98 protein-coding genes and 3 tRNA genes (2 of these 101 cut by a window edge) are annotated in these 115,343 nt (G+C 34.7%); 37 read left to right on the top strand and 64 right to left on the bottom strand.

Translation table 11 applies throughout. The annotated features are described in order from the left end of the window. From AC0608_RS06410 to purT, 3 genes are all read left to right on the top strand, one after another. A protein-coding gene (locus tag AC0608_RS06410) for a hypothetical protein (RefSeq protein ID WP_417995999.1) crosses the window boundary here: on the top strand, positions 1-324 show its 3' portion. 648 nt of this gene lie to the left of the window's left edge; only the last 324 of its 972 coding nucleotides appear in the window; the start codon falls outside the window, past its left edge; its stop codon occupies positions 322-324. 171 nt (positions 325-495) lie between these two features. Further along, entirely contained in the window at positions 496-852 is a 357-nt protein-coding gene (locus AC0608_RS06405; RefSeq protein ID WP_478288484.1) for a bleomycin resistance protein, read from the top strand. 60 nt (positions 853-912) lie between these two features. Further along, the gene (gene purT, locus AC0608_RS06400; protein ID WP_478288483.1) at positions 913-2,073 is read left to right on the top strand and encodes a formate-dependent phosphoribosylglycinamide formyltransferase; all 1,161 of its coding nucleotides are present in this window, start codon (positions 913-915) and stop codon (positions 2,071-2,073) included. A gap of 126 nt (positions 2,074-2,199) precedes the next feature. On the opposite strand, the gene AC0608_RS06395 is transcribed toward purT, so the two are convergent. Further along, positions 2,200-3,063 carry an AraC family transcriptional regulator gene (locus AC0608_RS06395; RefSeq protein ID WP_478288482.1) on the bottom strand — a complete coding sequence of 288 codons (864 nt, stop codon included), beginning with the start codon at positions 3,061-3,063 and terminating at the stop codon, positions 2,200-2,202. Positions 3,064-3,258: 195 nt separating this feature from the next. On the opposite strand from AC0608_RS06395, the gene AC0608_RS06390 reads away from it, so the two are divergent. The 6 genes from AC0608_RS06390 (at position 3,259) to AC0608_RS06365 (ending at position 7,936) form a co-directional block, all read left to right on the top strand. Continuing rightward, on the top strand, positions 3,259-3,516 hold the full coding sequence (locus AC0608_RS06390) for a DUF983 domain-containing protein (RefSeq protein ID WP_417958591.1): 258 nt from the start codon (positions 3,259-3,261) through the stop codon (positions 3,514-3,516). Between the two features lie 39 nt (positions 3,517-3,555). Further along, positions 3,556-3,882 (top strand): DUF6370 family protein, encoded by a 327-nt coding sequence (locus AC0608_RS06385; protein ID WP_478288481.1) that lies wholly within the window; start codon positions 3,556-3,558, stop codon positions 3,880-3,882. Between the two features lie 189 nt (positions 3,883-4,071). Next, positions 4,072-4,746 carry a response regulator transcription factor gene (locus tag AC0608_RS06380; protein ID WP_417958593.1) on the top strand — a complete coding sequence of 225 codons (675 nt, stop codon included), beginning with the start codon at positions 4,072-4,074 and terminating at the stop codon, positions 4,744-4,746. Between the two features lie 2 nt (positions 4,747-4,748). Beyond that, positions 4,749-6,137 carry a HAMP domain-containing sensor histidine kinase gene (locus AC0608_RS06375; RefSeq protein WP_417958594.1) on the top strand — a complete coding sequence of 463 codons (1,389 nt, stop codon included), beginning with the start codon at positions 4,749-4,751 and terminating at the stop codon, positions 6,135-6,137. 77 nt (positions 6,138-6,214) lie between these two features. Continuing rightward, positions 6,215-6,943: a hypothetical protein gene (locus AC0608_RS06370; protein WP_417958595.1), complete on the top strand. Its 729-nt coding sequence runs from the start codon at positions 6,215-6,217 to the stop codon at positions 6,941-6,943. Between the two features lie 45 nt (positions 6,944-6,988). Continuing rightward, positions 6,989-7,936, top strand: coding sequence for a bestrophin family protein (locus AC0608_RS06365; protein ID WP_478288480.1), 948 nt, complete (start codon positions 6,989-6,991; stop codon positions 7,934-7,936). Between the two features lie 36 nt (positions 7,937-7,972). On the opposite strand, the gene AC0608_RS06360 is transcribed toward AC0608_RS06365, so the two are convergent. Beyond that, positions 7,973-9,604: a hypothetical protein gene (locus AC0608_RS06360; RefSeq protein WP_417958597.1), complete on the bottom strand. Its 1,632-nt coding sequence runs from the start codon at positions 9,602-9,604 to the stop codon at positions 7,973-7,975. 180 nt (positions 9,605-9,784) lie between these two features. On the opposite strand from AC0608_RS06360, the gene fabD reads away from it, so the two are divergent. After that, positions 9,785-10,660, top strand: coding sequence for an ACP S-malonyltransferase (gene fabD / locus AC0608_RS06355; RefSeq protein WP_478288479.1), 876 nt, complete (start codon positions 9,785-9,787; stop codon positions 10,658-10,660). 103 nt (positions 10,661-10,763) lie between these two features. Here fabD and galE read toward each other — a convergent pair whose 3' ends face one another. Then, on the bottom strand, positions 10,764-11,777 hold the full coding sequence (galE, locus tag AC0608_RS06350) for a UDP-glucose 4-epimerase GalE (protein WP_478288478.1): 1,014 nt from the start codon (positions 11,775-11,777) through the stop codon (positions 10,764-10,766). Positions 11,778-11,847: 70 nt separating this feature from the next. Beyond that, on the bottom strand, positions 11,848-12,981 hold the full coding sequence (locus tag AC0608_RS06345; protein ID WP_478288477.1) for a DegT/DnrJ/EryC1/StrS family aminotransferase: 1,134 nt from the start codon (positions 12,979-12,981) through the stop codon (positions 11,848-11,850). A 147-nt stretch (positions 12,982-13,128) separates the two neighbouring features. Here AC0608_RS06345 and AC0608_RS06340 point away from each other — a divergent pair, with 147 nt between their 5' ends. The 4 genes from AC0608_RS06340 to AC0608_RS06325 all read left to right on the top strand — a co-directional run bounded on the left by AC0608_RS06340 (position 13,129) and on the right by AC0608_RS06325 (position 17,428). Beyond that, positions 13,129-14,370: a 3-deoxy-D-manno-octulosonic acid transferase gene (locus tag AC0608_RS06340; RefSeq protein WP_478288476.1), complete on the top strand. Its 1,242-nt coding sequence runs from the start codon at positions 13,129-13,131 to the stop codon at positions 14,368-14,370. After that, entirely contained in the window at positions 14,357-14,803 is a 447-nt protein-coding gene (locus tag AC0608_RS06335) for a GNAT family N-acetyltransferase (protein ID WP_417958602.1), read from the top strand. The genes AC0608_RS06340 and AC0608_RS06335 overlap by 14 nt, the downstream gene beginning before the upstream one ends. 23 nt (positions 14,804-14,826) lie before the next feature. Then, a complete protein-coding gene (locus AC0608_RS06330; protein WP_478288475.1) occupies positions 14,827-17,001 on the top strand; it encodes a S46 family peptidase in 2,175 nt (724 codons plus the stop codon). Between the two features lie 193 nt (positions 17,002-17,194). Further along, positions 17,195-17,428 (top strand): PG1828 family lipoprotein, encoded by a 234-nt coding sequence (locus tag AC0608_RS06325; protein ID WP_417958604.1) that lies wholly within the window; start codon positions 17,195-17,197, stop codon positions 17,426-17,428. A 161-nt stretch (positions 17,429-17,589) separates the two neighbouring features. On the opposite strand, the gene AC0608_RS06320 is transcribed toward AC0608_RS06325, so the two are convergent. The 4 genes from AC0608_RS06320 to mutS form a co-directional block, all read right to left on the bottom strand. Continuing rightward, positions 17,590-17,937 carry a DUF1508 domain-containing protein gene (locus AC0608_RS06320; protein WP_478288474.1) on the bottom strand — a complete coding sequence of 116 codons (348 nt, stop codon included), beginning with the start codon at positions 17,935-17,937 and terminating at the stop codon, positions 17,590-17,592. Positions 17,938-18,106: 169 nt separating this feature from the next. After that, positions 18,107-18,192 (bottom strand) — tRNA-Leu (locus AC0608_RS06315). A gap of 14 nt (positions 18,193-18,206) precedes the next feature. Continuing rightward, positions 18,207-18,279 (bottom strand) — tRNA-Gly (locus AC0608_RS06310). A 148-nt stretch (positions 18,280-18,427) separates the two neighbouring features. Continuing rightward, a complete protein-coding gene (gene mutS, locus AC0608_RS06305; RefSeq protein ID WP_478288473.1) occupies positions 18,428-21,034 on the bottom strand; it encodes a DNA mismatch repair protein MutS in 2,607 nt (868 codons plus the stop codon). Positions 21,035-21,194: 160 nt separating this feature from the next. Here mutS and AC0608_RS06300 point away from each other — a divergent pair, with 160 nt between their 5' ends. From AC0608_RS06300 to AC0608_RS06290, 3 genes are all read left to right on the top strand, one after another. Beyond that, the gene (locus tag AC0608_RS06300; protein ID WP_417958607.1) at positions 21,195-21,644 is read left to right on the top strand and encodes a DUF1573 domain-containing protein; all 450 of its coding nucleotides are present in this window, start codon (positions 21,195-21,197) and stop codon (positions 21,642-21,644) included. Positions 21,645-21,713: 69 nt separating this feature from the next. Next, complete coding sequence (locus AC0608_RS06295; protein WP_478288472.1) at positions 21,714-22,250, top strand: RNA methyltransferase; 537 nt, start codon at positions 21,714-21,716, stop codon at positions 22,248-22,250. Positions 22,251-22,287: 37 nt separating this feature from the next. Next, on the top strand, positions 22,288-24,447 hold the full coding sequence (locus tag AC0608_RS06290; protein WP_417958609.1) for an Ig-like domain-containing protein: 2,160 nt from the start codon (positions 22,288-22,290) through the stop codon (positions 24,445-24,447). A gap of 34 nt (positions 24,448-24,481) precedes the next feature. Here AC0608_RS06290 and folK read toward each other — a convergent pair whose 3' ends face one another. Beyond that, a complete protein-coding gene (folK, locus tag AC0608_RS06285) occupies positions 24,482-25,618 on the bottom strand; it encodes a 2-amino-4-hydroxy-6-hydroxymethyldihydropteridine diphosphokinase (protein ID WP_417958610.1) in 1,137 nt (378 codons plus the stop codon). Between the two features lie 137 nt (positions 25,619-25,755). On the opposite strand from folK, the gene sppA reads away from it, so the two are divergent. Further along, entirely contained in the window at positions 25,756-27,516 is a 1,761-nt protein-coding gene (gene sppA / locus AC0608_RS06280; protein ID WP_478288471.1) for a signal peptide peptidase SppA, read from the top strand. A gap of 191 nt (positions 27,517-27,707) precedes the next feature. Continuing rightward, positions 27,708-30,326, top strand: a complete 2,619-nt coding sequence (locus AC0608_RS06275; RefSeq protein WP_478288470.1) for an AsmA family protein — start codon at positions 27,708-27,710, stop codon at positions 30,324-30,326. Between the two features lie 157 nt (positions 30,327-30,483). On the opposite strand, the gene AC0608_RS06270 is transcribed toward AC0608_RS06275, so the two are convergent. Continuing rightward, positions 30,484-31,278: a DUF2797 domain-containing protein gene (locus AC0608_RS06270; RefSeq protein WP_417989540.1), complete on the bottom strand. Its 795-nt coding sequence runs from the start codon at positions 31,276-31,278 to the stop codon at positions 30,484-30,486. Positions 31,279-31,373: 95 nt separating this feature from the next. Between AC0608_RS06270 and AC0608_RS06265 the strand changes: the two genes are divergently transcribed. Further along, positions 31,374-32,897, top strand: a complete 1,524-nt coding sequence (locus AC0608_RS06265; protein WP_417989541.1) for a GH3 auxin-responsive promoter family protein — start codon at positions 31,374-31,376, stop codon at positions 32,895-32,897. 11 nt (positions 32,898-32,908) lie between these two features. Continuing rightward, positions 32,909-33,058, top strand: a complete 150-nt coding sequence (locus tag AC0608_RS06260; RefSeq protein WP_478288469.1) for a hypothetical protein — start codon at positions 32,909-32,911, stop codon at positions 33,056-33,058. 60 nt (positions 33,059-33,118) lie between these two features. On the opposite strand, the gene serB is transcribed toward AC0608_RS06260, so the two are convergent. The 7 genes from serB to AC0608_RS06225 form a co-directional block, all read right to left on the bottom strand. Then, positions 33,119-34,357, bottom strand: coding sequence for a phosphoserine phosphatase SerB (gene serB / locus AC0608_RS06255; protein ID WP_478288468.1), 1,239 nt, complete (start codon positions 34,355-34,357; stop codon positions 33,119-33,121). Positions 34,358-34,550: 193 nt separating this feature from the next. Continuing rightward, a complete protein-coding gene (locus AC0608_RS06250; protein WP_478288467.1) occupies positions 34,551-34,985 on the bottom strand; it encodes a VOC family protein in 435 nt (144 codons plus the stop codon). A gap of 25 nt (positions 34,986-35,010) precedes the next feature. After that, entirely contained in the window at positions 35,011-35,451 is a 441-nt protein-coding gene (locus AC0608_RS06245) for an SRPBCC family protein (RefSeq protein ID WP_478288466.1), read from the bottom strand. A gap of 26 nt (positions 35,452-35,477) precedes the next feature. After that, positions 35,478-35,888: a VOC family protein gene (locus tag AC0608_RS06240; RefSeq protein ID WP_417958619.1), complete on the bottom strand. Its 411-nt coding sequence runs from the start codon at positions 35,886-35,888 to the stop codon at positions 35,478-35,480. Positions 35,889-36,162: 274 nt separating this feature from the next. Further along, positions 36,163-37,395, bottom strand: coding sequence for an ATP-dependent Clp protease ATP-binding subunit ClpX (gene clpX / locus AC0608_RS06235; RefSeq protein ID WP_131991663.1), 1,233 nt, complete (start codon positions 37,393-37,395; stop codon positions 36,163-36,165). Positions 37,396-37,481: 86 nt separating this feature from the next. After that, positions 37,482-38,156, bottom strand: a complete 675-nt coding sequence (gene clpP / locus AC0608_RS06230) for an ATP-dependent Clp endopeptidase proteolytic subunit ClpP (protein WP_073351820.1) — start codon at positions 38,154-38,156, stop codon at positions 37,482-37,484. Positions 38,157-38,552: 396 nt separating this feature from the next. Further along, entirely contained in the window at positions 38,553-39,878 is a 1,326-nt protein-coding gene (locus tag AC0608_RS06225; RefSeq protein ID WP_478288465.1) for a trigger factor, read from the bottom strand. Positions 39,879-40,273: 395 nt separating this feature from the next. Here AC0608_RS06225 and AC0608_RS06220 point away from each other — a divergent pair, with 395 nt between their 5' ends. Then, positions 40,274-41,353, top strand: coding sequence for a hypothetical protein (locus tag AC0608_RS06220; protein ID WP_478288464.1), 1,080 nt, complete (start codon positions 40,274-40,276; stop codon positions 41,351-41,353). Positions 41,354-41,681: 328 nt separating this feature from the next. After that, on the top strand, positions 41,682-42,230 hold the full coding sequence (locus tag AC0608_RS06215; RefSeq protein WP_478288463.1) for an REP-associated tyrosine transposase: 549 nt from the start codon (positions 41,682-41,684) through the stop codon (positions 42,228-42,230). A gap of 99 nt (positions 42,231-42,329) precedes the next feature. Here AC0608_RS06215 and AC0608_RS06210 read toward each other — a convergent pair whose 3' ends face one another. Then, the gene (locus AC0608_RS06210) at positions 42,330-42,671 is read right to left on the bottom strand and encodes a hypothetical protein (protein ID WP_478288462.1); all 342 of its coding nucleotides are present in this window, start codon (positions 42,669-42,671) and stop codon (positions 42,330-42,332) included. 609 nt (positions 42,672-43,280) lie between these two features. On the opposite strand from AC0608_RS06210, the gene AC0608_RS06205 reads away from it, so the two are divergent. Beyond that, complete coding sequence (locus AC0608_RS06205; protein WP_478288461.1) at positions 43,281-44,177, top strand: NmrA family NAD(P)-binding protein; 897 nt, start codon at positions 43,281-43,283, stop codon at positions 44,175-44,177. A 348-nt stretch (positions 44,178-44,525) separates the two neighbouring features. On the opposite strand, the gene AC0608_RS06200 is transcribed toward AC0608_RS06205, so the two are convergent. From AC0608_RS06200 to AC0608_RS06135, 14 genes are all read right to left on the bottom strand, one after another. Further along, a tRNA-Glu gene (locus tag AC0608_RS06200) sits at positions 44,526-44,597 on the bottom strand. Between the two features lie 176 nt (positions 44,598-44,773). Further along, complete coding sequence (locus AC0608_RS06195; RefSeq protein ID WP_478288460.1) at positions 44,774-47,419, bottom strand: multicopper oxidase domain-containing protein; 2,646 nt, start codon at positions 47,417-47,419, stop codon at positions 44,774-44,776. 39 nt (positions 47,420-47,458) lie between these two features. Continuing rightward, positions 47,459-49,993, bottom strand: a complete 2,535-nt coding sequence (locus tag AC0608_RS06190; protein WP_478288459.1) for a heavy metal translocating P-type ATPase — start codon at positions 49,991-49,993, stop codon at positions 47,459-47,461. A 71-nt stretch (positions 49,994-50,064) separates the two neighbouring features. Then, a complete protein-coding gene (locus AC0608_RS06185) occupies positions 50,065-50,352 on the bottom strand; it encodes a heavy metal-binding domain-containing protein (protein WP_478288458.1) in 288 nt (95 codons plus the stop codon). 260 nt (positions 50,353-50,612) lie between these two features. Beyond that, a complete protein-coding gene (locus AC0608_RS06180) occupies positions 50,613-51,080 on the bottom strand; it encodes a heme-binding domain-containing protein (RefSeq protein WP_478288457.1) in 468 nt (155 codons plus the stop codon). 1 nt (position 51,081) lies between these two features. Then, entirely contained in the window at positions 51,082-51,798 is a 717-nt protein-coding gene (locus tag AC0608_RS06175; RefSeq protein ID WP_417998042.1) for a DUF3347 domain-containing protein, read from the bottom strand. A 36-nt stretch (positions 51,799-51,834) separates the two neighbouring features. Beyond that, entirely contained in the window at positions 51,835-52,644 is an 810-nt protein-coding gene (locus AC0608_RS06170) for a hypothetical protein (protein WP_417989555.1), read from the bottom strand. A gap of 1 nt (position 52,645) precedes the next feature. Then, entirely contained in the window at positions 52,646-53,173 is a 528-nt protein-coding gene (locus tag AC0608_RS06165) for a heavy-metal-associated domain-containing protein (RefSeq protein ID WP_417958631.1), read from the bottom strand. A gap of 5 nt (positions 53,174-53,178) precedes the next feature. Then, positions 53,179-53,661: a TlpA family protein disulfide reductase gene (locus AC0608_RS06160; protein ID WP_417989557.1), complete on the bottom strand. Its 483-nt coding sequence runs from the start codon at positions 53,659-53,661 to the stop codon at positions 53,179-53,181. 20 nt (positions 53,662-53,681) lie between these two features. After that, positions 53,682-54,557, bottom strand: a complete 876-nt coding sequence (locus tag AC0608_RS06155) for a DUF3347 domain-containing protein (RefSeq protein WP_417958633.1) — start codon at positions 54,555-54,557, stop codon at positions 53,682-53,684. 151 nt (positions 54,558-54,708) lie between these two features. Further along, a complete protein-coding gene (locus tag AC0608_RS06150; RefSeq protein ID WP_478288456.1) occupies positions 54,709-55,077 on the bottom strand; it encodes a hypothetical protein in 369 nt (122 codons plus the stop codon). Between the two features lie 85 nt (positions 55,078-55,162). Beyond that, entirely contained in the window at positions 55,163-55,507 is a 345-nt protein-coding gene (locus AC0608_RS06145; protein WP_131990228.1) for a phage holin family protein, read from the bottom strand. A 54-nt stretch (positions 55,508-55,561) separates the two neighbouring features. Further along, positions 55,562-56,320 (bottom strand): alpha/beta fold hydrolase, encoded by a 759-nt coding sequence (locus tag AC0608_RS06140; protein WP_478288455.1) that lies wholly within the window; start codon positions 56,318-56,320, stop codon positions 55,562-55,564. A 106-nt stretch (positions 56,321-56,426) separates the two neighbouring features. Further along, positions 56,427-57,140 carry a pyridoxine 5'-phosphate synthase gene (locus AC0608_RS06135; RefSeq protein ID WP_417958636.1) on the bottom strand — a complete coding sequence of 238 codons (714 nt, stop codon included), beginning with the start codon at positions 57,138-57,140 and terminating at the stop codon, positions 56,427-56,429. A 114-nt stretch (positions 57,141-57,254) separates the two neighbouring features. Here AC0608_RS06135 and AC0608_RS06130 point away from each other — a divergent pair, with 114 nt between their 5' ends. From AC0608_RS06130 to murI, 8 genes are all read left to right on the top strand, one after another. Then, on the top strand, positions 57,255-57,914 hold the full coding sequence (locus tag AC0608_RS06130) for a CBS domain-containing protein (protein ID WP_417989561.1): 660 nt from the start codon (positions 57,255-57,257) through the stop codon (positions 57,912-57,914). An 86-nt stretch (positions 57,915-58,000) separates the two neighbouring features. Further along, positions 58,001-58,885, top strand: a complete 885-nt coding sequence (locus AC0608_RS06125; protein WP_417958638.1) for an NAD kinase — start codon at positions 58,001-58,003, stop codon at positions 58,883-58,885. Between the two features lie 168 nt (positions 58,886-59,053). Then, positions 59,054-59,728 carry a type IX secretion system protein PorG gene (gene porG, locus AC0608_RS06120; protein ID WP_478288454.1) on the top strand — a complete coding sequence of 225 codons (675 nt, stop codon included), beginning with the start codon at positions 59,054-59,056 and terminating at the stop codon, positions 59,726-59,728. A gap of 4 nt (positions 59,729-59,732) precedes the next feature. Further along, positions 59,733-60,473, top strand: coding sequence for an undecaprenyl pyrophosphate synthase (uppS, locus tag AC0608_RS06115; RefSeq protein WP_417958640.1), 741 nt, complete (start codon positions 59,733-59,735; stop codon positions 60,471-60,473). Continuing rightward, positions 60,406-63,138 (top strand): BamA/OMP85 family outer membrane protein, encoded by a 2,733-nt coding sequence (locus AC0608_RS06110; protein WP_478288453.1) that lies wholly within the window; start codon positions 60,406-60,408, stop codon positions 63,136-63,138. The genes uppS and AC0608_RS06110 overlap by 68 nt, the downstream gene beginning before the upstream one ends. Before the next feature lie 34 nt (positions 63,139-63,172). Further along, the gene (locus AC0608_RS06105; protein WP_478288452.1) at positions 63,173-64,198 is read left to right on the top strand and encodes an OmpH/Skp family outer membrane protein; all 1,026 of its coding nucleotides are present in this window, start codon (positions 63,173-63,175) and stop codon (positions 64,196-64,198) included. Between the two features lie 21 nt (positions 64,199-64,219). Next, entirely contained in the window at positions 64,220-64,720 is a 501-nt protein-coding gene (locus AC0608_RS06100) for an OmpH/Skp family outer membrane protein (RefSeq protein WP_417958643.1), read from the top strand. Between the two features lie 111 nt (positions 64,721-64,831). Beyond that, the gene (gene murI / locus AC0608_RS06095) at positions 64,832-65,611 is read left to right on the top strand and encodes a glutamate racemase (protein ID WP_417989564.1); all 780 of its coding nucleotides are present in this window, start codon (positions 64,832-64,834) and stop codon (positions 65,609-65,611) included. Positions 65,612-65,618: 7 nt separating this feature from the next. Here murI and AC0608_RS06090 read toward each other — a convergent pair whose 3' ends face one another. Together AC0608_RS06090 and AC0608_RS06085 are read right to left on the bottom strand one after the other, a co-directional pair. After that, a complete protein-coding gene (locus AC0608_RS06090) occupies positions 65,619-66,137 on the bottom strand; it encodes a gamma carbonic anhydrase family protein (protein ID WP_417989565.1) in 519 nt (172 codons plus the stop codon). A gap of 11 nt (positions 66,138-66,148) precedes the next feature. Next, on the bottom strand, positions 66,149-67,147 hold the full coding sequence (locus AC0608_RS06085; protein ID WP_417989566.1) for a PorP/SprF family type IX secretion system membrane protein: 999 nt from the start codon (positions 67,145-67,147) through the stop codon (positions 66,149-66,151). Between the two features lie 168 nt (positions 67,148-67,315). On the opposite strand from AC0608_RS06085, the gene AC0608_RS06080 reads away from it, so the two are divergent. From AC0608_RS06080 to AC0608_RS06065, 4 genes are all read left to right on the top strand, one after another. Further along, positions 67,316-68,215, top strand: coding sequence for a NifU family protein (locus AC0608_RS06080; protein ID WP_478288451.1), 900 nt, complete (start codon positions 67,316-67,318; stop codon positions 68,213-68,215). 114 nt (positions 68,216-68,329) lie between these two features. Beyond that, entirely contained in the window at positions 68,330-68,530 is a 201-nt protein-coding gene (locus tag AC0608_RS06075; RefSeq protein WP_417958648.1) for a dodecin family protein, read from the top strand. A gap of 496 nt (positions 68,531-69,026) precedes the next feature. Next, positions 69,027-69,812 (top strand): hypothetical protein, encoded by a 786-nt coding sequence (locus AC0608_RS06070; RefSeq protein WP_478288450.1) that lies wholly within the window; start codon positions 69,027-69,029, stop codon positions 69,810-69,812. Between the two features lie 81 nt (positions 69,813-69,893). Then, entirely contained in the window at positions 69,894-70,730 is an 837-nt protein-coding gene (locus tag AC0608_RS06065; RefSeq protein ID WP_478288449.1) for a mechanosensitive ion channel family protein, read from the top strand. A 25-nt stretch (positions 70,731-70,755) separates the two neighbouring features. Here AC0608_RS06065 and tsaB read toward each other — a convergent pair whose 3' ends face one another. The 3 genes from tsaB to AC0608_RS06050 form a co-directional block, all read right to left on the bottom strand. Beyond that, positions 70,756-71,424, bottom strand: coding sequence for a tRNA (adenosine(37)-N6)-threonylcarbamoyltransferase complex dimerization subunit type 1 TsaB (tsaB, locus tag AC0608_RS06060; protein ID WP_478288448.1), 669 nt, complete (start codon positions 71,422-71,424; stop codon positions 70,756-70,758). A gap of 83 nt (positions 71,425-71,507) precedes the next feature. Then, positions 71,508-72,812, bottom strand: coding sequence for an efflux RND transporter periplasmic adaptor subunit (locus AC0608_RS06055; RefSeq protein ID WP_478288447.1), 1,305 nt, complete (start codon positions 72,810-72,812; stop codon positions 71,508-71,510). Between the two features lie 6 nt (positions 72,813-72,818). Then, on the bottom strand, positions 72,819-74,189 hold the full coding sequence (locus tag AC0608_RS06050; protein ID WP_478288446.1) for a TolC family protein: 1,371 nt from the start codon (positions 74,187-74,189) through the stop codon (positions 72,819-72,821). A gap of 194 nt (positions 74,190-74,383) precedes the next feature. Here AC0608_RS06050 and AC0608_RS06045 point away from each other — a divergent pair, with 194 nt between their 5' ends. Then, positions 74,384-75,793: a DUF4403 family protein gene (locus AC0608_RS06045; RefSeq protein ID WP_478288445.1), complete on the top strand. Its 1,410-nt coding sequence runs from the start codon at positions 74,384-74,386 to the stop codon at positions 75,791-75,793. A gap of 22 nt (positions 75,794-75,815) precedes the next feature. Here the strand turns inward: AC0608_RS06045 and AC0608_RS06040 are convergent, their stop codons facing one another. From AC0608_RS06040 to AC0608_RS05910, 27 genes are all read right to left on the bottom strand, one after another. Then, positions 75,816-76,040, bottom strand: a complete 225-nt coding sequence (locus AC0608_RS06040) for a CAMCR motif-containing small membrane protein (protein ID WP_502306418.1) — start codon at positions 76,038-76,040, stop codon at positions 75,816-75,818. Positions 76,041-76,071: 31 nt separating this feature from the next. Next, positions 76,072-76,656, bottom strand: a complete 585-nt coding sequence (locus AC0608_RS06035; RefSeq protein ID WP_417958656.1) for a DUF420 domain-containing protein — start codon at positions 76,654-76,656, stop codon at positions 76,072-76,074. 1 nt (position 76,657) lies between these two features. Next, positions 76,658-77,344: an SCO family protein gene (locus AC0608_RS06030; protein WP_478288443.1), complete on the bottom strand. Its 687-nt coding sequence runs from the start codon at positions 77,342-77,344 to the stop codon at positions 76,658-76,660. Positions 77,345-77,356: 12 nt separating this feature from the next. Further along, the gene (locus AC0608_RS06025) at positions 77,357-77,998 is read right to left on the bottom strand and encodes a hypothetical protein (protein WP_478288442.1); all 642 of its coding nucleotides are present in this window, start codon (positions 77,996-77,998) and stop codon (positions 77,357-77,359) included. 75 nt (positions 77,999-78,073) lie between these two features. Beyond that, the gene (locus AC0608_RS06020) at positions 78,074-78,424 is read right to left on the bottom strand and encodes a cytochrome C oxidase subunit IV family protein (RefSeq protein ID WP_417958659.1); all 351 of its coding nucleotides are present in this window, start codon (positions 78,422-78,424) and stop codon (positions 78,074-78,076) included. Positions 78,425-78,442: 18 nt separating this feature from the next. Further along, entirely contained in the window at positions 78,443-79,420 is a 978-nt protein-coding gene (locus AC0608_RS06015) for a cytochrome c oxidase subunit 3 (protein ID WP_478288441.1), read from the bottom strand. A gap of 42 nt (positions 79,421-79,462) precedes the next feature. Continuing rightward, a complete protein-coding gene (locus AC0608_RS06010; protein ID WP_417958661.1) occupies positions 79,463-80,050 on the bottom strand; it encodes a cytochrome c oxidase subunit 3 in 588 nt (195 codons plus the stop codon). Positions 80,051-80,052: 2 nt separating this feature from the next. Beyond that, the gene (gene cyoE / locus AC0608_RS06005) at positions 80,053-80,955 is read right to left on the bottom strand and encodes a heme o synthase (RefSeq protein ID WP_417958662.1); all 903 of its coding nucleotides are present in this window, start codon (positions 80,953-80,955) and stop codon (positions 80,053-80,055) included. Positions 80,956-81,059: 104 nt separating this feature from the next. Further along, positions 81,060-83,213: a gliding motility outer membrane protein RemB gene (gene remB / locus AC0608_RS06000; RefSeq protein ID WP_478288440.1), complete on the bottom strand. Its 2,154-nt coding sequence runs from the start codon at positions 83,211-83,213 to the stop codon at positions 81,060-81,062. Continuing rightward, entirely contained in the window at positions 83,203-83,946 is a 744-nt protein-coding gene (gene deoC, locus AC0608_RS05995; protein ID WP_478288439.1) for a deoxyribose-phosphate aldolase, read from the bottom strand. The genes remB and deoC overlap by 11 nt, the downstream gene beginning before the upstream one ends. 235 nt (positions 83,947-84,181) lie before the next feature. Continuing rightward, positions 84,182-84,559 (bottom strand): VanZ family protein, encoded by a 378-nt coding sequence (locus tag AC0608_RS05990; RefSeq protein WP_478288438.1) that lies wholly within the window; start codon positions 84,557-84,559, stop codon positions 84,182-84,184. Then, complete coding sequence (gene gcvH, locus AC0608_RS05985; protein ID WP_417958666.1) at positions 84,552-84,932, bottom strand: glycine cleavage system protein GcvH; 381 nt, start codon at positions 84,930-84,932, stop codon at positions 84,552-84,554. Before gcvH ends, AC0608_RS05990 begins: the two co-directional genes overlap by 8 nt. Before the next feature lie 87 nt (positions 84,933-85,019). Then, positions 85,020-92,165, bottom strand: a complete 7,146-nt coding sequence (sov, locus tag AC0608_RS05980) for a T9SS outer membrane translocon Sov/SprA (RefSeq protein WP_478288437.1) — start codon at positions 92,163-92,165, stop codon at positions 85,020-85,022. A 24-nt stretch (positions 92,166-92,189) separates the two neighbouring features. Beyond that, positions 92,190-92,771, bottom strand: coding sequence for a Holliday junction branch migration protein RuvA (ruvA, locus tag AC0608_RS05975; protein WP_417958668.1), 582 nt, complete (start codon positions 92,769-92,771; stop codon positions 92,190-92,192). 94 nt (positions 92,772-92,865) lie between these two features. Then, positions 92,866-95,154, bottom strand: a complete 2,289-nt coding sequence (locus AC0608_RS05970) for an NADP-dependent malic enzyme (RefSeq protein WP_478288436.1) — start codon at positions 95,152-95,154, stop codon at positions 92,866-92,868. A gap of 153 nt (positions 95,155-95,307) precedes the next feature. After that, positions 95,308-95,733, bottom strand: a complete 426-nt coding sequence (locus AC0608_RS05965) for a CBS domain-containing protein (RefSeq protein WP_417958670.1) — start codon at positions 95,731-95,733, stop codon at positions 95,308-95,310. 73 nt (positions 95,734-95,806) lie between these two features. Then, positions 95,807-97,672 carry a trehalase family glycosidase gene (locus AC0608_RS05960; RefSeq protein ID WP_478288435.1) on the bottom strand — a complete coding sequence of 622 codons (1,866 nt, stop codon included), beginning with the start codon at positions 97,670-97,672 and terminating at the stop codon, positions 95,807-95,809. Beyond that, positions 97,669-98,883: an MFS transporter gene (locus tag AC0608_RS05955; protein ID WP_478288434.1), complete on the bottom strand. Its 1,215-nt coding sequence runs from the start codon at positions 98,881-98,883 to the stop codon at positions 97,669-97,671. Before AC0608_RS05955 ends, AC0608_RS05960 begins: the two co-directional genes overlap by 4 nt. Before the next feature lie 102 nt (positions 98,884-98,985). Next, entirely contained in the window at positions 98,986-100,722 is a 1,737-nt protein-coding gene (locus tag AC0608_RS05950) for an alpha-amylase family protein (protein ID WP_478288433.1), read from the bottom strand. 6 nt (positions 100,723-100,728) lie between these two features. Then, the gene (locus AC0608_RS05945) at positions 100,729-101,679 is read right to left on the bottom strand and encodes a carbohydrate kinase family protein (protein WP_478288432.1); all 951 of its coding nucleotides are present in this window, start codon (positions 101,677-101,679) and stop codon (positions 100,729-100,731) included. Position 101,680: 1 nt separating this feature from the next. Continuing rightward, positions 101,681-102,976: an MFS transporter gene (locus AC0608_RS05940; protein ID WP_478288431.1), complete on the bottom strand. Its 1,296-nt coding sequence runs from the start codon at positions 102,974-102,976 to the stop codon at positions 101,681-101,683. A 136-nt stretch (positions 102,977-103,112) separates the two neighbouring features. Further along, positions 103,113-104,030, bottom strand: coding sequence for a GyrI-like domain-containing protein (locus AC0608_RS05935; protein ID WP_478288430.1), 918 nt, complete (start codon positions 104,028-104,030; stop codon positions 103,113-103,115). 2 nt (positions 104,031-104,032) lie between these two features. Then, on the bottom strand, positions 104,033-105,358 hold the full coding sequence (locus tag AC0608_RS05930) for a vanadium-dependent haloperoxidase (RefSeq protein WP_478288429.1): 1,326 nt from the start codon (positions 105,356-105,358) through the stop codon (positions 104,033-104,035). 33 nt (positions 105,359-105,391) lie between these two features. Further along, complete coding sequence (locus AC0608_RS05925; RefSeq protein WP_478288428.1) at positions 105,392-108,652, bottom strand: VCBS repeat-containing protein; 3,261 nt, start codon at positions 108,650-108,652, stop codon at positions 105,392-105,394. Continuing rightward, entirely contained in the window at positions 108,645-111,977 is a 3,333-nt protein-coding gene (locus tag AC0608_RS05920) for a VCBS repeat-containing protein (RefSeq protein WP_478288427.1), read from the bottom strand. Before AC0608_RS05920 ends, AC0608_RS05925 begins: the two co-directional genes overlap by 8 nt. Positions 111,978-112,119: 142 nt before the next feature. Next, positions 112,120-113,640 carry a RagB/SusD family nutrient uptake outer membrane protein gene (locus AC0608_RS05915; RefSeq protein ID WP_478288426.1) on the bottom strand — a complete coding sequence of 507 codons (1,521 nt, stop codon included), beginning with the start codon at positions 113,638-113,640 and terminating at the stop codon, positions 112,120-112,122. Between the two features lie 10 nt (positions 113,641-113,650). Continuing rightward, positions 113,651-115,343, bottom strand: partial view of a SusC/RagA family TonB-linked outer membrane protein gene (locus AC0608_RS05910; protein ID WP_478288425.1) — the 3' portion only. Its footprint extends 1,280 nt past the window's final position; the window shows 1,693 of its 2,973 coding nt (coding positions 1,281-2,973); the start codon falls outside the window, past its right edge; the stop codon is at positions 113,651-113,653.

Raw genomic sequence — 115,343 nt, 5'->3', positions numbered from 1 at the left:
GACAGTCTAAACGAAGAAATGGCAAGATTAAATCAATCATTTGGAATTGGAATAATTCAGCTGAATGCAAATCCATATCAAAGTAAAGTTCTTTACCCTTCAATTTTTCGGGACTTAGACTTTAAGACTATTGACAAACTTTGCAAAATGAATAAAGAGTTTGAAAAATTCATTGAACAAACAGAAAAATTAATGACAGCAAACGAAAAATACATGACTGGCGTTGAAAAAGAGCTTGACGAATTTTGTGATCATTATTTTGCTAACGACACAGAAGTAGAAAAATATTGCATAGAAAAATACATACCAATAAACGAAGTATAAAACAAATGGCTTCAACAGTATTCTGGCTTACTTAATTATATTCAAAACAATATTAACAAGCATGATTTACTCAAACTTTCTCGTATAAGATGGGTAGCAACTCTTTCCGCGCCAATAAACAACAACAATATTTTCAAAAACAATTCCTTATTCACATTAAACCCAAAAATAATGCTCACCGCCATCAACCCAAAATTACCCATGCGCAACAAAGCAATTACACGGGATTTCTATATCAACCAATTAGGTTTTCAGGAATGGGGTAATGCCGACTTTGACGGGTATTTGATGGTGCAAAAAGACACGATTGAAATTCATTTTTTTGAATTTGCTACCCTTGATTCTGTTGAAAATTACTCAGGAGTTTACATTCGGGTTCAGGATATCGAAACCGTTTATAAAAATTTCCTAGATAACGGCGTTGCCATTCATCCCAATGGTCCTTTGGAAAGCAAACCTTGGGGACAAAAAGAATTTTCGATATTGGATCCGGATCATAATCTGCTGACTTTTGGACAAAGTTTGTAGCGAATTTGCAGTCATAAAAAAGCAATTTAGTATTTTTACATTCTAATTAAGACTTCAAAAATGAAAATACTATTGCTAGGCTCAGGCGAATTAGGAAAGGAATTTACAATCGCTGCACAACGCATCGGGCAAATTGTAATTGCTGTTGACAGTTACGAAAATGCTCCAGCAATGCAAGTTGCCCATGATTTTGAAGTCATCAATATGCTTGACGGTGACGCCTTAGACAAAATCGTTGCCAAACACAAACCAGACTTCATCGTTCCTGAAATAGAAGCCATTAGAACGGAGCGTTTTTATGATTACGAGAAACAAGGAATCACCGTAGTTCCTTCTGCGAAAGCGGCAAACTTCACCATGAACAGGAAAGCAATTCGGGATTTAGCATCCAAAGAATTAGGTTTAAAAACGGCTAATTACCGCTACGCAACCACTGCCGAGGAATTGCAAAAAGGTGTTGAAGCAGTTGGAATACCTTGCGTAGTAAAACCCTTAATGTCTTCGTCAGGAAAAGGACAATCCACCATAAAAACCGAAGCTGACATCGAAAAAGCATGGAAGTATGCCGTGGAAGGTTCCCGTGGCGATGTGGTAGAAGTGATTGTAGAAGCCTTTGTCAAATTCAATTCGGAAATCACGTTATTAACGGTGGCACAAAACAACAATCCAACTTTATTTTGCGCACCAATAGGCCATAGACAAGAACGTGGCGATTATCAGGAAAGTTGGCAACCCGCCAGAATTTCCGACAAGGATTTGTACGAAGCGCAAGATATGGCCGAAAAAGTAACCGAAGCTTTGGGTGGTGCTGGACTTTTTGGAGTAGAATTTTTCTTGACTGATGATGGTGTTTATTTCTCAGAACTTTCCCCAAGACCACATGATACGGGAATGGTAACTTTGGCCGGAACACAAAATTTTAATGAATTTGAATTGCATTTACGAGCGATTTTGAGTTTGCCTATTTCCGAAATCACATTAGAAAAAGCGGGAGCGAGTGCTGTAATTTTAGCTACGGGCAACTCCACAAACCCAACGTATTCAGGCATCGAGAAAATTGCTGCTTTGCCTAAAACTGATTTCAGGATCTTTGGCAAACCAACTTCAAGACCGTATAGACGAATGGGAGTCGCTTTAGTCAATGACAGTTTAGAAACTCCAATTGAAGAAGCGGTAGAAAAAGCGAAGAAAGCAGCAACTTTAGTAAAAGTTCACCTTTAATTTGACCTACCTTCATTGACATATAAATTGAAACAACTAGTGCTGCCAGGTCTTGAGCGGTAGATGCTCAACGGTTCGTCTCGACTGCGCTCGACTTGACAAACCATAGTAACATTGACTCCTACATTACTTTTTTAAAACACGAAAAGCTGACGGAGTCATTCCAGTATGTTTTTTGAAAAGTCTTGTAAAATACGAATAATCATCATAGCCTAATGCGGTTGCAATTTCATTAACAGAAAACTTTCTATCCATCAACATGCGTTTTGCCTCGAGAATGATTCTCTCAGTAATTACTTCCGTTGACGTTTTTTGCAGGATTTCATTGCATATCCGGTTCAAGTGCTTCAAAGTAATAGCCAGTGCTGAAGCATAGAAAGAAGCTCGTTTTTCTGTTTTAAAATTTTGTTCTAAAAGCGCTTCAAATGTTTTAATTTTCACATTATACGAATGCGCTTTGTGAAGGTATCTAGCACTGTATTTTCGGGCAATTTCAATGTGAATACTGTCTAGCATATTCATTATTTTATCACTCTTCAACATTTTGTTTGTCAAAGTTTCCGAAATTAGACTCTTAAAATAGGGGAGAATAGCTTCCGATTCAGATGCATCAAAAACCATTTCCGGCTTATTATCCACCGAAGAATAAAATGGATAATCGCTGATTGTTTTTTGTCCAAAATAAAGATTATACATTTCCCCCGAATATAAAATCACAAAACCTTCCACATCGTCGGATAAATCCCAATGGTGCATTTGTCCCGGCTGCAAGAAAAACATACTTCCCGGCTTAATACTAAACACATCAAAATCGATTTCATGTATCCCGGAGCCTTTCGTAAAAAAAACCAAAACATAGGAATTGTGCCGATGCGGTTCCTCAACAAAACTATGGTTGATTAAATGGTTTTCAAATGTATTAATGTACAAATCACTATTGACTGCACTGCAGTTAAACCGCTGAATGTCATAAATAGGATATTTTATCATATCGCTAGATGTCTTTATTGTGCTATAATACGCGAATATAGAAAACATCTATGACATGGATAATAAATACCTTTGATAAAAATAATTATGATGTCAAATTCTATTATACATATCCTCAATAATGATTGCCCGCATTGTCTTAAAGGCAAAGTCTTCAATGAAAAAAGTATATTTCTCAATTTTGGATTTCCCAAAATGAACGAATATTGTGCTCATTGTAATTATAAATTTGAGAAAGAACCTGGTTACTTTTTTGGGGCGATGTATGTAAATTATGGTTTAACAGTAGCCCAGGGAATTGCTACCTATGTTATTGCCCAATTCTTCTTTGAAGAGAATTTTGATTTAAGAATCATTCCAATTATTGCGGTGGTCATTATTGCCATGGCCTCTATTAATATTCGCCTTTCCAGATTATTGTGGATTTACATGTTTAAAAATTATTCGATGTAAAAAACCAGTATCTTAGCTGAAGTAAAAAATTGATCCTTTATGAAAAAGATATTATACTTAGCTATTTTGTTCTCGGCAACACTTGCAAGTGCTCAGGATAAAAAAGAAGAACCAAAATCTCAAATCCTTGAAGCTTCATGTGGACAATGCCAGTTTAAAATGGAAGGACACGGTTGTGAATTGGCCGTTCGCATTGACGGAAAATCTTACTTTGTTGATGGTAGCGCTATCGATTCACACGGAGATGCACACGCCAATGACGGTTTTTGTACTACAATACGAAAAGCCGAAGTGGTTGGTAAAGTTGTAGACCAGCGATTCAAAGTAACTTCCTTTAAACTACTCCCAGAAAAGAAAGAAAAATAATCCAAAAAAGCTCAATTTTAATCAAGACTGCGCTTTTACTGCTCTTTCAAATTTTATGGTACTTATCTCAAATACATTTTAAATTTATTCTTTAAGAAATTTAAAATGTGAGTCAACTTTTTATAATACCATTTTAAAACAATTTTAAGATTTCAATCCTTATTTTTGTCATCAATTCAACTTTTAAATATGAAATTACTCATAGTAGAGGACGAACCCAGTCTCTTATCCATTTTACGAAAAGGTTTTGTCGAAAAGAACAATGAGGTAAGTGTAGCTCTTGACGGGAAAACGGCTTTAGAGATGATTCATAATTATACGTTTGATGTGGTCATTTTAGATATTATGCTACCTGAAATAAATGGCATTGAAATATGCAGAAGATTGCGCGCCAGTAAAAATTTTGTTCCAATACTGTTATTAACGGCTCTAGGCACCTCTGAAAATATTGTGACGGGTCTAAATGCAGGAGCAGATGACTATCTAGTGAAACCTTTTAAATTTGGAGAATTAGACGCTAGAGTACATGCCTTGGCACGAAGAGCGAATCAGGATCTGGAAAAAATAGACACGATACTAATAGCCGATTTAGAGATCAACGGCAGGACAAAAATCGTAAAAAGAGGTGGAAAAACGATTGTCTTGACAGCCAAAGAATTTAAATTATTGTATTATCTCGCTAAGAATAAAGACAAAATTGTTTCTCGCAGCCAAATTCTGGATAACGTTTGGGATATTAATTTTGACATGAATACGAATGTAGTAGATGTCTATATTACTTATTTACGAAAAAAAATAGACAAACCATTTAATAGTAAACTCATTCAAACCATGAAAGGTTTGGGTTATGTCATTAAATCCTAAAAATGAATATTAGAAAAAAAATTACTTTCACATATGTTGCGCTTTCTACCTTTAGCACTTTGCTTTTATGTGTGGTAGTTTTTTTCTTATTTAGAAGTAACAATAAATATTATTTTTTAAAAAGATTAGAAGACAGAGCAAAAATTATTGCTTCAATTAATTTTCAAAATGATCCTGAAAAAACCAAATACTATAAGGAACTCAAGAAAAACGGACTTGAGGAACTTATTGACGAAGAAGACTTTGTGCTTAAAGTAAATAGTAAGAACTCTTTTGAATACAATACTAATATTGATCTCCCGAACCAATTTTACACAAATGTTTTAAATAAAGGCAAAGACTGGTATGAAATTGACGACAAATATTATCTAGGACAATTATTTAAAGCGAACAATCAAAAATACATTGTAATAATTTCTGCAGTTGATCGCAAAGGAAAGACGACTACCATTTATATTGTCAAAATAATGCTCTTTGGGAGCATTGGATTTCTACTTTTAGCATATTTTTTAGGGCGTTTTCTAGCTAAAAGGGTTATTAACCCAGTTGCGCGAATTACTAAAGAAGTAAACCGAATTAGTGCGTCAAACCTACACAACCGACTCCCAAAAAACAATAGTTCGGATGAAATTTCAGATCTTTCAGAAACATTCAACAATATGTTAGACAGACTTGAAACTTCGTTCGAAATACAAACTAATTTCATCAATAATGCCTCACATGAGCTAAAAACTCCAATTACAGCAATCATGGCAGAATCAGAAATTATGCTTTTTAAAGAAAGAGAAGTACCAGAATACATCAAGTCTTTAGAAAACATTTTTAATCAGGCTTCAAAGCTGGGCAACTTAACCGAGAGTTTATTAAAGCTTACTCAAACGGGCTATGATGGCAAAAAGCAAGTACTCGAGATTATCCGCATTGATGAGTTGGTCATGGATGTAAAATCAGACATTGATACCATTTATCCTGAAAACAGAGTGACCATCAGACTTGATGTAGCCCCTAAAAATTCAGAGCTGTTTTTGATTCCATGCAACCGCTCCTTACTTGAATTAGCAATCAATAACATCATTACAAATGGTGTGAAATATTCTAATAATGATGAAGTCTTTGTTACAGTAACAGCTACTGAAAATTCTATAAAAATCACAATAAACGATATTGGTATTGGTATTCCTGCTGAGGACATACCGCATTTATACGAACCTTTCTTTAGAGGAAAAAAAGCGGCCCAATACACCGGTTATGGATTAGGCTTGCCACTGGCAATGAAAATTATAAGGATGCATGATGGAGATTTACAGGTTCAGTCTGAGCAAAACAAGGGAACTATTGTCACCATTATTTTAAACAAACTCAACATTAAAAATTCTAATCTCGTTTCTTAGAAAATTCTAATGTTACTTTAATACCGCTTTAATTTTGGTACAGTTACTTTGTATGTATAAAAGAAACATTTATACAGATGAAAAATTTCCTGATACCAACCACGTTAAAACAAGATACTCTACTTGCTGTGAAAACAGCTATTAATCAAGCAAATGAAAGTGAATGTGAAATAATTTTAATGATTGTTTCTGAAATTCCAGATGCTTATTCTTCTCCGTCTTATTTTTTAAGAGAAATGAAAACAGGCATCACTACACAACAGGAAACTATTCTGGATGTTTGCAGGCAGATTGTTGATAAATCTAAAAATTGCACCCTTAAAATTCACAACCAATACGGGATTTCTTCTCCAATATTCAAACGAATTATAGATCATTTCTCCTTAAAACTGATTATTATAACGCATTCTTATAAACAAGAACAAAAAAGAATAAATCAGCATTTGGTTCAATTATTAGACAATCAAAGATGCCCTATTTTACATCTTTCGGCTACAGAACATCCGAACGACTTTAATAAAGCCCTCTATATTGAAAACACAAGCTCCAGTATTCACATGGAGGACATCCAACTGTTTATAAACGAAAATTTTTCATTTCAAATAGTGACTCAGACACCTAATCTAGAAGATAAAAATTTCGAAGAATTTGCTCCATATTTAACTGATATCATTCACAAAAATGGGATCAATTTATTGGTAAAAACACGTAAACCCCAAAAATTAAAATTTAGAAGGAGTAAGAAAGAAGATATTAATGACTTGTTGGGTCTTCCTATTTTATCGCTCTGCGAAGAGATGGTGTAAGAATATTATTCCTAAGAATTAAATTTATCATAAAACTACAAAAAAATGCTTTTAAAAAAGAAAATTCCAATGAAGTATGTTCTTGGAAAAATTAAAGTCGAACTTGCCCTCGTAATTTCTTATTCGGTATTATTCGAGGTTTTCCATCACTACTACATCAATATCTCTATTGATATTCCTTTTGCAGTACCTACTATCATAGGTACTATCATTTCGTTGTTGTTGGCCTTTAAATCGAACCAAGCGTATGATCGATGGTGGGAAGCTAGAATTATTTGGGGATCAATAGTAAACGAATCCAGAACATTAGTCCGACAAATAATAACTTTCTATAAAGATCCTGATTTTTCTGTTGAAGCCAATAATTTTAAAGAAAAATTTGCAAAAAGACAGATTGCCTGGTGTTACAGCTTAGGACAGCTTTTACGAAATAAAGATTCGCTAAAGCCTATCAAATCTTTTTTATCAGAAGATGAATTACTTTTTATAAAAAACCACCATCACATCCCTAATGCGTTATTAATTCTTCATGCCAAAGATCTTAGAGATGCTCGAAATGCAGGAAAACTAAAGACTTATCAACAAGTAGAAATTGACAATACATTAACTCGTTTATGCGATGCCATGGGTAAATGTGAGCGAATAAAAAATACAATTTTCCCAACTACATATAGTATGTACATTCGGTTTACATTGTGTTTGTTCATTTTTCTACTTCCATTTGGCTTAACAAGTTTGCTTGGCTGGTTTGCAATTCCCTTAGTAACTACAATAGGTACCGCATTTTTTCTTATAGAGAAAATGGCTATTCATTTACAAGATCCATTTGAAAATAGACCCACAGATACGCCTGTGACAACAATTTCAAATTCAATTGAAAAGAACCTAATGCAGATGATCAATGAATATCGAAATGAATTTATAAATACAGACCAACAAATTAAAGCCCCTGAAGTTGTAAAAACAGAAGAAGATGCTTACTATATATTATAACACAAACCCTCCAGAAAAACTGGAGGGTTTTTAATATTAGAGCTTTTTTAAGCTTATATTTTCAAAAGTGGACACATCAATTATCTCTTCCAGATCAATATCAAAAGAAATCTGTACACTATCCCCTACCATGGATATAGGAAGTTGGCTGGATATTTGCGAGGAACCTACAAATAGATTGGGATACTCTTTTACTTTAAAATAATAAAAACTATTTCCATTTTTCACATCATTCTGAATTCGGATTATTACAGCGTTTAGTACTTTTTTATTGGAAACACTATTTGGGTTTATTTTATTCCCCGCCATGTTATAGACACTTTTAAAAGAGGTCAGTGTTTCTCGCATCGTATTACCTACTCCTACTATAGTATAATCTGAAATGGCTACCATTGCGAACATTTTAACCAATCCGCCGTCATCTTTAAGTGTCATCACATACGTAGGAATGTTATTAATATTATAAGGTATAGGCATTGACGCTTTATATCCTTTCTCCTGTACTTTTCCTTCTGCCGAACTTTGGGCAGCAAATTCCGTTGCTCCACCTTGTTTATAAAAGGTGGTTTCTTTAGTTCTGGTATCCACTAATACAAAACCTACCGCAGATTCTTCTTTTCCCACAGAGGTCAATCCGGTATACCAGTACGATTTGTTATCTTTTCCATACACCAATGTCAAACCTTCTGTAATTTTAAGTTTATCGGCATTGGAAAAATTCCAATAGCCATGAACATATTCGCCCCAATCATTCAATTGATTTTCGATGAAATCTATAGGCTGGATTCGATCAACCCATTTAGGGGTCGCAGCAATTGAATATTCTTTTATAGATCCAGACTGAGCATCTACTATTAGAACTCCCGTAGCCTCTTTACCGGAAAATCCAATTTTTTTTGAATATTGTGTAATGATCCAAAAAGGACGCCCAACATCATCAATTTCAAAACTAAAATCAGCTAAACCCACAGTAGCATTTCCGTTTAAATAAGCATGTCTGTGAATATCGCTTTGAAAATAAGCGCCTTGTTGGTATTTAATTTTAACCGCCTTTCCTTCCACTTGCTGAACTAGTTTCACATCGCGCTCATTCGTGGCAGAAACCATAACATAACCCGCAGTTCCTTCCTGGTTATTAAACCATTTTAAAAAACCAGAATGCAACAACGGTGCTACCCAGTACAAGTCGTCATTTACCTTTTGGATACAAAAATCCCCTAATTCTACTTGACTGCCCAATGCCGGTTGAGAGCCTAATATTTTTTCGCCTAGCAAATGCGCTAAAGCCTCATCAACCACACGGATTTTATCAATAGAGATTGGAGCAATGTGATTCGTTATTTTTTTTCCATTCTTAACCTCACCTATTAGTTTTTGATACGACTCACTTCTAAACATTTTTAAGCTGGTTACAAAAGGTAGCGCAATACAATATAGTAAAAGTATTGCTGCCACTACATACACTATTTTAGGAGGTCTGGAAATAAATTTGACTTGCTTAGTTTGCTGAGAAATGGTCAAACCAACAGAAAATAATATCCCTATTACTAATAACAGTAGCAAAATAAAAGCAAAACCAGTAAATCCATAATTAATTACCGGTAAATTGATGTAAAAAAGTAAAAAACCAAAAAGAAGTAAAAAAATAATTGATATGATTTTTTTCATGATGTTTTGTCATTGTATATTTCTATGTTAGTCTTTACTATTGCTAAATGTTACAGTAAATAAGATCTGAATTTTAAAGAAAACAGGAACCTTAATTACAATACAGCAAAAAATAGTATTTTTGCCAATCGGTTGAAACTAATTTTTCAATCTTTAATCTTCAATCTTTAAATTACACACATGAAAGCATACGTATTTCCAGGTCAGGGTGCACAATTTACCGGAATGGGCAAAGACTTATATGAAAACTCCCCTCTTGCAAAAGAATTATTTGAAAAAGCCAATATAATTTTAGGTTTCCGCATCACAGACATCATGTTTGAAGGAACAGCTGAAGAACTGAAGGAAACTAAAGTAACCCAACCCGCAGTATTTTTACATTCGGTAATTCTGGCAAAAACCTTGGGTGTAGATTTCAAGCCAGAAATGGTGGCGGGACATTCATTAGGTGAATTTTCAGCCTTAGTTGCAAATGGTGCTTTGTCTTTTGAAGACGGACTCAGATTGGTTTCTCAAAGAGCTTTGGCAATGCAAAAAGCCTGTGAAATTAAACCATCCACTATGGCTGCTGTTTTAGGATTAGCTGACAATATCGTTGAAGAAGTTTGCGCTTCGATTGACGGAATCGTAGTGGCTGCTAATTATAACTGTCCAGGACAATTAGTAATTTCGGGTGAAACATCTGCTGTGGAAAAAGCCTGTGAAGCGATGAAAACGGCAGGAGCAAAACGTGCATTATTGTTGCCTGTTGGTGGTGCTTTTCACTCACCTATGATGGAACCCGCAAGAGAAGAACTGGCTGCAGCAATTGAGGCAACGACTTTCTCAACTCCTATTTGTCCGGTGTATCAGAACGTAACGGCAAATGCGGTTTCAGATCCTAATGAAATTAAAAAAAACTTAATCATCCAATTGACGGCTCCTGTAAAATGGACACAATCCGTACAACAAATGATACTAGACGGAGCAACTTTATTTACCGAAGTAGGTCCTGGAAAAGTATTAGCAGGATTGATTGGCAAAATTGATAAAGAAGCATTAACCGCAAACGCGTAATTAAGAGTCCCTAAGTATTTAGAAAATAAAAATCCCAAATTATCATCACGATAATTTGGGATTCCTATTTATATTGAATACTAAAAACGGAACACGTATTATTCTATGAACGAATCTTCTGTTCCCATTTCCAGGCACTTGCCATCGCTTCTTCAAGCGTAGATTGTGCTTTCCATCCCAAAATAGTATTCGCTTTATCCGTATTGGCGTATGCCGAAGTAATATCGCCTTCTCTACGTCCTACAATTTTGTAAGGTAATTTTTTACCGCTTACTTTTTCGAAAGTATGGATGACTTCCAAAACAGAAGTTCCGGTTCCAGTTCCCAAATTGAAGGTTTCTACTTTAGCTGTATTTTTTTTATTTAACAATCGTTGTAAAGCAATCACATGGGCTTTCGCCAAATCAACTACATGAATATAATCCCGCACTGCTGTTCCGTCAGGAGTTGGGTAGTCATCGCCGTATACTGACAATTCTTTTCGCAATCCAAAACCAGTTTGAGTAATAAATGGCACTAAATTCTGTGGAACTCCAATGGGCAATTCTCCTATTTCAGTAGAAGGATGTGCACCAATTGGATTAAAATAGCGCAATAAAATTGCATTGATATTGGTTACTTTAGTAGTATCAGTGATGATTTCCTCTCCAATTTGCTTTGTGTTTCCATAAGGGGACACAGCAGCTTGGATAGAAGCATTTTCGGTAATCGGCATGGTTTCGGCTTGACCATAAACAGTGCAAGACGAACTAAAAATAAAATTCGCTTCCGGTTTTTGCTGTAATTCCTGCAACACATACACTAATGCATTAATATTATTTTCATAATACAACAATGGATTTTCTACACTTTCCCCTACCGCTTTTGAAGCTGCAAAATGAATCACACCTGAAATATCTTGGTGTCTTTTGAAAAAATCCTGTACTTTTTCTTTTTCACGCAAGTCTAGTTTCTCGAAAGTAGGAACTTTACCCGTTATATTCTGGATTCCGTCTAAGACACTCAAAGAAGTATTTGATAAATTATCTACAACAATAACTTCAAACCCTTCGTTTTGCAATTCTACTACGGTATGAGATCCTATGAAGCCCAAACCTCCTGTTACTAGTATTTTCATATAATGTTGATTTATTAATTGGTTACACCGTAAATCGGAAAGCAATTACCCCGACAGCTATCAAAAGTGGTTATTTATTTAAAAACTCTAAAACACTATCCGTGATGAATTGAATTTGATCGTCCTCTAGTTCCGTGTGCATTGGTAACGAAAGCACTTCTTTTACCAATTGATTCGTTACCGGAAAATCTTCTTCTTTGTAACGAGAATGCGCATAAGCCTTTTGCGAATGCAACGGAATAGGATAATAAATAGCACATGGAATTCCTTTGTCCAGCAAATGTTGCATTAACCCATTACGGTCAGCATCAAGGATTCGTAACGTGTATTGATGAAAAACGTGACAATCACAAATACCACAAATACTGGGTGCAATTATATTGGCATGTCCTTCAAAAGCCGCCGTGTATTTTCTTGCTGCATCTTGTCTGGCTTTGCTGTATTCATCCAATAAAGGTAATTTAACATTCAAAACAGCTGCTTGAATACTGTCTAAACGAGAATTGACACCTACTACATCATGATGGTATCGTTCGTACATTCCATGATTTACAATACCACGAAGTGTGTGTGCCAGAGCATCATCATTAGTAAAAATAGCCCCACCATCTCCGTAACATCCCAGATTTTTTGAAGGAAAAAATGACGTCGCTCCTACATGGCCTATAGTTCCTGCTTTCTTTTTAGTCCCGTCCGAAAACTTGCAATTGGCTCCTATAGCTTGAGCATTATCTTCAATCACATATAGATTGTATTCCGCAGCAATAGCCATAATCGCTTCCATATTAGCGGCACGGCCAAACAAATGTACCGGTACAATCGCTTTTGTTTTTGAAGTAATTGCTTTTTTAATTCCTTCAATAGAAATATTCATATTATAGAGATCCACATCAACTAAGACCGGTGTCAATTGCAGTAATGCAATCACTTCAACTGTCGCTGCAAAAGTAAAATCAGCAGTGATTACTTCATCTCCAGGCTTTAAACCCAATCCCATCATCGCAATTTGTAACGCATCGGTTCCATTAGCACATGGAATTACGTGTTTTACATCTAAATACGCTTCTAATGATTTTTGAAATTGATGAACTTGAGGTCCATTAATGTAAGTATTCGTATCTAGAACTTCCTGAATAGCTATATTAACCGTATCTTTTATTGTATCATATTGACTTTTTAAGTCAACCATTTGAATTTTTTTCATCGAAATTTTTGTTTAACGTCCGAAAAGTCAGAGCTTCTAAAAACAGCAAATACTTTCTTGAAACGAAGAACAAAAATAGTTATTTAATGAGTTTAAACCAATCAAATTAATATAAAGAAACCGTATTTTAGCCACAAAATTTTAAGGATGCTTTTTCTATATACTCTAATGGTTCAAATCGCCGGTTTTCTATTAAAAATCATTGCGCTTTTCAGCCCAAAAATGAAACTTTTTGTACAGGGCCGAAAATTGGTTTTTTATCTTTTACAACAAAAAATAAAGTCTACTGACAAAACAATTTGGTTTCACGCAGCTTCCTTAGGCGAATACGAACAAGGCCTGCCGGTAATTGAAAAGATAAAAGAGCAATTTCCTTCTCACAAAATAGTAGTTACTTTTTTCTCCCCGTCCGGTTATGAAGTGCGTAAAAACAACACTGTTGCTGATGTCACTGTTTATTTGCCTTTGGACACCCATAAAAATGCAAAAACGTTTTTAAAACTCGTTCATCCCGATTTAGTATTTTTTATTAAATATGAATATTGGCCAAATTATCTAACTGAACTCAAAAAATTAAATATTAAAACCTATTTGATTTCCGGCATACTTAGAAAGAACCAATTGTTTTTCAAATGGTATGGCGGTTTTTATAGAGACGCATTAAATACTTTCACATTCTTTTTTGTACAAAATGAAACTTCAAAAAAACTACTATACCAGTTGGGCAAAACCAATGTAATTGTTTCTGGAGACACCCGTTTTGATCGAGTTGCTGCAATTTTAGAGAAGGACAATTCACTCGATTTTATGTCTCAGTTTAAAAACAACACACCCACCATTGTCGTGGGAAGTTCTTGGCCAAAAGACGAAAATCTAATAGTACCTTTTATCAATTCGAACTCATACAAAATCAAATTTATAATTGCCCCACACAATATTAAAGACGAACAAATTCAGCAGTTAAAAAACAGCATCACTAAAAAAGTCGTTTTATTCTCTGAAAAAGACGGAAAGAACCTGGCTGATTATGACGTTTTTATCATTGACACAATTGGTATTTTGACAAAAATCTACAGTTATGCCGATATTGCCTATGTGGGTGGCGGTTTTGGAAATCCCGGAGTTCATAATTTATTGGAACCGGCAACTTTTGGCGTTCCAATACTTATCGGACCTAACTATTCGCATTTTGCAGAAGCAACAGCATTAGTGAATATGGAGGGATGTATGGCTATAAATACCCAAAAAGAATTAAAGGAAGCTATTACGAACCTAATCATGAATGATGATATCCGACATGAAAAAGGACACATCTGCAGTACTTTTGTACAAATGAATAAAGGAGCTACAACTATTATTTTAAAAACTATTTTGAATGATTCAATTTAAACCTTTAGCCCTTGCTGATATTGAAATTATTGTGCAATTAATGGAGGAATTTTATGCTATTGACAACTATCCCATTGCTGTTGAAGTTTCCAAAGCTTTATTTAAGGAATTTATTTCTAATGAAGACCTAGGTAGAGCCTGGCTCATTTTAGAGGACAAGGTGGTTGTAGGATACCTCATTTTGACTTATATCTTTAGTTTTGAATACCAAGGGAAAATAGCTTTCCTAGACGAATTATACTTAACCGAAAAAGCAAGAGGCAAAGGAATTGGTAATAAAGCCATTGCATTCATCAAAATTGAAAGCCACAACGCATCCTTAAAGTTGATTTACTTAGAATTGGAACAGCATAATGAAAAAGGACGAAAATTGTATCTTGCGAATGGGTTTGAATGCCACCACAGACAATTAATGAAATACAAAATCAAATAAAATTACACTCAAAATTTAATACCATGAAAATTTTAAAATTATTCCTACTCTTATTTATCATTCAGACGCACGCGCAGCAAGGCGGTATGTGGATTCCTTCGTTATTGAAAGGGATGAATGAAACCGAAATGAAAAATCTTGGCATGAAGATGTCAGTTAAAGACATCTATGATGTGAATCAATCAAGCCTGAAAGATGCCGTTCCGCATTTTAACGGCGGCTGTACTTCTGAGGTAATTTCTCCAAAAGGATTAATCTTAACCAATCATCATTGTGGCTTTTCACAAATTCAATCCCATTCCACAGTAGATCACGATTACCTTACTGATGGATTTTGGGCATACAAAATGGAAGAAGAATTACCAAACGAAGGCTTGACCGTAACTTTCATTGTGAAAATTGAGGATGTTACCGCATCTGTTTTAGCAGGAACTATGACGCTTGCAACTGAAACCGAAAAACAAAAGAAAATCCAAGAGAACATTACTACATTAAGCAATACTTTACCTAAGGAAAACTGGCAAGAAAACAAGATCCGTACCTTCTACGAAGGCAATCAATACATGCTTTTTGTTACCGAAACCTTTAGTGATGTCCGTTTAGTCGGTGCGCCACCATCGGCTATTGGAAAATTTGGTTCGGATACTGACAATTGGGTTTGGCCTCGTCATACCGGCGATTTTTCTTTGTTTAGAATCTATGCTGACAAAAACAATCGTCCTGCTGCCTACTCGAAAGACAATGTACCGTATACTCCAAAACATTTCTTACCGATTTCACTCGATGGCGTAGCCGAAGATGATTTTACATTGGTATTTGGATATCCTGGAAAAACAAATGAGTATTTACCCGCTGTTGCTATTGAACAAATTATTAACGAACTCAATCCTGCAAAAATTGAAATCAGAGACAAAGCCTTGAAAGTCGCAGATGGTTTTATGCGAAAAGACAAAGCCGTTAAAATCCAATATGCCTCAAAGTATGCCAGTATTGCCAATTATTGGAAAAAATGGATTGGTGAAACCCAAGGATTAAAAAAATCAAATGCCGTTGCTGTAAAGAGAGAATCTGAAAAAGCGTTTCAGCTGAAAGTAACAAAAGCCGGTAAAGAAAAAGAATATGGGACACTCTTAACTGATTTTGAAAAAAACTACGCAGAAATTGCTCCTTATGCACTAGCAAAAGACTATTTTACTGAAACAGTATTACGAAACACGGAATTACTGAGTACAGGTTATAAATTGTATCAATTAGAGCAAGTGTATAAAACCAAAGGAGAACAAGCATTTACAGACCGAAAGAAGAATGTAATCACTGGACTTGCTGATTTTTATAAAAATTTCAATGCCACTGTAGATCGAAATGTTTTTGAACAACTCATTGAACTTTATGTTGCGAAATCTCCAAAGCAATTTTTACCCCAACATTTGATAAAAGTAAATGCTATAAATTTAGCTTCGGAAATATATACCCAATCCAAACTTCAAAATTACGCTAGCCTAAAAGAATTACTGTCCGGTGATGCTCAAACCGTTTTAACAAAATTAAATAATGACGCTGGTTATAAACTTGTAAAAGAATTAGCAGACAAATACACCAAAGAAGTTGCCCCAAAATATGACGAAATCAATTTAAAGATTACAGCGTTGCAAACAACGTACATGAAAGCACAATTAGAATTGAATACTGAAAGATCCCTTTTTCCAGATGCTAACAGCACCTTAAGAATCACTTACGGAAAAGTTAAAGGGTACGAACCTAAAGATGCTACTGTCTACACTCCAATAACGTATTTAGACGGGGTAATGGAAAAATACATTCCTGGCGATTACGAATTTGATGTTCCTAAAAAGTTAGTAGACTTATACAACACCAAAGATTATGGACACTATGGTGAAAATGGTAAAATGCCCGTTTGTTTTATTGGGACAAATCATACCACTGGTGGCAATTCAGGAAGCCCTGCAATTGATTCAAAAGGAAACTTAGTAGGACTCAATTTTGACAGAGCTTGGGAAGGAACGATGAGCGATATTTATTACGACGCTAGTATTTGTAGAAACATAATGGTTGATGTGCGGTATATCTTGTTTATTATAGATAAGTATGCCGGCGCTACTAACTTGATAAACGAGTTAAAACTAGTTCACCCAAAGAAAAGTAAATTGCTGAAAAAGAAAAACTTACATCGTAATTAGTCGAAAAACAGAACCGTGATGATGATATTAAACATTTATTAATTATTTACTTTAACTGGCACAATAATTGTAAATTGTTTCGACGTTGTCAAAAAATAATATTTTTTAAAAAAAAAATAAAAAAATATTTTACATATTAAAAAATTTATATCTTTGCCACGAATTAATAATTAACCTTTTATATTAAATTAAGATGAAAAAAGTATTTTTAAGTTTAGCTGCTGTTGCTGTATTAACTGTTGTATCATGTAAAAAAGCTGATGCTCCTGCTGAAGATTCTGCAACTGCTGTTGATTCTGCTGCTATGGTAGTTGATTCTGCTGCTATGGTAGTTGATTCTGCTGCTCAAGTTGTTGATTCTGCTGCTGCTGCTGCTACTGACGCTGCTGCTGTTGCAACTGAAGCTGCTACAGAAGTAAAAAAATAATTAGAACTCAAATTCTAAAAATTTTAAAGCCATCCGCTATGCGAGATGGCTTTTTTAATTTGTAGTACTTGCTCTTTCAAGAATCAAAGCTACAAAAATAAAAAAGAGAGTCGAGGCAATAGCCCAGACTCTCTTTTTTTATTTAAACTCATTGATAAATTTTAGTCACTAAATACAAAATCATTCGCTGAAAAATCCAATGTTTCCGACATTGATCCATAGCGTACAATTTCATCGATCCCTTTTTGCAAACGCAACGAAGTGGTGTATTTTCTACTTGTTGCAAAATGATTGCCTCCTGTCATTAATTTGAAATAGAATTTGCCACTGGAAGACTTAAACTTTAAAAAATCCGCGGTTTCAATTGACGCTTTAAACTTATCAATATCTTCTTCACACTCAAACTTTAGTTCATAACTCAAACTTGTAAAAACTATTTTCCCTTTTCTGGAAGTGAAAACAAATTTATACTCGTCGTTATATCTTTTACTAATTACAAAAGCCCCCATAACTTATCTTGAAATAAATTGTGTCATTAAAACCAATCACACAATGACGTTTTTAACCCCGCATCAAAAAACAACACAACTTTAAGTGATTTTAATAAGTGTCGTAAAATTTTAAATGGATTTATTATAAAATAAAAAAAGCTTCAAACATAGTTTGAAGCTTTTTTAGTACTCAGAGCGGGACTTGAACCCGCACGAACATTGCTGTTCACTGGATTTTAAGTCCAGCGTGTCTACCAATTTCACCATCCGAGCATTATGTGGTGTCGAGCGAAAAACGGGGCTCGAACCCGCGACCTCGACCTTGGCAAGGTCGCGCTCTACCAACTGAGCTATTTTCGCATTTTCAATTCTTAGAAAGAACCGCGATACTTGTTCTGTATTGCGGATGCAAATTTAAGACATTTATTGAATTACACAAGCCTTTTTTATAAAAAATTCACAGATAAAAGTTAACGTTCTGATAGCGTAAACTTTAAAATAAATAAAATCACCTTCTGGTCAACATTCTTTTAATTTCATTGAGTTTCATCAGCGCTTCCATAGGCGTAATGGTATTTATATCCAGATTTAAGATCTCTTCTTTAATTTCCTCTAGTAAAGGATCGTCTAGATTAAAGAAACTCATTTGCATTTCGTCCTTTGCAGCTTTAATTCCGTTCAGCGCATCGCTGGAATGATTCTTTTCTAATTTTTTCAAAAGCTTTTGTGCTTTCAAAATCACGATTTGAGGCATTCCGGCCATTTTTGCCACATGTATTCCAAAACTATGGGCACTGCCACCTTTTATTAATTTTCGAATAAAAAGCACGGTGTCTTTCAATTCTTTGACTGCTACATTAAAATTTTGAATTCTTGGCAAGGATTCACTCATTTCATTCAACTCATGATAATGCGTAGCGAACAAGGTTTTAGGTTGCGAGGGATGTTCGTGTAAGAACTCCGCAATAGCCCAAGCGATTGAAATCCCGTCATACGTACTTGTTCCTCTACCTATTTCGTCCAACAACACCAAACTCCTGTCCGAAATATTATTCAAGATGGAAGCCGTTTCATTCATTTCGACCATAAAGGTAGATTCCCCCATCGAAATATTATCACTGGCTCCTACTCTGGTGAATATTTTGTCCACAATTCCCATTCTCACGCTGTCTGCGGGAACAAAACTCCCCATTTGACACAAGAGCACGATTAATGCGGTTTGACGTAAAATAGCTGACTTTCCGGACATGTTGGGTCCTGTAATCATTATCAACTGCTGTGTTTCTCTATCCAAGAAAACATCATTGGCAATATAAGGCATGCCAACTGGCAATTGCTTCTCGATAACAGGATGTCTTCCGTTCTTGATTTCCAGTTCGAATGTTTCATCTAGCTCTGGACAAACGTATTTATTTTCGATAGCTAATTGCGTGAAAGAACACAAACAATCGAGTTGCGCTACTAAATTAGCATTCATTTGAACCGGCTTGATATACGTAGCAATCCAGCTCACCAATTGTTCGAATAACTCTACTTCTATTTTATGAATTTTCTCTTCGGCACCCAGGATTTTAGTTTCGTATTCTTTTAATTCCTCAGTAATGTAACGTTCTGCATTGACTAAAGTTTGCTTTCTAATCCATTCTGTAGGAACTTTGTCTTTGTGCAGGTTTCTAACTTCGATGTAATATCCAAAAACGTTATTAAAGGAAATTTTCAAAGAAGAGATTCCTGTCAACTGTGATTCTCGTTTTTCAATTCCTTCCAAAAACGCCTTTCCTGAAGTTGATATTGCCCGCAAATCATCTAACTCTGCACTGATTCCTTTAGCAATCGCATTCCCTTTGGCAATAGCCACAGGCGCATCTTGATTGAGAACCGTTTTTATTTTTTCACGCAACAATTCACAACTGTGCAAACTGTCACCGATTACTTTTACTGCTTCCTGCGGACTATCTAAAGCCAAAGTTTTTATTGGAATAATTGCATCTAAAGATTCTTTTAGATATACAACCTCCCGTGGCGATACTTTTCCGGCAGCAATTTTAGAAATTAAGCGCTCTAAATCTGATATTTGCTTGATTTGATTCTGAATATTTTTTAAAACGACTTGGTTGTCTTTTAAATACGAAACGACTTGATGACGGCTTTGTATTTTATGGCTGTCCTTCAAGGGTAATGCCAACCAGCGTTTTAATAAACGACCACCCATCGGCGAAAGCGTTTTATCAATAACCTCTAGCAGCGTCACCGCGTTAGGATTGTAACTGTGATACAACTCCAGATTTCGAATGGTAAAACGATCCATCCAAACATAAGCATCCTCGGCAATACGTTGAATAGCCGTTATATGTTGGACCCTGTTGTGCTGGGTTTCGGATAAATAATATAAAATGGCTCCCGAAGCGATAATTCCTTCTTTCAATTCCTCGATACCAAATCCTTTCAAAGAAACGGTTTGAAAATGCTTGGTTAAGGTTTCAAATGCATAGTCCTCTTTGTAAATCCAATCCTCTAAATAAAAACAATGATAGTCGTCTCCAAAAATTTCCCGGAAATCATTTTTATTATTTTTTGGAATTAAAACTTCGCTTGGATTAAAATTCTGCAACAATTTATCAATATATTCTGCATTGCCTTGTGCAGTCAAAAATTCGCCGGTAGAAACATCCAGAAAGGAAATTCCTATACCTTTATTAGTAAAATAAACGGAGGCTAGAAAATTATTAGTTTTAGACTGCAAAACCTCATCATTCATTGAAACTCCTGGAGTTACTAGTTCCGTAACACCACGTTTCACAATGGTTTTAGTCATTTTTGGATCTTCAAGCTGGTCACAAATAGCTACTCGAAGACCTGCTTTGACCAGTTTAGGCAAATACGTGTTGAGGGAGTGATGCGGAAAACCTGCCAATGCCGTTTCAGTCTCAGAACCCGCTCCACGCTTGGTTAATACAATTCCTAAAATTTTAGAAGCACGAACAGCATCTTCACCAAATGTCTCATAAAAATCACCCACCCGAAATAACAAACACGCATCAGGATACTTCCTTTTGATCTCGTTGTATTGTTTCATTAACGGTGTTTCCTTAACTACTTTATCTTTAGATACCACTTGTTCTGTGTTTGAAAAAATTAAAAATATTGGGCGAATTTATAGATTTTTAAATAAACATGGAACCACTTCAAAAAATTAAACTATTTTTTTAAGAAAAAATTAAGGTGTAAATTCTAATTTTTATATAGATTTGTGTATATTTAAAAATTAAACACACATGAAAAAAATAATTGCGCTAGCTATGCTAGTTGTTTTAGGCGTTACGACTTCTAATGCACAAGAAACATCAAAAAAATTAAAAGCAACCAATACCAGAGTCGCTGCTGCAAAAGTAAATGGCGCAGGAATGGTTTTTGTAAGTGAAACTATTGACTACGGTACCGTTGCTTATAACTCTGACGGTCGTAGAGAATTTGTATTTACTAATAATGGTAACAAGCCATTAATCATAACTAATGCTCAAGGTTCATGTGGTTGTACTGTTCCAACGTATCCAAAAGAGCCTATCGCTCCAGGAGCAAGAGGAGTAATTGGAGTAAAATACGACACTTCAAGAGCAGGTCAAGCATTTACAAAAACAGTAACTTTGACAACTAATGCTGTTGTTCCAAACAAAACACTTACGATAAAAGGAAATGTTTTAGCTGCTGATTCTTCAAAAAGCTAAATTTTAACTAAATTGACAAAAAAGCTTCCATTAATTTAGGAAGCTTTTTTTTTGAATATTTTACAACCTATGAGAAAGCTTGAAAACAGCGAATTGGAACGAAAATCCATTGAAGCTTTTAAAAAATCAGAAAAAACCCCCCTAATTTTAGTATTGGATGATATCCGAAGCTTACATAATATTGGCTCTGTTTTTAGAACTGCCGATGCCTTTTTGATTGAAAAAATATATTTATGTGGCATCACTGCAACCCCTCCTAATAAAGAAATTCACAAAACAGCATTAGGAGCTACCGAAACGGTTACATGGGAACATCATGAAAACGTACTTGCTGTCATTGAAAAATTAAAAACAGAAAATGTAATGACTCTTGCTATAGAACAAGTAGAAAGTGCCGTTTTTCTTCAAAATTTTGAAGTTGTTGAAGAAAAAAAATACGCTTTAGTTTTTGGAAACGAAGTCTATGGTGTTTCTCAGGAAGCGGTTGCACTGTGTGATGGCTGTATCGAAATTCCACAATTAGGGACCAAACATTCTTTAAATATCTCAGTGAGTGCCGGCATTGTGGTTTGGGATTTATTTCAAAAGATGAATTGGCCAAAATAGAAATTTAAAAAAAGTAGACACCGCAATACCGTAACGTATGAGAATTAGTACTTTCTTGAAAATAACAATCGTTTTTTTATCATTTATACCAAGGGCTACGCATTCCGCTATTCCTTTTTTTAACGTTAATAAAAGCAGCTTTGTCACTCCACAAGAAACATTAAAATCGTCTGTTAGAGCAATTGCTCCCAGAATTACAGCGACAGGCAATCAAATTTACTGTCCGGGAACTTCTTTAAACATAGTAACCGATGTAACCATAACTGGCTCTGATGCATCTGACATCGGTACTGAAGCTATCTACGTTCAAATTTCTTCCGGTTATGTAAATGGACAGGATATAATTCAATTAGCCAATCCAACATTCCACCCTACTATTAATTCACAATGGGATTCACTTGAAGGTAAACTTAAATTATTCAGTGTAATTCCGGGAACAAAAGTACGGTACACTGACTTTGTAAATGCTATACAAGATGTTGTTTATAGAAATTCCTCGGCAACTCCATCTGGCACCAGAAACTTTTCAATCACTCTTGGACAAGCTAATTACTTACCTAGAAACGGTCACTACTATCAGTACATTTCAAACCTTGGCATTAGCTGGAATGCGGCAAAAGTAGCAGCTGAAACGAGCACGTATTTTGGACTTCAAGGATATTTAGCAACAATCACCGCCGCTGATGAAGCGCAATTAGCAGGAGAACAAGCTGCGGGAGCGGGCTGGATTGGGGGCAGCGATGCTGAAACAGAAGGGCTATGGAAATGGGTAACGGGACCAGTTGCTGATAGAGTAACTTTTTGGAGCGGAGGCGTAAATGGCTCAAGTACTAATTTTTCCTTTTGGAATACTAACGAACCGAACAACAGTAATGGTATAGAACATTATGCACACATAACTGCACCAGGCATTGGTAGACCTGGCTCTTGGAATGATTTACAATTAAACGGCGATGCAAGCGGAAATTATCAACCCAAAGGGTATATTGTAGAATACGGTGGAATGGCTGGAGATCCAGTTCTTGAAATTTCGACCAGTACCACAATAACAATTCCTCAAATAATAGCAACAAGACCTGCATCAAGATGCGATTCAGGCACTATTACACTTCAAGCAACCGCTACTGGCGGAACCGTAAATTGGTATGATGCGGCAAGCTTTGGGAATTTATTACACACCGGCACTACGTACACAACCCCATTTTTAAACACAACAACAACCTATTATGTGGATGCAGGATGTACTTTAAACAGAACTGCAATTATAGCCACTATAGAAACAATCCCTAACATAACATCAACTAATACGCCAGTTTCAAGATGTGGAGCAGGAGACGTAACACTTCAGGCAACCACTAATATTGGAAATATAAACTGGTATTCGAGTCTAACCAGCAGCGCAATCATAGGAACCGGAACAAGTCTAAATGTCCCAAATATCACTCAAAATACAACGTATTACGCCGAAGCCTTAAATAACGGGTGTACTAATAGGAATCGAATGGCTGTTGACATTATAATTTACAACCCTCCGGTAGTTACTGATCAGGAATTAATACTTTGTAAGTCCGTCAGCTTAACTCTTGATGCAGAAATCTCAAATATGAATTATACCTGGTCGACGGGTGAAACTACGAAGACAATTGAGGTAATTACTCCTGGTATTTATAGCGTAAGCATAACAAATAATGCCAACTGCAGCAGTACCAAAAAAATCGCTGTACTAGAACATGATACTCCAGAAATCGACAGAATTGACGTCAATGAAACTACTGTTGTAATTTATTTAAAAAACACAAAAGACTATTTTGAATATTCTGTTGACGGGAATTCTTATCAAAGTTCAAATGTGTTTTTCAATGTATCGAGTGGTTTGCAAACCGCGTACGCAAGAGAACTAAATTCATGCGGTAGCGATAGCGAGGCATTTATAGTATTGATCGCTCCGAAGTTTTTTACACCAAACAACGACTCCTATAACGACGTCTGGGAAGTAAGAGGATTGATCAATTATCCTGAGGCAGAAGTAACCATCTTTGATCGCTACGGAAAATTAATCACAAAATTAAACGCAGCGAAGCCCTCTTGGAACGGTACCTTTAATAAGAACCTACTACCCGCTTCGGATTATTGGTATGTTTTAAAAATTGATGCTGACAGTCCTGAAAAAAGAGGACACTTTTCATTAAAAAGATAATTTGAACGACTTATAACACCAGAATTGTTGCATCCTATAACTTGATCTTCTTTTGAATTTCATCTAAAACAAAAAGATAATCTTCTTGATTTTTTACAAAATCCCTATTCGAAACATCAATGATCAAAACATTCAAATCAGTTTGTGATTTAATATAATCCAAATAACCACTGTTGATTTTATCTAAGTATTCGGCCGGAATTTTTTGCTCATAGCTTCTGCCGCGTTTCTTAATATTTTGTAGCAATCGCTCTGAATTTTGATACAAATAAATGTACAAATCCGGTTTTGGCATTTCTCTGTAAATGATATCAAAAAGATTACGGTACAATCGATACTCATCTTCGGCTAAGGTTATTTTAGCAAAAATTAAAGACTTAAAAATATGATAATCAGCTACCAAAAAATCTTTAAATAAATCAAATTGCGCCAAATCATCTGATAATTGTTGGTATCTATCTGCCAGAAATGACATCTCAAGCGGGAAAGCATAACGGTTTTGATCTTTATAAAATTTGGGCAAGAAGGGATTATCAGCAAAACGTTCCAATACCGTTTTCGCATTAAAATCTTCTGCAATTTTTGTGGCTAAAGTTGTTTTTCCTGCTCCAATATTTCCTTCAAAAGCAACATAATTGAATTGCTCCAATGGAATGTTTTGTAATGGATTGACTAAATCTTGAACTACATGACACACACTTTCATCTGGAGACAGGGCTAATAATTCAGTAATGTTTTTTTGAAAAATGGGATGCTGCCAATCTAAATTCAAATCCTGAATAGGCAACAAAACAAAATTCCTGTTCTGCATTAACGGATGTGGAATTTGGAGTTTTTCGGTAGTAATAGTTTCGGAGTCAAATGCTATTAAATCAATATCAATAGTACGTGATTGATATTCTTTTGTTTTACTGCGCAAACGACCCAAACGCTTTTCGATTTTTAAGACCTGAGCCAGAATCTTGTGAGGTGAGCTAAAAGTATGCAAAACCAAAGCACAATTATAAAATGAATCACTTTCAAAACCCCAAGCTGGCGTTTCATATAATCTGGAAACTTTGATGACCGTCCCTACTTCCTGATGTATCAATTGTAAGCAACGCTCCACATTTTCTAAACGATTTCCTTGATTGCTCCCTACCGATAAAATAACCTGATGTTGTGATTTCATAATTAGATGCAAATTAACTAAAAGAATTTTAGAATTAGCAATATATTTGTACCCTGTGTTGCTAATTAACTTGAGAATTCAAAACATTTGTTTGTAACATTTCACTGTTTTTTACGACATATTAAAAAAATATAACTATGAAATTTTTAGGGAATGTATTAGCTACCATAATAGGTATTTTTGTTTTTTTCATGTTGTCCTTTTTTGGAATTATTATTATCGGAGCCCTTTTTGGTGGCGAATCGGAGGGTGTTACGGTAAAAAACAATTCTGTAATAGAACTTGATTTAGAAGACATCCGAAATGATTACGCTGGAAAATATAAAGACCCATGGATGACTATCTTTTCAGAAAACAAAAAAATAGGGCTCTCAGATATTATCAATGCTATTGAAGAAGCAAAAACTGACAATGACATTAAAGGAATTTCGATTCTAAATACTGTTTCGTCATTAGGAATGGCACAAAGTAAAGCCTTGAGAGATGCGCTTGAAAGCTTTAAAAAATCAGGTAAATTCGTCATGGCGTATTCCAATTCGTATTCACAAAAAGAATATTATTTAAATTCTGTTGCCAGCCCAATTTACATAAATCCGGTTGGAGAAATGGATTTCAAGGGATTGTCTGCTGAAATCATGTTCTTTAAAGATTTTCAAGAAAAATCAGGATTAAAAATGGAAGTGATCCGTCATGGAAAATACAAAAGTGCTGTAGAACCTTTTCTTGAAAATAAAATGAGTGATGCCAACAGGGAACAAACCTCAGCTTTACTGAATTCTGTTTGGAACTCAATTACGGCTGACATCTCTAAAAGCAGAAACATACCTGTGGTTCACTTAAATGAAATTGCTAACGGTTTACTGGCTCGAACTCCAGAAATGGCAAAAGCACAGAAACTGATTGACGTAATTGCTTATGAAGATGTGTATCACAACGCCATCAGAAAAGCGCTTAAAGTAACCAATAATGAAGACTACAACACAGTATCTGTTTCAGATTATGCCCAGAAAGTAGCCACTACGTCGCAAAGTTTTGACAGTAATGATGAAATAGCAATTATTTATGCACAAGGTGAAATTCTTGGCGGTGAAGGTGATGTTAATATTATTGGTGAAGGATCAATGCGTCGCTCCCTGCAAGAAGCACGAAAAAACAAAAATATAAAAGCGATCGTACTTCGAATCGATAGTCCCGGCGGAAGCGCATTGACTTCAGATCTGATTTGGAGAGAGATTGAATTGACTAAAAAGTTAAAACCTGTAGTTGTTTCTATGGGAAATTATGCAGCCTCCGGCGGGTATTACATTGCCTGCAATGCCAATACAATTTTTGCAGAAGAAAATACCATCACAGGCTCCATTGGCGTTTTCGGGATATTACCCAACTTTACGCCGTTGGCTACTAAAATAGGGGTTTATACAGAGCAAGTTAAAACTCATGAGAATTCAGCAAATTATAGCCCTTTTGTGCCATTAGATGAAAAATTCAAAGCCGTTACGTTAGAAGGTGTTGAACACATTTACAAAACCTTTGTTACCCATGTAGCTCAGGGACGAAAAATGACATTTGCACAAGTTGATGCTATTGCTCAAGGACGTGTTTGGAGTGGGTCTCAAGCGTTAAAAATTGGGCTAGTCGATAAAATTGGGGGATTGGATGATGCAATTGCTAATGCTGCTTCTTTAGCAAAAATAAAAAAATACAGCACTCAAAATTATCCTGAATATGAGAAGAATTTTGATGATCTGCTTGCTAATCTGCCCTTTGCACAATCGAAAGCTGATTTTATAAAAGAAGAAATTGGTGTAGAGAATTATCGCATTATGCAAGAAATAAAGAAATTACAGTCAAGGAAAGGGATACAAGCCATCCTACCGTTCGAAATCAACATCAATTAACGTCTAGCATACTACTTATTAAATCCGTTCCAATTATAATTGGAACGGATTTTTTTTTGAAATTAAAAGGAAAATTAAAAGCCGTTATTGTTTTTTATCAAATCAATAGCAACGCTTCCCGTGTAATCCATTATTTTTGTGACAAGAGGGCATCATTTTTGCTTATTTTTAAATCTAAAGAGAATCAAATTATGCTAAAAACAATCTTAAAAATTATTGGAGCCCTGATTATCCTATTCTTGGTAGCTTTATTTACTATTCCTTACTTTTTTGAGGATCAAATAAAAGCTAAAATTACCAAAGCTATTAATGATAAGGTTGATGCCAAAGTCACTTTTTCGGATGTGGACTTAAGTTTAATCAAAAGCTTCCCTAGTGCAAATGTCAATTTAGATCAACTAGTCATTATAAACAAAGCCCCTTTTGAAGGCGACACTTTAGTGTCATTAGGCGAATTAGATTTAAAAATGTCTATCAAAGAATTATTCAAAGGCAAAGGAGAAGCAATAATTATTGACGGCATTACTTCAAAAAATGGATTGATCAATATCCTATTCAATAAAGACGGCATCGGAAATTATGATATCGCCATAAAAGGTAAAGAAAGTAAAAATAGAAGCAAAAGCGCCCCTTTATCATTAAAGGTTAAAAATTATAGTATCAAGAATTTCAAATTTCGCTATTTTGATGAAAAATCAAAAATCAAAATGACAATTGACAGTATTAGCCATAAAGGCGTGGGCGATTTTGCCGCTCAAAAACTGGATTTGGTTACTCAATCAACTGCAAAAATCACCTTGGACATGAACAAGGTCAATTACTTGAAAGATGTTGCTTTGACTCTTGACGCTGTTTTGGGAATTGATTTAGTAAAAAGTAAATATACGTTTAAAGAAAACAAAGCTTTAATCAATCAGTTGCCGCTAGAATTTGATGGGTTTATTCAAGAGGTTGAAACGGGTCAGGAATATGATTTAAAATTTAAAACACCTACCTCATCCTTCAAAAATTTCTTAGGAGTGATTCCCGCAGCCTATACTTCCAGTTTGAAAAACGTAAAAACAACTGGTGACTTTACCGTTGTAGGTTTTGCCAAAGGGCTCTATTCAGACAAAAGTGTTCCGAAATTTAACATTGAAATTGCCGCCAACAATGCCTCTTTTAAATACCCTAACTTACCAAAAACGGTTCAAAACATCATTATTGATACAAAAATTGTCAATCAAACCGGAATATTGAATGATACTTACATTAATATAGACCAGCTTTCTTTCCAAATAGATCAGGACATTTTTAATGCTAAAGCAACCATTAAAAACATCTCACAAAACGCAATAGTTGACGCCGCTTTAAAAGGAACAATTAACTTAGCCAATCTTTCTAAAGCGTATCCTATAAAGCTAGCCAAGCCTCTTGCTGGGACCTTAAGAGCCGATGTGACCACAAGATTCGATATGCAGTCAGTAGAGAAAAATCAATATGAGACTATTAATAATGCAGGAACCATGAGTTTGTCCGGTTTCAACTATATGGATGAAAACGGCAAAACAATGAACATCAGCAGTGCTTTGGTTCAATTTAATCCCAGTCAAGTCAATTTGAAAGAATTGAACGCAACTACAGGAAAAAGTGACATTAGTGTAACAGGAATTTTAGAAAATTTTTACGGATTTATATTTAGAAACCAAGAATTAAAAGGAAATTTCATCCTAAATTCTAAACAATTAGCCGTAGATGATTTTATGACCACCGTTGAAACCGCAAAAACACCACCTACTGATCGGGATAAAAAAGCAGCGGCCCTGAAGATTCCTGCTTTCTTGAATTGTACGCTTACCGCAAATGCAACTACGGTATTATATGATAATTTGACCTTGAAGAATGTATCGGGAAAACTACTTGTCAAAGATGAAAAAGTAACTTTCCAAAACGTGAAAACATCGCTTTTTGGGGGAACAATTGGCGCAAATGGTGCAGTTTCTACAAAAGGGAAAAGTCCTGTTTTTAATATGGATTTGAAATTAAATCAAGTCGATATTGCACAATCCTTTACCCAACTGGATATGCTAAAAAAAATTGCACCTCTTGCTGGAATTATTAACGGAAAGTTAAATTCAACTATCAAGTTGAACGGAAATCTTGATTCTACTGAACTGACTCCTGACTTGAAAACGCTGACCGGAGATCTATTAGGACAATTGCTGTCAACGACAGTAAATGCGAGTAATTCGACTTTACTGACTGCATTGGGCGCCAATTTAAAATTTATTGATGTTAGCAAGATCAATTTGAATGATTTGAAAGCAGCACTAACATTCAATGATGGAAAAGTAACTGTAAAACCTTTTGACATCAAGTACAAAGACATCAAAGCTACTATTGCAGGCACGCACGGTTTTGACCAAAGCATAAATTACAATTTAAAATTTGATGTTCCCGCAAAATATTTAGGCTCCGAAGCAAATGCCTTAATCGCAAAATTATCTGATGCTGATGCTACAAAAGTGCAAAGCTTTCCGATTAATGCGCTTTTAGTTGGGAATTTTACAAATCCAAAAATCACAACTGATATTAATAGCGCCGTAACTAAATTGACCACTCAACTAATAACCCAACAAAAAGACAGACTGGTAAAACAAGGAACTTCAGCTTTGACTGATTTTATTAACAAAAACAAAAAACCAGGAGATACTACAAAAACGGCAACTCCTACAACCAAAGAAGAAGTAAAAACAAAAGCAACTGATTTATTGAATGGCTTGTTTAATAAAAAGAAAAAAGCAGAAGAGCCTAAAGTACAGCAGGAATAATTTAAACTAAAATAATGGCTTAACTGAATGTGTTATAAAAACAACTTGTATTTATAATTAAGGAATTAAGAATAATTAAACATTAAATCTTAATGAAACTTAATTCCTTAATGGTTAAAAAATTACAGAAAAGCCAGCAGAATCAAAATAACAGATTTTACACATTAATCTGTACCACATAACCTTCTGAACCTCGGATATTAAAAACGGTGCCGTCTTCAAAAAGAAGGTACTGACCTTTTATTCCGGTAAGTTTTCCTTGAAAGTGAGGCGTTTTTTCCAAACTTAAACTATTCACCTTATGTGGATACTGTAGAACAGGATAATGCATCTCGTACAAATCATTTTTTTGTGCATGAAAATATTCCTGAACTTCCGTTGGGATTAAATTCTCTACTTTTAGTCGCTCCGCAACTAAGTCGATTGGTTCGATATTGTTAGTCAGCATTTTTCGCCAATTCGTTTTATCAGCATAATGGTTTTTGAGCGCCACCTCCGTAATTCCAGCCAAATAGCGATTGGGTACTTCCACAATAGAAATGGCTTGGTTAGCGCCCTGATCTATCCATCGGGTTGGCATTTGTGTTTTTCGAGTCACTCCTACTTTGACTTCGCTGGACAAAGCCAAATACACAATATGGGGTTGCAATTGCACTTTTTCTTCATAAGCCAGATTTCTATCCTGAATTCCAAGATGAGCCGTACTCAACTCCGGTTTCATAATCCAATCCCCCACTGCCGGGCTGGAATAAAAACAATCATAACAAAATCCTTGTCGGAATATTTTTTTCTTTTTTCCGCAGTTCAAACATTGATATCCAACAAAATTAATTTCGATATTTTTATTTAGCAACTGATTTACATTCAAAAAACTATTCTCAAAAACCAAATAATATTGAATTGGATTTCCAAATTCGGTTTGCATTTTTGCAAGTACACCTTCGTATGTCATTCTATTTAAAGTTTCCCGTTTAACGCATCTAGTTAAACAAATTTTGTTATTTTTGGTAAAGTTATAATTCGTAATTCATAATTCATAATTTAAAAATGCCACTAACCATAATCAATTCGTTTGCCTCGTGGGTGCTAAAACAAAGAATCCATCAGATTGAACTTTTCTTAAAATACCCAAATGAGGTTCAGGAAGAATTGCTTATGCATTTAATTCAGTCATCCAAAAACTCTGTTTTAGGCAAACAATATGAGTATGCTTCAATACATTCCTACGCTACTTTTGCAGAGAGAATCCCAATTTCAACTTACGAAGAATTACAACCGCTCATTGAACGAACCCGTAAAGGAGAGCAGAACGTTTTTTGGGAAACCCCTATAAAATGGTTTGCCAAATCAAGCGGAACGACAAACGCTAAAAGTAAATTTATTCCGGTTAGTAATGAAGCACTGGAAGACTGCCATTACAAAGGAAGTAAAGATTTACTGTGTTTGTATTTAAATAACAATGAGGATTCCGAACTTTTTCTTGGGAAAAGCCTACGTCTAGGTGGAAGCTCGCAAATCTATGAAGACAACAATACGTTCTTTGGGGATTTATCAGCCATATTAATTGAAAACATGCCTATTTGGGCGGAGTTTAGCAGCACTCCGAGCAACAAAATTTCACTAATGGGTGAATGGGAAACAAAAATCGCAGCCATTATAAACGAAACAAAAAATGAAAATGTAACTAGTTTTGCTGGAGTTCCTTCCTGGATGTTGGTTTTAATGAATAAAATGCTGGAAGAAACCGGAAAGGGAAATTTATTTGAACTTTGGCCTAACTTGGAAGTCTACTTTCACGGAGGCGTCAATTTTGAACCGTACCGAGAGCAATACAAAAAAATACTACCGAAAAAAGAGTTTAAATATTACGAAATATACAACGCCTCCGAAGGCTTTTTTGCTATTCAGGATTTAAATCATTCCAGTGATTTGTTATTGATGCTGGATTACGGCATTTTCTATGAATTTATTCCAATGGATACTTTTGGGACACCGGATCAAAAAACGATTCGATTAGCAGATGTGGAACTTTGCAAAAATTATGCTTTAGTAATTACCACCAATTCCGGCTTATGGCGTTATTTGATAGGCGATACCGTTCGTTTCACCTCATTGAATCCCTATCGGATTCGGGTTACGGGAAGAACCAAGCATCACATTAATGTTTTTGGCGAAGAATTGATGGTTGAAAATACGGATCAGGCTATTGCCAAAGCGTGTAAACTAACCCAAACAGAAGTAGTTGATTACACCGTGGCGCCTATATTTATGGAAGGCAAAGAAAAAGGTGCCCATGAATGGATGATCGAGTTCAAAAACAATCCTGCTGATGTATCGCAATTCCAGAAAGCATTGGATGAATCCATACAATCTTTAAACTCCGATTATGAAGCAAAGCGCTACAACAACATGACATTAAATCCGTTAGTAATAAATGTAGCACGAAAAAATTTGTTTTACGATTGGTTAAAATGCAAGGACAAATTGGGTGGGCAACATAAAATACCAAGATTATCCAACCAAAGGGATTATCTGGAACAACTCAAAAGCATGCAGTTTCAAACCGTATAAAAAACGAGAAGATGAAAAATACCTTCTACATCTTGACAATACTTTTTTTCTTGAGTTCCTGCGGACCGCACAGAATGCGTTGTGGCGCCAGGGGAATATGTAAATCTCCCGAAAAACAAACACAGGAAAAACCTGAAAAAGCGTTTACCGTTAAAGCATAAAAAAGGCTGTCCAAAAATCACTTTTTTGAACAGCCTCTTTTTATGATTATTACAGTCTTTTTATTCCTCCTCCATCATATCAATATGCCTGTCGTGGTACCCTAAAAGATACAAAACACCGTCAAGACCCAGACTGGAGATAGAACTTTCTGCCTTTTCTTTTACCGTAGGTTTGGCATGAAAAGCAATCCCTAAACCTGCCAAATTCAACATCGGCAAATCATTGGCACCATCACCCACTGCAATAGTTTGGTTGATGTGTATGCCTTCTTTATCGGCAATGGCTTGCAAATATTCAGCTTTCTTTTGACCATCGACAATCTCGCCTATATAGTTGCCCGTTAATTTACCGTCTTTAATTTCCAATTCATTGGCGTGAACATAATCAATTCCTAATTCCTTTTGCAGGTATTTTCCAAAAAAGGTAAAGCCTCCGGATAAAATAGCCGTTTTATAGCCATAATATTTCAAGGCCTTCATCAATCGATGTGCTCCTTTGGTTATAGGCAGATTTTCAGCAACGGTTTGTAGCACCTCTTCACTCAAACCTTCTAACAAAGCCATGCGTTGTTGGAAGCTTTCGCTGAAATCAATTTCGCCATTCATCGCTGCTTCTGTAATGGCTCTCACTTGTTCTCCCACACCAGCTAATTCAGCCAATTCATCAATTACTTCGGTTTGAATCAAGGTCGAATCCATATCAAAACACACCAAGCGTCTATTTCTTCGGTACATATTATCTTCTTGAAACGAAATATCCACATCTAACGTTCTGGAAATTTCCATAAAACTGGCCGTCATAAACGTTTTATCGACAATGGTTCCCGTAACCGATAATTGTATACAAGAACGCGGAAATTCTTCTTTTTCAATAATAGAAACCCTACCCGTTAATCTTTTGATTGCATCAATATTTAAATTTTGGTTGGACAAAATTCTAGTCACAGCCGCCAATTGAACAGCCGTTAGTGTTTCTCCCAAAACATTTATGGTATAGCGTTGTTTGCGTTGTGCTTTTACCCAAATTTCGTAGTCCGCAATCGAGATTGGAATAAACTTAACTTTAACACCTAATTCATAGGCTTTGAATAATAAATCTTTTAAAACAGGTCCAGAGGAAGAACCCGCTTTTATTTCAAATAAAATACCTAAAGAAAGGGTATCATGAATATCTGCCTGTCCAATATCTAGAATAATGGCATCATAATTCGCCAAAATGGAGGTTAAACCTGCTGTTACTCCTGGTTTGTCCTGACCCGAAACTTTTAATAAAATAACCTCAATCTCTTCTATTTGCATTTTATAATTGTTTGATTTAGCATGCGCAAAAATCGTCAATCTGAAGTTGATAAAAAAAAATAACTTTCCTTTTTGCGAACAATAACAAATTCTGTAAATTACCTATAAAAAAACCTGTCCAAATGAATAAACAGGTTTACATTTATGAGAAAAATGCAATCTACTAGCAATCCATAATTTGTTTTAAAACTACTTAATTTTCGGTTTCATCAAAATTCACCATCCAATTGATGCCAAATTTATCCATAAACATTCCAAAGTAAGCACCCCAAAAAGTTTGATTCATTGGCATGGACACATTTCCTCCAGCCGAAAGTCCATTAAACAAGGTATCGGCTTCTTTTTTACTCACAGTATTGATAGAAATCGAAACATTTTGTCCAAAAATCACTTCTCCACTCGCTAAATTACTATCACTTCCCATCAGTAAAGATGTATCACCTATGGGCAATGTTATATGCATGATCTTATCCCCGTCTTCCTCAGAAAGCGCGGGATTACCTTCTGCTGGAGGCATTTCATTGAACTTCCCGATATAGGGAAATTCTCCACCAAATACAGACTGATAAAACAGAAATGCTTCTTCGCAATTTCCATTAAAAACTAAATAAGGGTTTATTGATGCCATAATCTTAATTTTAATAATTAATAGTCTACCCCGCTTCTGAAATTTTTTTCACCATATCTAACCCTTTTGGAAATGTAGTTTTGAAATAATCTACATACTTTTCGACTGCATCCATTTTAGCTACTAAAACAGTCAATCCATTATCTTCAATCAATTGATACGTTTCCATAGAACCCGTCCATTCCCGGGTTTTAGCATCAACAGGCATTTCTACAAAATTCTTTAACTCGCTTATGTGCTTGAAAGCCATGTATTCATTTGGTATTTTCTTATAGATAATACTGTTCATTCCATCCCCATTGGGAGATAAAAAATGAATTTTACTGCCTTCTTTCCAATCACTTACAGCATACGTCCCTTCACAAAAAACGGATGTCCATTGCTTGTATGTTTCTTCCTTCCATAAAACGTCCCAAACTTTTTCTTTTGGAGCCTTTATCTCGATTTTGAATTCCAGTGTTGTCATTTTGTACTTTTTATTACGTTAAAATTCTATTTTGGTACTTTACTAAAATCCATATACAGCATATTCCAACGATGTCCATCTAAGTCTGCAAAGCCACAGCCATACATCCATCCTTGAATTTCGGCAGGTTTGGCAAAAAGGGTACCTCCAGCTTCTTCTACTTTCTTTGCGAATGCATCCACTTCTTCTTTACTTACTGCATCAATTGAAATTAATAGTTCGGAACTTGATTGGGTATCGGTACTTTTATTTTGTACAAAATCTTCAAAAACTGACGCCTCAAAAAGCATGACCGCAAAATGAGTAGCTCCAACAGACAGACATGTTGAATGCGGAGTGGCGTATTGCTCATTAAAAGAAAAACCTATTTTAGCGAAAAAAACTTTTGATTTTTCCACCTCTCTTACTGGTAAATTAAGCCATATTTGCTTTATCATTTCGTTTTTTTTAAGGGATTGAATTTTAAATATGCTTTTACGTTATCCAAAATTGCTTGTCAATCTTGTTGTTATAGTGCGTACCTTTTTTTAAAATTTACCATCATAAATTTACAAAATATTTAAAATCAATTACATACAAATAATAAAAATTATAATTTAAAAAAAATAGCTAAAAAAAATCAATAAAAAAACCTGTTCATTTGAATGAACAGGTTTAGTATTATCCTGTGTCTAAGTCTAAAACTTTGACACCGTTATTTTTCTTAAAACTTTAAGATGCTATTTCCAAACGCTTCAATAAATTCTTATTCAACGTCTCTTTTGCATAATCCACGTCAATTTCTAATGTTTTAGTATCAGAACTTGGTAATTCATACATTGCATCGGTTAAGATGGCTTCACATAAGGAACGCAATCCACGAGCTCCTAATTTATATTCTAATGCTTTATCAACAATAAAATCCAAAGCTTCATTTGTAATGGTGAATTCTACGTCATCCATTAGAAACAATTTCTCATATTGCTTGATTAACGCATTTTTAGGCTGCGTCAAAATAGCACGCAAGGTTTCTCTGTCTAAAGGATCCATGTGTGTCAATACGGGCAAACGACCAATAATCTCCGGAATCAATCCAAAATCTTTGATATCTTTTGGAATAATGTATTGCAACAAATTGTCTTTGTCGATGTTATCCACATTTTTAGAAGTAGAATAACCCACGGCTTGACGGTTCAATCGTTTCGAAATAATTCTTTCAATTCCATCAAAAGCACCACCGGCGATAAACAAAATATTTTGTGTATTGACCTCAACAAATTTTTGGTCCGGGTGTTTGCGTCCTCCTTTAGGTGGCACATTCACAACGGTTCCTTCCAATAATTTCAATAATGCTTGTTGTACCCCTTCACCCGAAACGTCACGCGTAATAGACGGATTGTCACTTTTACGTGCAATTTTATCTATCTCGTCAATGAATACAATGCCGCGTTCTGCTTTCGCAACGTCATAATCAGCGGCTTGCAAAAGACGTGTCAAAATACTTTCGACATCTTCCCCAACATAACCTGCTTCTGTAAGAACCGTCGCATCAACAATAGCCAACGGCACATCTAACATTTTTGCAATGGTTTTAGCCACTAATGTTTTTCCTGTTCCTGTTTGTCCCACCATAATGATGTTACTTTTTTCAATCTCAACCTCATCGTCCAGTTGCTGTTGCATCAAACGCTTGTAGTGATTGTAAACTGCAACTGACATCACCTTTTTAGTTTGGTCCTGTCCAATTACATATTGATCCAAGAACGCCCTGATTTCTTTTGGTTTTTTCAAAATCAAATCTCCAACCAGTTTTGAACTTCCGCCAGATTTTAATTCCTCCAAAACAATTCCGTGTGCTTGTTCGATACATTTATCACAAATATGTGCATTGATACCTGCAATCAACAAATTGGTTTCCGGTTTTTTTCTTCCACAAAACGAACACTCTAATACTACTTTTGCCATTCTTTTAGTCTAATGTCATAAAGTTAAAAGTCCTAAAGTCTCTGCTATGCTTTTGACTTACGGACTTTTGACTCTCGACTAATAATTTATCCTCTTATTAAAACTTCATCAATCATTCCGTATGCTTTTGCTTCTTCGGCAATCATCCAATAGTCACGCTCACTATCTGTATGAACCTTATCGAAAGTTTGTCCAGAATGATGCGAGATAATTTTGTATAACTCATCTTTCAGTTTCAACATTTCGCGTAAGTTGATTTCCATATCTGTAGCCACTCCTTGCGCCCCACCTGATGGTTGGTGAATCATTACTCGTGAATGTGGCAATGCCGAACGTTTTCCTGCAGCACCTGCACACAACAGCACTGCTCCCATAGAAGCTGCCATTCCGGTACAAATTGTCGCTACATCTGGTTTGATGTATTGCATCGTGTCATAAATCCCCAATCCAGCGTAAACGCTTCCTCCCGGAGAATTCAAATAAATCTGAATGTCCTTTGAAGCATCGGCACTTTCCAGGAACAACAACTGTGCTTGAACAATGTTTGCAATTTGGTCATCGATTCCTGTACCCAAGAATATAATTCGGTCCATCATCAGCCTGGAAAAAACATCTAATTGTGAAATATTCAACTGACGTTCTTCAATGATATAGGGAGTCATGTTTTTAGGAGTCATTGCACCTACGATTTTATCGTAGTACATCGAATTTACCCCGTGGTCCTTTGTAGCAAATTTTTTAAATTCTTTACCGTAGTTCATATTTTTTTGTTCTAAGTTTTACGTAATATCTTGTGTTTCCCTTTAATGCAAAGGTCATACCTATTTACAAATGATGTCAATATGTCTTATTTTTAGCCCAGATGGGAGTAAAAGCTTTTTGAATTCTGTTTTTTAGTTTTTTTATTCTTGCAAAGCGACTAAAAAAAGCGCTTACAGGAATTTAAAAAACTGAAACAGAAAAAAAACTTGTACCGTACAGCTAGATTAGCTCCCGCAACTAATTGAAACAAAAGAGCGCCAAAAAATATTTTTTCTGACGCTCAAATATACCTATTTTTTATTGTTTACTATCTGTAATCAAATCATAAAAATTTAATAATCTCTGGTGCTCTTAGGGCTTTTGACTTTCAACTTTACGACAGTACAGACACCTATTTATTCTCCGTATGAAGCAGCAATAAATTCGTCGTACGTTACTTCTTTAGTAGTAGGATTTGCTTTCTCTTTGAACAATTCTAATAATTTCTCCGCAACAACTTGGTCCGAAAGTCTTTTTACTTCGTCTTGGTTAGACAAAACTCTAGCCACAATTCCTTGAACTTCTTCGTCAGTAGGATTGGTTTGCCCGAATTGCGCCATTTGTTGACGAATATTTTTTGTAGTGAATGTTTTCAAGTCTTCAAAAGTGATTTTGATATCAGATTGAGCCATTGCTCTACCTTCGATCAATTGAAAACGCAATCCTTTTTCAGAACGTACATATTCTACTTCAGCTTCTTCAGGTGACAATTTTTTCTCTCCAACCGTTTGCAACCATTTTTTAAGGAATCCAGAAGGCAAATCAAATTTTGTGCTTTCAATTAAGAATTCTGTAACATCACCTAATAATTTTTGATCCGCTTGTTGTGCAAATTGAATTTCAGCATCTTCTTTGATTTTTGCTTTCAATTCTTCTAGTGAAGAAACCGTTCCTGCTCCAAACAATTTGTCAAACAATTCTTGGTTCAATTCCGCCAATTCAGCAGTGTTGATTGCTTCGATTGTGAAGTTTACATCAACATCTAAACCGTGAACGTCATCATGACTTACTTTCATTACGTCCATCAATTGGTGGTCGTCTCCAAATAAACCTTTAGTGTTAACCGTCACTACATCTCCTACTCTTTTACCAATGAATAAATCAAAAGTCGCTTTGTCTTTGAAAAGATCAGCAGCAATAGTGGTAGCGTTATTAATTCCTTTTTCTTCGTTAGTGAATGTTCCTGTTACATCTGAATCTGCAGCAACAACTTCTTGAGGAATTGCAGTTCCAAATTGTTTTTGAATACGTTCTACCTGACCTTCAATCATTTTATCATCCGCTGAAACCACATATTTCACGATGTCGTTTTTAGCATCTAAGTCTAAAGTGAAGTTTGGAACCAATCCAATTTCATATTCAAAAACCAATTCTTCAGCATCCCAAGAAAAATCTTCGTTTACTTTAGGAAGTGGCGTTCCAAGAAGGTTTAATCTTTCTGATTGTACGAAACGCTCTAAAGCCAAATCAACCACTTTTTGAACTTCTTCTTGTTTAATCCCTTTACCGTATTGTTTTTCAACAAGATCTTTAGGCACCGCTCCTTTTCTAAATCCCTTAACTGTTGCCAAAGGCATTTTTTCGTTTATTCTTTTTGCTACTTGTCCTTTGTAATCCATGTGAACAACAGTCATTACAATTGTTTCATTCACAGCGTCTATTGCTACTCTTTTGATATCCATCTTCTTCTTTAATTTACATAATAAAATTGGACTGCAAAATTATAAAATTTTTCCAACCCAAACAAGCTTTTTAGTGCGAACCTTCAGGATTGAATTTTAGGCAATTATTTGACAAAATCACGGGTCTGAAAAGGAAAATAATTTGGGCGTGTCCCTCCGTAAAAACTACGGGTCAGGCTGTACGTTCCCGCTTTTTATCGCCTGCCAAAAAAAGGCAGCCCCTAAAAGAGCTCCACTGCCATCCTTCACGCGGGTCGAAGTATGCAACAATAAAAACCTCTGCGTTAAATTTGTAATAATTTATTTATATATTTGAAATTGAATAAAACGACAAAAAGTAGCGACTATTTACCCAATTTTAGCAGAAATTTTTAGAAATAATAAACATTCAACATATGAATTACTTTTCAAATGAAAGTTTTGAGGAAGAAGAAAGAAGAAACATTGCTTTTCAACTGGTTAATGCACTTCGAGAAGTTGTAAGTATTTCTTCAAAACTTGATCAACCAATAACCTATGAACAAACACTTGACTTGGTTGAGGACATTAATCCCGAAATATATCAATCTGTCACCAAATTAATGGATAGAAAGAATGAAAGTGAATGGGTTAAATTTTATAAAGATTTAGCGGAAACAAAATCAACCGCGGAGCAAATATTAGATCCTGTTGATTTAATAAAAAAAGATTTAGAAGAATTAAAAAGTTTAACACTAAACAAAAATAATAAAAGGACGTTACAAAGAAGAATTAGAGATTATGAAAATGCACTTGAATATTTTCAACCTAGAAAAGTATCCGAACATAAAACACTTAATCGTGATATTTATTTAGCCGAAAGAAATGATCTTGGAGTAAAAAACAAAATTTATGAAAATGAGGAATTTATAGATTACAAATTAGACAATAATAATATTTTAAGGCTCCGATTATTGCATCCCGATAATGCTGAAAATATCATTGGAGCTGACTTAATTTACGAACATCTTGATACTAAAAGTGGGCATGTTAGGTTTTTACATATGCAATATAAAACATGGGACAATAAAAGTCTCAATTTCAAAATGGGTAGTTTAGACGCTCAAATTGAAAAACTTCATAAAAACATTTGCCAAGCTGGTTTTTGCAATAATAATGACGGAACAAGAAATTTAAAAAATTATCGTCTACCCCATTGTTGTGCATTTTTAAGACCTACAAGTAAACTACAATCTGCCGACAGCAAAATGGTAAGTACTGGTTTGCATATTCCTGTTTGCGAGGTTAAGCAAATAATGCAAACATATAAATCCTTAACTAAAGTCAATGTGAAAGGAAAAAATGTTTCTTATAAAATTTTTGATGAACTTTTTAATTCTAGAATGATTGGTTCTAGATGGCTAACTTACGAGGAGCATACAAAATTTTATGAAGAAAGAAATCTATTAGACGTGAATCATATAATAAGGCTGCATGCCCAAGAAATTATAACGTAATAAAACTTCTGCCAACAGCGAGATTGCGAATTTAAAATCCCCCCCGCTAGCGCGAGCGTCCCGCTCGTGACCGCTAACAAGAGCAAGAAGAACAAAAAATAAATCTAAAAAATAAATTCTTAAGAGACACGAGCGGGACGCTCGCGCTAGCGCAAGCGAACCAAATTTAGACATAAATCTTAAATCTCCAGCTAGCGTTAGCGTCACGCATGAGACCGCTAACAAGAGAATGGAAAACATGCAACTAAATCTAAATTTTCTACTTCTAAAAAAACTAGAAATATATATTTACTTTTAATTGACAATTAGATTAAATACAAGCAAATCTATGAGCACAAAATATAAATTTGGAGAAAGTACAGGAGCTTATTTTGTAAGCTTTGCCACAGTAAACTGGATAGATGTTTTTACAAGGGATGCATATTGTGGGAATATTATAGAATCATTGGACTTTTGCAGAAAAAATAAGGCAATGGAAATTTATGGGTATTGCATTATGCCAAGCCATGTTCATTTACTATTTCGTTCCGGAAATGGCAATCCATCAGGATTAATGCGAGATTTCAAAGGATTTACATCAAAAAAAATGCTTCAAACAATCGAAGAAAACACTCAAGAAAGCAGAAGAGAATGGATGCTTTGGATGATGGAACGAGCAGGAAAAAAGAACAGTAATGTAAAGCATAGACAATTTTGGCAACAGGATAATCATGCAACAGAAATTTGGTCGTTAAAGGTTTTTGAACAAAAACTTAATTATATACATAACAATCCCGTAGAATCTGGTTTTGTAACTGATCCAATAGATTGGAAATATAGTAGTGCCAGAAATTACGGAAATAATGATCAAACGATTATAGAAATAGATTTGAATTGATTTTGGTAGTGGGCACGAGCGGGACGCTCGCGCTAGCGGCGCTTCAACAAAAGCAGAAAAAAAATATTAATCTAAAAAATATTAAATAATGAAAAGCGATTAGTTGAACTGTGCAGCCACATATTCAATTAAACTTTCATCATCCATTTTATTAGAAGTACTTTCTTTAGTCTCAACATTTTTATATTGTGGAGTCTCATTCAAATATTTAATAAATTGTTCTTGAGCAGTACCAGTTCCTGTCACATGCAATTCATCAACATTTTGCATATGAGTAGTAATGTTTTTGAATAGTTTATGAAGTAAATCTCTTTCAGCATTGTTTGCTGCATTTTCGCTTGAATTACGACCTTGTCCGTCAGCTTTTTCATGACCTAATATTACGAACTCACCTGAATCTATATTTTCTCTTCCTACAATAGTTGCATGATGTGAATCCATCCAGACACCAAATTGTTTTTTGTTTTTTTCTGACATTATTATATGTTTTTATATTAATACTTGTTTCTCATCCTAGCATAATTCCTAATTATTTAAACTCTTTTTAAGGTTGTTCCTACTGCCAAAACAAAGAATCTAAGAAGCAAAAATAATCCAATACATTTGCAAAACGTAATATAATTTTCACTAATAATTTCATAATTCACACATTTCCAATAAACAAGATCCGCAATTGTCTCTTTGCACGCACAATAATGATCTAATAATAACGTGAAGGTAAAGTGTTAAAGACCTATTCTTTGGACAAAAAAGAAAAGTCATGCTGATTATGAATGCCATTATGAATGGAATATCAAACGGAATAAACGTGTGAGCTTATACCATTAACGGAACAACATAAAAAAGATTGACTTGATCGCAAATATGTTGCACTATTGCCGATTGCTTAGATTTACAATCCAGTCTCTTTTTATAAAAAACTAATTACAATCTAAATCAGCTATATTTACTTTATAATTAGAGGGAAACAACCCCGTTTGCCGGTTTTTAGGAAAACTGACGTTCAGTACTGGAAAATCTTACAACGGACAGAGAAAATAGTATAGAGATATGAAAAAAATAATTTTAGTAGCAGGGGCAACAGGTAATTTAGGACTAAAAATAGTAAAGGCTTTACTAAATAAAGATGCTGAAATACGTGTTATAGTTCGTTCGAACACTAACGTTGAAAAAATAAAAATACTTGAAAATTTAGGTATTAAAATCTTTACGGTAAATAGTTGGAATTTTGAAGAACTAAAAAATTCTTGTGATGGTGTTTCCTGCGTAGTTTCCGCTTTAGCCGGACTGCGTGAAGTGGTCATAGATGCCCAAAAAAAATTGTTAGATGCCGCCATAGCAGCGGGCGTCCCTCGTTTTATTCCATCAGACTATTCATTAGATTTCACCAAGTTCTCCTATGGTGAAAACAGGAACTTAGATTTAAGACGTGAATTTCACGAATACCTTGATAAAACTTCCATTACTGCAACTTCCATTTTTAACGGAGCTTTTACTGAATTGCTAATCGATGAAATGCCTATGATTCTCTTTAAGCAGAAAATGATTCTATATTGGGGCAATACTGATTACAAATTGGGCTTTACCACAATGGACAATACAGCAGAATTCACTGCAAATGTGGCTCTTGACTCAAACACTCCCCGTTACCTTAGAATTGCAGGCGACCTAATAAGTCCGCGCGAATTAAAAGTAGTAGCTAGTGAGGTAACAGGTCAAAAATTTCACTTATTTAGACCTGGTGGAAAAAAGCTTCTTGCTATACTTATAAAAATTGCTCGAAAATTAGCACCAGGAAAAAAAGAGCTTTATCCTGCTTGGCAAGGAATGCAATACATGCACAATATGATAGATGAGCGTTCAAAAATAGCAAAGCTTGATAATAACCGTTATCCTGAAGTACAGTGGACAACGGTAAAAGATTTTCTATTCAAACATAAAGTATAGACAAGTTCTTACTCCATTGCAACGTTAAGCCATTTAGCAAATAAAAAATCGATTACTGTTACAAGAAGATTTACTACAGTCCGAGTTTCGTGCTCATAATAATGAACAAATAACAACGGGAGTATAATGTATTAACAGGAAACAGTATTGGTTACAATATAAGGAGACATTATACAGGTTACTAAAATCTTGAATTGCGTATCCTGATCTCAGGGTTCTACTCTATATTTCTGGAAGCTGAAGTATTCGATTAATTCATAAAATTCTCAAAAGAACAGCCCAAACCAATGCTAAAAAAAGCCTCGAAAAATAATTTTCGAGGCTTTTTAAGATTGTTATTTAAAATTGTAGCCCGTAGCGGAATCGAACCGCTCTTACATGGATGAAAACCATGCGTCCTAACCGATAGACGAACGGGCCCCGTTTTTCTATTTCGGGTGTAAAATTAGCACTATTTTTGAAATGCACAAACCCAAAATCAAAAACCTTCCAATAAAAACAGTCGGCAATGAACTTGAAAATTATAATCAATTGATCATTAAAACCTAACAAAAATAAGTGTACTTAATTTAAAGAAAGTTTTTTTTAGAATTAACTTAATAATTCAAACTCAATCCAAAACCCATTCCCATATCACTGTCATAATGCGTAGTAATTCCAAAATTTCTTTTTACAATATAACGCAAACCTGCCATGTATTCTTTGTCCGTATTCCACATTAAATTCATGCGTAATCTTTTGGAAACCGGAATATCCATGCGTTCAAATTGCAACCTAAAATTCCCGTCGGTATAGACTTCGGCTTGTGCTTTGATGAGCATGGGCAAGGTATATTCGACTCCGGCACTAAAAACGGCACGATTGTCTTTGGTATTCGTTTGTCCAAAAAGATTTTCTTCCGTTGCTCCCATTTCCATTTTTCGATACCTCCAGTCAAAACCAATGAACGGCATCAGCCATTGCATTTTCCCAATGTAACGCCCAATGTGCGTTTCGGTTTCATATCCGTGATGATTTTTATACCCCAAACGCCATTCGGTACCAATACTCCAACGCGTGTTTTGAATCATCAGCATTCCATCGTTTCCATTGGTGGCAAAATCATTTTCGGCCATCACATGAAAAGCTCTGTCATCAGCGAATAATTTTCGTTGCGCTAATTTTGGATTTGGAATCAAAGGATTAGGCTCTTGATTTTCATAACTAAAAACCCTTCCCATTCCCGCCATCATGTGATAGAGAATGTGACAATGAAAAAACCAATCGCCTTTGACATTTGCATTAAACTCAATCGTATCAGTTTCCATCGGCATAATGTCAATTATGTTTTTCATCGGAGCAAACTCTTCCTGACCATTCAGGACTCTAAAATCATGTCCGTGTAAATGCATCGGGTGGCGCATCATGGAGCCATTGAAGAGTACAATTCGAACGTTCTCCCCTTTTTTAATTAGAATTTTATCGGCTTCCGAAACTACTTTATTGTCCAGACTCCACACGTAGCGATTCATATTTCCAGACAATTCAAACCGCAATTCTTTTACGAGTGCGTCTTTGGGCAAAGTTGTTTTAGTAGGTGATTTCAGCATGGCATAATTCAAAGTAGTAATGTCAGATAGCGCATTACTATTATAATCATCTTCCGTCATTTTCATATTATCCATCTTTGGAGCGGTTTCCGCCATTTTCATTTTTCCCATATCATGAGACGAATGATCCATCTCTACTTCTTGTTGTGCTTCTTCTTTAGAATCTATAGGCCCCGTGATTTCAGGATACATCACTACATTCATGTCCATTTGATTCAGCGACATTTTCATGCCCATATCATCTAAATCGCCATTCATTTTCATCATGCCGTTCATCATTTTCATCCCTTCAAAATATTTTAATTTTGGCAATGGCGAAATCAATTGTTTCACACCGTCCCCAACATACAACGAAGCGGATTTTGTCCGATCTTCAGAGGTGACTAAAAATTCAAAAGCGGTCTTCTCAGCAGGAATAGTCACCACAACATCATAGGTTTCGGATACGGCAACAATCAAACGATCCACTTCAACTGGTTCCACATCGTTTCCATCACTGGCCACCACGGTTATTTTTCCACCGGCATACGTCAGCCAAAAATAGGTAGAGGCGCCGCCATTGGCAATCCGCAATCGCACTTTATCACCTGCTTTAAACTGCGAAAGTTGACTTTCATTTTTACCGTTAATTAGAAATTTATTGTAATACACATCGCTTACATCCATCGCATTCATTCGTTTCCATTCGTTGGCTACTTTGGTCTTAAAATGTCCCGCTTTAATGGCTTCTGCATAGCTTTGTGTAGTTCCTTTTTGAATTGCAAACCAATCGGTTGCGTTGTGTAACATCCGATGGACATTTTTTGGATTTAAGTCCGTCCATTCACTCAAAATGATTGGCACCGTTGGTAAATCATCAATTCCTGCTCTAAAAGTTGGATCTTCGTTTCTCTTATTCATCACAAAAGAACCATACATTCCTATTTGCTCCTGCAAACCCGTATGGCTGTGGTACCAATGGGTTCCATGTTGAATAATTGGGAACGTATATTTGTGTACCGTATGGGGTAAGATTGGCATTTGAGTCAAATTGGGCACACCATCTTCTTTATTAGGCAAAAACAATCCGTGCCAGTGCAACGAAGTCTCTTCATCCAACTCATTATGTACATAAATTTCGGCAATATCGCCTTCGGTGAATGTGAGCGTTGGCATCGGAATTTGTCCGTTTACCGCTATTGCTCTTTTAGGCGTATCGCCAAAAGTGACAATGGTATCGCGAACATATAAATCATACCGAACGGTTCTAGGCGGTGCATTTTTCGCTGTTCTTTTAACGGGCTCCGCTTTCACTGTGCTGCTGTCTATAGGTGTAGCCACATGATTTTTATGCGCATCATCACTTGCCGCTTTGGTTTGATTCACGCTGGTTCGCAACGGTATTTGCTTTTTAACAATTGCTTTTGGCGCTTGTTTTTTGGCAACTGCTTTTTTTACTGGTTTTGCTTTCTCTTTAATTAAATCCATCCCGCATTTGGGACATTTTCCAGGTTTATTCGCATGAATTTCTGGGTGCATCACACAAGTGTACGTTACAGGCTGTGTTTGAAAAATGGATGCTTTTCGGGAAATGGTAATTCTATTTTTATTTTCTGCTTTTGCAAAAGGAGAAATAAGCATCAGGAATACAAGTAGTAATATAGTACTTTTCATGTTTTTTTAATTTTCTAAGAAACGCTTAGCTATTTTAATTTAAAGTTTTAACCCACGCAATCGCAACGCATTCACAATTACGGAAACCGAACTGAAACTCATGGCCAAAGCCGCAATCATTGGCGAAAGCAACACCCCAAAAAAAGGATACAAAACACCTGCGGCGATTGGAATTCCCAACACATTATAGAAAAAGGCAAAGAATAAATTTTGTTTGATATTTCGCATTACCGCATGACTTAAATTTTTGGCTTTTACTATTCCTAGCAAATCGCCTTTCACCAACGTTATTTTTGCGCTTTCAATAGCGACATCCGTTCCGGTTCCCATGGCAATACCAATTTCGGCTTGCGCCAAAGCCGGAGCATCGTTAATTCCGTCACCTGCCATAGCCACAATTTTCCCTTCGGATTGCAATCGTTTAATTTCCTTGAGCTTGTCTTCTGGCAAACAACCCGCTTTAAACGAACTTAAATGCAATTGTGTCGCCACTGCTTTTGCCGTGTTTTCATTATCTCCGGTAAGCATAATGACCTCAACGCCCTGGCGCATCAATTCTTTTATCGCTTCAACACTTGTTGCTTTTATGGCATCGGTTATCGATACAAATCCCACCGCAATTCCGTCCACTGAAATATAAGAAACCGTTTTCCCCAGTTTTTGTTCGGCTGTGATTTGATTTTCCAGTTCTGCAGAAACCGTTGCATTCACTTGCTCCATCAATTTTTTATTTCCAAGAGCTACTTTTTTATTGGTAACTGTACCAATGACTCCTTTGCCGGAAATCGCTTCAAAATCCTTTACTTCGATTAATGCAACTTCTTTCGCTTTCGCAAAATTGACTACGGCTTGCGCCAAAGGATGTTCGCTGTACTGATTTAAGGAAGCAATACTTTGCAATAAAGAATCCTCGTCATTATTTATTGCAAATACTTTTTCAACGGAAGGTTTTCCTTCGGTGATTGTTCCTGTTTTATCGGTAATCAGCACATTTACTTTGTTCATATTTTCCAGCGCTTCGGCATTTTTTATCAAAACTCCGGATTGTGCGCCTTTACCAACACCAACCATCACCGACATGGGCGTGGCCAATCCCAAAGCGCACGGACAGGCAATGATCAATACGGCAATCGCATTAATAAATCCATAAACCAATGCGGGTTCCGGTCCAAATCGTGCCCAAACAAAAAAGGTGATTACCGATACAAAAACAACAATTGGCACAAAATATTTAGCAATTTTATCCGCTAATTTTTGGATGGGTGCTTTAGACCTACTGGCAGTATTCACCATTTGTACAATTTGTGAAAGCAAGGTTTCCGAACCAACTCGTTCGGCAATCATCACAAAGGATTTGTTTCCGTTGATTGTTCCTGAACTAATGCTATCGCCTATTTTTTTATCCACAGGAATGGGTTCGCCTGTAATCATCGATTCATCAATGGTACTTTCGCCGTCGGTAATTTTCCCATCCACCGGAATTTTATCTCCCGGTTTTACCCGCAACAAATCTCCTTTTTTGATGTCGTGAATGGAGATTATTGTATCAGCTCCGTCGATAACCAAAGTGGCTTCGGTAGGTGCTAATTTCAACAATTCTTTTATGGCGCCACTGGTTCGACTGTGCGCTCTGGCTTCTAATAACTGACCTAATAAAACCAAAGTTAATATGACTGTTGTTGCTTCAAAATAGAGTGAAACCGTTCCGTTATGGTTTTTAAACTCCTCAGGGAAAATCTCAGGGAAGAACATTCCGATTAAACTAAATAAGAACGCCACTCCTGTACCAATTCCGATTAGCGTAAACATATTGAGATTCCAAGTACTGATGGATTTCCAAGCGCGCTCAAAAAACATCCAGCACGCATACAAAACTACAGGAAGCGACAAAATGAGTTGTACCCAATTCCATTTTGAAGCATCCATCATTTTCAGTAATGGATTATTAGGAATCATATCTGACATGGCAATAATGAAAATAGGAACCGTAAAAACCACTGCTATTTTCATTTTATGCACCAAGTCTTTGTACACCTTATTTTCTTCAGAATCGGTAGGTTGCATTGGCACTAAATCCATTCCACAAATAGGGCAAGAACCGGGGCCTTCTTTGATTACTTCGGGATGCATGGGACACGTGTACATTGTTTTACTATTTGCCAATGCTGCTTCTTTGACCAAATCCATTCCGCAAACGGGGCAACTTCCTGGCTTATCATAGACTTTTTCGCCCTCACAATGCATTGGGCAATAGTATTTTCCTTGCGCATTACTGGGTACAGTTATTGTCGTTTTCTCTTGAGGTTTATCCGAACTGCAACATGATTTTTCGATTGGCTTTTCAGTTGTTTCATGAGAATCAACCCCATTATTCATTGCTATTGTATAATTTCCGGAGGCTGTCAATGCCTCTTGCAATTGAGCAGTGGGAATATGTTCATCCATTGTTATCGTTGCCATTGATAGATCCAAAGTAACTGTGGCTTGAATTCCATCGATAGCATTCAATGTTTTTTCGACTTTGGAACGACAACCGTCGCAAGACATTCCGATAATTGAATACGTATGTTTCATTTAACTGTGTATAAAACCAACCTTACACTTTTTTGGAGTGTACGATTGATTCGATTAAATACGGCAAACTGTTATTTTTTTACTTCCATTACAGGAACAGGCTCCGTTAATTTCATTCCGCATTTTGAACATTTATCATTTAGACTACCTTGAACTTCAGGATGCATCGAACAAGCATAGGTTGTTGCATTATTTTTCAATTCTATTGAATCATTGCTCATCTTAGTACCATCAGAACTCTTCATTGTTGAAGTATCGTCCATCATAATAGAATCATTTGTTGAATTTTCTTTGTTCTTTTGGTTACAAGAAACCATTACTACAGCCGCCATTAGGGCTAAAAAAAATATTTTTTTCATTGTTTTAATTTATTAATTGCAGATTAATTTCTGCATTATAAAATTACAAAAAACAGTCTCCAAACCCTTGTAGTTTTGTCTATATAAATTATATAATTTACTAAGTATCAATTAAAAAAAAGTTTTTTTTGGACCTCTATGTATCCTTGCAGAAACAACAATTTCAATTTAATTGAAGAATGACCGGTTTTATAGTCATCACTTTGATGTTATACAATTCTATTTTTTTGACTTATAGTTTAAAAGTTATGCTTCTCTTACTATTCATTGTTTGAACTGCCAATCGTTTTATCAATCCAATCCACTACTTCATTTTTTTGCATAGATGATAGTTTTGCATTTTTATGAAATAACGTATACGAAACCAAAGGCATTTCGTTGGATTTTATTTGTTTTACAATTGCATCTAATTTGTTTTCCTGCTTTCGCTTGGAGTATGTGCCAAACTCATTAAAATTCAAATTTTCTTTCCCTTCCTTGATATGTTTTTCCATTAAAAAACGTGCTGGCTGAACATAAGAATAAAAAGGATAATCGGTATTATTACTATGACAATCATAACAAGATGTTCTTAATATTGTTGCCACATTATTAGGCACACCATACGCTTTTGTATAATCGACAGTCATGTCTTGCTCCGGATTCACATTTCGAACCGGTTGATACAGTTGCATCAATAAAAAAATAATTAATGCTACAAAAAATATTTTCTTGATGCTTTTTTCCATCTTACAACGCTTTTCTCATTGATCCACAAGTTAGCATCTCCGAACCATAATACGGGTTTTTTATGTCCCTGATTTCACTTATCCAAATAGCTCCTTTACCCTCATTTGCCATAGGACAAAAATCCTGATACAATTTTTGATCGGTGCCAAAAGTTTTTATTAAATCATTTACATCTTTACTCAACATTACGAAATGCTCTCTTTGGTGGTCAATTTTACCAACGTTATCACCAATATGTTTTGCATGCTCTTTTGCATCATCAGCAATATTAAGATATTCAGCCTTTAATTTTGGATCTATACTACTGGCATTTATACTATTCAAAGTAGCATATAATTCTTTTCCATCGGTGGCTGCTCCTTTCGAATCATCTTTCGCTAATGCATTTTTAATTTGTAAATAATCTTTCACTATTTCATTAATTGTAAATGAAGATTGTGTCACTGTTGAAGTTTTTGTATCTGCATTGGATTCCTTTTTAGCGGATACAGTGCTTTGCAAATCTGAATCTTGTGCCGCTTTCTGGGTGAGTTCCATTCCACATTTAGAACATTCAGCTCCTTTTACACCTGTAATCTCAGGATGCATTGAACACGCATACATTTCTGATGTAGTTTGGCTAGTCCCTGATTTAACATCTTTAATTTCTTTATTTTTCTGGTCACAAGAAACTAAAACTAATGCCAGTGTTACGATTGATACTATTATATTTTTCATTTAATAAATTTATTAACTATTTAATTATTGTGTATTTTATTGTGAAACATTAAAAAAGGTATATTCCAGTTTTAAATAAAATCCATTAGGATCCGAACGAAGCATCGAACTATACAGTTCCTTTTTATAGGCCACATCCACTCTTGCCTGACTGTTAATTATAAACTGTATGGAAGGCACCACATCAAGATAGGAGCGTCCATTGTCCGATAGCGTTTGCCCTACAAACTCCACCATTGCATTCACGTTCGTTTGTTTGAAACTGGTATATTTCTTTGGATACATCAACCTTCCAAATGAAAGCGAGTAGTTTATAGCATTACTGCTCTGAAACAACGGGAAATTGTAATCCGGTTTATTGTCTAATGCTTTCTCAAAGCTGATTGTCGAACTAATCGCTGTTTTTTTGATTAATTGAGTAAAAATCAAACCCGTTTCATAACCCGAATTATTCCCCATTGTTTCAATTTCTTCTTGGCGAATAATCGAATTATTCCGGCTGTACCTTCCAAAAACTGCCATGCGAAAATGACTCTGGATATCATCAACAGAAAAAAAGCGGTACTTAGCATACAAACTGCCGCCTTCGGCAGTAAATTGATTGCTACTGTTGCTTAAATATGCAGCTGCATGGACCATTAAATTTCTATTTACTCCCCACATTATTTCTGGCGATACTTGGTAACCATAACCGGACCGGAAATTCTCTCTCATAAATGACTGTCCTAATCGTATTCCTACAGAACCTGTTGGCATATTACTTGCCGGTTCAGTAACTACAAATAACTCTTGTGCCTGTACTTGAAAAGAGAACATGCACAGGAAAACAAAACGCAAATAGTTCATATTAGATTGTTTTCAAATGAAAGTCGTTTTCATTCCCTGCAGCATAACTGGCATATCTTGAAAATGATTTTTCTAATTTTTTGTACTCTTTTTGCGTCACATACCCTTTGTCTAAGACTTGCACTCTAGTTGTTTCATTCCCGATTTTTGATTTAGAATCAACAAAAATAAACGTTGCATTTTCTTTTTTAACGACAAGGTTATCTTCAATTTTTAAATTGTCAAACTCCATTGTCAAGACCATCGAACCTATAAAGAATCCCGCTTTTTCCACGCTATTTTTTAATACTTTTGGGCTTAATGAATTATTTTTCTTTAAAACAACGGTGAATGTATTGGTATTTAAATCCGTAGCAACGCTCTCCACTTCGGGCATGGCTTTCAATTGTTTGTTTATTGCATTGGAACACATTGAACAGGTCAATCCAGTGGCAATTATTTCGGCTTTTGCGATTTGAGAATAGGATTTTAGGCTGGTAATCAAAACGAAAAAAGCCAAAAGGATGAATTTTAAATTTATATTTTTCATGTTCTTTATTTTTTTATTTGTGCTATTATTTCTTCCTCTGTCGGATTAATGGCTACTAATTTCCCAGAGGCATCAAACAAATACGAATTAGGCAATTCTTCTACCCCAAAAAGTACTGCTGATGCAGCATCAAAACCTTTGGCATCAATCAATTGCTCATACCCCAATTTATCTTTTTGAATAGCATTCCTCCATTTTGTTGCATCAGTATCAAGTGAAATGCCAACAATTTCGAAATTTTCGCTTTTATGTGAATTATAAAAAGGAACTAACTTTTTATTAGCCAGTCTACAAGGTGCGCACCAAGAAGCCCAGAAATCAATTAAGACCGTTTTCCCCTTCATAGAAGTCAAACTTATTGTTGTCTCTTTATTATTTTTAAGCTGTAAATCTGGCAAATTAGCCCCAATTTTTAGTTGAGCAGTCGCAGTTGAAACACTAACTATTAAACTGAATAGCAAAATTGTATTTTTGATTGTATTTTTCATTAAATCTTTTTTTGAAATAATTATTGAATGGTCTCCACCGTTTTTCCACAAGTCATCATTTGAGAACCGTAATAGGGATTCTTGACTGCATTCTCTTTACTCAACCAGTTGGCACCTTTGCCTCCATTGGCCATAGGGCAAAGCTGAAGATACACCGGAGTTTCATATTTAGCCACTTTTATCAATTCATACATCGATTTTGAAAAAGGAATAAAAAACTCCCTTTGACGTTTGATATCTCCTGTCTCGGAAATATTTCTGGTATTGGCCATTACACTTTTCATTTCTTTCATCCAAACGATATGAACATCCATTGCAAGTTCCTCCATTTTCACTGCATTTAAGGCAGTCAAAACATCTTTCGCTACTGTTGAAGCAGCTTTACCATCTGTTTTTACCAATGCATCTTTCAATACAAAATAGGCATCAAAAACAACTTTTAATTTAGTATCTACTTGATCTTTTACCACTGCAACAGTAGTAGTACTCGCGTGGTTTGCATGCATTTGTGTAGCTGTACTTTCTCTTTTAATTTCTGGTGTAGCGGCTACTTTAGCTTCTCTTTCATATTGACAACATCCATGTAAAGTATCATAAACAGCATCCGGAGCAAGAAATTTTTCACTGTCGTAGCCTGCTAAAGCAATGCGTTTCAAGATTTCGTCCTGATTTGTTTTTGTGGGATCGTACGTAAGTATTGCCATTTTAGTGTCTTTATTCCAGGCTACTTTGGCACGGTTTTTAAAATTTCCAGCAGTTTCGATCGTTGTTTTACACATGTCACAGTTCCCGTATATTTTTACCGTTTCTGTAGTAGCATTTTTAATCTGCGCGCTTGCGCCTGTAACTGATAGCAATAGTACTATTGCCATCAATATTCTTTTTATTGAGTTCATTGTATCGTAATTTGGAAGTGAGTCAGTCACAAAAAACATTAAAAAAATAGCACTTTATACTATGTTTTAAATGAATGTGACTTAAAAATTAATGATTGTAAAGCATATAATGCTTTGAAGCAGACAGTTTTTTGGCTGTCACAGAAGGAATTTAGCTTATTTTAGGTGGAAGCCAAATAGAACGGAAATCAGAAGAAATAAAGATTTCTGAGTAATAATAATTTTGTTTTTCAGTAGAAAAATGAAAAAGTTGATGATTCAAGTCACTGTAGGAGAACGAAGTCAAACCCAAATATAGAATTGAACTGCAAGTAATATTTTTACAAGCGCCATTGCAACCTTCATGGGATTTCTCTTTTGAAGACTGTGCTTTTTTACAACATTCTTTTTTATCTTTTTCTGAAGAAGACTCTTTTTTACAACATGCCTTATCGATTTTTGCTCCACAGGCAAAAGCGATGCTAGGAGTCATAAAGAACCCAAGCACAACTAGTAACACTATGTAAAACTTTCTAGACATCGTATTGTTTTGTAAAGTACAAAGATATTCATCGAACGCTAATTCTAAATTAATTCAATCACAAATACGTGTTAAAATTAATAAATTATTTTCCTTCCCCTAATATCCCATTCATTATGGACTGTAATACGGACAGGATAATGCTAAAAAACAGGGCAGTCCAAAACGTATCTACGCTAAATCCACCAACAATTTTAGTACATAACAAAATCATTAACGCATTAATGACCAGTAAAAACAATCCCAAAGTAATAATTGTAACCGGCAATGTAAGTATAACTAATATTGGTTTGATAAATATATTAAGTAACCCTAGAACAATCGCTACGATTAATGCTGTGGTAAATCCTGCTACACGAACACCAGGCATAAAGTTAGCAATTAGCAATACTAAGCCCGAAGTGATAAGAATTTTGATTAGTAAATTCATGAATTTTTATTTTAAAATTTCAATAAATGTAGTAAAAATTTAAAAATATACCGTTTATTTCAAAAAAGAAGTCACTTTCTGATAAAACTCTAACGGGTTTTCGGCATGAAGCCAATGCCCCGTGTTTGGAATCGTTTCGATGCTTGAATTCGGAAAATGCTGTTTTATACTTTCGAAATCGCTGTCCAGAATATAATTTGATTTTCCGCCACGGAGGAACAACGTTGGCTTTTTAAAAATAAATTTTTGAGGCAACGGAATTCCTATCGCCTCCATTTTTTTATTGAAAACGGCCAAATTAAACCGGAAGGCCAGTTGTCCCGGTTCTTGCCAATACAAGTTTTTCATTAAGAATTGTCTGGTTCCAAAATCAGGAATAAATTCTTCTAGAATTTCTTCAACAGCACTTCGGCTTGGTTTTTTTGAAAAATCAACAGCATTCAGTCCTGCCAAAATATCTTGGTGGTGTTGTGGATAAAATTTGGGACCAATATCAGCCACAATTAATTTATCAACTAATTCCGGATGTGAAGCTGCCAAAAGCATGGCTACTTTGCCACCCATAGAATGCCCTATAATATTTATGTTTTTTAAGTTATGATCTTGACAATATTCGTAAACATCCTCAGTCATGATTTCATAACTAAACTCTTCAGAATGCAAGCTTCGCCCGTGGTTGCGTAAATCGAGAATATGAACCTGAAAATCAGCTGCAAATTGTGTTCCAAGTGTTTTCCAATTATCGGACATTCCCAAGAATCCATGCAGGATTAAAAGCGGTTGCCCTGAGCCTTCTATTTTTGAAAAAAGCATATGATTTTAGATTATAACGTTATCCTTTTAATTATAAACCATTAAGAAATTAAGGATAGTAAGCTTTAGACTTAATCCATCTTAATTTGTTAATGGTTTAAAAAAACTATTTTAATTTTTGCAAATACATATTGACCACATTGTCTAATCCCAGATAAATAGCTTCGGAAATCAAGGCGTGACCGATGGAAACTTCGAGTAGTCCTGGAATATTTTGTTTAAAAAACTGAATGTTATCCAAGCTCAAATCGTGACCTGCGTTGATCCCCAACCCTAATTCATTGGCTAAAACAGCTGACTCAGTATACGGTTTTATTCCATTTAAATTTCCTAAACTGTATTGATGTGCAAATGCTTCTGTATACAATTCGATTCTTTCAGTTCCAATTTTTTTCGCACCTTCAATCATTTCGAGAACAGGATCTACAAAAATGGAAGTTCGGATTCCGTTGCGTTGAAATTCCTGAACGATTTCAGTCAAATAAGATGCATGCTTTAGGGTATCCCAACCCGCATTTGAGGTTATTGCATCAATAGCATCCGGAACCAATGTGACTTGTGTTGGTTTTATTTCCAGAACCAGATCGATAAAGGTTTTCTCTGGATTACCTTCTATATTGTATTCGGTATAAACGATTGACTTTAAATCTCGGGCATCTTGATAGCGAATGTGGCGTTCGTCGGGACGTGGGTGTATCGTGATTCCTTCGGCACCAAACTTCTGGATATCAGTAGCCACTTTTAATAAATTGGGGACATTTCCTCCACGAGCATTACGTAAAGTAGCGATTTTATTGATGTTTACACTTAACTTTGTCATTAGAACACTTTTTGATTTTGATACTTGTATTTTCTTTGAGCAAAAATACAAAGTAAAATCTAGGAGTTTTTGCTTATTTTTGATTATTTTGCATCGAATATTGAGGACTGATTTATGACAGAAATTACAGAGTATATTACCACCGATTTTAAAGCAATTGACAGCCATGATTCTATTGCGGCAGTTCAAGACTTTTTTAGTGAACTACACTTTTCCCATTTTCCCGTTCTGGAAGAGGGAATATATATTGGTAGTATTGCATCCGAAGATATCGAAACTTTCGACAGTGCTAAAAAAGTAGCCGATTACAGGTTCACTCTGGAAGGTTTTTTTACCAGAACCAATACCATTTGGCTGGATGTTTTGGAAGTATTTGCAAAAAATCACACCAACTTGGTTCCTGTTTTAGATGAAAATAATAAATACGTGGGGTATTATGAAATTGAAGATATCATGAAATTTTTTCATGAAACTCCATTTTTAAAAGAACCGGGCGGAATAATTGTTGTTAAAAAACCAATTTTAGATTATTCAATGAGCCAAATCACTCAAATTGTAGAAAGTAATAATGGTAAGCTTTTGGGTTTGTTCATTTCTGAAGCAGATGTAGAAAGCGTAGAAATAACGATGAAAATAACGTTGGGTGCAATGAACGAAATCATCCAGACATTCAGAAGATACAATTATGATATCCTATCAGAACATCAGGAAGACAACTACATCAATAATCTAAAGGAACGTTCCGAATACTTAGACAAATACCTTAATATCTAAACAAAAATGAGGAAATTTGTTGATTCAGTTATCCGCAACAACATTTTTAAAGGACTAAGCAATCAAATTAAAGATTAAACAATAAAATGAAAGTAGCTATTTACGGCCAATATTATCAAAATAGTACGGAGCCTATTATAAACGACATCTTTGTGTTTTTCAACAAGAACAATGTGGAGATGATTATTGAGTCTCAATTCCTGTTGATGCTTAATGAACGTAAAATTGTTGAAAAAAAATATCAAACTTTCACTTCACATACTGAGCTTGATTCTAGTTTTGACATGCTCATCAGCATTGGTGGTGACGGAACCATCTTGAGAGCAGCTACGTTGGTCCGTGATTCTGGAGTTCCTATTTTAGGAATAAATGCAGGAAGACTCGGTTTTTTAGCAACCGTTCAAAAAGAGAATATTGCAGAATTTATGCAATTTGTCATTGAAAAAAAATATACTATTTCTAAAAGAGCCTTATTAAGCTTGACTTGCTCACCGCCAAATGAATCTATTGAAGAAATTAATTTTGCGATGAACGAAATTACGGTTAGCCGTAAAGACACGACTTCGATGATTACTATAGACACCTACTTAAATGATGAATTTTTGAATTCCTATTGGGCAGATGGTCTAATTATCTCCACACCTACTGGATCTACTGGATATTCCTTGAGTTGCGGCGGTCCTATTTTGACCCCAGATGTAAAAAGTTTGGTTATCACCCCTATTGCTCCTCATAACCTTACGGCCAGACCACTTGTGGTTCCCGATGAAACCGAAATTCGGCTGAAAGTTTCGGGAAGAGAAGAAAATTATTTGGTTTCACTCGATTCCAGAGTTACGTCAGTAATAAACGATTCTATTCTAATTTTAAAGAAAACACCTTTTCAAATCAACATGGTCGAAATTCCAGAAGAAACCTTTTTGAAAACACTTCGCAGCAAATTACTTTGGGGAGAAGACAAGAGAAATTAAATCATTTTCTCGAAAGACTATACGATTTCATCAGATTTTGCCGTTTTAGTAACACTAATAGCCATTTAGTGTTGCTTAATGTACTAATTATTAAAAAAACACACATTTAACTGAATGGGTATTGAATCGTATTGATAATTCTTATATTTGCACGCAATTTTTGATTTAATGAACAAACTTCTTTATTTATTTTTCTGCTTATTCCTTACAATAGGTGCACAAGCTCAGATCCATGAGGTTGGTGTTTTTTTAGGCGGAAGCAATTACATTGGTGATGTAGGCCCAACGACCTATATAGCGCCCAACGAACCTGCCTTTGGTTTGTTGTACAAATGGAATAAAAGCCCAAGACATTCCTATCGTTTTTCATACACTCAGTCTAAAATCACATCCAATGATTTAGATTCAAAAGAAGCTAGCAGAAACCAAAGAGGCTATCATTTTGAAAACAATTTAAAAGAACTATCTTTAGGCCTTGAATTCAATTTTTTTGATTTTAACCTCCATGAATCGAGTACTAAAATTACTCCTTATGTCTTTTCTGGTATAAATTATTTTCTGAGTAAGTATACCATAACAGATACTCAAACAGGAATATCTGTAGAGGGAAGAGCAGAAAGAAAAAAATCAATAGCAATACCTATGATTGTAGGAATCAAATCAAATATATCCCCTAATTTGATATTGGCATTAGAAACGGGAGCACGATATACTTTGACGGATAATTTAGATGGAAGTAATAATCAAAATTTTGGAAATATAAATAATAATGATTGGTATGTATTTTCAGGAGTTACACTCACGTACACTTTTGGAAACAAGCCCTGTTATTGTGCAGAATAAAAAAATGAATTTACTAGAGAATATAGACGCGACAAGATTACCCAAGCACTTAGCCATCATTATGGATGGAAATGGGCGTTGGGCAAAACAGCAGGGACTTTTACGAGCTTTGGGACATGAAAGCGGAACAAAATCAGTTAAAGTAATTATTGAATCTAGTGCCAAACTGGGTATTGAATTCCTAACCTTATATGCTTTCTCCACTGAAAATTGGAACAGACCAAGACTTGAAGTGGAAACTTTAATGAAAGTGCTGATCAATTCCTTGAAAAAAGAACTCACTACACTACAAAAAAATAACATCAAGCTTAATGCTATTGGTAATTTAGAGAAATTACCAAAATCAGCTCAAAAAGAACTCCTTGATGTAATTGACAAGACAAAAAATAACACACAAATGACACTGACACTGGCCTTAAGCTATGGTTCTAGAGAAGAACTTGTCAGTGCAATCAAAAACATTTGTAGTAAAGTTAAAAATAATATAATTTCAATAGACACTATTGACGATTCCATTATTAATGAGCATCTTTACACGCAAAATTTACCCGATGTAGATTTATTAATACGAACAAGTGGAGAACATAGGATAAGTAACTTTTTGTTGTGGCAAATTGCCTATGCAGAACTGTATTTTACTGATATATTGTGGCCAGACTTTAAAGAACAAGATTTATATGAGGCTATTATTAGTTATCAAAAAAGAGAACGTAGATTTGGAAAAACAAGTGAACAAATTAAATAATTTTTTAGTGTTAAATAAAAGCATAAAAATAGTCCTTACCGTTTTGATTTTTGGAAGTTTTACACAAGTAAAAGCTCAGGAAAGAGTTCCATTTGATCAAGGAAAAAAATACATTCTGGCCGATGTAGCAATAGTCGGGGACATCAGTTTCAATTCACAAACCGTTGTTACTTTTTCTGGTTTACAAAAAGGACAACAAATTACTATTCCTGGGGAAGAAATTAGTAGTGCAATAAAAAAACTGGGTAAATTAGGACTCTTTGATGAAATCTCTTTTTACGTAAACAGAATACAAAATGATAGTATTTATCTTGATTTAAATATTGTTGAATTACCCAAACTGAATCAGGTAAAATTTGTAGGAGTTAAAAAAACTAAAACGGAAGGTTTAATTAAAGACAACAGCCTTAATAAAGGAAAAGTTGTTAATGAAAACCTGATTACAACCACTAAAAACTACATCGAAAACAAATACAAAAAAGACGGTTACTACAATACCAAAGTCAATATTAATACCGTCAAAGATACCGCTACAATAAATCAAGTTAATATGCTTGTTACTATTGACAAGGGTCAAAAAGTAAAAATTCAAAAAATTGATTTTGTAGGAAACACAAAAATATCTGACAAAATCTTGCGTAAGGCAATGAAAGATACGAAGCAAAAAAACATTATTCGAATTTTAAAAGCCTCTAAATTTGTTAAAGACAAATACAAAACTGATTTAGAAAAAGTAATTGCAACCTATAAAGAAAAAGGATATAGAGATGCCAGAATACTCTCAGATTCTGTCGCCTACGACAAGAATAAAAATGCCTTAAATATTAAAATTAATGTAGAAGAGGGAAATAAATATTATTTTGGAGAGATCAAATTTTTAGGCAACACCGTATATACAGATCAAGGATTGAGTAGCATCTTAGGCGTTAAAAAAGGAGACACTTATAATGGTGTTCTTCTTGAAAAGAGAATTGCAGATAAGTCAAAACCAGATGCTGAAGACATTACTAATTTATACCAAAACAACGGTTATTTATTTTCTAACATCAATGCAGTTGAAGTAAAAACAGCTAACGATACCATTGATTTTGAAATACGAATCACAGAGGGACCAATCGCTTATTTCAATAAAATTACTGTTGTAGGAAATGACAAAACAAATGACCGCGTTATTTATCGTGAGTTACGGACAAAACCAGGCGAAAAATACAGCAAGGATGAATTAGTGAGAACGATTCGTGAAATTGGACAATTAGGGTTTTTTGATCCCGAAGCAATTGACCCAAAATTCAAGAATGTTGATTCCGGTGCAGGAACTGTAGATATTGAATATAATCTTGTGGAAAAAGGATCAAGCCAAATTGAACTACAAGGTGGTTATGGTGGAGGTGGTTTTATTGGTACGCTAGGCCTATCATTCAACAACTTTTCGGCAAGAAATATGTTCAATAAAGAAGCATACAAACCGCTTCCTATGGGTGATGGTCAAAAAGTATCGCTCCGTCTACAGGCCAGTACTTTCTTTCAAACGTACAGTGTATCCTTTTCAGAACCATGGTTTGGAGGTAAAAAACCAGTGCAGTTTAGCAGTTCATTGTCCTATAGTAAACAGTTTTTGAATAATTTTATAACACAAAGAGCAGACAAAACCAAAAGTTTTGACATCGTGACCCTATCTGTAGGATTAGCCAAAAGACTTACTGTTCCAGATGATTACTTTGTATTGTCACAGTCTTTAAGCTACCAACATTATGCCTTAAACAATTACAATACCGGATTATTTACTTTTGGAAATGGAACTTCAAGAAACTTAGCATACACTATTGGACTTACAAGAAGTAGCAAAGGATTGAATCCAATATTTCCAACGTATGGTTCTGAATTCAGTTTGTCGGCAAAACTTACACCTCCTTATTCCTTGTTGAATGGAGTTGATTATGCAACATTAGGAAATCAGGAAGAGTACAAATTAAGGAATACCGTTGACAGACAAAATGTACCTGATGCAAATGGAAATATCGTTAATATTGGAGATTACATAGATACCAACGGAAACAAGGTTACCGATTTTAATCTAGCTGCTACTGATGTTAGTAAAGTAGATCAAAAGAGATTTAATTGGCTAGAGTACTATAAAATAAAATTCAAAGCAGATTGGTATACCAAAATTTATGGTAAATTAGTGCTTAGAACACTAGCTGAATTTGGTTTCCTAGGAGCTTACGATCAGCAAAGAGGCGTTGTTCCATTCGAAAGATTTTATTTAGGCGGTGATGGATTGGCTAATTTTTCTATGGATGGTAGAGAGACTATTCAGTTAAGGGGATATCCTAATAATTCATTGACACCCGTAAAAGAAGGCACAACAGAACAGATCGGAGCAACAGTATTTAACAAATTCTCAATGGAATTACGCTATCCAATAACCTTAAAATCATCTGCCTCTATTTACGCATTGGCCTTCATGGAAGCAGGTTCGTCGTTTGGTGATTTCAAAACCTACAATCCTTTTGCTTTAAGCCGTTCCGCTGGAGTTGGGTTACGTGTATTCATGCCGGCATTTGGTTTATTAGGAATTGATTTCGGACATGGATTTGATGCATTACCAGGGCAAGCAAAAGCAAATGGCTGGGAAACACACTTTATCATTGGACAACAATTCTAAAAATTGGAATACGATTTTCTAATAGAGCCGCATTATGAGAAAACAATTTTTATATCTATTTATAGTAGTCTTTAGTGCAATCCAAACAATAAATGCACAAACCAGAGGGAATAAACTGGGGTACATTGATATGGAATACATTTTACAAAATGTACCTGATTATACCGAAGCAAAGATAGAATTAGAACAAAAAGCTCAAAAATGGAAATTAGAAATTGATGCTAAAAAAATTATAATTACTACGTTAAAAGAAGCCTTGAGAGCAGAAAAAGCGTTACTAACTAAAGAATTAATAGCCGAAAGAGAGACAGAAATTAGCTTTCTTGAAAATGAAAACTTAGAATACCAACAGAAAAGATTTGGTGCTAACGGAGATTTGATCCTTCAAAAATCGATTTTGGTTAAACCAATTCAAGATCAAGTTTTTACTGCAGTCCAAGATATTGCAGAAAGACTTAAATACGACTTTATATTTGATAAAACTTCTGACTTAACCATGCTATTCGCAGCAAAACGATTTGACATCAGTGAGCAGGTTTTACGAATACTAAATCGTACTGAGAAAAGGGAACAGCTGACCAAAAAACAATTAAAAGAGGCTGAGGCTAGAGAAAATAAAGAAGATGCGCTAGATGATAATCCCGCACTTGCAGACAGAAAAAAACTTTTAGACGATAAAAAAGTAGCCCGAGATAAAATATTAGCGGACAGAAAATTACTCCAAGAGCAAAAAAAGCAAGAGTTTGATGATCGAAGAAAACAAATTATTGCCGATAGAGAGGCTAAGAAAACTGGCACGGTTTCTGCAAATATTAAAAAAGAGGATACGACAACAACTGTAATTAATACCGATTCAGCTAAAGACAGTATAAAAGCCGCCGCTGAACAGGCCAAACAAAAACAAGCGGATGCCAAAGCAAAAACAGTAGAAGACCGTAAAAAGGTTTTAGAAGATCGCAAAAAAATCTTAGAAGAAAGAAGAAAAAAAATACTGGAAGACCGGGAAGCTATTAAAAAAGCCAAAGAAGAAAAATTAAAAGAAAATACAAACAATAATTAATTACTTAATATTTTAAAAACGATGAAACAAATCAAAACTCTACTAATTGCTGCCATTTTAATGTTAGGAGCAAATCAAACAATTAATGCACAAGCAAAAACAGCTCATGTTGATGTAAGTGAAATTATGACAAAAATGCCAGCTATGTTAGATGCTCAAAAACAATTAGATAAATTGAGTACTACTTACGATGCTGATTACAAAAAAATGGTAGAAGAATACCAAGCAAAATTAAAGAAATATGAAACTGAAGCGGCTACAGTTACGGAAGCTGTAAATGGAGAGCGTTCTAAAGAAGTACAGGACATGCAAAAAAGAATCGTTGACTTTAGAGACAATGCTCAAAAAGAATTGCAACAAAAAGAATCTGATATCGTGAAGCCACTTATGGAAAAAGTAAGAGCATCAATCCAAAAAGTTGGAAAAGCAAAAGGATACCAATATGTTCTTGATGGGTCTTCTCTTTTACTTGCTGATGGTCCAAACTTGACTATGGATGTAAAAAAAGATTTAGGTTTCTAAGAAAAAATTGAAATCATAAAAAAAACTGCTCTCCTATATTTAGGATTGAGCAGTTTTTTTGTTTGTACTAAATCATAGGAATTTTAAATCGTAGCACGTAACTTTGTTTGTATGAATAGTAATAATCAAGCTATAGGAATTTTTGACTCCGGAATTGGAGGTACTTCAATTTGGTCAGCAATCCATCAATTATTGCCCAATGAAAAAACCATCTATTTGGCTGATAGTAAAAATGCCCCTTATGGACAAAAATCCAAAGAAGATATTGTAGCACTAAGTATAAAAAACACCGAATTTCTACTTGAAATGAATTGCAAATTAATTGTTGTGGCTTGCAATACTGCCACCACAAATGCAATTCAAGAGTTAAGAGACAAGTATACTATTCCAATCATTGGTATAGAACCTGCCATAAAACCAGCGGTTACACATTCTAAAACCCAAATTATAGGGATTCTGGCAACACAAGGTACGCTCAATAGTGCACTTTTCAATAAAACTACTGAGAAGTACCAAGACACAAAAATAATTGAACAAGTGGGACACGGATTAGTACAACTTATCGAAAATGGCAATATCAATTCACCAGAGATGACTAAACTGCTTCATTCCTACCTGACTCCAATGATCGAAGCTAATATTGATTATTTAGTATTAGGATGCAGCCACTATCCCTATTTGATCCCGCAAATCAAAAAAATACTTCCAGCACACATTCAAATTATAGATTCCGGACAGGCAGTAGCAAAACAAACCCAAAACATTTTACGAGAAAAAGTAGGCTTTACATCAGAAGAAAACGGTGATTCCGTTTTTTTTACCAATACAAATCCAAAAGTCTTAAAGGAAATTTTAGGAAATAAATATGCCGTTGAGGAAAAAAGTTTTTAAAATTACACTATTCTACTTCTTTGAACCAACTCGAGTACATTACATAATTATTTGAGATACGCTCAATCTCTCCAGCGAAGTTAGACTGGTCAAGATCCTTTACTTTCTTTGCAGGAACACCAGCCCAAATTGTTCCTTGTCCTACAATCGTATTTTGAGTGACAACAGCTCCCGCAGCAATAATCGAATTGCTTTCTATAGTACAATTGTCCATTACTATAGCTCCCATTCCTATCAATACATTGTCATGTATGGTACAACCATGTACAATTGCATTATGGCCAATAGAAACATTATTCCCTATAATGGTTGGATGTTTTTTATAGGTACAGTGAATCACTGCCCCATCTTGTATGTTTACTTTATTTCCAATTTTAATAAAATTCACATCTCCACGAATTACAGCATTAAACCAAACACTACAATTTGTGCCAAAGGTGACGTCTCCTACTATAGTTGCATTTTCGGCTACATAACAATCCTCCGGAATAGAAGGTGATTTACCATTAACAGTTTTAATTAGCATATTGTAATAAATTAATTTATCGCAGGGCATTTACAATCATATTTTACGGCTCTACAAAACAAATCGATTCCTAAAGTAATTTGGTGATAGCCACCATTATCAAATTTTACAGCTCCTGATAGTTGGGAATAAGTATATGCAAACATAAATTTATCAAAATTAATTCCTACAATTGGCGTAATATATTGCAGTTTTTGTTTTGAGATAGTATTTCCGTCTCTGTATTCAGCACCATCAAAACTTCTTCGATAAGACAATCCTGCCCAAACTCTACCAAAATCTAAGTTTTTGTAGGCTTTAATATTTATATCAATGGATTTTTCTTTTGTTTGATCCACCATTTGAAATAAAAGTGACGGTTCCCATAATATTTTCTCACTGTCTCCAAAGATATATCCTGCGCTCAATAAAAATTTCCTAAGATTATCACTTTCATATTCTGTATAAATCGTTCTTCTAGTCTCAATCGCATTCTTCACTGTAGCATGTGCATAAAAATCTAAATAATTATAGGATGCGCCAATGTCAACATTGAAATAAGAATCTTTTTGCACCACCGTACCATTAATGATTGGATCAAAATCACCAGATTGCCTGAACTCCGTTTCGTCTAGTTGACTTTGAATTAAGCCTGCACTCATTCCGAAAGACAATTGGTTTAAATCAATTTCATCTCTGGAAAACATTAAATGATAAGCATATGTAAACTTAATACCCTTCTGGGAATGATAACCGTTCTTATCATTAAACAAAATAATACCAGCTCCCGCTTTTTCTCCTACTCTCCCGTTAAAACTAAGTGTTTGCAATTCCGGAGCATCTTGCTGATCAAACCACTGCTTTCGGCCAGTGAGCCTAATTTTAGCACAGTTTGCTGCACCAGCCATTGAAGGATGTATTAAATAATAATTGTCCGATAAATAATCTGAATATACAGGAATTCCTTCCTGTGAAAAAGAATAATGTGATATAAAAAGTAATACAGATAAAATTTTAATTCGATAATACATTGAAATACTTTTTAATGAATTAAATAATTCAAGAGCATACTTAAAGGTAAAGAAAACGGTCAAATTTTTAATCTAAAAATTAAAATAAAGTTAATTTATTCATTAAAAATTCAAATATAGTTATTCATAGAAAATAACTTTAGTAAATTTGTAAAAATTTCCAAAGACATGAACAAAGTTACCATAAAAGAGACACAAAACCCAACTATACTAAAGTTTGAATTTCAAGATTTTATAACACAAAACCAAAGTTTTGAATTTAAAAATATTGACGAAGCAAAAACATCTCCACTTGCACAACAATTATTTTATTTGCCTTTTGTAAAAACAGTTTACATTTCCGGGAATTTCATAGCAATCGAAAAATACAATATTGTAGAATGGGAAGATGTAAAGGAGGCCGTAGCAGAGCAAATCGAGAAATTTGTTACCAATGGCGGAACGATCATTACTGTTGACGAAAATAAAACGAAAAAACAGCCCGTTACGGTTTATGGCGAATCAACACCAAATCCAGCTGCATTAAAATTTGTAGTGAGTAGAATGCTAACTAAAAACGCTATAGAATTCAAAAACATAGATCAAACTGCTGCTTCACCATTAGCAAAAGAACTTTTCAAATTTCCGTATGTAAAAGAAATATTTATTGATGAAAACTATATTTCAGTAATCAAGTATGAAATCAATGAATGGCAAGAAATAACCTTAGAATTAAGAAGTTTTATAAAAGAATATATTGAAAACGGCGGAACTGTTTTGGATGAAAATTATGTGGCCACAGTCACAGCAGAAGAAAGTACAAAATCAAAAGATTTTGACAATCTGGATACCACGTCACAACAAATTATCAACATATTAGAAGAATATGTAAAACCAGCAGTACAGGCTGATGGTGGAAATATAGCTTTTGACTCTTACAATGAAAATGATAAGATCGTAAAAGTGATCTTACAAGGTGCTTGTAGTGGTTGTCCTTCGTCAACTTTTACTTTAAAAAGCGGTATCGAAAACATGTTAAAAAGTATGCTGAATGATGAAAGCATTAAAGTTGAAGCTATCAATGCTTAAATAAAAAATCATATCTTACTGATATTCTAACTGTTACGTTAAAATTTTATCATTTTTAAATTGAAAATTTAAAAAAAATTGGTAAATTTATGTTTAACTTAACAAATAGAAATCATGTCAATATTAAAAGTAATTGAAATCCTTTCAAACTCAGAAATAAGTTGGGAGGATGCTGCTCGAAAAGGAGTTACTAAGGCTGCAAAATCAATAAAACACATTCGTTCTATCTATGTTCACGAGCAAAGTGCAACAATCAATGAGGGGGTCATTACAGAATTTAGAGTGAATCTAAAATTGACTTTCGAACTAGAATAAGCCAATTAAAAACAAAAATAAAGCGTTTCACTTGAGACGCTTTATTTTTGTTTAAAAATCACTTCTCGTGTTTCGTTCAAATCATTACCGTCACGGAAAAATATTATAGATACAACAAGAGATAAAATATTTATGCTAAACAAGTTAAAATAAAACTTACTTATTTATTACCTGCTTAAAAATGCAATAAATTAGAAAGCTATAAATCCTTAATAAATAATAAAACAAGAGTTGTTTCAGTCAACACCGTGTGTAAGCAAGGCGTTAGCATATTGTAAAAAAGTCAGTACAGTATTAATATAGTTTTACAAGAGCGCAAAAACTCACACTATCCTTTCTAAATTCCAGACAACCAAACTAAGAAAACTGTTACATCCTGTACTAATGATTATCTGGATCGTGCCAAATGCTGATTATCAGCAAATTATTAATGATTTAATAAAGCAATCACAGGAAAAATTGATTACTATTGTAAGACTAATCAAATAAAAACACCATGGGACTATCTTCTTTTTTAAAAAAATTATTTGGCACTGCCAAAGAAACTGCCACTGAATTAGTGGACAAAGCAGAAACAACTTTCGAACAAGCAAAACAAACGGCATCTCCTTATCTAGAAAAAGTAGAGACTTTCGCAGAAGAAACATTTGAAAAAGCGAAAGAGACTGCAATACCTTATCTTGAAAAGGCAGAAGTTATTGCCGAAGACACTTTTGAAAAAATAAAAGAAACTGCTGCGCCACTTTTAGAGAAAGTAGAAAAATTTACGGGCCATACTAAAGAAGCAATAACCGAACATTCAGAGAAACCAAAAAATGCTCTTGATAATATAGTAGATAATGTAAAAGAAAAAGCCGATACAACTGCTGACAAAGTAGAAAATTTAGCCAGTGAAGCCAAAACTGGCATTTCAAATACTGCAAAGACTATTAAAGAAAAAGCCGACACAACTACTGAAAAAGTAGAAAATCTAGCCAATGAAGCTAAAACTGGCATTTCAGATACTATAGAAACCGTAAAACAAAAAGCCGATACAACTACTGAAAAAGTAGAAAATTTAGTCCCTGAAGCTAAAACTGGCATTTCAGATACTATTGAAAACGTAAGAGAAAAAACTGATACAGCTGCTGACAAAATGGAAAATTTAGTCCATGAAACGAAAACTACTACTTCCGATACTATTGAAAACGTAAAAGAAAAAACTGATTTAGATGAAAATGATGAAGAAACCAAAAAAAACACTAAAGAAATTATAAATAAAATAGAAGAAGACGCTGATTAATTAATTGAAAAAAAATTTATTCGTATTTTTGTCTTTCAAACTTAACCTTCTCCAATGAGAAGGTTTTTTAGTATGCAAAAAATGAATTTAAATCCCGATCAACTTACTACTTACGCCAACACTTTTCTAAAAGTATTAATTGACTATTCCCCAAAATTGATTTCTGCCTTTATTATTCTATTTGCTGGTCTTTATATTATTAGACTCATCAATAGATTCATTAGAAGAATAATGGTGAAAAAAAATTTAGACCCCACACTGACGCGCTTTCTAGCTGACATTCTACTGTGGGTATTAAGAGTCATCTTATTTGTATCTTTTATTTCCAAACTAGGAATCGAAACCTCTTCATTTGTAGCCATACTTGGTGCTATGGGACTTGCTGTAGGTTTATCACTACAGGGATCCCTATCTAATTTTGCAGGAGGAATGCTAATTATTCTTTTCAAACCCTTTAGAGTCAATGATACAATCGAAGCCCAAGGAGTAAGTGGGACGGTTAGCGAAATACAAATATTTGTGACCAAATTAATCACAGCTAACAATCAAACCATTTTTGTTCCTAATGGCTCTTTATCAAATGGAAACATTATCAATTATTCACTACAAAAAATCAGAAGAGCTGATTTGACCATTGCTATTTCCTATGATACAGACATCAAAAAAGTGAAAGATATTATCACTGGCGTTTTAAAAAACAATCCAAAAGTGTTGCAAATACCTGCTGCCGAGGTTTCCGTAAAAAATCTGACCGATAGTGCTATTCAATTGGCAGTAAGGCCATGGGCAACAAATGAAGATTTTTGGGGCGTTTATGCGGATACACTGGAAAATTGCAAACAAGCTTTTGACGTAGCGGGAATTGTTATTCAGCCTTTTGTAAAAGAGTTGTCTAAAACTACTGATCCGCTACTGTAAAAATTGATTTATTCCAAAATATAATTTATTTCTTTGGAGCAGTAATCATAAAATCTTTCAGGTAATACGGTTCAAAATAAGCGACATCAACCGTGTCGTTTATTTTGAATTTTTCATAACTCAATGAACTCATTTCTTTAGCGGAGGGATAGATAATATCCTCTAAGAAAACATAATTATCTTTATTCAACACGGATTTACATTTTTGTGCACAATCCCCAACAAAATAAACTGTTTCGTGTAAATCTTCAAATGAATTTTCAGTGATAATTTCAGCAAGAACTTCTCGTTTTCGGTCTAAATTAGGTGTGAAAATTGAACTATAGACTTCCATTCTTCTCGCATCAATCATAGGAATGATTAATCCGCTGGAGACAGTAACTTGTGAAGCCAATGCCTGTAAGGTGTCTACTGCAATCAATGGTATATCCAATGCAAAACAAAGCCCCTTAGCTGCTGAAACTCCGATTCGCAATCCTGTGTAGGACCCCGGGCCTTGACTTACAGCGATGGCTGACAAATCGTTGAGGGTAATTCCAGCTTCTTTTATAATTTCTTCAATAAAAACATGAAGCCGTTCTGCATGAGAATATCCTTCTTCAGCAATTTCTTTATAAACTATTGTTTTCCCTTCTTTTGCTAAAGCTACAGAACAGTTTTTAGTGGCCGTTTCAATATTTAATATGTATTTCAATTTCAGATTTTATTTTAACATGAAAATCACAATTCTAAAAGTAAAGTTTAGAATTGTCATTCTCAAAATGTTATTAATACTGGCTATTTCTTGCTTACTCCTTTTTCTTTATCCGTTAGCAATGCTACTTTGTCTCCTGAATTCAGATCCTTAGTTACTGTGGAATATGGGCCCGTAATGACCACATCTCCTTTTTTAAGACCAGTTAAAACCTCAATATTTGTGTCGTCTTGAATCCCCGTTTTAATGATTCTAATTTTAGCTTTATCTCCCACTTTTACAAATACACATTCGAATTTTTTATCACTTTTTGGAGCAGATCCTTTTTGCTCTTCATTGGGATCTACTACTACAATTTCTTTTACAGCTGCGGTATCTGATTTTACTACTACCGAACTAATTGGCACAGATAGTACATTGCTTTTTGTTTCCGTAATAATATCCACTGTTGCAGTCATTCCAGGTCTGAACGGGGAATAAGTATCAGGTTTGCCTTCTAATAAATCTTCGTAGGATTCTTTAAGGATTCTGATTTTAACTTTAAAATTAGTTACCTGATCTGCTGTCAATGCAGAACTTGCCGAATTAGAGATACTGGTTACAATCCCCTTGAATTGTTTTTTTAAATAAGCGTCAACTTCTACATTGGCTTCATCCCCCACTTTAATTTTTACAATATCATTCTCATTAACATCTACTTCAACTTCCATATTATTCAAGTTGGCCACTCTTAGAATCTCTGTTCCTGTCATTTGTTGGGTTCCTAAAACGCGCTCCCCTAATTCTACGTTTAACATTGAAATAGTTCCATCTGCAGGAGCATAAATGGTAGTACGCCCTAAATTATCTTTGGCTTCACTTACAGTTGCAGAAGCACTTTGAACATTAAAATACGCGGTTTGCTTAGCTGCTTTTGCAACCTCATAAGAAGCCAATGCTTTGTCCCAATCTGCTTTTGAAATAATTCCCTTATCAAATAAGGTTTTGTTTCTATCGTAATTAGATTTAGATTCTTTAAAAGAAGCATCTGCTTGACTTAAGTTTGCTCTAGTTCCAGATAAATTGGACACCGAACGATTGTAACCCGAAGTGTATAAATCTGGATTTATCTTAACTAATAAATCTCCTTTTTTTACTACTTGTCCTTCTTTTACATTCAAAGAAATAATCTCTCCAGACACTTCTGATGAAATTTTCACTTCTATTTCTGGTTGAATTTTTCCTGTCGCCGAAACAGTTTCAACAATAGTTGTAGGTATAACTTGAGCTATTTCTATTTCTGTTCCTTTATCTTTGTTACCAATAACACCCGATTTTGAAAGTATTACAAGGCCTGCAATGACTACTATTGCTCCGCCTATTAAAATATAAATTGTTTTCTTAGACATAATAAATTAGTTTTTGATAAGAGGAATTCCAAAATAGAATTCTAATATTTTGATTTTGAAAATATAATCGTACTTGGTTCTAATAACTTCTGATTGGGCATTGGTCAATAAGGTTTGGGATTGGTTAAAATCAAATGAATTCATCAAGCCCACATCGTATCTTTCTTTCGCATAATTGTACGCCCCCAGCCTTGCATCTAGTGCAACAACTGATGATTCATAAGCATTAAGTGCTCCTTTTGCATCAGTAAACGCAGTAAAAACATTTCTTTGCAAATCTAAGTCTTGTTGCTCAACAGCTATTTTTGAACGTTCCAGACTTACCTTAGCACGCTCCACATTGTTGCGCACTGAAAATCCATTAAAAATTGGGACTGATAATTGTGCTCCAAAAGACTGCCCTTTATTGTCTCCAAACTGATTGAAAAATGGCGCTGAATTTCTTGTACCAATTATATTTCCCATAGTATCAAATACTAGAACATCGGCATAAGAGACCCGACTATTAAAACTATAAAAACCTTGTAAAGTAGGCTGAAAAGCTCCTTTTGCGATTTCTACGTCTTTTTGGGCAATCTCTAAGTTAGCTCTCGCAATTTTTAATTCTGTTCTATTTTCTACCGCTTTGTTGTAAATAGCAGCTGGAGTTTGAACCATGATATTATTTTCATCCCGGATATTTGTATCATCAATTACATCAAAATTTTCAAAATCTTTTAACTGTAACAATTGAGCCAAACTTAATTTAGAAATCAACAATGCATTTTCCGCATTAATAACGTTTTGATTATTAGAGGCCACGGTAGCGCGAATATCTAATAAATCCCCTCTAGGAATTGATCCAGCTTTAACCAATTCTTCTGAACGGGCATATTGCTTTTCATTGATCCCTAATTGTTCTTTTTGTACTTTTAAATTTTCTTTGTTAAAAAGTATTTGCAAAAAAGCATTGGCAACATTTAAGGCAATATCTTCTTGCATTTTCAACAATTGGTATTTAGCAGCTATTATAGAAAGATTGGCTCTACGAAGTGTATTTTGATTTTGTAGCCCTTTGTAGATATCTACCCCTACATTAGCACCCGCTGAAGTAAACTGAGTAGTTTGATTGCGCAAAAGCCCTGTAGTAATATCTTGATTTAAACCGATATTCCAAGAATGAGAAGCACTTGCATTAAGAGAAGGAAGAAAATTTCCGATGGCTCCTTTTTTATCGATTAGTGCTGTCTTTGAATCCAATTCGGATTGTTTAATCGAAATATTATTTTGCAAAGCATATTTAACACATTCGTCTAAAGTCCACATTTTCGTTTGTGCCTGCAATGTTACGGAACAAATTAAAATGATAAATAAACTAAAAAAACTTCTTTTTTTCATATATTTTTGAATAAAAGTGCAGCAAAACTGCAAAACAAATTTAACTTTTTCTATTAAAGATTTATGAAATAATAGGAACTATTTTATCTACAAATCAGCTATAAAACAATTAGACATTAGAAGTTCGCATTTGTTACAAAAATTCATAAAAAAAGAATTGTTTCCCTAATTTTGCCTGACTTAATTAAAACAAAATGTATAAATTCTCATCTTCTCTATTTATAATTCTTACTACCGTAGTACTAACCAGTTGCGCTACATCCAACAAAATTGAGGCTTTAAAACCTGAGCCGGATGATGCTACACCTTTAGTGTATGATAACCTTGCATCCTTTATTAACATGCCCATTAGTATCAAACTAAAAGATATTGAAAATCAAACCAACTCAATCCTTACTGGGCTCATATATGAGGACAGCAATATTGAAGACGACAATATTGAAATAAAAGTTTGGAAACTGGCGCCCATTACAATAAAAAATGATGCTAGTACAAAAAGCGAAAAAATAAGAACCGTTTTACCGCTAAAAGCAACCATTAAATATAGAATTGGCACAAAAAAAATGGGTGTCGAAATGTATGATACTAGAGAATTCAACCTCAATGGTGTTGTTACTTTAGTAAGCGATGTGGCTTTGATAAATTGGAAATTAGATACTAAAACAGAACTAAAATCATTAAACTGGAACGAAAGCCCTACCATGGCAGTTTTTGGAAAAAATGTTCCAGTTACCTATTTAATTAATCCTGGCATAAAACTTTTTAAATCGAAAATTGAAAAGAAAATTGATGATGCTATTGCAAAAGCTATGGATTTTAAACCTACAGTTTTGACAGCTTTAGAAAAAATTTGCGTTCCTTTTCTCATGAATGACACTTATGAAAGCTGGTTTCGAATTGTACCAATTGAAATTTACTCAACCAGTGCCAAACTTAAAAATGATACTTTCGTAATAGAAATGGGAATGAAGTGTAACATGGAAACGTTCATCGGCAAACAACCAGAATCCAAATTCAACCCATCCAAAATTGTCTTAAAACCCGTGGCTAAAATTCCCGAAGAAATTACCGCAAATATTATCGCTGTTTCGAGCTATCATGAAGCCTCAAAAATCATGAGCAAGAATTTTGTCGGACAGGAATTTGGGTCTGGCTCTAAGAAAGTGAAAGTACAAAATGTGGCAATCTGGCACAAAAAAGGAAAAATGATAATTGCTTTAGACGTATTAGGATCTGTAAACGGAACACTATATTTGACCGGTTTTCCACAATATAACGACAAAACTAAAGAAGTATTTTTTGACCAATTGGATTATGTTTTGGACACAAAAAATAAATTGATACGAACGGCAAATTGGCTTGTACAAGGTTTAGTACTCAAAAAAATACAACAAAACTGTCGCTACTCTATAAAACCAAACCTCGAAGAAGGCCAAAAAAATATAATGGGGTATTTGAAAAATTATTCGCCCATGCAGGGTGTTTTTATAAATGGAAAAATGGGAGAGATTCAATTCCAAAAAATCCAATTAACAAATCAAGCAATTCTAGCTTTTATAAAAGTAAAAGGCATTGTGAATATATCCGTAAATGGATTACAATAGATTTTTCTACATTCAAAGATTATTAACTTGATTTATTCTTTTTCATTCTATAAATAGCATAACCGATTCCCGCAACAAGAATATATGGAATGACCATTAGATAAACAATTCCATCATTGACAGCAGCAGCTGTTACTGTATTGTCTTTACTTGTTAATGCGGCGCGACACATGGCACATTGTGCTTTTGCGGTCATTGAAAACAAGCTAAAAAACAATACAGAAAAGTAAATAAACACGGTTCTCATTGTTTTTACTCTTGATTCTAAACAATTGATTCTAATATACATAATAAGGTGAAATCATTAAATAAACTACCACTCCGGTCACAGCAACATACAACCAAATAGGAAAAGTGATTCTGGCAATTTTTTTATGCCTATCAAAATTTTGTGCCAATGCTCTAACATATGTTATCAAGACCATAGGAATAATGGCAATAGATAAAATAATATGGGTAATTAAAATCAGTAAATAAACGATTCTTAAGGATCCGATACTTAATTTCTCTGAGTCCTCCAATATAAGATTATGATTTGAATCTCCAAACACAGCTGAAACTGAAGTCATATGGTAAGCAACATACATTACAAGAAAAGCAATTGATAGCGCGATAGCACTTGTCATCAACCTTTCATGAAGTGCTCTTTTACCATTCTTAATCGCAATTACCGCCCCAATTAACAAAACTGCAGTAATCCCATTGGTTGTTGCATAAATAGGAGGCAAAAAAGAAAGAGGTTCCACATCATATCCAAGGTCTTTTAACTTTACGCCAAATAGAATAGCAACAGCTACCGGTATTATTACGGATACCGCAATTATTAACTTGCTGAATTTTTGTTCTAAAGAAATGTTTTCCATTTTATTCTTTTAATAAAATATTAATGTCTTGCTGGATGTTTCTCACCCCTTTTTTATCTAACCCATCATAGTATAAAATTGGATTTCCATATTCATCATTTCTACAACGAATATTTCCATTTTTATCAATCAAGGCAAACAAACCTGAATGTTCAAACCCTCCTGCCACTTTTTTATTTTCTCCTGCATATAAATTAAACCCTTTGTTGGCTAGATTAAAAATATAGGCTTTATCACCTGTAAGAAAATTCCAATTTGATGATTTTACGCCTAATACCTTTGCATGCTCTTTTAATACTTGTGACGTGTCATGCTCTGGATCTATCGTTATAGAAACAATTCCAAAATTAGGATTGCCAAAAAAAGTTTTTTCAAGAACCAACAGACTTTCATTCATTTTTGGGCATATTGTAGGACAAGTTGCAAAGAAAAACTCTAAGACGTACACTTTACCTTTATAAGTTTCATTATTAATTTTCTTATTATCTTGATTTAATAATTCAAATTTAGGTGCTGGACCTATCTTAACTAACAAATCATCTTCTGCAGTTTTTGGATTGACTCTGTCGAGCCGCTCTCCTTGAACTACTTTGTCGTTTTTAATCCTATCTACTATTTTTGGAACTGCATAAATACCAAAGATCAAAATGATAAAAGAAATTCCTATGTATGATTTATTTTTAAACATATAATATAAAAATTAAATTTGTCTTGTAGCATTATTATTTTTTTTGAGAGCTGCACGGTATTCATAAAGAATTACTTTAAAATCATCTAACATTTCATTACTCAATTCTGCTGGATGAAATGTATTATAGCCCTCTTTGGTATTCTTTACTAACTTTCTTCCTCGAAGATTTCGTTTTTTATCAATAATATAGACCTTAGGAGTTCCCAACTTTTCATCTAAGTTCTCAACCAATTTTAATTGAGCATAATAAGTATTAATCTCTTGAGGAGAGGCGAAGATAAAACGCCATTGGGCAACATCCGTAAAAGCAGACAAAGCATCAACTACTTTTTTAGCATCTTTTTCAGTTCCGGTTGGGCAAATTACCACAAACTGAACATCTTTGAATTCATGATACCTTTGGTAAATTTTTTGATTTAAATTGAAAAGATTTCCTCGGTTTTTTAAAAGCTCCGTTCCAGAAAATCCCAGAATGGTTACTTTACCATTCAAACTAACTTTTTTACCGTCTAAAGAGTGCCAATTTCCAAAATCTGCAGTGTTAGGTGTGACCGTTGGCAATTTAGTAAATCCATTTACCCCAGAAGCGAAAAAAAGATAGGCTACGATAGGTAAAATAAAAAGAACGAAAAGAACAATATTTTTTTTCATTGTAATGCTACTATTTAAAGTACAAAAATAAAAAAAGGTACGCAATGCGTACCCTTTTATTGAATTAATATCTTGTTAAAAATTCCATTTAATGGTAGAATTCTTAAAAACCTCATAAATATAATCCCCTTCTGTCAAAAGAATAAAGAGTAAATATAAAATCAGAAAAATTACTGGAAAAACAACTGCACTTCTTAAAGTACTTTTTTCACCTTCCATGTGCATAAATGCCCATACAATGTAATATGCTTTAAAAATAGTAAGAGCATAAAATATCCAATTAAGTAAATTCATACTTAAAAAATCATTCATGAAAAGAAAATCCGGTTTCAATATCCCTAAATAAACTTCTACTACTGTAACGGCAGATAATATTCCGAAAACTTTCCAGATTCTACCTATGTTAGATACGTGTTCGTGTGACATGATAATTGCTTTTTGAAATTAAACTAGATAGAAAACTGTGAATACAAATACCCAAACTAAATCGACAAAGTGCCAATAAAGCCCTACTTTTTCTACCATTTCATAACTCTTTCTTTTTTCATACGTTCCAATTAATACATTGAAAAATATAATAATATTAATTATGACTCCTGAAAAAACGTGAAATCCGTGAAATCCGGTGATAAAGAAAAAGAAGTCAGCAAATAATTTACTTCCATATTCGTTTCTTTGCAAATTAGCCCCTTCAACAACATAATGTGCCTGACTCAATCGTGCTTCAGATTCTACTCTTGAAAGAATTGTTTTTCTCTTTTCTTTGGTTATTACCTCGGTTCTGATCAAAAGTTCTGGATGTGCTTTAAAACCCGCTTGCACTTCAGCTACAGAGTACGATGGTAAAACAGGTTCACTCATGAACCATTTCCCTTTATTTCGTGTCAATTGTTCTCTTTCTTCCGGTAGAGTTGCAGCAAAATCAGCCAAAGCTACTCGATGTCCTTCTTTATCCACAAATTGAAGCAAACTACCTCCTTTTGTTTCAATAGCGCCATATTCGCCTTTGATGAAATTTTTCCATTCCCAAGCTTGAGATCCTACGAAAATCAAACCTCCGATAATGGTTAAAAACATGTAAAGAACTACCTTGTTCTTTTTCATTTGATGCCCTGCATCAACGGCCAAAACCATTGTTACAGATGAAAAAATCAAAATAAAAGTCATTAATGCCACATAATACATCGGAGCAGATACTCCGTGCATGAATGGGAAATGTGTAAACACTTCATCCGCTAACGGCCATGTTTCAATAAATTTAAATCGTGAAAAACCATACGCCGCTAGAAATCCAGAGAACGTTAAAGCATCTGATACGATAAAAAACCACATCATTAATTTGCCATAACTTGCTCCCATTGGCTCATTGCCGCCTCCCCAAGTTTTTTCTTCACTATTTGCAGTAGTAACTGTCGCTTCCATAAAAGTTATTCGTTAAAAAGTTCCCAAATTTACGTTTTTTTCTTATTTAAAGAAATATAAAAACAAAAACAAATAAACCCACAATATGTCCAGAAAGTGCCAGTACATTGCACCTAGTTCAATTCCAAGGGTTTGAGATGAATTGTATTTTTGTTTAAAATGATTATAAATTATAATCAGAAGTGAAATCACGCCACCAGCTAGGTGAAACAAGTGCACAACGGTTACAACATATAAAAAAGTAGTGGTGATTGAGCTTCCACTTCCGGTGAAATAATAACCATTATCTACTATTTGACCAAAACCTACAAACTGTAAAATTACAAAAATTATTCCCAATGCTAAGGTAGCTAAAAGAAGCTTTGTAGTACCAGTTTGATTGTTTTTTTGAATCGCTTTTTTTGCCAAATGAAAAGTGATACTGCATCCTATAATTGCAATTGTACTGTAATAAAATGCTGTTGGCAATTGAAAGTCCTTCAACCAATCTGCTCTGGATTTACTTACCACAAAAGCACTTGTAAGTCCCGCGAACATCATGGTCATACTTACCATGGCGAACAATAAAATCAATTTGTAGGACCTTGCCGTTCTCGATTTTTGTTCAGCTGCTGTCATTATCATCTCCATAACTATCTTAAAAATTTATCAACTATATAAACTAACTGTAATAATGTAATATAAGAAACACTGACTAACATTAAAGTCCTTGCTGCTTTTGCCGTTCTTAATTTGTACAAGCGAATGGAATAAAACAACATCCATAGTCCAAGTAAAAATACAACAATTGCGGCAATTGGCGTTATATACAACCGTCCTGTGTATCCTAAAACAGGTAAAAGCGATGCTAAAATAAGCCAAACTGTATATAAAATAATCTGCAAAGCCGTGCCTTTGTCTTTCTTACCTGTGGGCAACATAAAGAAACCCGCTTTCTCATAGTCTTCATACAAAAACCAACCAATCGCCCAAAAATGAGGGAATTGCCAAAAAAACTGTATTAGAAATAAGGTTCCCGCTTCTATCCCAAACTCACCTGTCGCCGCAACCCAACCCAACATAAAAGGAATAGCTCCTGGAAAAGCACCCACAAAAACAGATAATGAAGTCATCGTTTTTAATGGGGTATAGACACTTGTATATAAAAATATTGAAATAGCGCCAAACATAGCGGTTTTAGGATTGATCGTATAAAGTAATGCAAGTCCTATCAATGTTAAAAGGCTCGCTATAATTAACGCTGTCATTCTAGACATCCTCCCTGCCGGAACGGGACGATTTTTCGTTCGATCCATTAAGGCATCTAAATCTTTTTCGATAACCTGATTAAAAGCATTGGAAGCACCCACCATACAATATCCCCCAATAGCCAACTTTAACAACACCATCCAATCCAGAGAATGGAAGTCATAAATTCCAAGCATAAATCCTGCAATAGAAGAAAACACGACACTAATAGCAAGTCGAGCTTTAGTGATTTCTCTGAAATCAATGTAAACAGATTTTAATGAAACAGTACTTTGTGTTGCGTTCAATGCTAAAGATTATTTGCTTTGTAAAAACTTTTGCAAAAGTAGGGTATCAAAAGGGATTTGACAAAAAACAATTCATAAAAAAAAATACAAAACAAAAATAAAAATTAATAATCAAAATACCAATTAAAGATATCTGCCCTTAACCCCAAAGTAAACCAATTCGTACTTTCTCTAAAAGTAGTTGCCGTATTTTTGGTTGGGTCAAAACTTCTATAAATAAAACTACCAAAAAGTTTTAAATTTGTTGTTGGATTTATCAGATATCCCCCTTGTAAATCAGCAATAAAAACTGCCGTTTTATTTCCCTGACCCACTTTTACACCACTATCAAAAGGTCTGTTTTCATCATAATCTTTATAAATATTTCCTCCATAATTGAAATTATCTTGTGTTGTATCAAAATCCAATCCTCGAGTTCCTGTAGTCAATTTTACATCAGCAAAATACCGCCCTTTATGATAACGGGCTATGGCGATTAATTCCTTAAAATTTCCTCCCCATTGATGTCCTATACTTTGATTGTTGTGCCCATAATTAGTGATCGGCATACTATGAGAATAGACATAGGGACGGACATGATTGTACTCTAATTGCACTAGTAAATTATCCACCTTGAAAGCATTGAAATACTTGACGCCTAGCTGATAGCCATACTTGTTTTTCCAACTATTGTCTCTTTTCTTGACATCACCAAGAGAAAATTCATCTAGAATAAATTGTCCGTAAAAATTAATTTGATTGCTCCATTTGTATTTATACGTCAACCCTAAAATCGCATTTCCACTTCTCGCGGAAGATGCAAACTCAACAGAGCGATAAAAAACAATTGGATTCACAAAACTTACATCAAAACCTCTGTCATTAGTATTCGTCCAAATCACCGACTCAAAAAAGCCAAGATTCAATCTATTCGAAACATTCCAACTCAAATAGTGATTTGCCATAAACTTAGTAGCGTAGGTTCGTTCCAATGTTACTTCGGGACGAACATCTTTGAGCCACATATAAGTATTGGTATATTTAATTTTCCAGAAATTCGTATTCAATTTAAAGTACGGATAGGGACTGGCGCCATCACTTTCTAACAAAGAACGGTAACCATCGCCTATAAAATTCCTCCCATAACCCAGCTGTAAATCAATATATTTACTAGGAGCAAACGTCAAATTGGCTTCTGCCAAAGGGAAATCATAGGCATCCGTTTTAAAATCTTTTGCAATTCCAATACCAGGGATAATTGCAGGATTTCCCCCCGCAGGCCTAATGGATTCGGCATAACGATTGTAGTAGTCCGCAAAACGGCCTTGACTTTCAAAAACAGTTGTGGTAAAATTCAGCGTTTTTCCTAAACCGCCGCGAAAATTAATGCCCCGTGTATTCACATAGGTATAGGAGGCTTCACTTTTTGATGCTTTCCCAATTTGTACATCAAAAATAGGATTCAGTGTAAACCAGTAGCCTTCCCCTTGAATTTCTACAGTATTTTTATTCCATAACTTTCTCGTCCACCAACTTGAGGCCTTCTTTTTTAACTTTTCATTAACTCCTTTCATGTCATAATACTTTGATACCTCAGCATACGTGTAGGGTTTAGAAGCTGTATGATTGTTGCTTCCCATCTGATTTAATGAAGCATCAAATTGCGCATAATAGCTATGCGAGAAAGGAACATTTAAATGACTTTCTAATTCAGGACTATTGAATTTCTTATAAACAATACTATCCAACTCTGTTAGCTTTTTAGTATTGTTTGGTATGATTTCGGCTTGCGCCAATGTTTCAGCAACTACTTCCGCTCTGCTTTTCAATGGAATCGAAATTGCCATTGTAAATCTCGCATAGGTTGGTTTTCCGTTATACGTAGAAGGTTGTATTTTGGGAAATTCACTAAAAACTCTTTTCGTTTCTTCTATCAATTTCTCCTCAATGGCATCCACATAAATCACTTTAAAAAAACCCTCGCCGTTTACCTCAAAAAGTACTTTTACATTACCCTGGAAACCATTTTCTTTTAAATGCTCTGCAACTTCAAAATTTGCAAAAACAAAATCCTGTACTTGATCGTAAAAGCAATTCTCCAATACTTTAGACTGCACGTTCACACAATTGGGAAAAACAGGAAAACGTTCTGCAGAATTACCGGATTGTACCGTTACACTTGTTATTTCCTGAGCAGAAATAAAAAAGGAATACAACAGCAAAAGCAATGTGAACAATCCTTTTTTCATGCTTAATTTCTTTTTCAAATTAATATTCATTATCTAAATTTTGACCATCAGCAATCCTTTTTGCCCCGGAGGTTCCTATTCGTTTTACACCCAACTGAATCATCGCAACAGCTTCTTCATACGTTCTGACTCCCCCTGCAGCTTTCACCGGAAGAGGGCACGCATTTTCAAGCATCATCATAATAGCTGAAATAGTAGCTCCATTTGGTAAATTATCCTCCGTTCTATAAAATCCTGTCGAGGATTTTACAAAAACCTGAGGAAAAAACTCTTGTTCAAAATTAGAAACAATTACATTTTTTATCAGACTTGATAATTGAATAATTTCTTTATCATTAAGTGCCGCTACTTCAATAATCCACTTTACTACTTTATTATTAGACAACCCTAATTGGGTACATTTTAAGATTTCTTCTTTTATTATATCAGTTTCACCATTTTTGAAAGCTTCATAATTACAAACAAAATCCAAATCATCGGCACCATCTTGAATCGCATTAAGGGCTTCTTTAAGTTTATCTTCAACTGAAGATTTGCCTTCGGGAAAATCAATCACAGTTCCAATCTGTACAATCGAATTAGCTTTTGTTATCATATTTTTGGCAATTGAAACCATTTCAGGACGAATCATAATCAGTTTAAAATGCTGCTCAATTGCTTCCTGAATAAATCCCTGAGCAACAAGACTATTTTGCGTTTCATTCATACCCGCTTGCTCCGCAGTTTTTAAATAGGTGGAATCTAAATATTGCCTGATATTCATAGTGTTTTTTTGATTTCTTAATTTTACCAAATTATAACACAAAAATACATTTTATCCGAACACAACTTTCATATAAAACTCCTCTATTTGATTTATTTAGATCTATAACAAATATTTTACTTAGTTTATAAAAAATACATATTAAACAACAGTCTTACGCACATAAACATTGCCTTTGTAAAATACCCAAAAACAAAAAATCCCACCGAAGTGGGACTCTATTATTTTTTGAGATTTATCTTTGCTTAGTATTCAGACCAAATAAAATAACAACTCCTGCAGCTAAAGTTGCTCCAGACAAATTTGCTAAAACATCAAAAATATCTGCATGCCTGGTTTTGGTTAACATCTCCTGCGCAATTTCAATTCCAATGCCGAAAATAACAGAAAACAGAAATGAAACCATTAAGGATTTTAAACCATTTATTGTATCCGACCGACTTTTTAAGACCAAGAAACAAAGCATTGTCAATACAAAATGAAAAAAAGCATGTACAAATTTGTCTAAATTTGCAACATTTCCCAAAGGGACATTATTCAATTGTACCAAACAAAAAAAAGCAATTGTTCCGGCCCATAGTAAAGCAGCCCAAAAATAGAATTGTTTAAGCACCTATTAATTCTTTATACGAATCACTGGAAAGTAACCCATCAACTTCATCCAAATTTGCTATTTTAATTTTGATCATCCATCCAGCACCATATGGATCTGAATTCACACTTTCAGGAGTACTCTCTAAAGTATCATTGAAAGCAATAATTTCACCTGCAATAGGAAGAAATAAATCTGAAACTGTCTTAACGGCCTCTACTGTTCCAAAAACTTCATCTTTCTCTAATGTTTGGTCTAACGTTTCTACCTCAACATATACAATATCCCCTAATTCTTTTTGTGCAAAATCAGTGATCCCTACTGTTGCGATATCGCCGTCAATACTAATCCATTCGTGATCTTTAGTGTACTTTAAATTTGCTGGTATGTTCATCTAAATTGTAATTGATAATTATTAATTGAAATTCTCTGTGACAAATGTAACAATCTTCTGTTCAAATCTGGTTTAGATTTTGAAAAATTAATTTCCAAAATTATACCTTAGCGTAAATCCAGATCGAACATTCGTCAACGGAAAAGAAGTCGAAATTACTGCTTTCGAAAAAGAATGATCGTAATAAAAAATAGCCGTCAGATTTTTACTGAAAGCATAATCAGCCGTTAATTTTACAGACCATATATTTTGTCCACCTGCCAGTTGATTGTTATCATAATCTAAATACCGAACAATAGTTTGATTGTTACGATAGGACACATCTCCTTTCAAATTGATATCACTTTTTATTATTCCTGTTGGATTATCCGCGAGTCGTGAAGAGAAAATTACATCTTTAAATCGATACCCCATTCCCACTATATATTCAATTCCTTTTACTTCTGTCAATAAATTATTGTCAAAACTCATGGACAAAGCCCTGTCTTTTTTAATTTCGGTGAGTACTTTTAAAGAGCTTTTTAATTCAAAATCCATTCTTAACAACGGACTAAATTGTTCTACTAAGTTAATATTTGACATAATCGTCTGATTGTAAAAATTACCGTTTGCATCTACTCCATCTGGTGCATTATCATATTCAAAATTCGATCTAAAGGCGTTTATAGTATATGATGCTCGATAATTGTGTTGCAAGGAGAAGCGTTTAAAATTCTTTTTGAAAACACCATAACGCATCAATCCATTGTATTTTATCGCCCAGTTCGGTATTGGAAAACTTCTAAAAATCCCCAAGGAAACATTGGATGCATCACCTCCTGAATAGGCTGCTAAAAAGGCCGGTAACAATACGGCTTGATTATTTTTGCCGTATCCCAATGGAAAGCCTTCGGCATCTCGATTGTTAAGATTGTTTATGTCGATTCCTCTTTCAGTTGCCAAGCGATTTGCCACGGTAAGTCGGTTCATTCTAAAATCATCAAAAGCTGCTGAGCTATTTTCATCACTCACGGAGAAAGACGTTTTAATCAAAACTGCCGAAATAGAGAAAATACCGGTATTGTAGGGCGATCGGGCATTGTAAACTCCATTTGAAACATCGTATTGTTCTGAAAAATTTTCAGAAAAAGCCCTGTCTAATGTCAGATCAATTTTTAGATCTGGAAACAAATCAACATTAGCTGTAGCTTTAAATAATTTATTGGTTACCTGAGAGAAGTTTTGATTGAAGTCCGGATAATTCGTTAACCATCCATTTTTAGCTGCTTCGTAACGCACATCATCTTGACTTCCAAATATAAACCCTAATGACGGTCTTGAAGAACCCAAGAATCCAACACCGGGAGTATATCCTGGTAAAATCGTACCGCTGTTGTGGGTATAATTCATTTGAATATTCTTAACACTGGTCAAAATTCCAATTAAACCATCAAAAAAAGGATTGTTCTTTGGAATTTGAGTCGCGTTATTATTCACTATTTTTTCACCTGGTTTTGGGGCTGCTACTTTTGGTTTCGGAACCGTTTTATTGGTGTTTTTTGTTACTCCTAAATACTTATACAACAGTTCCATATTGAATGCTGCACTCAGATTGTTGGAACTTGCATTTTGAATGGTATTCCCCAAATTATAATCATTCCCATCAATTTGTATTTGAGACAGTGCATTAGAGGTACGTTGCCAGCTGTAGTCCCCTGTATACGAATAATTTGCTTTTACGAAACTGAATAAAGGAATTTTATTAATTGGAATTTCATAATTTAAAACCAATTGTTGCATGTGCTGGTTTGGATCACCAATATCCCAATAACTGTCCCAAATGGTAAAGCTATCAATAGGCTCATTATCTGCATTCAAATAATTTTTTACAATATTACTCGAGGAAGCTGTATAATTTAATTTTATTGATTTAGTCAAATTATAATTGAAGCCGTATTGATAATTAAAAGCGAAATTTCTGCGGTATAAAGGATCCAGACCTATCCCTTCAACTTCAACTTGTCTAAATTGTTGGCGGTTGTATTGTCTGATAATGGTACTGTTAAATGAAATATTTGACGGCAAATAGTTGAAATTTAAATCACTTAAAAGCTTCCAATAATTGCTTTTTTTCATGAATTTCGATTTCTTGAACGGCTCCACTGCTTTAGGTTTAAAAGTGTATGCATAATCCACCGATGAATTCACTTGCTGATCTACATAATCTTCAATTTCAAAATCATGTCGTTCTACTTCATTGAAAGACTGCGAGAATGTGAAATTTTCCGGGTCGTAAACACGTTGTTTCTGTTCTGGTTGACGTTCTTTTCGTACACCAATAAAGTTTATACTCTTGCGCTTTGTGTAATCAACGGCTCTACTGGTAATATTGTCCTTTTGATTTTGATCCGCAGTATTCTCAAGTAATAGTTTTAATTTAATATCTTGATTGAAAGGGTCGTATTCTGGAGTTATGGTTTCTTCGCCAATAGCGTAATTAAATGGCAAATTAACCCCCCATTTTTGAGGCAATAATTTTCCAAGGTTTACATTCGTTACAATACTGTATTGTTCCGTATCCTCCCGACTTCTTTCGTTTGGTCCTTGTTCTAGCGATCCAAAACCAATAGTGCTTTTTCTGCCAGAAGCTGAAACAGTCGCAAAATCAGCTAAATTTGAATCCACATTTAAAACCGCCGCCATTCCGCCTTGGTTGTCCATATCCGCCAAGCGAAGCTCATTAAACCAAACCTCCCCTTTTATATCGTTGCGAAGGTCACTGTTTTTCAAACCTACCATTAGTGTTCTCACTAAGCCAAAGTTAGGATTTCCTTTTATCCCTAACTTTAAAGTAGTACTGCCGTCTCCATCTGGCATACTGGGATCAGTGTCTGGATAATAAATACCGTCTAATGGCAATGTACTTTGATCTACACTCATTGCTAAAATCTTCAATTTAGTCAATAATGCCAAAGACAAATCAATTTCATTCTCTTCTGGCCAAACTGCTTCAGCACTCAAAGGAGAACAATCAGCATTGGATCCAGACGAAGGAATAGTTACTTTTAAAGGAATCTCAATTTGATAGAAATTTTGGGTAAAATCATTTCCAAAGCGAATAAAACCTACCATTTGATTGTCTTGAAGTGCGATTTCGCCCGTTAAAGATTCCGCGTGTAAAAACATTTTCAATTTCTTGAATTGCCGCATATCAATACTTACATTTTTAAAAACAGCTCTGGAATCTTCTGGTTCTAATCCGTCTCCGGAAACTCTTAATGCCAGGGATTGCTCATTCTGATTGATAACCGTATTATTATTGTATAATTGCTCTCTCTGTACACCTGGCGGAGTAATATAATTCACAGGACATCTTTCGTTATTTTCCTGAACGTTCACGGCCAAAACATCTAAATTAGTGTTGTCATCCGCACTATTTGTATCATTAAAATCAAGGGTATTGGTATACCTTCTCCATTCTCCACGCACTAAATCCAAGGCTCCAAAACGAACCGTCACTTCGTCATTAAAACCTGTCATGAACATTCTCATAAAACGGATGGATCTAAAATCAGAAATGTTTCCAATAACATTTTCTGGCTGAGAAACCGGAATTTTAAACTGTAACCATCTGGCTTCAGTGGTAGAACCATCTGGCAGGGACACCTGCGTGTTTCTTATATCAGTAATATAATTTTGTCCAATACTCATTCCGGGTTGTACATCAATACTATATTCATAGTAAGCATTGATAGTATTCATCGTATTGTCCCTGTTTATATCTTCCACATCAGGAACTGTTGATGATCCTCTGTTAGGATCATTAATATCCACGGCGGAGTTACCATCGGTACCATTATACATTTTATAACGGTCTAAGATACCTCCTGATGCATTCAAATAAAAAGTATAATCATCTGCTGCAGGATCTAGTTCTGATGCGAAATTAGTATACACGGATCCTTCATTTGCATTAGCCAAACCATCCAACCCAATATCTTGATTCCTTCTATTCTCAGCATTGGTGTCAAAAGCATAAATCAATGATTGAGAAGCAGGAACATCACCCCACAGCGGTCTTGGATTTACTAATATCTGGTCAGGACCAAGTCCATTCTCATATTGTTTTCTTCCATCTTTTAAGACATCCTCCGCTATTTCCCCTAAATTGAAATATATTTTTCCAGTATTTGATTGAGGAGCCTGACCATTTCCAACGTACGGGTCTAACACCCAAAACTGAATGTATTCCACATTTCCTTGTTCAAAATTTGTAGAATTTAACGAACGCATAATCCCTCCAAAATTTTCTGCTGGGTTTAAAGCTCCATTTGGATTATTGTTATAGGGTCCCCGATCAGATGGGTAATAACTCAGATCTAACGTATTTATAATTTGCGATTGACCTTGTGCAATATCCGTCAAAGGATACAATTCCTCACTAAAAATTCTTCGGGTTTTATTGAAAGACAAATCTTCATTAGAGATTCCAACGGGCTTTTGCGTATAAAAAACAGGGTCAATAGAATACCATGCTAATCTGGCTCTTTTGAATCCATAGCTCAAATCATTAGCGCTAGCATTAAAATCATATGTACTTGTAGCGTTTCTATCGGGTGTTGATGCCAGACTCCAAGAATAAGGAGAACGCATATCGATGGTAGATTGGGAACCTTCAAAATCATCTACATAAATGGTAGATTCTCCCTGAAACTGATCTGCTTTTGGTGAATCTGGTTTCAAAAAGGCTATTTCCCCTCGTACCGAAAGATTCGAAGGCACATCAGTATCAATATTTGGTAATTTATTTACCAAACGGGTTAGGAAAGGAACTTCGGTAGAGAAATTAGTATTGAATCCAAAAATGGTATTGTTTACGGATTCCTGCCCAAAGCTTGATTTTTGTGTAAACGGTCGTTCAGACATTTTTAAGAATGTACCCCCAACCACAAAGTTTTCGGAAATTTTATGCTCTACATTTAACCCCATAAATCTTCTGGTTTGTTGACCAAAAACAGAATTGTTTTCTAATGACACTTCAATAGGTGTATTTGATGCTTGCAATGAGGGGTCCAAAATTTGAACGCGGCCTAACTGATAATTGACGCTGTAATCAATTCCTTCCACTAAAACTCTTCCAGCCGCAGTAACTACTACTGATCCTTGAGGAACATTGAATGCGCCAATTGGAATTCCGTCGCTACCAGTCGATTTGTATTTTCCTCTCAATAGAAATTTATTTTTATCGCTGTCCTGCAAAGCGCCAGATTGGGTATTACGGTACATGTTACGAAACACGTATTTCTTCTGATTTTCATTATAAGTACTAACATTGTTATAATTTTCTGCTGAACCCGTATTAGACAATTTAGAAAATAATAGTTCCCCAAAAGGTTCTTTAGTGGTGAATATTATTCTTCCGTTTTGCGCATCTATTGTCAAACCCGGTAGGAAATCAAAAAAACCATCTCCACCGGTTTGCGGATCATTATTATAATTTAATTTATCTAAATTAAATACTTTCAACAAAGGGGTTTCGGCAACTTCATTTTCTTTGGCAGGATTTGCTGGAAAAGGAATTCCTGCAACTTCCGTAATGTAATTTAATGGTGAAGGATCTGTATAAAGAATGTTAAACCTAAAATCTTCTTGTTTCAATTGATAGCCACCTTGAATCTGATAAATATTTTTCATCATCAGGTTCCAGACTGGATTTTTTACGTTGGTCAAATTGCTTTTCAACATTTTCAAGACTAAACTTTGTGAAATAATTGCTTGGTTTGAGGGAGTATTTCCTGTTACCACGGTTGCATCTACGCCATCGTTACCAAATTCTCCCACCTGATACACTTTGTCTCCTATCGTATATTGATAGGCAACTGCTAAAACCTCATCGTTAGCCAATCGTTGTTGCAATGAAATATACCCTAATTGCGAATTGAAAGTATATTCATTCGGATTCAATTTTCTGGCGTTTTCTAATTTAGAATAATCCTGCCCCTCACTGACAGTGACGTTAAACCCCGAATTTGCAGTTACTATTTCACGAATATTACGATTCAGCAAACCTGCTCCCGTAAGTATTTGAGAGGGATCATAATCATTATTAGAGTTGTCCGTAGGAGAATCTAAAGGATTGTTAAAAATTCCTGATGAAGGGTCTAAAACTACCACTTCATTATCAGGTAATCCAGACAATTGCCCTTCCCCTAAATCCTGAAGCGCAATAATATTTCTTAAATTATTATTGGTCGTTGTAACGCGGTTTTGTTTGTTGGTTACCCAAATTTCGATTCTCGAGATTTGAACCCTACTATCAACAAAGGGATAATTTACCAGTGATTTATCGTACCTACTTCTAAAATATTGGGAAAGGAAAAAATGCCTGTCACTATCATAATCTAGAGCAAACATCTCGAAATCCTCTATTGTTCCACCGCCTTGAGCAATTAAACTTTTAGTTTGTGATTTTTGTTCCGAAAAAACGCCAGTTATAGTTGTTTTCCCAAATTGTAGTTGCGTTTTTACACCAAATAAACTTTGAGCTCCTCTTATTAGAGAACTATTTAGTGGCATACTCACATTTCCTACTTCAATTTTTTGAATAATATCATCTTCTGAAGGAGCGTAATCTAATTTAATTAAATTTTGAAAAGCAAATGTAGACTGGGTGTCGTAATTTGCATTAACATTAAGTCGTGTACCCACTTTCCCCATCAGACTCATACTGATCCTTTGATCAAAATCGAAAGATAGCGTAGACCTATTTCTTGGCGAAAAGGATGGATTATCTTGTTTTGTGTACCGCATTCCCAAATCCATTTCTACGGATCCTGTAGGCTTCACATCAATAGTATTACTTCCAAAAATAGATTCAAAAAGACCCGATTTTACATAATATCTGGGCAACAAATCCCTTTTAGCCAGTTCGCTACCTTCTTTTTTTCCATCAATAGCATCTACTTTTTTCTTGAAGTAATCTCGCATGGATTCTTTCAAAACAAGATTTTCGTATTCTTTTGGAGTTAAAATTATAGGATAATTAATAGAAAACCCATCTACGGAATTCGTATAAACATAACGATCCGTAACAGGATCATACGTGTAAGCCGAAAGAATACTTTGAGGGTTTTTTAGTTGAAGTTTCCCAATAGAAAAACCAGTTTTAACGGTATCCTGAGCTGCCTCTTTTACTTGTGCCTGCGACACTAATCCACAAAATAAAACAAGCAAAAAAATACAAATTTTATGCATACAACTCGTTTTCTTAAATACCTTTTAGAGGTTCTTTAACGCTTTTTTGATAATTGATTCTACAGAAGCATCTGGATCTTCTTGGACTATTTTTTCAATAAGTTTTTCGGAAGTTTTTCGTACAAACCCAAGGACTTCCAGAGCAGATAACGCTTCATCTCGATTTGTATTGCTCTGTGACATAGAAACTTCATCTAAATCATATAATTTTAATACTTTTTCCTTTAAATCAAGTATTACTCTTTGAGCTGTTTTACTGCCTATTCCTTTTATAGATTGAATAGTAATTACATCTGCAGATGCAATTGCATTAGTAATTTGTTTTGGATCTAATGAGGAAAGCATGGTTCTAGCTATACTCGCTCCTATCCCAGAAACAGATAATAAGAGCCTGAAAATTTCTCTTTCTGACTTTTCCATAAAACCAAAAAGTGTATGCGCATCTTCTTTTATCTGAAGATGCGTATACACTTTTATTAAATCTGTGTCTGGTAGTAAGGAATACGTATGTAAAGAAATATTCACATGGTAGCCAACGCCTCCACAATCAATAATTATTTGCGTGGGTGATTTCTCTACTAATTTACCTTGTAAATGTGCTATCATGAAGTGTTAATATATTTCCAAATATAACAAAATTAGCATACGGTTAAATTAAATTCATAATTTTAACTACGCTTCTTGCCTACAGACTATTAAATTAAATTTGTTTTGCTTTTTTCATTTCTTTTTCCTGAGCATCAATCACCGCAATAGCAGCCATATTCACCATTTCCTCAACGCTTGCGCCCAATTGAAATATGTGGACAGGTTTACCCATTCCTAGCATGATAGGGCCTATTGAATCAACTTTATTCAATTCTTTCAAAAGCTTATACGTAATGTTTGCTGATTCTAAATTTGGAAAAATTAAAGTGTTTACTTTTTTACCTGCTAATTTTGAAAAAGGAAATTTTGCTTTCAACATTTCTGGGTTCAACGCAAAATCTGCTTGAAGCTCTCCATCAATAATCATCTCCGGATGATTTTTATGTAAATAAGCCACCGCTTCTCTTACTTTGGCTGCACTTTCACTTGTAGACGATCCAAAATTAGAAAATGATATCATTGCAATCACTGGTTCTACCCCAAACATTTTGGCTGTTTTAGCCGTCATGATGGCAATCTTAGCTAAATCATCTGCTGATGGGTTGATGTTTATAGCGGTATCTGACAAAAACATGGGCCCACGAGCCGTCATCATCATGTTAGTAGTAGCTATAATAGAAGCTCCTGGCGCTTTTTCGATGAGTTGCAACATGGGTTTAACAACAGATGGATAACTTCTTGAGTGTCCTGTTACCAGTGCATCTGCTTCCCCTTCATTAACCATCATTGCCGCAAAATAGTTTCTTTCTCGCATTAATTTTTGCGCATCTAAAAAAGAAATCCCACGTCTTTGTCTGGAAGACCAATACGTTGTAGCAAACTTATTTCTTCTCCCTTCTTCCTCTTTTATTTTAGGATCAATAATTTGAACATCCGCATCAAAACCAATTTCTTCTTTTAGTTCCAATATAATTTCTTTATTCCCTAATAAAATTGGAAAACCAATTCCCTCTTCCTGTACAATTTGAGCCGCTTTAAGCACATCTAAATGGTCTGCTTCAGCAAAAACAATTTTCTTAGGATCCATCTTTGCTCGGTTTGTAATCAAACGAACCATTTTATTATCATTCCCTAGACGATCCAAGAGTTCTTCTTCGTATTTTTTCCAATCCGTAATAGGGTTCAATGCTACACCCGAATCCATTGCTGCTTTAGCTACAGCCGGAGCCACAATAGTAATTAACCTTGGGTCAAAAGGTTTTGGGATAATATACTCCCTACCGAAATTTAATTTTGTAGCACCGTAAGCCACATTTACTTGCTCCGGAACTGATTCTTTAGTCAACAAAGCCAGCGCTTTGACAGCGGCCATTTTCATGGCTTCGTTTATTTTGGTTGCACGAACATCAAGTGCCCCTCTAAAAATATAAGGAAATCCAAGAACATTATTCACCTGATTGGGAAAATCCGACCGACCCGTTGCCATAATCACATCTTTACGGGTTGCAATAGCAAGGTTATAATCAATTTCTGGATCTGGATTAGCCATTGCAAAAACAATGGGATTATCAGCCATTCCAAGTAACATTTGTGGAGACATAATATCTCCTGTAGACAAGCCTAAAAAAACATCTGCATCAACCAAGGCTTCTTGCAAGGTCATTGCCGGAATATCTTTGGCATATTTTTGTTGCAGTTCAGATAGTTTAGGATTGTCTCTTGTCAATAATCCTTTGCTATTAAACATGAAAATATTTTCAATTTTAACCCCTAATAAAACATACAAATCAGAACAAGCCAGTGCTGCTGAACCTGCTCCTGAAACTACTAATTTTACATCCTCAGCTTTTTTATTCGCCAATTCTAATGCATTCAATAATGCAGCCGAAGATATGATAGCCGTACCGTGCTGATCATCATGCATTACTGGAATATTCAACTCTTCTACTAGCCGTCTTTCAATTTCAAAAGATTCAGGTGCTTTTATATCTTCTAAATTAATTCCACCAAAAGTAGGTGCTATGTTTTTTACAGTCTGAATAAATTCTTCAATATCCTTAGTGCCAATTTCAATATCAAATACATCTATATCAGCAAAAATTTTAAACAACAACCCTTTACCTTCCATTACTGGTTTAGAAGCTTCTGGACCAATATCACCCAATCCTAAAACGGCAGTGCCGTTTGTAATCACAGCAACTAAATTTCCTTTTGCAGTATATTTATAAACGTTGTTTACGTCTTTTGCAATTTCTAAACAGGGTTCAGCGACACCAGGGGAATAGGCCAAAGATAAATCTCTTTGCGTTGCATATTTCTTTGTAGGAACTACTTGAATTTTACCAGGAGTTGGCTTTGCGTGGTATAATAATGCTTCTCTTCTTTTGCTATTTTTGTCCATTGTTTTTAGATTTTATTCTAGTTGACAAAGATATAAGACTTGCTTTAAAAAGGAAGCTTTTATACTATTCTTTTATAAAAATAGACATGTATTGACAAACAAAAACAGCTACAAAAAATTTGTAGCTGTTTTAATTCTTAAGGCATTCCGCTTTTATTGTGTTATGTAGGAGTTTAAATGTTCAATTGTGTCTTTTTGTAAATCAATTATTGCTTTGACTACATCACTAATGGAGATGATTCCAATTACAATACTATTCTCTAAAACGGGCAAATGCCGAACTCGTTTTGTACTCATTAACTCCATACAGTAGTCTAAATTATCTGAGGGACTTACTGTCACGACATCTGTTTCCATGATTTCATGTACAAAGGCCTTCTTTGAACTCTTGGCCTTTAGAACAATTTTTCTAGCATAATCCCTTTCCGATAAAACTCCTTTCAGGACAGTATCTTCAATGATAAGAATAGCTCCGATATTTTTTTCGCTCATCACTGTCAGTGCTTCATATACAGTGTCAGTGGAAAGTATGGAATATACTTCCTTTCCTTTGGTGCTTAAAATTTGATTAACAGTCATAATAGGTTCATTTAGTGAATTATAAAGTTAAAAAAAATATGCATTCAAACCACAAAAAAATATTTTTTCAGCATTAAAATAAATCATCTGGTGAAATTAACGCTTCCAATTTAGCTTTTAATTTCGCATCCAAAATCTGCAAACCATATTGGTAGGAGGCATTTACCCAACCAAACCCTTCCTTAGCGATGTAATCAAATTTAGTCCCCACATTACCATATTCGGCAAAAACTTTATGAGAGCTTATTTCCAGATCAAATTTTTCAGGAATCGTACCGTTGTAGTCCACTGCATTTTTAGTGATCAACCACAACCACCTGTACACCATTTCCTGTGCCTTATCTAAATAATTGTACTTTATCAATCCTTCCCACAACAACATTTGGTGTGGCGCCCAACCAAACGGATAATCCCATTGCCGTTGTGGTGCATCTTTAGATACATGCATCACACTCGCCTTAGTACTTCCTGTAATACCTCCCTTTTTTATAAATTGAGGCAAAACTATTTCCACTAATTTTTTAGCCTGGTATTCATTACACAACCCAGCCCATAAAGGGAAAAATGTTGAGGCAGCTTCAAATGGCAACTGTTTTTCGTGTACAAAATCATAATCAAAATACATACTTGACTGCTCATTCCAACACAATTCGTCGATTTTATTTTTTCTGAAAAGTGCTTTTTGTTGCCATTCTTCCGAAGTATGCATTACAGCTCCCACTTGGAAAGCATTATTGAAATACTCTTTTATCAAATAAGCAATATCGTTTTCATATTTATAAAGAAAACTATTGACGTCTACCGAGTTTAAATTGGCACACGTATTTATAAGCCTATCGGTGGTGTCATGCCCACTTTCTCTCAAACTTCGATCATGAACGAAATACATATCTAGAGTAGCATCAACTAAAGTTCTGTTTAAATATTGCTTTTCAAATTCTCGAATTGGCAAGTTGTATTTTCTAGCATACGGCTCTAAAACATCATCAAAATGACCCGGCTCCACCTCAAATGGCATCCCCACCCCATCTGCTTTATATCGATTTAAACCCGTTAGGGTTAATCGTTTTCCTTGTACCATCCAAACCGTATTGTATTCTAAAATAATGGTTTCTAAATGACTTCTCAACCACTCTAAATCTGGAACTTTCTTTTTTACAATTTCAATTATCAACGAAGAATACAATGGGGGTTGCGTTCTAGTTAAGTAATAACTTCTATTTGCATTTAGAATTTTACCGTAATGTATGATTTGATATTTAAAATTTTCAGCAATGGCCATAGCTTTCTCCAATTGATTGTCAATTATCAAAGCAACACCAATAAAATAACTATCCCATCCATACATTTCGTTGAATCTCCCGCCAGGAACCACAAAAGGAACACCTTGTAAACTATATCTTTTTTGCTCCAATGCCAAAGCAAGTATTCCGGGTTTTTGATTTAAAGTTTCCACATATTCCATCGAATAATTTTCAGGCAGAATTTCAACTTTAAAATTTGGCAATTCTTTTTCTAATTCCTGAAAATAAGATACTCCCTGCTTATCTTTTGCAGAAACATAAAGTGTTGCCACATCACTGGATGTCTTTTCATCCGCAAGGATCTGGGTCAATCCTTTTTTATCAATGGTCCGTGTCAGTTCGTCCCAGTAATCATCTCTGATTTTTCTTGAAATCCGCTGTACTGGATTTTCTTGAATTCGATCAAGATCAACCTCTCCCAATACTTGATTTGTTTCCTTAAGTTGAGCTAATTCCTGTAATAAATTTGATAAGTAGTAGGTCCCAACAATAATTTCTTCTTGCTTAGTAGTTTCGTCAACTAACACAAATCTTTTAGGTCCGTTATCGTCTTTAGTAATCTTTTTGTCATGATCCGTATCTTCCTGAAGCAATAGTTCATGGAACACTTTGTCTATATTAAGTAAGAATTTCATTTTTTAGAGGTTAGATTTTTTAGAATAAAGAAAGAAATAAACAACAATGACATTGGAATTAATGTGTAGTAAAACGCATTTTCCGGCCCTTCATTTTTAAACAAATAGCCAATCACTCTAGAACCCAAAGTCCCGCCAAGCGCAGAGAAAACTACAATTAAACCGGTCATTGAACTGTGCATCTTTTTTGGCAAAGCACTTAAAACCACTGAATTTAGCAGCGGATAAATAGGCGCTATAAAAAGTCCGACTAACGGAAATGCAAATCCTATTAGTGGAATATCGTTCAGCGAATTGATTTCTTTTACCTCTAATCCTACGGTTTTAGGAAGTACAAAAATCACAATAAGCATTGCCGCGACAGTACAAAAACTGAGCACCCAAATCCAATTGACTTTTTTAGTAATAGCTCCGGCTAAAAGCCTTCCTGCTGCCAATGAGATTGCAAGAATACTAGCCATCATAATGCTGATATTCTCTGGAAGGTGCAATACTTTACTATTAAAAGTCGGCAACCACGACATAATACCCTGCTCAATCATTACAAACAAGAACGCACTGATTACAAAGACGATAGTTAGCAACTTAGCGAATAATTTAAACATTTGTTTAAAGTCATCTGCTAAATCAACTCCTAGAATTTCGGTTTTGTTTTCGAATTTAGTAAAAAATAAAAAAACAAAAGACACTAATGAAATTCCCGCCAATAACCAATACACGTTTAACCATGAATCCGGATTTGTTTCGGAGTTGAAAGCTGGAAATAAAAAATACGCCAATGCAATCCCTATCATAAACACCCCTTCGATACTGCTCATTAAGCTATTGTGCTCCTGCTGATTCTCTGTTATGGTTCCAATAAGTGAATACACCGATACTTTTATTAACGCAAATGAAACGCCAACGGTAGCAAAAAGTAATTTTGCCGTTCCAAAAGAATTCCCAAAATACATACTAACGCACGCTACTGAAACCAAAGCCAGACCAATAAGCATGGCGCGCTTGTAGCCTATTCTGGGTAAAAAAGAAGCGATTAAAAAAGAAACTATGGCAATAGGCAAATCTTTGAAAGCTTCCAAAACACTGGCTTGCAGTTCATCTACTCCATAATTTTTTTGTGCCTTAAGGATCACAATTCCTACGCTGTTCAGCAGTATGGCAAATACAAAGTAATTGAGATACATGGCAATTTTAACCGTACTTTTTTTCATGTTATATTTCTTAATTAATTGTCTAATTATTATTTACAATCCCTTTAGGTAGGACACGCTTAATTTTGATGTTCTGATACTCCCTTATTTTATGAATCAGATCTAAAAAATAATAGTGCTTTTCAGACCGTTTTCAGTATGATCAATAGTAAACCCATTGGTTTGAAGGTTTGCTTTTAGGTGCGCAACTGTAGCGCCATTTACCCATTTGACATCTATAATATCTTCTTCAGTGTCATTGATTTCTACTTGACCTGAAAATGCTTTCGAAGTATTTCTTAACCGAATTAGGTCTAGCTGTTTACTAACAACTCCTGTTTTCAATCCCTGCTCAATATCCAACATGGTCAATGTGGTGCGATTAATTTCTTTATGTCCGGCACTACCGCCATTATCTGCGGCTTCATAATTATTTTTACCAGCAAAAATATCCAAATACCAAACCTGCGGTATCCCTGGCATAAACATTTGAATGGCTCTTGCAAGAAGTAGCTTTTGTTCGTCTTCCCCTAAAGCACTAAAAAAGGTAGCATTTATTTGATAATAAGAAATTTTATTCCCGGATGGATCGTAAAGATTCTTTACACGACCCCCCCGTTCCATGATTTTATTCATGATACCTTCAATCTCAGTATCTTCTAACAAACCTTTATTATAAACACCATTTACGGCCTTGCCTTTCAAGTCCAAAACAGGTATGCCATCATGGCAACCAAGCATGTTTACAGTTTTATATCCTTTAGTAATAATTTCCTTAGCCCAACTCAATAAGGCTTTATTGGTTTTATTTTCGATGGTATGAATCGTTAAACCCGGTAAGAAAAAGTCATAGATATAATACCCTTCATTAGCTACCTCATCATGTAAATGCAAACCATATTCTGCATGGATCTCAGGCAGTAACATTAAATTATTTTGCGCTGCTATTTTCCTAATACGCTCTAAATAATCCCAAGTCCCTGGTTTATTAAAAAAATTAGATTCCCCTACTTGTTTATGCAAATAGGAAAAAGCGTCTAATCGAAGAATATTACAACCGTAACCGTTTAATTTTTTTAGAGTCTCTTCATAAAAATCCCATACTAAAGGCGAAGCACCATTGACATCCATTTGTCCTAAATAGGAACGCTTTTGTTGTATAATTTGTAAAATTTCTGATTTCCAAGGAGTGCATTCTTTAAAATCAACGGTCTCTAAATCTTGATCATCCTTTATTGCGGCATTAATTAAGGCAACAATAAATAGACTTTGCTCTTCTGTTAGTCCTTGTAAATTTTGCAAATCACCTACAGCAATTGGATTATAGGTTATTTGTTGATAAAAGGTATTCCAATACGGCTGTTCCGTACCATCCGGAAAACGTACTTTCAAGATAGGCAAACCTAACTTTCGCATAAACAATTTATGGAGAAACTCTGGTTTTGGTATTACAATTCCATCTTCATTCAGTACCCCGTTTCCGTCCCAGAATTCGTTCCAATTTATAAAAAAATCTTTAAATTTAGATTCATTACCGTATTGTAACATGTCTTTAAACTGAGGAGAAGCTACAGAAAGATGATTTAATACGATATCAAATTTTAATTTTATATTGAGCTCTTTTAAATCGAGCAAATCTTTTGGGTCTACTAAATCTTTATTTATATCATAATCAATAATAGAAAAACCTCTATCTAAATCACTATTAAAAAAAGTGGGCAAAACATACAACAAAGAAAAAATATCTTTGAATTCAGCCATTTTAAGCATGCTTACAGTATCCGTTAATTTTTCTCCAATACTATCCGGATAAATATTGAGCATAACACCATTACTGATCTTTTTATTATTTTCTTGCATCGTATTTTATAAAAGTTTAGAAAGGATATTGATGTTATCCGGCAGTCGTCCTACATTTTGCAATTTCAAAGCCGCCAATTTTAAAGCGATGTCCAAACATTCATCAATTGATTTTTCTTTAATATAAGCGAATAAAAAACCGGACCAGAAAGCATCCCCTGCTCCAGTGGAGTCCATAACTTTATCAATTTTTATGGCTGGCATTTGTATAATATCTTTTCCTCTTTGAGATAGTTTCACCCCTTTGCTCCCTAATGTTAAGCAAACGGTGTCTACTCCCTGATCGTGAAAAAACTCAAATATCTCTTCATGTGGAAGGGCTTTCTCAAAAAGACGCAACATATCATCCTCGCTAATTTTTATCAATGGATTGAACTTACAATACGCATTGATCACTTTAAAAGCCTTCTTTCTACTTTTCCATAGCTTTCTTGCATAGTTGACATCAATACTTAGCTTACATCCTAAATCGTAAGCTTCTTGTGCTTTCTTTAAGATCGTTTTTTGTGCAGGATTTTTACTTAATGCAAAACAAGTAGTATGAAATATCTTAGTATTGGATAGTATTTCCGTTGAAATTTGTTCCTCATCAATACAGCAATCCGCGGAACGGTACGGAATGAAATCTGGGGTTCCCTGAGACCTTGAAACAAAAATCACACTTGTTGATTTATTATCCAGGACTTTAAGGTGGTTTGTATTCACTCCAACACTCGCTAAACGTTCCGAAATATAGGATCCAAAACCATCGTTCCCAACAGTTGCAACCATTATAGTATTCAATCCTAATCGTGTTGAATTCATAGCAACATTAGTAGGTGAGCCTCCTAAATACCTATGATAATCTCTAGTATCATTAATAAGAACATCTTCTTGATGCCCAATAAAATCTACCAGTACTTCACCAACACAAAGGATATCGATTGTATCGCTATTATTATTTATTGTATTATACACTTTACTTGGTTTTTTTTATTTTTATTAATAATGTGCACATCGCAGCAATAAGTAATAATACACCCGCAAAACTAATCGCTTGACGAGGATCGTTATCTAAAAAATTCTTTAAAACATAACCAAAAGATAGGTTTTGGATAATCATTGGAATAACAATCATCATATTAATAATCCCCATATAAACACCATAACGCTCTTTTGGAATAACTGCAACAACCATTAGATAGGGAATCCCCATCATACTTGCCCAAGCAATACCGTAGCCAATAATCACCGCAAAAAATACATATTGGTTTTGTACCATTGGAAAAAACAATAAAGAAATTGCGCCTAATAAAAGGCAAACAAAATGAATCATTTTTGCACCGTGTTTTTTAGCTAATATCGCTAAATAAAAAGCTATTGAAAACGTAACTATAAATCCAAAAGCGCCAATTAAACCATTCCATTCTACCGCTTTTTCATAGCCAACTGGATTCTTGGGGGTAACATTCCATACTGACAATGCAATACTTTTTGAATTATTTTGCCAATAACACATCATGGCATACCACTGAAACAAATAAACCAAAAATAGCTGCCACATCACCATTGGCATTTCTAAAACTGCTTTATAGATATCGATAAAAGGGGAAAAAAACTTTAATGGTTCTGATTTTAAAATTGCTATTTCTTCTGCTGTTGGTGGGATTTCTTTAGTTTTGTTCATACTCCACCAAATGGACGTTATCGACAGTATTGCTCCGAGAAAAAAAGATGCATAAATCCACGTTGGCAACGCTCCTGTATAACCCACAAAAACAAGTGGAAATAGAAATAGTGAAATATAGGATAGAAACTGTCCGAAACCAGTAAAAAAACTCTGAGCCTGAAAACCTATAGGCTGTTGTTCTTCGTCTAATGTGTCAGCAATAAAAGCGCGATACGGCTCCATGGCAGTATTGTTACCAACATCTAGAATCCACAACAAACCGGCAGCCATCCATAAGGAACTGCTGAAAGGGAACAAAAATAAAGCGATACTACAGACTATGGCGCCAATAAAAAAATACGGTTTCCGTCTTCCCCATCGTGGATGCCAAGTCTTGTCACTCATTGCTCCAATTATGGGTTGTATCAATAAGCCCGTTAACGGACCTGCAAGATTGAGTATCGGAATTTGATCCGGACTGGCGTGCAGAAAATCATATATAGGGTTTACGGCACTTTGTTGCAAACCAAAACTGTATTGTATCCCAAAAAAACCAACATTCATATTGATTATCTGCCAAAAACTCAATTTTACTTTTAAATTCATTCTAGGTAGTTAATTTGTTAATTATTTCTAAAATTAATTTTAATATTGCCAAATGAATACAGAATACAAACAAAAACGTTTTCGGAAGACCCGAAAACGTTTTCGATATATTTAAATTCCCTAAAACAACGCGACGTTATTCCGAAGCAAAAGGAATGATTATCTTGGTTTCCCATTGCAATTCTTCGCCTCCACTAAAAGGATTTGACAAGAAATGTTCCAAAACTTTGTTTTCTAATTTAAGATTGTGCTTTTTTGCATAATCCATCAAGGCAAACCAGCCCCTATCTGAGGTCCTGAAATTCCCGTAATAAGTAGCTTTTAATCCTTTGACTGCTGGTAAGGTTTTGAATTTCACACTATCATCTGTAACAATTTTAGTGTTTTTATCAATTGGGAAGCAATAATTAAAATCGATTGTTTCTTTATCTAGGTTCCAATTTGTAATCTCCAAATATGGTTTGCCTCTTATTACAATTTTGTTATGCAATAAAAAGCCAGTAATGTCCGCATCATTGGCAATCATATTTTGTGCTTTCTCCTGTAGAACACTTTTCAGGCTGACATAAGCAACAAATGTTTCTTCTGAGGAACCTTCTCCATCAATTCTGACTTTAAAATTTTTCAAATGCTCGCTTAACCCTTTCTTAAAATCAGTTATTTTTCTGATTTGTTCTTGTTTAAATTCAGTACTAAAAAAGGGAGCAGTTAGTTTATTAAACCAACTATGATTTGCATCTTTAATGCCAACACTCACTTTTGTCACGGAGTCATTAATAGAAGTTATGTTCCAGGTATATTCCATTTGAACTTTCCCTTTTTTCATTTCTTGCTTGATAAAGTCAAAGTTCCTTTTTTCTATCAGGGTGTAATTTTCTTTTTCTTTCATCAACTGAAGGTTAGACCATTCCTGAACCCCTTGAAAAACAGTTCCGGTAGCTGCTTTTACTTTAAACGTAATACAATAATCTGTCTCTTTTATTAAAAGATACCAAATTAAAAATAATGAGAACAAAACACTTAATGCTATTGTAATTTTTTTCCTAACTCTCATTTCTATTTACTCATCTTTAATTTTCCAACAATAAAATCTCCTATAGTCTTTCCGTGATCAATGCCGTTTACAATTGCTGATTTATAATGAATCCCGCCATAAAGTCGACTCATCGCCGCTTCCTTAGCAGCGGCATCAAAGGATACGAATTTTCTTTTTGGCAATCCAAATTGCAATTCAGTATCATCTGTATATGCAAAATTTTCTCCAAAAACAGATGTCAAAATAGAAGAAGAGCACATTGAAATTACCGAATGTCCGCTTGTGTATTCTGGAAATGGTGGCGTTTGCAGCAAAGGCTTCCAATTCTCATCAATATTTTGATTAATTACTGTTTCGGGACGTACTGCATTACTTTTAAATTTTTCATTCCAACAGCTAATGAATCCGTCAAAAATTCCGATTGAGGTTTTTGTATAAGCAAGAACCGTTTTAGCAAAATCCGCATTCGATTTTTTGCATGAAATTTTCACAATACCCATCCAATGGCCTCCGGGTGTAATCTTCTTTTTAGCGAACATCATGTGACCTTGGCTAACCGAAACATACGGATTACAATCCCAAAATTGAGCAATTTTAATTTCCTCTGAATTGTCTCCTTTTTTGGTCATTTCTTTACTGATGTCATAGACTTCCTGTACTTCCTTAAAAAAAGAGGATTTTTTATCCAATGAAAATGCAAAAGCCGGAATTGGTTTAAATTGAGAGGCTGAATCAAGAACCAGAGTTCTAATTTCGCCCCAATGCGGTTCAACAGCATCCATATAGGCCGGTGGAGTAGGCTGCCATCTCCCGGGCTGATTGGCATAAACAGAAAACTTAGACATAGTTCTGGTTTGTTTGTAATTATCCTTTCCCATCCATACCTTGATACGTTCTGCAACTTTTAGTCCGTAGGCTTTCGAAACTTCGAATTCGTCTTCGTTTTCATCACTCCATTTTTGGTACAAACTATCCCTGAACTTCTCTATAATTTCTTCTGAAAAAACTAATTGTTTACTCAACTCCATGTGCGCAACGAGTGCTGCTACTGGCTGGTTTACGCCACTTTTAGGATCCAGCTTTGGTATAGAATCTAAACCATTCAATTGATTTTGAAGACTGGAATAAGCTTTATTATTTTGAGCCATCACTTCATAAGCCGCAACATTTGGATATACAAAAATCCTACTGGCAACAGGTGGCGAAAAAATATCATGAATCATAATCTGAGTCACGTTATCCATTGCTGCATGATAATCATCTGTACTAACTGCGATAGACTTATTCTTATTACACGAAATAAAAAGAAGGCTAAATACCGCAATACTCATAACTTTGGTTTTCATTTTATTTAAATTTTGTAAGTTGTTTATACTCTCTTATTCCTTTACTGAAGGCATTTCATACAATTCCGCTTTGTTATTATTTATAGTAACTAATAAATATTTTTTGCCTTTGAAATTAATAATATTCAAATGTTTAACTGCCTTTTGGGCTAAATTGATCCCAATTTGATTTCCTAAAAATATTGTTTTTTCACTTTTAATTAAAGCACCAGAAAACCCGTCAAATCTACTGTGATAAGGAGAAACACCAAAATAATTTCCTGCTGCAAAAACTTCTTCTTTTGAGTCTGAATCAAAATTAGCCTTTACAAAACTCATAATTGGCGCCACTTGCATTTTATTGGCAAAAGCCACAAAAGTAAATTTTCCGTTGTCATTTCTCATATACCCGGATTTCAAATTATGCACTTCAAACAATTGCCCTTTTTCAAGCATTTTTGGATCAAATACTTCTTCCAGTGTTTTTCCGGCAAATGATTTGTAACTATTGAATTTCTTTTTTAACATGCCGCTAAATTGCTCTGCCAATTCGTCTAGGCCTAATGTAGTGTAATATTTGCCGTTTTTTTCTATTGCGACAATCGTTTCAAAGGTTTCATTTTTGTCAAAATCATCATAATACATTTTCATAGGAAACTCTTGTGATGCTTTAAATTTAGAATTCTTACCCCAGTTCCCTATTAAATAATCCATATCGCCATCATGATCGATATCAAAAGCAATTATTGATTGCCACAATCCATTATTTTTTTCTGGAAAAACGGTTTCCGTTACACCAGTGAATTTTCCGTTTTTATTAGCAAAAAAAGTAGGCTTCATCCATTCTCCTATCACAATTAAATCTGTTTTTCCGTCGTTGTTAAAATCCGTAAAAACGGCATCTGTAACCATTCCTATTTTTGAAAAAACGTTACTATCCACTATTGTGAACACCCCTTTGTTATTGTTTAACATATAACAATCCGGCATGCTCCCAAATCTATTGTTTATTGAATTATTCCCTACAAAAATATCGAGATCCCCATCTTTATCATAATCAAATGCTTTCACCACTGATGCATTTTGGGCCAGCTTAGTTAAAGTGGTTTTTATAAGTTGATTGCCTTTAGTTACATACAATCGGCTTTGTAAATTAGACGCATTTTCACCACCACCCGAGGCAACATACAAATCATTTACTTTGTCATTATTAAAATCCCCTATTACAGCGGAAGCATCTTCAAAAACCGAATCCTGTTCGATTTCAGCAACTCTTTTTTTAGCAAAACCATTTGAATTTTGAATATAAATTGCTGCTTTTTTATCCTTAGAACCACCAAAAAAAATATCGTCTTTTCCATCTCCATTTAAATCCCCTACTGCAGTAGCCGGGCCGCGATCAGAACGTTGATACGGAATTAATTTTTGAGCTAAGAAATCAATATAATCATTTTCCTGATGTGTGAAATCAATGCCCAATCCCGTTTCTAGCTTTTTAAAAATGGGCAATACCGCTGGATGTAATTTTCTATAATCAAAAACCTTTCTGTCCTGATTTGGCTTTATGGTAAGGGTTTGGTTTACCTTAACATTTTTTAAAGTCTGAAATGTTTTATCCGGCCATATCACTACGAGAGAATCTATCTTGCTTGTTCTACCGTATCCAAAATGAAGTATTGGCTCTGATGAGGATTGAAATCCTCGGGTAGTTTGCAATTCCTTAAATTGTTTTTTTCCTTTAGAATAAGAAATCACTTTTGCTCCAATTCCGAATGTGTTTTTACCTGTAAAAAGCAATTTTAATTTTAAGTAGTTTGCCTTTTTATTAGTGGTATTTATATAAATAGAAGCAATCGCATTTGTATTATTGGTAATTACATCCAGATCGCCATCATTATCAATATCCGCATATCCGCTTCCGTTAGATATTATTGAATCATTTTCTATCCAATCTTTTGATCGGTTTTTAAATTGCAATTCGGCCGCCCCCTGAAAAACATAATTGGTTACATTTCCCTTTGGCATTCTCTTTAAAGCTTCTTTATCTAATAATTTTGTAGTATTAATTTTACTTTTAATTTGGTCATTTGAATAGTATTTTACGTAATCCAAATCGTTAGGCCGTTTTGGAATTCCGTTTGATACGAATATATCCTGTTCGCCATCTTGATCATAATCGCTAAATAAAACACTCCAGCTCCAATCCGTAGCTGCTACCCCACTTAATAAAGCAGTGTCTGTAAAATGATTACCTCCTTGATTCAACTGCAGCATATTCCTGCTGTATTGGTAATGATAACCTAGTTTTTCGGTTCTCATTTTTAACATTTGAGAATTATCATCCCCTAACGAAGATTTTAACACTTTTTCATCTTCCGGAAGCATGTCTAAAGTAAGGATATCTGGAAAACCATCATGATTAACATCTGCCACATCCACACCCATCGAGAACCTGCTAGTATGCCCAAAATAGTGTTTCAAGCTTTCAGTAAAAGTTCCATCTCCATTATTCAAATAATAATAATCATCTTCATGAAAATCATTCCCTACGTAAATATCCGGATACCCATCCAAATTAAAATCGGAAACTGCCAATCCTAAACCGTACCCATTGGCACCTCCAAAAATTCCTGCCTGTTCACTTACATCTACAAATTTTCCATTATCGTTCCGAAATAATTTATCGCCGCACTCGTAACTTCTTTTATTTCTGGTATCAGCGTTGCCAAAAGACAATTCAGAGTGAACGGCATGATTCAATAAATACATGTCTAAATCCCCATCTAAATCATAATCAAAGAAAGCGGCTGAAGAACTGTAGTTGTCCAAATCTAATCCATATTCAGCAGCACTTTCGGTAAATGTATTGTCCTTATTATTTATAAACAATTCATTTTGACCTTCAAAACCATTGATCCCTACAACAGCACAAACATAAATATCCAAATACCCATCTCCATTCACATCGGCCATTACGGTTCCCGTATTCCAATCGCTCTGGCTTTCCACCCCTGCTTTTACAGAAATATCTTCAAATTTATTGTTCCCTTTGTTTAAGTATAATTTATTTTTTCCTTGATTTGACGTAAAATAAATATCTACTAAGCCATCATTGTTAATGTCTCCCAGCGATACGCCTCCTCCATTGTAATAATAGAGATAATCTAAAATAGAGATATTCTTGGACTCTAATAATTGGTTGTTGAAGGTAATATTACTTTTCTCAGAAGACAATTTTTCAAATAATTGCACTTCTTTTTTGGAGCAACTAATAAATAGTAATGATACCAGTCCTATTCTAAAAAAATTATTCATTGTGTCTAAATATTTTGGGAACATTATCATTTACAACTGCTATAATTGAAACCTTTTTATTTTTATCTTTTATCATTTTGAGTTGCTTAACCTCCCCTTTAATAAAGAAACCAGATTGGTTATACGGTACCCAAGAAAAACTACCTTTTTTATTGCCTAGCAATACACTACCATAATTAGCGTCTAATCTGGAAAACTGGGGTTTAAACTCATATTGATTTCCTGCTAAAATCAAATCCATTATTCCATCGTTATTTACATCCATGGTACAAATTGTATTAACAGAGGATAGTTGAACTTCTTTTGGAAGTATTTTTATTTCGAACTTACCGTTGCCTTTATTTATTGCAATGATACTTTCTTGAAGAGTAACCGTTTTTTGTATTGAATTGCCAACTATTTCTTTAGAAAATAATTCCTGAAATGTCTTCTTCGAATAATCCGCATAGCTCAAATTTTTCTTTTTAATAGATGGAATTTGCCGGGCTACTTCTTGTTTTAAATTGATCGGTAGATCCTTACCGTTTATTGATCGCGTGGCAATCTGCTCGATGGTTCCATTATTATCAAAATCATTAGTGAATAATTTTAATGGATTTCCATTGGTTGGTTTATAAGGCGTATTTGTTCCTCTGTTTCCAAGAATCAAATCTTTTTTTCCGTCATTATTTAAGTCTACACAACTTACCGTATTCCAAAAACCTTTATATCCGGTAAGATTTGACTTGTATTCTGCCAATCGACGCCCTGTATTTTTAAAAATTATTGGTGCTGTCCAATCGCCCACTAAAATCAACTCTTTTTTAGAATCGTTATCAATATCTTCCCAGATTGCATCGGTAATCATTCCAAACGAGTTAATCTTGAACCCTTTTTTATCAATAACATTCGAAAAATTCCCTTTTCCGTCATTTTCTAACAATAAATGCTTCGGATCAATTCCATAAACACCTGGAACGCTTCGGCTTCCGATGAACACATCTATATCACCATCATTATCAAAGTCATGTGGGGCAATTACAGAAACGTTGTTGTTTGTAGTTGGAATATTGGTTTTGCTTTTAATAAAAACACCTTTCCCATTATTCAAATACAATCTGTTTTTATAATTGGCCTGATCAGCTTTCTCGTTGCCACCGGATCCAACTAACAGATCCATATCACCATCATTATCCGCATCAAAAAAACTAGCTGCAGTATCTTCGAAAGTAGCATCCGCCTCTAAATCTTTTTGAATAGTAACAGCATACTTTCCATTACCATTATTCAAATATATCGTACCCGCTTGTCCTTTAGCACCTCCTACAAAAACATCTTCATTACCATCACCATTCAAATCGCCCACAGCCAGTGCCGGTCCTTCTTGCGAAAGCATTTTTGAGATCAAACCTTCGTGATCAAAATCAACAAAATCATTTTCTTTATGGGTTGTAAATTGACTTTTACTTTCCGTAAAAAAGGGTTTAAATTTAACAACATTAGGAGTATAGTTTAATTTAGCATTGGCAATATCTAAATGTATTGTTGAATTATTGGTAATTTTTTTAACCGATTCGAATTTATCATTCGGCCAAATTACGTGTAGTGAATCTATTTTTTTGGTCCCAATTCCAAAAGTCATTACATAATCAACCGAAGACTGAAAACCTCTAGAAGGAATCAACTCTTGTCTGAGAATTTCGGTGCCGGAATAGAGCTGTACAACACTTCCTACTGCAAATTTATTTTGTTTTTCTCCTTTTAGTTTGACCTTTACATAATGATTATTCTTATTTTTCTCCGAATTATTTCGATAAACAAATGCTTCCATGTTAACATTGTTGACAACTAGATCTAAATCTCCATCATTATCTAAATCTGCATACGCTGCTCCATTAGAAAAACTAGGAGTATCCAGTCCCCACTTTTTAGCTTCATTAGTAAACGTTATATTTTTATTGTTGTGAAAAGCATAATTAGGTATTGGCGTACTTGGCATTTTGCTAATAATGGTTTCAATTTCGTCTTTCTTGCCGGTAACCACCATTTTTTGCATAAATTCATTGGCAAAGAAATCTACAAAATCCTGATTGGTTAAATCATTATAGATTCCGTTGCATACATAAATATCTTTATACCCGTCATTATCCATGTCAAATAAAAGAGCACCCCAACTCCAATCTGTTTTTGCAACGCCAGCATAATTTGCTACTTCAAGAAACTGATTATTTCCATTATTGATTTGCAATGTGTTTTGCATATATTGATAATAGAAATCCAAATTTACTTTTCGAGTAAATAAATCATAATTTTCAAAATTAGTGGTTGTTTTGAGACGTTCGTCAGACTCAGGTAACATGTCCGTAACAAAAATATCTGCTTTCCCATCGTTGTTCACATCGGCCATATCAGCCCCCATGGAAGATTGACTAATGTGCGATGTCCATCCCTTAATTTGTTCCGTAAAAGTGCCGTTTTTATTATTTAAATATAAATAATCTCTTTCATAAAAATCATTGGAAATGTAAATATCAGGATATAAATCTCCGTTTACATCTCCTACTGTAACCCCTAGTCCAAAACCGATTAAACTTCCATAAATACCGGATTCTTCACTTACATCTACAAATTTCCCGTTATCGTTGCGCATTAATTTGTCACCTCCACCTTTTAATATTTCGGATACATCCCAATCTTTATCCCTTAAATCCCTTTTATTGGAGTAATTAAGGCTGCTTACAGGAATAAAACTGTTGTTTAAAATATAAACGTCTAAATCGCCATCTTTATCATAATCGAAAAATGCAGCATGTGTTGTAATTCCAGTATCTGCAAGATTGTATTGTTCGGCTTTATCTGTAAATGTCAAGTTGCCGTTATTAATAAAAAGTTGGCTTTTTCGTATCGAGTTAATATTATTACCAGCGTTACAAACATATATATCCAGTAATCCATCTCCATTAAGATCAACCATAACCACGCCTGTCGACCATGATTTATTTCCTTCGACACCTGCTTTTTTAGAAATATCTTCGAATTTGAAATTTCCTTTGTTTAAATAAAGTTTGTTAGCTCCTAGATTTGAAGTAAAATATACATCCGGAAGACCGTCATTATTAATATCCCCAATAGCGACACCGCCGCCATTATAAAAGTTCCTGTACTTGAATATATTCATATCCGCGCCATTCTTAACTTCATTAATGAAATTAATTCCGGTTTGGGAAGCTTCTAGTTTAGAGAATAAGGCATTTTTATTTTCTAAATTTTCTTTGGAACAATTGGAAAAAAAGAGAATAATAAAGGGTAATAATACAAAACGATTGGACATATTATATTGCAGCATTTTAGTTAGGTAATTGCGTTGGTAAGAATTGCCTAATTTATATAATATTGATAGAAAAAAGAAAAAAAATAGGTATAAAATAAAGAGGGTAATAAATACCCTCTTTATGACTAACTCAAAAATAATTAATAGTAAACAATTTTTAGTACCCTGGGTTTTGCTTCAAGTTAGCATTAAACAAAGCATCCGCTGGGATTGGGAATAAAACATATCTTGAATCTGACACGTAAGGTTTCAATTCTCTTGCCGCCAAGAATTTACCGAAACGAATCATATCATTTCTTCTCCATCCTTCATACCATAATTCTTTACCTCTTTCTACGTAGATAGCATCTAAAGTTGTTGGAATTGTTCCTGCAACATTAGTTCTAGAAATCAATAAGGCAAATTTAGTTAAATCATTAGTTCCAGTACCTCCTCTTAGAATTGCTTCAGCTTTCATTAACAAAGCATCAGAATAACGCATGAATTCATAATCGTTTTCTGGAGTACCTAAGTTAGCAGCATCCGGAACGTATTTTTGACTTCTAATACCTGCAGTTTCTAAAGTAGCGCCGCTTGTAATTAAAGTTAAAGCTGGAGTAAAAAATAAAGGATTTCCATTTCTATCTTTCAATGCGGTAGTCCCACCTGGTTTATACATTTGACCAACTTGAAATCCAACATTGTTACCAAAAGATGCAATAATCGCTGGATCTGCATTTTTTATACGTCTGTCATTCGGATTAAATTTATTATAATATTCCGCCACAGTAGCAAAACCATTCCATCCATCAGGAGTTTGATTGTAATGCATACTCATCCTCCATCTTGACTGAATACCTCCACCCTGTCCACCTCTTAAATTCTTAGAGGAAAACAATATTTCAGGAGAGGTATTGTTATCCGGTTTAAAATTATCCCAATAATCTGTTGCCAAAGAACTATTTATTGCATTAACATAAGTTACTACTTTAGTCATATCAGCAGCATCAAAAACATAAGGACCTGCTGGACTAGCCGCATTAAATACTCCTTTGTTCAAATACATTTTTGCCAATAAGAAATTAGCGGCATCTTTATTTGCGATACTTGCATCACCAGCTACACGCACTGGTAAAGCACCAACAATAGCCTCTAACTCGGTTATAATAAAAGTAGTTGCTTCTTGTCTAGTCCATACTTTTGGATCAGCTTCTAATGAAGAACCCGCTTCACGATATGGCGCCTGACCAAACAAATCAACCACATTATAATAGTAAAATGCTCTTAAAAAACGCGCTTGGACAACCTGTGACGCCGTACCGTTTTCTACAACTAAATTACAGTTATAAACATTTGATAATAAAGAGTTCCACGCACCTCTAACTTCATTGTGATCTGGTGCCCATGTATGCGTATGGATTTGTCTCCATGTCGCATTATCATCCCAGTCACCTCCACGCGTAGGACCTACTAATGCATCTGTAGACATTTCGTCTAAAGCGAACATTTGTCCTTGCCCTTGAAATTCTCTTAAACCTTCATAAGCTTTAGTTAACAGAGATGCACTGTTTACTGTTCCCCCTGCTGAATTACCAATAACCACACCATCTAATACTTCCTCATCTAGATTGGTACAACTTACTCCTAGCACGATTGTACTGGCGAATAAGATGCTTTTTATAATATTATTTCTTTTCATTGTTTTTTAATTAAAATGTTACGTTAAGTCCAACAGCTACACTTTTCTCTCTAGGATAAGATAAATATTCCATACCCGCAGATGGCACACCATTTAATGATTTATCAGTATCAACCTCAGGATCTGACCCTGTATAATTTGTAATTACAAATAAATTAGAACCATTTACATAAAAACGAGCTGATTTAATTTTAAATCTCTCTAAAATAGCTCCTTTTACTGTATAACCAAAAGTTAGATTCCCCATTCTTAAAAAATCACCTTTTTCAAGGTATTTAGTAGATGGTGAATTTGGATCACCTTGCGCTTGAGCAGAAGTTGCAGCTTCTTTAGTTACGTTTCTACCTCCAAGGAAAGCACCTTTAAAGAAATATGCGTTTGTTGTATTGTTGTAAATATAATGACCGAAAGCACCATAGAAAGAAGCACTAGCATCAAAACCTTTAAAAGTAAGATTAGTTGAGAAACCAACATTAATCTTTGGTAATGGTTGTTTGTCTAATATTGACTTAGCTGCAGTACCTAAACCAGTATCATTCCCTGATGCATCTGCATAGATAGAATTTCCAGTAGAGTCATACCCTCTCCACTCATACATATAGTAAGAGTAAATTGGCTTATCATTGGTAATTACCTGTGCATAAGCACCAGACAATCCTTGACCATTCAAACCTCCAGTAGATATAAACCCTGCAAAATTTGTCATTTTATTTTCCAAGAAAGAGGCATTCCCTGAGACATCCCAAGTTAAATCTTCGGTATCAATCACTTTATAGTTTAAAGAAACCTCAACACCTTTATTAATCAAGTTACCAGGTAAGTTTTTGAAACGTGGAGAAGGTGGACCAGGTTGCGTAGCAGCTGCAGGTACCGGGAAAATTAAATCTTTTGTATCTCTTTGAAAATAGTCCAAAGATCCAGTCAATTTATTATTCAACAGCTCAAAATCTGTTCCAACACCATATGACTTAGTAGTTTCCCATTTTAAATCAGCATTAGCATTACTATCAACTCCTAAAGTTCCATTATTACCATAAGATGCTCTAGCAATCGCAGAGTTTGGCGAAAATTCTTGATTTCCAGTAATACCGTAATTTCCTCTAATTTTGAAACTATTCACTAAACCTTCTCTTTCATCAACTACTTTGTAAGCGACACCTACAGAAGGAAAATAATCGTACTTGTTGTTTACTCCTAATTTAGTAGATCCATCAGAACGTAACGTTCCTGTAAGAATTAATCTTTTGTACAAAGTAGCATTTACTCTTCCAAAATAAGATTGTAATTCTACTCTGTTTCTATAAGAAGAAACTCTAAACTCATTTTGAAGACCACCTTCGATATTGTCAATTAGATTAGTTTGAGCATTATCATATCCCTTTCCTCTCGCACCACTTCCATCAGCAGTGTAATCATAATAAGAGTATCCAACTAACGCATCTAAGTTAAAATTATCACTAAAATCATTATTATAATTCAAAGTATGCTCGAAAGTTTTGTTAAACTTATTTTGGCTAGCGATGTTAGCTTGACCATATTTTACATCTGTAGACCCTGGAACAGCAGCAGTTGCTACGTCCAAAATACGCATTGTTGGTAATAACTGACTTTTTCTAGTCGAAGTAGAACTTTCTATACCAAATAAGAATTGGTATTTCAATTTACTATTGATTTTCCAAGTCGTATTAATACTCCCTAGCAAT

Source organism: Flavobacterium sp. GNP008 (assembly GCF_056428965.1).
This window is presented reverse-complemented; position numbering and strand designations above follow the sequence as displayed.

Bases quoted from the DNA above. Each gene is read 5' to 3' on its own strand.
- AC0608_RS06205 (WP_478288461.1), top strand. From the start codon at position 43,281: ATGAAAAAAATAATTTTAGTAGCAGGGGCAACAGGTAATTTAGGACTA.
- AC0608_RS06015 (WP_478288441.1), bottom strand. From the start codon at position 79,420: ATGGAAGCGACAGTTACTACTGCAAATAGTGAAGAAAAAACTTGGGGA.
- AC0608_RS06210 (WP_478288462.1), bottom strand. From the start codon at position 42,671: ATGGATTCACATCATGCAACTATTGTAGGAAGAGAAAATATAGATTCA.
- AC0608_RS06220 (WP_478288464.1), top strand. From the start codon at position 40,274: ATGAATTACTTTTCAAATGAAAGTTTTGAGGAAGAAGAAAGAAGAAAC.
- AC0608_RS06270 (WP_417989540.1), bottom strand. From the start codon at position 31,278: ATGACATACGAAGGTGTACTTGCAAAAATGCAAACCGAATTTGGAAAT.
- AC0608_RS06290 (WP_417958609.1), top strand. From the start codon at position 22,288: ATGAGAATTAGTACTTTCTTGAAAATAACAATCGTTTTTTTATCATTT.
- galE (WP_478288478.1), bottom strand. From the start codon at position 11,777: ATGAAAATACTAGTAACAGGAGGTTTGGGCTTCATAGGATCTCATACC.
- sov (WP_478288437.1), bottom strand. From the start codon at position 92,165: ATGCATAAAATTTGTATTTTTTTGCTTGTTTTATTTTGTGGATTAGTG.
- AC0608_RS06075 (WP_417958648.1), top strand. From the start codon at position 68,330: ATGTCAATATTAAAAGTAATTGAAATCCTTTCAAACTCAGAAATAAGT.
- uppS (WP_417958640.1), top strand. From the start codon at position 59,733: ATGAATTTACTAGAGAATATAGACGCGACAAGATTACCCAAGCACTTA.
- AC0608_RS06140 (WP_478288455.1), bottom strand. From the start codon at position 56,320: ATGCTTTTTTCAAAAATAGAAGGCTCAGGGCAACCGCTTTTAATCCTG.
- AC0608_RS05950 (WP_478288433.1), bottom strand. From the start codon at position 100,722: ATGCAAGAAAATAATAAAAAGATCAGTAATGGTGTTATGCTCAATATT.
- gcvH (WP_417958666.1), bottom strand. From the start codon at position 84,932: ATGAACATACCAGCAAATTTAAAGTACACTAAAGATCACGAATGGATT.
- AC0608_RS05925 (WP_478288428.1), bottom strand. From the start codon at position 108,652: ATGAATAATTTTTTTAGAATAGGACTGGTATCATTACTATTTATTAGT.
- AC0608_RS06130 (WP_417989561.1), top strand. From the start codon at position 57,255: ATGACAGAAATTACAGAGTATATTACCACCGATTTTAAAGCAATTGAC.
- clpP (WP_073351820.1), bottom strand. From the start codon at position 38,156: ATGAACTACGGTAAAGAATTTAAAAAATTTGCTACAAAGGACCACGGG.
- ruvA (WP_417958668.1), bottom strand. From the start codon at position 92,771: ATGATAGCACATTTACAAGGTAAATTAGTAGAGAAATCACCCACGCAA.
- AC0608_RS05955 (WP_478288434.1), bottom strand. From the start codon at position 98,883: ATGAAAAAAAGTACGGTTAAAATTGCCATGTATCTCAATTACTTTGTA.
- AC0608_RS06055 (WP_478288447.1), bottom strand. From the start codon at position 72,812: ATGTCTAAGAAAACAATTTATATTTTAATAGGCGGAGCAATAGTAGTC.
- AC0608_RS06215 (WP_478288463.1), top strand. From the start codon at position 41,682: ATGAGCACAAAATATAAATTTGGAGAAAGTACAGGAGCTTATTTTGTA.
- AC0608_RS06020 (WP_417958659.1), bottom strand. From the start codon at position 78,424: ATGTCACACGAACACGTATCTAACATAGGTAGAATCTGGAAAGTTTTC.
- AC0608_RS06185 (WP_478288458.1), bottom strand. From the start codon at position 50,352: ATGAAAAAAATATTTTTTTTAGCCCTAATGGCGGCTGTAGTAATGGTT.
- AC0608_RS06190 (WP_478288459.1), bottom strand. From the start codon at position 49,993: ATGAAACATACGTATTCAATTATCGGAATGTCTTGCGACGGTTGTCGT.
- AC0608_RS06385 (WP_478288481.1), top strand. From the start codon at position 3,556: ATGAAAAAGATATTATACTTAGCTATTTTGTTCTCGGCAACACTTGCA.
- AC0608_RS06260 (WP_478288469.1), top strand. From the start codon at position 32,909: ATGAAAAATACCTTCTACATCTTGACAATACTTTTTTTCTTGAGTTCC.
- AC0608_RS06405 (WP_478288484.1), top strand. From the start codon at position 496: ATGCTCACCGCCATCAACCCAAAATTACCCATGCGCAACAAAGCAATT.
- AC0608_RS06245 (WP_478288466.1), bottom strand. From the start codon at position 35,451: ATGACAACACTGGAATTCAAAATCGAGATAAAGGCTCCAAAAGAAAAA.
- sppA (WP_478288471.1), top strand. From the start codon at position 25,756: ATGAAATTTTTAGGGAATGTATTAGCTACCATAATAGGTATTTTTGTT.
- AC0608_RS06250 (WP_478288467.1), bottom strand. From the start codon at position 34,985: ATGGCATCAATAAACCCTTATTTAGTTTTTAATGGAAATTGCGAAGAA.
- AC0608_RS06295 (WP_478288472.1), top strand. From the start codon at position 21,714: ATGAGAAAGCTTGAAAACAGCGAATTGGAACGAAAATCCATTGAAGCT.
- AC0608_RS06070 (WP_478288450.1), top strand. From the start codon at position 69,027: ATGGGACTATCTTCTTTTTTAAAAAAATTATTTGGCACTGCCAAAGAA.
- AC0608_RS05960 (WP_478288435.1), bottom strand. From the start codon at position 97,672: ATGAAATTCTTACTTAATATAGACAAAGTGTTCCATGAACTATTGCTT.
- AC0608_RS06050 (WP_478288446.1), bottom strand. From the start codon at position 74,189: ATGAAAAAAAGAAGTTTTTTTAGTTTATTTATCATTTTAATTTGTTCC.
- AC0608_RS05965 (WP_417958670.1), bottom strand. From the start codon at position 95,733: ATGACTGTTAATCAAATTTTAAGCACCAAAGGAAAGGAAGTATATTCC.
- murI (WP_417989564.1), top strand. From the start codon at position 64,832: ATGAATAGTAATAATCAAGCTATAGGAATTTTTGACTCCGGAATTGGA.
- AC0608_RS06320 (WP_478288474.1), bottom strand. From the start codon at position 17,937: ATGGGGGCTTTTGTAATTAGTAAAAGATATAACGACGAGTATAAATTT.
- AC0608_RS06025 (WP_478288442.1), bottom strand. From the start codon at position 77,998: ATGAAAAAAAATATTGTTCTTTTCGTTCTTTTTATTTTACCTATCGTA.
- AC0608_RS06330 (WP_478288475.1), top strand. From the start codon at position 14,827: ATGAAAATTTTAAAATTATTCCTACTCTTATTTATCATTCAGACGCAC.
- AC0608_RS06030 (WP_478288443.1), bottom strand. From the start codon at position 77,344: ATGTTTAAAAATAAATCATACATAGGAATTTCTTTTATCATTTTGATC.
- AC0608_RS06340 (WP_478288476.1), top strand. From the start codon at position 13,129: ATGCTTTTTCTATATACTCTAATGGTTCAAATCGCCGGTTTTCTATTA.
- AC0608_RS05935 (WP_478288430.1), bottom strand. From the start codon at position 104,030: ATGAGAGTTAGGAAAAAAATTACAATAGCATTAAGTGTTTTGTTCTCA.
- AC0608_RS06375 (WP_417958594.1), top strand. From the start codon at position 4,749: ATGAATATTAGAAAAAAAATTACTTTCACATATGTTGCGCTTTCTACC.
- AC0608_RS06045 (WP_478288445.1), top strand. From the start codon at position 74,384: ATGTATAAATTCTCATCTTCTCTATTTATAATTCTTACTACCGTAGTA.
- AC0608_RS06300 (WP_417958607.1), top strand. From the start codon at position 21,195: ATGAAAAAAATAATTGCGCTAGCTATGCTAGTTGTTTTAGGCGTTACG.
- AC0608_RS06150 (WP_478288456.1), bottom strand. From the start codon at position 55,077: ATGTCTAGAAAGTTTTACATAGTGTTACTAGTTGTGCTTGGGTTCTTT.
- AC0608_RS05915 (WP_478288426.1), bottom strand. From the start codon at position 113,640: ATGAAAAGAAATAATATTATAAAAAGCATCTTATTCGCCAGTACAATC.
- AC0608_RS06145 (WP_131990228.1), bottom strand. From the start codon at position 55,507: ATGAATTTACTAATCAAAATTCTTATCACTTCGGGCTTAGTATTGCTA.
- AC0608_RS06065 (WP_478288449.1), top strand. From the start codon at position 69,894: ATGAATTTAAATCCCGATCAACTTACTACTTACGCCAACACTTTTCTA.
- AC0608_RS06085 (WP_417989566.1), bottom strand. From the start codon at position 67,147: ATGTATTATCGAATTAAAATTTTATCTGTATTACTTTTTATATCACAT.
- AC0608_RS06080 (WP_478288451.1), top strand. From the start codon at position 67,316: ATGAACAAAGTTACCATAAAAGAGACACAAAACCCAACTATACTAAAG.
- AC0608_RS06035 (WP_417958656.1), bottom strand. From the start codon at position 76,656: ATGGAAAACATTTCTTTAGAACAAAAATTCAGCAAGTTAATAATTGCG.
- AC0608_RS06010 (WP_417958661.1), bottom strand. From the start codon at position 80,050: ATGGAGATGATAATGACAGCAGCTGAACAAAAATCGAGAACGGCAAGG.
- AC0608_RS06335 (WP_417958602.1), top strand. From the start codon at position 14,357: ATGATTCAATTTAAACCTTTAGCCCTTGCTGATATTGAAATTATTGTG.
- AC0608_RS06175 (WP_417998042.1), bottom strand. From the start codon at position 51,798: ATGAAAAATATAATAGTATCAATCGTAACACTGGCATTAGTTTTAGTT.
- AC0608_RS05920 (WP_478288427.1), bottom strand. From the start codon at position 111,977: ATGCTGCAATATAATATGTCCAATCGTTTTGTATTATTACCCTTTATT.
- AC0608_RS06390 (WP_417958591.1), top strand. From the start codon at position 3,259: ATGAACGAATATTGTGCTCATTGTAATTATAAATTTGAGAAAGAACCT.
- AC0608_RS06325 (WP_417958604.1), top strand. From the start codon at position 17,195: ATGAAAAAAGTATTTTTAAGTTTAGCTGCTGTTGCTGTATTAACTGTT.
- AC0608_RS06380 (WP_417958593.1), top strand. From the start codon at position 4,072: ATGAAATTACTCATAGTAGAGGACGAACCCAGTCTCTTATCCATTTTA.
- AC0608_RS05940 (WP_478288431.1), bottom strand. From the start codon at position 102,976: ATGAATTTAAAAGTAAAATTGAGTTTTTGGCAGATAATCAATATGAAT.
- AC0608_RS06195 (WP_478288460.1), bottom strand. From the start codon at position 47,419: ATGAAAAGTACTATATTACTACTTGTATTCCTGATGCTTATTTCTCCT.
- AC0608_RS06360 (WP_417958597.1), bottom strand. From the start codon at position 9,604: ATGAAAAAAATCATATCAATTATTTTTTTACTTCTTTTTGGTTTTTTA.
- AC0608_RS06105 (WP_478288452.1), top strand. From the start codon at position 63,173: ATGAGAAAACAATTTTTATATCTATTTATAGTAGTCTTTAGTGCAATC.
- AC0608_RS06160 (WP_417989557.1), bottom strand. From the start codon at position 53,661: ATGAAAAATACAATCAAAAATACAATTTTGCTATTCAGTTTAATAGTT.
- AC0608_RS06345 (WP_478288477.1), bottom strand. From the start codon at position 12,981: ATGAAAAAAATTCAAATGGTTGACTTAAAAAGTCAATATGATACAATA.
- porG (WP_478288454.1), top strand. From the start codon at position 59,054: ATGAACAAACTTCTTTATTTATTTTTCTGCTTATTCCTTACAATAGGT.
- AC0608_RS06110 (WP_478288453.1), top strand. From the start codon at position 60,406: ATGAGGCTATTATTAGTTATCAAAAAAGAGAACGTAGATTTGGAAAAA.
- clpX (WP_131991663.1), bottom strand. From the start codon at position 37,395: ATGGCAAAAGTAGTATTAGAGTGTTCGTTTTGTGGAAGAAAAAAACCG.
- AC0608_RS05970 (WP_478288436.1), bottom strand. From the start codon at position 95,154: ATGGACAAAAATAGCAAAAGAAGAGAAGCATTATTATACCACGCAAAG.
- AC0608_RS05930 (WP_478288429.1), bottom strand. From the start codon at position 105,358: ATGAAAACCAAAGTTATGAGTATTGCGGTATTTAGCCTTCTTTTTATT.
- AC0608_RS06170 (WP_417989555.1), bottom strand. From the start codon at position 52,644: ATGAACTATTTGCGTTTTGTTTTCCTGTGCATGTTCTCTTTTCAAGTA.
- AC0608_RS06395 (WP_478288482.1), bottom strand. From the start codon at position 3,063: ATGATAAAATATCCTATTTATGACATTCAGCGGTTTAACTGCAGTGCA.
- AC0608_RS06265 (WP_417989541.1), top strand. From the start codon at position 31,374: ATGCCACTAACCATAATCAATTCGTTTGCCTCGTGGGTGCTAAAACAA.
- AC0608_RS06125 (WP_417958638.1), top strand. From the start codon at position 58,001: ATGAAAGTAGCTATTTACGGCCAATATTATCAAAATAGTACGGAGCCT.
- fabD (WP_478288479.1), top strand. From the start codon at position 9,785: ATGAAAGCATACGTATTTCCAGGTCAGGGTGCACAATTTACCGGAATG.
- AC0608_RS06180 (WP_478288457.1), bottom strand. From the start codon at position 51,080: ATGGAAAAAAGCATCAAGAAAATATTTTTTGTAGCATTAATTATTTTT.
- AC0608_RS06165 (WP_417958631.1), bottom strand. From the start codon at position 53,173: ATGAAAAATATAAATTTAAAATTCATCCTTTTGGCTTTTTTCGTTTTG.
- remB (WP_478288440.1), bottom strand. From the start codon at position 83,213: ATGAATATTAATTTGAAAAAGAAATTAAGCATGAAAAAAGGATTGTTC.
- AC0608_RS06040 (WP_502306418.1), bottom strand. From the start codon at position 76,040: ATGAGAACCGTGTTTATTTACTTTTCTGTATTGTTTTTTAGCTTGTTT.
- AC0608_RS06100 (WP_417958643.1), top strand. From the start codon at position 64,220: ATGAAACAAATCAAAACTCTACTAATTGCTGCCATTTTAATGTTAGGA.
- AC0608_RS06365 (WP_478288480.1), top strand. From the start codon at position 6,989: ATGCTTTTAAAAAAGAAAATTCCAATGAAGTATGTTCTTGGAAAAATT.
- AC0608_RS06225 (WP_478288465.1), bottom strand. From the start codon at position 39,878: ATGGATATCAAAAGAGTAGCAATAGACGCTGTGAATGAAACAATTGTA.
- serB (WP_478288468.1), bottom strand. From the start codon at position 34,357: ATGCAAATAGAAGAGATTGAGGTTATTTTATTAAAAGTTTCGGGTCAG.
- deoC (WP_478288439.1), bottom strand. From the start codon at position 83,946: ATGAATATCAGGCAATATTTAGATTCCACCTATTTAAAAACTGCGGAG.
- folK (WP_417958610.1), bottom strand. From the start codon at position 25,618: ATGAAATCACAACATCAGGTTATTTTATCGGTAGGGAGCAATCAAGGA.
- purT (WP_478288483.1), top strand. From the start codon at position 913: ATGAAAATACTATTGCTAGGCTCAGGCGAATTAGGAAAGGAATTTACA.
- AC0608_RS06240 (WP_417958619.1), bottom strand. From the start codon at position 35,888: ATGATAAAGCAAATATGGCTTAATTTACCAGTAAGAGAGGTGGAAAAA.
- AC0608_RS06275 (WP_478288470.1), top strand. From the start codon at position 27,708: ATGCTAAAAACAATCTTAAAAATTATTGGAGCCCTGATTATCCTATTC.
- AC0608_RS06155 (WP_417958633.1), bottom strand. From the start codon at position 54,557: ATGAACTCAATAAAAAGAATATTGATGGCAATAGTACTATTGCTATCA.
- AC0608_RS06135 (WP_417958636.1), bottom strand. From the start codon at position 57,140: ATGACAAAGTTAAGTGTAAACATCAATAAAATCGCTACTTTACGTAAT.
- AC0608_RS06090 (WP_417989565.1), bottom strand. From the start codon at position 66,137: ATGCTAATTAAAACTGTTAATGGTAAATCACCTTCTATTCCGGAGGAT.
- AC0608_RS06370 (WP_417958595.1), top strand. From the start codon at position 6,215: ATGAAAAATTTCCTGATACCAACCACGTTAAAACAAGATACTCTACTT.